The sequence below is a fragment of the Chryseobacterium artocarpi genome (genome assembly GCF_001684975.1).
In the GTDB taxonomy this organism is placed as follows: domain Bacteria; phylum Bacteroidota; class Bacteroidia; order Flavobacteriales; family Weeksellaceae; genus Chryseobacterium; species Chryseobacterium artocarpi.
In genome coordinates, this window is record NZ_MAYH01000050.1 from 1 (window position 1) to 115,343 (window position 115,343).

103 protein-coding genes, 15 tRNA genes and 1 pseudogene (1 of these 119 running past the window's edge) are annotated in these 115,343 nt (G+C 34.3%); 31 read left to right on the forward strand and 88 right to left on the reverse strand.

Translation table 11 applies throughout. The annotated features are described in order from the left end of the window. The 5 genes and pseudogenes from BBI01_RS20525 to BBI01_RS20545 all read right to left on the reverse strand — a co-directional run. A pseudogene (locus BBI01_RS20525) lies at nt 1–820 on the reverse strand (hypothetical protein); the annotation flags it as partial. A gap of 271 nt (nt 821–1,091) precedes the next feature. Then, nucleotides 1,092–2,534, reverse strand: a complete 1,443-nt coding sequence (locus BBI01_RS20530; protein ID WP_065396702.1) for a TolC family protein — start codon at nt 2,532–2,534, stop codon at nt 1,092–1,094. Next, the gene (locus BBI01_RS20535; protein WP_065396524.1) at nt 2,521–5,715 is read right to left on the reverse strand and encodes an efflux RND transporter permease subunit; all 3,195 of its coding nucleotides are present in this window, start codon (nt 5,713–5,715) and stop codon (nt 2,521–2,523) included. Before BBI01_RS20535 ends, BBI01_RS20530 begins: the two co-directional genes overlap by 14 nt. Nucleotides 5,716–5,736: 21 nt before the next feature. Beyond that, complete coding sequence (locus tag BBI01_RS20540; RefSeq protein ID WP_065396703.1) at nt 5,737–6,819, reverse strand: efflux RND transporter periplasmic adaptor subunit; 1,083 nt, start codon at nt 6,817–6,819, stop codon at nt 5,737–5,739. Between the two features lie 150 nt (nt 6,820–6,969). Further along, nucleotides 6,970–7,356, reverse strand: a complete 387-nt coding sequence (locus BBI01_RS20545; protein WP_065396525.1) for a hypothetical protein — start codon at nt 7,354–7,356, stop codon at nt 6,970–6,972. Nucleotides 7,357–7,856: 500 nt separating this feature from the next. Here BBI01_RS20545 and BBI01_RS20550 point away from each other — a divergent pair, with 500 nt between their 5' ends. Together BBI01_RS20550 and BBI01_RS20555 are read left to right on the forward strand one after the other, a co-directional pair. Further along, nucleotides 7,857–8,249, forward strand: a complete 393-nt coding sequence (locus tag BBI01_RS20550) for a hypothetical protein (protein WP_065396526.1) — start codon at nt 7,857–7,859, stop codon at nt 8,247–8,249. Between the two features lie 38 nt (nt 8,250–8,287). Next, entirely contained in the window at nt 8,288–8,722 is a 435-nt protein-coding gene (locus BBI01_RS20555) for an META domain-containing protein (RefSeq protein ID WP_065396527.1), read from the forward strand. 56 nt (nt 8,723–8,778) lie between these two features. Here the strand turns inward: BBI01_RS20555 and BBI01_RS20560 are convergent, their stop codons facing one another. From BBI01_RS20560 to BBI01_RS20600, 9 genes are all read right to left on the reverse strand, one after another. Beyond that, a complete protein-coding gene (locus tag BBI01_RS20560) occupies nt 8,779–9,036 on the reverse strand; it encodes a SemiSWEET transporter (protein WP_083190188.1) in 258 nt (85 codons plus the stop codon). A 24-nt stretch (nt 9,037–9,060) separates the two neighbouring features. After that, nucleotides 9,061–10,095 (reverse strand): NAD(P)/FAD-dependent oxidoreductase, encoded by a 1,035-nt coding sequence (locus BBI01_RS20565; protein WP_065396529.1) that lies wholly within the window; start codon nt 10,093–10,095, stop codon nt 9,061–9,063. Between the two features lie 138 nt (nt 10,096–10,233). Further along, a complete protein-coding gene (porN, locus tag BBI01_RS20570; protein ID WP_065396530.1) occupies nt 10,234–11,172 on the reverse strand; it encodes a type IX secretion system ring subunit PorN/GldN in 939 nt (312 codons plus the stop codon). 20 nt (nt 11,173–11,192) lie between these two features. Continuing rightward, nucleotides 11,193–12,785, reverse strand: a complete 1,593-nt coding sequence (gene porM / locus BBI01_RS20575; protein WP_065396531.1) for a type IX secretion system motor protein PorM/GldM — start codon at nt 12,783–12,785, stop codon at nt 11,193–11,195. A gap of 48 nt (nt 12,786–12,833) precedes the next feature. Next, nucleotides 12,834–13,526: a type IX secretion system motor protein PorL/GldL gene (porL, locus tag BBI01_RS20580; RefSeq protein ID WP_065396532.1), complete on the reverse strand. Its 693-nt coding sequence runs from the start codon at nt 13,524–13,526 to the stop codon at nt 12,834–12,836. A 60-nt stretch (nt 13,527–13,586) separates the two neighbouring features. Beyond that, nucleotides 13,587–15,008 carry a T9SS ring complex lipoprotein PorK/GldK gene (gene porK / locus BBI01_RS20585; protein ID WP_065396533.1) on the reverse strand — a complete coding sequence of 474 codons (1,422 nt, stop codon included), beginning with the start codon at nt 15,006–15,008 and terminating at the stop codon, nt 13,587–13,589. A 108-nt stretch (nt 15,009–15,116) separates the two neighbouring features. Further along, nucleotides 15,117–16,970: a glutamine--fructose-6-phosphate transaminase (isomerizing) gene (glmS, locus tag BBI01_RS20590; protein ID WP_065396534.1), complete on the reverse strand. Its 1,854-nt coding sequence runs from the start codon at nt 16,968–16,970 to the stop codon at nt 15,117–15,119. Nucleotides 16,971–17,006: 36 nt separating this feature from the next. After that, nucleotides 17,007–18,614 carry a DUF4270 family protein gene (locus tag BBI01_RS20595; protein WP_083190179.1) on the reverse strand — a complete coding sequence of 536 codons (1,608 nt, stop codon included), beginning with the start codon at nt 18,612–18,614 and terminating at the stop codon, nt 17,007–17,009. Nucleotides 18,615–18,627: 13 nt separating this feature from the next. Continuing rightward, a complete protein-coding gene (locus tag BBI01_RS20600; RefSeq protein ID WP_065396536.1) occupies nt 18,628–19,398 on the reverse strand; it encodes a glycogen/starch synthase in 771 nt (256 codons plus the stop codon). 171 nt (nt 19,399–19,569) lie between these two features. Between BBI01_RS20600 and panC the strand changes: the two genes are divergently transcribed. After that, nucleotides 19,570–20,418, forward strand: coding sequence for a pantoate--beta-alanine ligase (gene panC, locus BBI01_RS20605; RefSeq protein WP_065396537.1), 849 nt, complete (start codon nt 19,570–19,572; stop codon nt 20,416–20,418). A 362-nt stretch (nt 20,419–20,780) separates the two neighbouring features. On the opposite strand, the gene BBI01_RS20610 is transcribed toward panC, so the two are convergent. The 3 genes from BBI01_RS20610 to BBI01_RS20620 all read right to left on the reverse strand — a co-directional run bounded on the left by BBI01_RS20610 (nt 20,781) and on the right by BBI01_RS20620 (nt 21,098). Next, nucleotides 20,781–20,853 (reverse strand) — tRNA-Lys (locus BBI01_RS20610). A 54-nt stretch (nt 20,854–20,907) separates the two neighbouring features. Then, a tRNA-Leu gene (locus BBI01_RS20615) sits at nt 20,908–20,990 on the reverse strand. 35 nt (nt 20,991–21,025) lie between these two features. Beyond that, nucleotides 21,026–21,098 (reverse strand) — tRNA-Lys (locus BBI01_RS20620). 115 nt (nt 21,099–21,213) lie between these two features. Between BBI01_RS20620 and BBI01_RS20625 the strand changes: the two genes are divergently transcribed. Continuing rightward, the gene (locus BBI01_RS20625) at nt 21,214–21,729 is read left to right on the forward strand and encodes a shikimate kinase (RefSeq protein WP_065396538.1); all 516 of its coding nucleotides are present in this window, start codon (nt 21,214–21,216) and stop codon (nt 21,727–21,729) included. Between the two features lie 13 nt (nt 21,730–21,742). Here BBI01_RS20625 and BBI01_RS20630 read toward each other — a convergent pair whose 3' ends face one another. Continuing rightward, complete coding sequence (locus BBI01_RS20630; protein ID WP_065396539.1) at nt 21,743–22,180, reverse strand: RNA-binding S4 domain-containing protein; 438 nt, start codon at nt 22,178–22,180, stop codon at nt 21,743–21,745. Between the two features lie 55 nt (nt 22,181–22,235). Here BBI01_RS20630 and BBI01_RS20635 point away from each other — a divergent pair, with 55 nt between their 5' ends. Then, complete coding sequence (locus BBI01_RS20635) at nt 22,236–22,970, forward strand: hypothetical protein (protein ID WP_065396540.1); 735 nt, start codon at nt 22,236–22,238, stop codon at nt 22,968–22,970. Between the two features lie 214 nt (nt 22,971–23,184). On the opposite strand, the gene BBI01_RS20640 is transcribed toward BBI01_RS20635, so the two are convergent. The 5 genes from BBI01_RS20640 to BBI01_RS20660 all read right to left on the reverse strand — a co-directional run bounded on the left by BBI01_RS20640 (nt 23,185) and on the right by BBI01_RS20660 (nt 29,921). Continuing rightward, entirely contained in the window at nt 23,185–24,702 is a 1,518-nt protein-coding gene (locus BBI01_RS20640; protein ID WP_065396541.1) for an FMN-binding glutamate synthase family protein, read from the reverse strand. Nucleotides 24,703–24,756: 54 nt separating this feature from the next. Further along, nucleotides 24,757–26,103: a tRNA (N(6)-L-threonylcarbamoyladenosine(37)-C(2))-methylthiotransferase MtaB gene (mtaB, locus tag BBI01_RS20645; RefSeq protein ID WP_065396542.1), complete on the reverse strand. Its 1,347-nt coding sequence runs from the start codon at nt 26,101–26,103 to the stop codon at nt 24,757–24,759. Nucleotides 26,104–26,169: 66 nt separating this feature from the next. Next, nucleotides 26,170–26,760, reverse strand: coding sequence for a DUF1572 domain-containing protein (locus BBI01_RS20650; RefSeq protein ID WP_065396543.1), 591 nt, complete (start codon nt 26,758–26,760; stop codon nt 26,170–26,172). 94 nt (nt 26,761–26,854) lie between these two features. Next, nucleotides 26,855–28,957, reverse strand: a complete 2,103-nt coding sequence (locus tag BBI01_RS20655; RefSeq protein ID WP_065396544.1) for an FIDD domain-containing protein — start codon at nt 28,955–28,957, stop codon at nt 26,855–26,857. A gap of 166 nt (nt 28,958–29,123) precedes the next feature. Then, on the reverse strand, nt 29,124–29,921 hold the full coding sequence (locus BBI01_RS20660) for a hypothetical protein (protein ID WP_065396545.1): 798 nt from the start codon (nt 29,919–29,921) through the stop codon (nt 29,124–29,126). Between the two features lie 201 nt (nt 29,922–30,122). Between BBI01_RS20660 and glgP the strand changes: the two genes are divergently transcribed. Beyond that, the gene (gene glgP / locus BBI01_RS20665; RefSeq protein ID WP_065396546.1) at nt 30,123–31,790 is read left to right on the forward strand and encodes an alpha-glucan family phosphorylase; all 1,668 of its coding nucleotides are present in this window, start codon (nt 30,123–30,125) and stop codon (nt 31,788–31,790) included. Between the two features lie 52 nt (nt 31,791–31,842). Here glgP and BBI01_RS20670 read toward each other — a convergent pair whose 3' ends face one another. Both BBI01_RS20670 and BBI01_RS20675 read right to left on the reverse strand, forming a co-directional pair. Next, on the reverse strand, nt 31,843–32,028 hold the full coding sequence (locus tag BBI01_RS20670) for a DUF6496 domain-containing protein (RefSeq protein ID WP_065396547.1): 186 nt from the start codon (nt 32,026–32,028) through the stop codon (nt 31,843–31,845). Nucleotides 32,029–32,040: 12 nt separating this feature from the next. Beyond that, nucleotides 32,041–32,514, reverse strand: a complete 474-nt coding sequence (locus BBI01_RS20675; RefSeq protein ID WP_065396548.1) for a hypothetical protein — start codon at nt 32,512–32,514, stop codon at nt 32,041–32,043. A 302-nt stretch (nt 32,515–32,816) separates the two neighbouring features. Between BBI01_RS20675 and BBI01_RS20680 the strand changes: the two genes are divergently transcribed. Together BBI01_RS20680 and BBI01_RS20685 are read left to right on the forward strand one after the other, a co-directional pair. Continuing rightward, nucleotides 32,817–34,946, forward strand: a complete 2,130-nt coding sequence (locus BBI01_RS20680) for a S9 family peptidase (RefSeq protein ID WP_065396549.1) — start codon at nt 32,817–32,819, stop codon at nt 34,944–34,946. A 9-nt stretch (nt 34,947–34,955) separates the two neighbouring features. Continuing rightward, complete coding sequence (locus BBI01_RS20685) at nt 34,956–35,756, forward strand: hypothetical protein (protein ID WP_065396550.1); 801 nt, start codon at nt 34,956–34,958, stop codon at nt 35,754–35,756. Nucleotides 35,757–35,803: 47 nt separating this feature from the next. Here the strand turns inward: BBI01_RS20685 and BBI01_RS20690 are convergent, their stop codons facing one another. From BBI01_RS20690 to BBI01_RS22935, 3 genes are all read right to left on the reverse strand, one after another. After that, nucleotides 35,804–36,628, reverse strand: a complete 825-nt coding sequence (locus BBI01_RS20690) for a GLPGLI family protein (RefSeq protein ID WP_065396551.1) — start codon at nt 36,626–36,628, stop codon at nt 35,804–35,806. Continuing rightward, nucleotides 36,625–38,148 (reverse strand): thioredoxin domain-containing protein, encoded by a 1,524-nt coding sequence (locus BBI01_RS20695; RefSeq protein ID WP_065396552.1) that lies wholly within the window; start codon nt 38,146–38,148, stop codon nt 36,625–36,627. Before BBI01_RS20695 ends, BBI01_RS20690 begins: the two co-directional genes overlap by 4 nt. A 61-nt stretch (nt 38,149–38,209) precedes the next feature. Beyond that, nucleotides 38,210–38,362 carry a bacteriocin-like protein gene (locus BBI01_RS22935; RefSeq protein WP_165602283.1) on the reverse strand — a complete coding sequence of 51 codons (153 nt, stop codon included), beginning with the start codon at nt 38,360–38,362 and terminating at the stop codon, nt 38,210–38,212. Nucleotides 38,363–38,629: 267 nt separating this feature from the next. On the opposite strand from BBI01_RS22935, the gene BBI01_RS20700 reads away from it, so the two are divergent. From BBI01_RS20700 to recG, 6 genes are all read left to right on the forward strand, one after another. Continuing rightward, entirely contained in the window at nt 38,630–40,285 is a 1,656-nt protein-coding gene (locus BBI01_RS20700; RefSeq protein ID WP_065396553.1) for a peptide MFS transporter, read from the forward strand. Nucleotides 40,286–40,429: 144 nt separating this feature from the next. Then, complete coding sequence (locus BBI01_RS20705; protein ID WP_065396554.1) at nt 40,430–42,184, forward strand: peptide MFS transporter; 1,755 nt, start codon at nt 40,430–40,432, stop codon at nt 42,182–42,184. Nucleotides 42,185–42,246: 62 nt separating this feature from the next. Next, nucleotides 42,247–42,831, forward strand: a complete 585-nt coding sequence (locus BBI01_RS23120) for a DUF1016 N-terminal domain-containing protein (protein WP_083190180.1) — start codon at nt 42,247–42,249, stop codon at nt 42,829–42,831. Nucleotides 42,832–42,879: 48 nt separating this feature from the next. Then, nucleotides 42,880–44,391 carry a peptide MFS transporter gene (locus BBI01_RS20715; protein WP_065396555.1) on the forward strand — a complete coding sequence of 504 codons (1,512 nt, stop codon included), beginning with the start codon at nt 42,880–42,882 and terminating at the stop codon, nt 44,389–44,391. Nucleotides 44,392–44,433: 42 nt separating this feature from the next. Then, the gene (locus tag BBI01_RS20720; RefSeq protein WP_065396556.1) at nt 44,434–44,967 is read left to right on the forward strand and encodes a thioredoxin family protein; all 534 of its coding nucleotides are present in this window, start codon (nt 44,434–44,436) and stop codon (nt 44,965–44,967) included. A 136-nt stretch (nt 44,968–45,103) separates the two neighbouring features. Next, nucleotides 45,104–47,191 (forward strand): ATP-dependent DNA helicase RecG, encoded by a 2,088-nt coding sequence (gene recG, locus BBI01_RS20725; protein ID WP_065396557.1) that lies wholly within the window; start codon nt 45,104–45,106, stop codon nt 47,189–47,191. Between the two features lie 591 nt (nt 47,192–47,782). Here recG and BBI01_RS20730 read toward each other — a convergent pair. From BBI01_RS20730 to dapA, 4 genes are all read right to left on the reverse strand, one after another. Further along, the gene (locus BBI01_RS20730; protein WP_065396558.1) at nt 47,783–48,229 is read right to left on the reverse strand and encodes a response regulator; all 447 of its coding nucleotides are present in this window, start codon (nt 48,227–48,229) and stop codon (nt 47,783–47,785) included. Further along, nucleotides 48,222–48,803, reverse strand: a complete 582-nt coding sequence (locus BBI01_RS20735; protein ID WP_065396559.1) for a helix-turn-helix domain-containing protein — start codon at nt 48,801–48,803, stop codon at nt 48,222–48,224. The genes BBI01_RS20730 and BBI01_RS20735 overlap by 8 nt, the downstream gene beginning before the upstream one ends. Nucleotides 48,804–49,097: 294 nt before the next feature. Next, complete coding sequence (locus BBI01_RS20740) at nt 49,098–49,601, reverse strand: GNAT family N-acetyltransferase (protein ID WP_065396560.1); 504 nt, start codon at nt 49,599–49,601, stop codon at nt 49,098–49,100. Nucleotides 49,602–49,747: 146 nt separating this feature from the next. Beyond that, on the reverse strand, nt 49,748–50,620 hold the full coding sequence (gene dapA / locus BBI01_RS20745) for a 4-hydroxy-tetrahydrodipicolinate synthase (RefSeq protein ID WP_065396561.1): 873 nt from the start codon (nt 50,618–50,620) through the stop codon (nt 49,748–49,750). A gap of 195 nt (nt 50,621–50,815) precedes the next feature. Here dapA and BBI01_RS20750 point away from each other — a divergent pair, with 195 nt between their 5' ends. From BBI01_RS20750 to recO, 4 genes are read left to right on the forward strand one after another with little or no spacing between them, the layout of a single operon-like run. Then, nucleotides 50,816–51,574: a 5'-nucleotidase C-terminal domain-containing protein gene (locus tag BBI01_RS20750; protein WP_065396562.1), complete on the forward strand. Its 759-nt coding sequence runs from the start codon at nt 50,816–50,818 to the stop codon at nt 51,572–51,574. Further along, nucleotides 51,574–52,524 (forward strand): bifunctional metallophosphatase/5'-nucleotidase, encoded by a 951-nt coding sequence (locus tag BBI01_RS20755; protein ID WP_065396563.1) that lies wholly within the window; start codon nt 51,574–51,576, stop codon nt 52,522–52,524. Before BBI01_RS20750 ends, BBI01_RS20755 begins: the two co-directional genes overlap by 1 nt. Before the next feature lies 1 nt (nt 52,525). Then, complete coding sequence (gene porZ, locus BBI01_RS20760; protein ID WP_065396564.1) at nt 52,526–54,781, forward strand: type IX secretion system anionic LPS delivery protein PorZ; 2,256 nt, start codon at nt 52,526–52,528, stop codon at nt 54,779–54,781. Continuing rightward, a complete protein-coding gene (gene recO / locus BBI01_RS20765; RefSeq protein ID WP_065396565.1) occupies nt 54,781–55,467 on the forward strand; it encodes a DNA repair protein RecO in 687 nt (228 codons plus the stop codon). Before porZ ends, recO begins: the two co-directional genes overlap by 1 nt. A 12-nt stretch (nt 55,468–55,479) precedes the next feature. Here recO and BBI01_RS20770 read toward each other — a convergent pair whose 3' ends face one another. Continuing rightward, entirely contained in the window at nt 55,480–55,956 is a 477-nt protein-coding gene (locus tag BBI01_RS20770) for a GNAT family N-acetyltransferase (protein ID WP_065396566.1), read from the reverse strand. A 3-nt stretch (nt 55,957–55,959) separates the two neighbouring features. Continuing rightward, nucleotides 55,960–56,577: a DUF1684 domain-containing protein gene (locus BBI01_RS20775; protein ID WP_065396567.1), complete on the reverse strand. Its 618-nt coding sequence runs from the start codon at nt 56,575–56,577 to the stop codon at nt 55,960–55,962. A gap of 134 nt (nt 56,578–56,711) precedes the next feature. Here BBI01_RS20775 and BBI01_RS20780 point away from each other — a divergent pair, with 134 nt between their 5' ends. Continuing rightward, nucleotides 56,712–58,292, forward strand: coding sequence for a GMC family oxidoreductase N-terminal domain-containing protein (locus BBI01_RS20780; protein ID WP_065396568.1), 1,581 nt, complete (start codon nt 56,712–56,714; stop codon nt 58,290–58,292). Nucleotide 58,293: 1 nt separating this feature from the next. On the opposite strand, the gene BBI01_RS20785 is transcribed toward BBI01_RS20780, so the two are convergent. From BBI01_RS20785 to mqo, 3 genes are read right to left on the reverse strand one after another with little or no spacing between them, the layout of a single operon-like run. Further along, nucleotides 58,294–59,160, reverse strand: coding sequence for an AadS family aminoglycoside 6-adenylyltransferase (locus BBI01_RS20785; protein WP_065396569.1), 867 nt, complete (start codon nt 59,158–59,160; stop codon nt 58,294–58,296). A gap of 4 nt (nt 59,161–59,164) precedes the next feature. Next, complete coding sequence (locus BBI01_RS20790; protein ID WP_228394047.1) at nt 59,165–59,614, reverse strand: hypothetical protein; 450 nt, start codon at nt 59,612–59,614, stop codon at nt 59,165–59,167. 15 nt (nt 59,615–59,629) lie between these two features. Then, complete coding sequence (gene mqo / locus BBI01_RS20795; RefSeq protein ID WP_065396571.1) at nt 59,630–61,135, reverse strand: malate dehydrogenase (quinone); 1,506 nt, start codon at nt 61,133–61,135, stop codon at nt 59,630–59,632. Nucleotides 61,136–61,646: 511 nt separating this feature from the next. Between mqo and BBI01_RS23125 the strand changes: the two genes are divergently transcribed. From BBI01_RS23125 to BBI01_RS20810, 3 genes are read left to right on the forward strand one after another with little or no spacing between them, the layout of a single operon-like run. Beyond that, entirely contained in the window at nt 61,647–62,753 is a 1,107-nt protein-coding gene (locus BBI01_RS23125) for a phage tail-like protein (RefSeq protein ID WP_065396572.1), read from the forward strand. Between the two features lie 11 nt (nt 62,754–62,764). Next, nucleotides 62,765–63,586: a phage tail-like protein gene (locus tag BBI01_RS20805; RefSeq protein WP_065396573.1), complete on the forward strand. Its 822-nt coding sequence runs from the start codon at nt 62,765–62,767 to the stop codon at nt 63,584–63,586. Nucleotides 63,587–63,596: 10 nt separating this feature from the next. Next, the gene (locus BBI01_RS20810; protein WP_123862195.1) at nt 63,597–64,373 is read left to right on the forward strand and encodes a phage tail-like protein; all 777 of its coding nucleotides are present in this window, start codon (nt 63,597–63,599) and stop codon (nt 64,371–64,373) included. Nucleotides 64,374–64,451: 78 nt separating this feature from the next. On the opposite strand, the gene BBI01_RS20815 is transcribed toward BBI01_RS20810, so the two are convergent. Continuing rightward, nucleotides 64,452–65,492 (reverse strand): NAD(P)H-dependent glycerol-3-phosphate dehydrogenase, encoded by a 1,041-nt coding sequence (locus BBI01_RS20815; RefSeq protein ID WP_065396575.1) that lies wholly within the window; start codon nt 65,490–65,492, stop codon nt 64,452–64,454. A gap of 226 nt (nt 65,493–65,718) precedes the next feature. On the opposite strand from BBI01_RS20815, the gene BBI01_RS20820 reads away from it, so the two are divergent. Next, the gene (locus BBI01_RS20820; protein WP_083190181.1) at nt 65,719–66,738 is read left to right on the forward strand and encodes a M23 family metallopeptidase; all 1,020 of its coding nucleotides are present in this window, start codon (nt 65,719–65,721) and stop codon (nt 66,736–66,738) included. 237 nt (nt 66,739–66,975) lie between these two features. Here the strand turns inward: BBI01_RS20820 and BBI01_RS20825 are convergent, their stop codons facing one another. From BBI01_RS20825 to bamJ, 5 genes are all read right to left on the reverse strand, one after another. Further along, nucleotides 66,976–68,148: an MBL fold metallo-hydrolase gene (locus BBI01_RS20825; protein WP_065396576.1), complete on the reverse strand. Its 1,173-nt coding sequence runs from the start codon at nt 68,146–68,148 to the stop codon at nt 66,976–66,978. Between the two features lie 19 nt (nt 68,149–68,167). Continuing rightward, on the reverse strand, nt 68,168–68,821 hold the full coding sequence (locus BBI01_RS20830; protein WP_065396577.1) for an NAD(P)-dependent oxidoreductase: 654 nt from the start codon (nt 68,819–68,821) through the stop codon (nt 68,168–68,170). A 59-nt stretch (nt 68,822–68,880) separates the two neighbouring features. Next, entirely contained in the window at nt 68,881–69,291 is a 411-nt protein-coding gene (locus BBI01_RS20835) for an Rrf2 family transcriptional regulator (protein ID WP_065396578.1), read from the reverse strand. Nucleotides 69,292–69,356: 65 nt separating this feature from the next. Beyond that, nucleotides 69,357–70,307 carry a hypothetical protein gene (locus BBI01_RS20840; protein WP_065396579.1) on the reverse strand — a complete coding sequence of 317 codons (951 nt, stop codon included), beginning with the start codon at nt 70,305–70,307 and terminating at the stop codon, nt 69,357–69,359. Between the two features lie 141 nt (nt 70,308–70,448). Continuing rightward, nucleotides 70,449–70,883 carry a BamJ family beta-barrel-assembly machinery protein gene (gene bamJ, locus BBI01_RS20845; RefSeq protein ID WP_083190190.1) on the reverse strand — a complete coding sequence of 145 codons (435 nt, stop codon included), beginning with the start codon at nt 70,881–70,883 and terminating at the stop codon, nt 70,449–70,451. 232 nt (nt 70,884–71,115) lie between these two features. On the opposite strand from bamJ, the gene BBI01_RS20850 reads away from it, so the two are divergent. Further along, entirely contained in the window at nt 71,116–72,129 is a 1,014-nt protein-coding gene (locus BBI01_RS20850) for a catalase family protein (protein ID WP_065396581.1), read from the forward strand. Nucleotides 72,130–72,416: 287 nt separating this feature from the next. Here BBI01_RS20850 and BBI01_RS20855 read toward each other — a convergent pair whose 3' ends face one another. The 8 genes from BBI01_RS20855 to BBI01_RS20890 form a co-directional block, all read right to left on the reverse strand. Further along, nucleotides 72,417–73,454 carry a TerC/Alx family metal homeostasis membrane protein gene (locus tag BBI01_RS20855; RefSeq protein WP_065396582.1) on the reverse strand — a complete coding sequence of 346 codons (1,038 nt, stop codon included), beginning with the start codon at nt 73,452–73,454 and terminating at the stop codon, nt 72,417–72,419. 86 nt (nt 73,455–73,540) lie between these two features. After that, nucleotides 73,541–74,149 carry a TerD family protein gene (locus BBI01_RS20860; protein ID WP_065396583.1) on the reverse strand — a complete coding sequence of 203 codons (609 nt, stop codon included), beginning with the start codon at nt 74,147–74,149 and terminating at the stop codon, nt 73,541–73,543. Between the two features lie 74 nt (nt 74,150–74,223). Next, on the reverse strand, nt 74,224–75,171 hold the full coding sequence (locus BBI01_RS20865; protein WP_065396584.1) for a hypothetical protein: 948 nt from the start codon (nt 75,169–75,171) through the stop codon (nt 74,224–74,226). A gap of 16 nt (nt 75,172–75,187) precedes the next feature. After that, nucleotides 75,188–76,363, reverse strand: a complete 1,176-nt coding sequence (locus BBI01_RS20870) for a toxic anion resistance protein (RefSeq protein WP_185114369.1) — start codon at nt 76,361–76,363, stop codon at nt 75,188–75,190. 2 nt (nt 76,364–76,365) lie between these two features. Next, nucleotides 76,366–76,923, reverse strand: a complete 558-nt coding sequence (locus BBI01_RS20875; protein ID WP_065396585.1) for a TerD family protein — start codon at nt 76,921–76,923, stop codon at nt 76,366–76,368. Continuing rightward, a complete protein-coding gene (locus BBI01_RS20880; RefSeq protein ID WP_065396586.1) occupies nt 76,913–77,737 on the reverse strand; it encodes a phosphoribosyltransferase family protein in 825 nt (274 codons plus the stop codon). The genes BBI01_RS20875 and BBI01_RS20880 overlap by 11 nt, the downstream gene beginning before the upstream one ends. 8 nt (nt 77,738–77,745) lie before the next feature. Further along, complete coding sequence (locus tag BBI01_RS20885) at nt 77,746–78,414, reverse strand: HAD family hydrolase (protein ID WP_065396587.1); 669 nt, start codon at nt 78,412–78,414, stop codon at nt 77,746–77,748. 290 nt (nt 78,415–78,704) lie between these two features. Then, on the reverse strand, nt 78,705–80,243 hold the full coding sequence (locus tag BBI01_RS20890; RefSeq protein ID WP_065396588.1) for a SulP family inorganic anion transporter: 1,539 nt from the start codon (nt 80,241–80,243) through the stop codon (nt 78,705–78,707). Between the two features lie 625 nt (nt 80,244–80,868). Between BBI01_RS20890 and BBI01_RS20895 the strand changes: the two genes are divergently transcribed. Then, complete coding sequence (locus tag BBI01_RS20895) at nt 80,869–81,297, forward strand: transposase (protein ID WP_065396589.1); 429 nt, start codon at nt 80,869–80,871, stop codon at nt 81,295–81,297. Nucleotides 81,298–81,308: 11 nt separating this feature from the next. Next, complete coding sequence (locus BBI01_RS20900) at nt 81,309–81,656, forward strand: hypothetical protein (RefSeq protein WP_065396590.1); 348 nt, start codon at nt 81,309–81,311, stop codon at nt 81,654–81,656. Between the two features lie 1,015 nt (nt 81,657–82,671). Here BBI01_RS20900 and BBI01_RS20910 read toward each other — a convergent pair. After that, nucleotides 82,672–83,334 carry a hypothetical protein gene (locus tag BBI01_RS20910; protein ID WP_083190182.1) on the reverse strand — a complete coding sequence of 221 codons (663 nt, stop codon included), beginning with the start codon at nt 83,332–83,334 and terminating at the stop codon, nt 82,672–82,674. A 138-nt stretch (nt 83,335–83,472) separates the two neighbouring features. Beyond that, on the reverse strand, nt 83,473–84,990 hold the full coding sequence (locus tag BBI01_RS20915) for a TROVE domain-containing protein (RefSeq protein ID WP_065396592.1): 1,518 nt from the start codon (nt 84,988–84,990) through the stop codon (nt 83,473–83,475). Between the two features lie 499 nt (nt 84,991–85,489). Here BBI01_RS20915 and BBI01_RS20920 point away from each other — a divergent pair, with 499 nt between their 5' ends. Beyond that, complete coding sequence (locus tag BBI01_RS20920) at nt 85,490–85,936, forward strand: VOC family protein (RefSeq protein ID WP_065396593.1); 447 nt, start codon at nt 85,490–85,492, stop codon at nt 85,934–85,936. A 74-nt stretch (nt 85,937–86,010) separates the two neighbouring features. Here the strand turns inward: BBI01_RS20920 and BBI01_RS20925 are convergent, their stop codons facing one another. The 3 genes from BBI01_RS20925 to BBI01_RS20935 are packed head-to-tail and all read right to left on the reverse strand — an operon-like array spanning nt 86,011 to nt 92,576. Beyond that, on the reverse strand, nt 86,011–87,357 hold the full coding sequence (locus BBI01_RS20925; protein WP_065396594.1) for an SWIM zinc finger family protein: 1,347 nt from the start codon (nt 87,355–87,357) through the stop codon (nt 86,011–86,013). A gap of 3 nt (nt 87,358–87,360) precedes the next feature. Next, the gene (locus tag BBI01_RS20930) at nt 87,361–90,060 is read right to left on the reverse strand and encodes a DUF6493 family protein (RefSeq protein ID WP_065396595.1); all 2,700 of its coding nucleotides are present in this window, start codon (nt 90,058–90,060) and stop codon (nt 87,361–87,363) included. Further along, entirely contained in the window at nt 90,057–92,576 is a 2,520-nt protein-coding gene (locus tag BBI01_RS20935) for a DUF6493 family protein (RefSeq protein WP_065396596.1), read from the reverse strand. The genes BBI01_RS20930 and BBI01_RS20935 overlap by 4 nt, the downstream gene beginning before the upstream one ends. 345 nt (nt 92,577–92,921) lie before the next feature. Between BBI01_RS20935 and BBI01_RS20940 the strand changes: the two genes are divergently transcribed. The 3 genes from BBI01_RS20940 to BBI01_RS20950 are packed head-to-tail and all read left to right on the forward strand — an operon-like array spanning nt 92,922 to nt 94,615. Beyond that, complete coding sequence (locus BBI01_RS20940) at nt 92,922–93,347, forward strand: MarR family winged helix-turn-helix transcriptional regulator (RefSeq protein WP_065396597.1); 426 nt, start codon at nt 92,922–92,924, stop codon at nt 93,345–93,347. Nucleotides 93,348–93,399: 52 nt separating this feature from the next. Continuing rightward, nucleotides 93,400–93,747, forward strand: a complete 348-nt coding sequence (locus BBI01_RS20945) for a GIY-YIG nuclease family protein (protein ID WP_065396598.1) — start codon at nt 93,400–93,402, stop codon at nt 93,745–93,747. A gap of 46 nt (nt 93,748–93,793) precedes the next feature. After that, nucleotides 93,794–94,615: an alpha/beta fold hydrolase gene (locus tag BBI01_RS20950; RefSeq protein ID WP_165602284.1), complete on the forward strand. Its 822-nt coding sequence runs from the start codon at nt 93,794–93,796 to the stop codon at nt 94,613–94,615. Between the two features lie 54 nt (nt 94,616–94,669). Here the strand turns inward: BBI01_RS20950 and BBI01_RS20955 are convergent, their stop codons facing one another. The 31 genes from BBI01_RS20955 to BBI01_RS21095 form a co-directional block, all read right to left on the reverse strand. Then, complete coding sequence (locus BBI01_RS20955) at nt 94,670–95,221, reverse strand: 3'-5' exonuclease (protein WP_065396707.1); 552 nt, start codon at nt 95,219–95,221, stop codon at nt 94,670–94,672. 52 nt (nt 95,222–95,273) lie between these two features. Next, nucleotides 95,274–95,822: a 3'-5' exonuclease gene (locus BBI01_RS20960; RefSeq protein ID WP_065396600.1), complete on the reverse strand. Its 549-nt coding sequence runs from the start codon at nt 95,820–95,822 to the stop codon at nt 95,274–95,276. Between the two features lie 22 nt (nt 95,823–95,844). Further along, the gene (locus BBI01_RS20965) at nt 95,845–96,408 is read right to left on the reverse strand and encodes a metallophosphoesterase family protein (protein ID WP_065396601.1); all 564 of its coding nucleotides are present in this window, start codon (nt 96,406–96,408) and stop codon (nt 95,845–95,847) included. Nucleotides 96,409–96,526: 118 nt separating this feature from the next. After that, entirely contained in the window at nt 96,527–97,468 is a 942-nt protein-coding gene (locus BBI01_RS20970) for an MBL fold metallo-hydrolase (protein WP_065396602.1), read from the reverse strand. 191 nt (nt 97,469–97,659) lie between these two features. Further along, nucleotides 97,660–98,250 (reverse strand): RNA ligase 1 family protein, encoded by a 591-nt coding sequence (locus BBI01_RS20975; RefSeq protein WP_065396603.1) that lies wholly within the window; start codon nt 98,248–98,250, stop codon nt 97,660–97,662. Nucleotides 98,251–98,303: 53 nt separating this feature from the next. Continuing rightward, on the reverse strand, nt 98,304–99,317 hold the full coding sequence (locus tag BBI01_RS20980) for an RNA ligase, Rnl2 family (protein ID WP_065396604.1): 1,014 nt from the start codon (nt 99,315–99,317) through the stop codon (nt 98,304–98,306). A gap of 4 nt (nt 99,318–99,321) precedes the next feature. Beyond that, the gene (locus tag BBI01_RS20985; RefSeq protein ID WP_083190184.1) at nt 99,322–99,699 is read right to left on the reverse strand and encodes a cyclic-phosphate processing receiver domain-containing protein; all 378 of its coding nucleotides are present in this window, start codon (nt 99,697–99,699) and stop codon (nt 99,322–99,324) included. Nucleotides 99,700–99,720: 21 nt separating this feature from the next. Next, nucleotides 99,721–100,506 (reverse strand): hypothetical protein, encoded by a 786-nt coding sequence (locus BBI01_RS20990; RefSeq protein WP_065396605.1) that lies wholly within the window; start codon nt 100,504–100,506, stop codon nt 99,721–99,723. A gap of 20 nt (nt 100,507–100,526) precedes the next feature. After that, nucleotides 100,527–101,072: a 3'-5' exonuclease gene (locus tag BBI01_RS20995; protein WP_065396606.1), complete on the reverse strand. Its 546-nt coding sequence runs from the start codon at nt 101,070–101,072 to the stop codon at nt 100,527–100,529. An 11-nt stretch (nt 101,073–101,083) separates the two neighbouring features. After that, nucleotides 101,084–101,860, reverse strand: coding sequence for an ATP-grasp domain-containing protein (locus BBI01_RS21000; RefSeq protein ID WP_065396607.1), 777 nt, complete (start codon nt 101,858–101,860; stop codon nt 101,084–101,086). A 112-nt stretch (nt 101,861–101,972) separates the two neighbouring features. Further along, nucleotides 101,973–102,458: a ribonuclease H-like YkuK family protein gene (locus BBI01_RS21005; protein ID WP_065396608.1), complete on the reverse strand. Its 486-nt coding sequence runs from the start codon at nt 102,456–102,458 to the stop codon at nt 101,973–101,975. 134 nt (nt 102,459–102,592) lie between these two features. Further along, nucleotides 102,593–102,663, reverse strand: a tRNA-Trp gene (locus BBI01_RS21010). A gap of 8 nt (nt 102,664–102,671) precedes the next feature. Then, nucleotides 102,672–102,744: transfer RNA gene (locus BBI01_RS21015), tRNA-Gln, on the reverse strand. 93 nt (nt 102,745–102,837) lie between these two features. Then, nucleotides 102,838–102,910 (reverse strand) — tRNA-Phe (locus BBI01_RS21020). Between the two features lie 76 nt (nt 102,911–102,986). Continuing rightward, nucleotides 102,987–103,059, reverse strand: a tRNA-Phe gene (locus BBI01_RS21025). A gap of 231 nt (nt 103,060–103,290) precedes the next feature. Then, a tRNA-Glu gene (locus tag BBI01_RS21030) sits at nt 103,291–103,362 on the reverse strand. A 230-nt stretch (nt 103,363–103,592) separates the two neighbouring features. Next, a tRNA-Tyr gene (locus BBI01_RS21035) sits at nt 103,593–103,675 on the reverse strand. Between the two features lie 229 nt (nt 103,676–103,904). Then, nucleotides 103,905–103,986 (reverse strand) — tRNA-Cys (locus tag BBI01_RS22945). 237 nt (nt 103,987–104,223) lie between these two features. Continuing rightward, nucleotides 104,224–104,295: transfer RNA gene (locus tag BBI01_RS21040), tRNA-Asn, on the reverse strand. Nucleotides 104,296–104,299: 4 nt separating this feature from the next. Further along, nucleotides 104,300–104,372 (reverse strand) — tRNA-Leu (locus BBI01_RS21045). Between the two features lie 58 nt (nt 104,373–104,430). Next, a tRNA-Pro gene (locus BBI01_RS22950) sits at nt 104,431–104,502 on the reverse strand. A gap of 68 nt (nt 104,503–104,570) precedes the next feature. Beyond that, nucleotides 104,571–104,644: transfer RNA gene (locus BBI01_RS21050), tRNA-Lys, on the reverse strand. A gap of 9 nt (nt 104,645–104,653) precedes the next feature. Then, nucleotides 104,654–104,726, reverse strand: a tRNA-His gene (locus BBI01_RS21055). Nucleotides 104,727–105,549: 823 nt separating this feature from the next. After that, entirely contained in the window at nt 105,550–105,792 is a 243-nt protein-coding gene (locus tag BBI01_RS21060) for a hypothetical protein (protein ID WP_065396609.1), read from the reverse strand. Between the two features lie 15 nt (nt 105,793–105,807). Beyond that, on the reverse strand, nt 105,808–106,827 hold the full coding sequence (locus BBI01_RS21065; RefSeq protein ID WP_065396709.1) for a soluble NSF attachment family protein: 1,020 nt from the start codon (nt 106,825–106,827) through the stop codon (nt 105,808–105,810). Next, entirely contained in the window at nt 106,820–108,523 is a 1,704-nt protein-coding gene (locus BBI01_RS21070) for a bpX3 domain-containing protein (protein WP_065396610.1), read from the reverse strand. Before BBI01_RS21070 ends, BBI01_RS21065 begins: the two co-directional genes overlap by 8 nt. After that, nucleotides 108,513–110,891, reverse strand: coding sequence for a hypothetical protein (locus BBI01_RS21075; protein WP_065396611.1), 2,379 nt, complete (start codon nt 110,889–110,891; stop codon nt 108,513–108,515). The genes BBI01_RS21070 and BBI01_RS21075 overlap by 11 nt, the downstream gene beginning before the upstream one ends. After that, entirely contained in the window at nt 110,882–111,625 is a 744-nt protein-coding gene (locus tag BBI01_RS21080) for a hypothetical protein (RefSeq protein ID WP_065396612.1), read from the reverse strand. Before BBI01_RS21080 ends, BBI01_RS21075 begins: the two co-directional genes overlap by 10 nt. Further along, nucleotides 111,598–112,731: an AAA family ATPase gene (locus tag BBI01_RS21085; protein ID WP_065396613.1), complete on the reverse strand. Its 1,134-nt coding sequence runs from the start codon at nt 112,729–112,731 to the stop codon at nt 111,598–111,600. The genes BBI01_RS21080 and BBI01_RS21085 overlap by 28 nt, the downstream gene beginning before the upstream one ends. Continuing rightward, a complete protein-coding gene (locus BBI01_RS21090; RefSeq protein ID WP_228394048.1) occupies nt 112,728–113,378 on the reverse strand; it encodes a conflict system bpX4 domain-containing protein in 651 nt (216 codons plus the stop codon). The genes BBI01_RS21085 and BBI01_RS21090 overlap by 4 nt, the downstream gene beginning before the upstream one ends. A 496-nt stretch (nt 113,379–113,874) precedes the next feature. Further along, complete coding sequence (locus tag BBI01_RS21095; protein WP_065396614.1) at nt 113,875–114,264, reverse strand: VOC family protein; 390 nt, start codon at nt 114,262–114,264, stop codon at nt 113,875–113,877. Nucleotides 114,265–114,520: 256 nt separating this feature from the next. Between BBI01_RS21095 and deoD the strand changes: the two genes are divergently transcribed. Beyond that, nucleotides 114,521–115,231, forward strand: a complete 711-nt coding sequence (gene deoD, locus BBI01_RS21100; protein ID WP_065396615.1) for a purine-nucleoside phosphorylase — start codon at nt 114,521–114,523, stop codon at nt 115,229–115,231. A gap of 65 nt (nt 115,232–115,296) precedes the next feature. Here the strand turns inward: deoD and BBI01_RS21105 are convergent, their stop codons facing one another. Continuing rightward, nucleotides 115,297–115,343: the 3' end of a TatD family hydrolase gene (locus BBI01_RS21105; protein WP_065396616.1), read on the reverse strand. The gene runs 739 nt beyond the window's last position; only the last 47 of its 786 coding nucleotides appear in the window; its start codon lies beyond the right edge, outside the window; its stop codon occupies nt 115,297–115,299.

Sequence of the window (115,343 nt, forward strand, 5' to 3'; positions counted from 1 at the left end):
TATAGTTGTACTTCATTTTCTTCAGCACTTTTCCATCCACATCCACTACTTTCTCAAGCCTGTTTGCGGAATCATAAAGATATAATTCCCTGATCCCTGATGGTGGAGTGATGCTTCTTACTCCAATAAATGGATCGTACGTATAAGTTGTAATTTGATATTTAGATAAAGATAAATCGTTTCTAAAGTTATCCAGTACATTCATGAGTGACTGATCGGAATCAACAGTTCCAAGTTGGTTATCATTATTAGCTGCATTCACAATAGCATCAATCAATGATGGCTGAATATCCGAAAACTTAATATTTTCAATTTTAGCAATAGGTTTAGTTTGATTATATCCCCAAATAATCACTGTTGAAATTCCATCTTTTGTAGTATACTGTTGGAGATTGCCTTTATCATCATACTTATCATATGTGATTTCTACAGAACCATAATTTGTATCCGGTAATTCAAGAGTAGATGTAGATATTACATTTTTCTCTTCCGTATAATATAGCTTTTTTCTAGGAAGAGTCGCATCATACAAATTATTATTATCGGTATAATTGTAAATAGTTTGAGTTCTGTCTAAAAATTTATTATTCTTATAATTAGTTACTATTAATGGAACACTAAATAAACCTTTAGTTAAAAAATTATACAAAAATATATAAGGAGGGATAGCACTGTATGGATAATTAGGGCTTCCGTGATAAATATCAGTAACATACTGATATTTAGTTTCATAAAAATCACCTGATGGATAAGTAATTTTTTCTTTAATTTTATTTAATTTAGAATCATTTTTATAATAGTGATCTGTTTTTGTCACCATTACTTTTCCATTTATATAGTCCCTAACAGTAGTTGAACCTAATACATATGGATATACATACTCTTTTTGATGATGCACCCATGATAGTAGGTGCTTAACTCTACTAAAATAACTGTTTTGTAATATAGAATACGTTCCAAGATTTGTATAATTATTCTCTCACAAAGCTACCACAGCACAACGACAGAACTTGACGTAATAAAAAAGGGCTGACCCCAAAGAGCCAACCCTCAAAACATTAACTGTTTATTGATTGAATTATGATATTTCTTTACTTCCAGCCACCACCAAGGCTTTTATAGATATCCACAACAGTACTCAGCTGTTTTTGTTTCGCTTCTATAAGCTCCATTTTAGCATCCAATGCATCTCTCTGATTCAAAAGAACTTCAAGATAATCTGCTCTGGAGTTTCGGAACAATTGGTTGGCAATATCAATAGACTGATCCAAAGCTTTTGTTTCCTGGGATTTTAATTGATAATACTGGTCTATATTTTTAATTTTCGACATCAAATTTGCTACATCCAGATAAGCATTTAAAATGGTTTTATCATATTCATATAACGCCTGAATTTGTTTGGCATCAGCCGTTTGGAAGTTTGCCTTAATCGCACTTTTGTTAATCAGCGGACCAGCCAATTCTCCTACCAGATTATAAGCAATAGATTCCGGCATTTTCACCAAATAAGAAGGCTTAAATGCTTCTAATCCCAATGTTGCAGAAATTTCTAATGAGGGATAAAACTCTTTTCTAGCTGCTTCTACATCCAGTTTTGATGCTTTCAATTCTAATTCTGCCTGCTTGATATCAGGGCGGTTTGCCAATAATTGGGATGGAATTCCCGTATAAACCGTTGGCGGAATGGTTGACATAAAGTTTTCCTTCGTTCTGACAATCGGTTGTGGATATCTTCCCAACAAAGCATTGATCTGATTTTCTTTCTCAGTAATCTGTTGACGGATTGTATATTCTGCGGCTTTTGATTTTGCCAATTCTGCTTCAAATTTCTTCACAGCTAGCTCTGTGGCAGCCGCAGCTTCTTTCTGAATCTTGGAAATTTCCAATGCTTTTTGCTGAAGTTTGATATACTGCTGAATAATCTCCAATTGGTTATCAAGCGCCAACAATTCATAATAATTGTCTGCAACTTCCTCAATCAGATTAGACAATACAAAGTTTTTCCCTTCTACTGTTGAAAGATAATGAGCCACTGCTGATTCCTTTTCCGTTCTCAGTTTTTTCCAGATATCAATTTCCCAGTTCGCCATTAATCCACCTTCAAAATTCCCAAGCGGATCCGGCATTTCTCTTCCTGGTTCTATTTCCGTCGTAGCATCTCCGGCTCCTTCACTTGTATATCGTCCGGCTTTTTTCAACCCAGCTCCTATTCCTGCAGAAACTGTTGGGCTTAATTTTCCTTTTTTAGCTAAAACTCCACTCTTGGCAATTTCAATTTCCTGAAGTGTGATCAGTAATTCCTGATTGTTCTTTAAAGCCGTTTCAATAAGACTTACTAGATTCGGATCCGTGAAAAATTGTCTCCAAGGAGTTGTTCCGCTGTTATTATTTGCATCCTGCTGGTCTTCCTGATTGAAATTCTGAGGAATATTTGTTTTTACCTCATCTTTTATAACGGTTGCCATTGGCGCCTTACAACTTGCTAAAACAAGCGATAAGACGATGGCTGCTATATATTTATTATAAATCTTCATGTTTGTCATCGTGTTGATACGGTTCAGTTTGTTCTGTTAAAGGATTTTCTTCTTCATATTTTGCCAATCTAGATTTTTCAGCAATGGTTCCGAAAATGTAATACAATCCTGGAATAATCATCAATCCGAAGATTGTTCCTATCAGCATCCCTCCTGCCGCGGCTGTACCAATAGTTCGGTTACCGATAGCTCCCGGACCTGTTGCAACCACCAACGGAATCAACCCCGCAACGAAGGCAAATGAAGTCATCAAAATCGGACGGAAACGTATCGCTGCTCCTTCAATAGCGGCTTTCGCTACAGGAATTCCCTCTTCTGCCTTTTTCTGTACGGCAAATTCAACAATCAATACAGCATTTTTACCCAAAAGTCCGATAAGCATTACCATTGCTACCTGAGCATAAATATTGTTTTCCAATCCTAATAGTTTTAAACATAAGAAAGCTCCGAAAATCCCTACTGGTAATGATAAAATAACAGGTAAAGGGAGAATAAAACTTTCATATTGTGCAGAAAGAATCAGATAAACAAATCCTAAACATACCAGAAATACAAATACGGCTTCATTTCCTCTGCTTACTTCATCTTTAGAAATCCCAGCCCAGTCGATACCAAAACCTCTTGGAAGCGTTTTATCCGCAACCTCCTGAATGGCTTTAATTGCCTGTCCGCTACTGTATCCCGGTGCCGGAGTACCACTCACCTGAGCTGAATTATACATATTATGTCTTGTCATTTCTGATAAACCGTATACTTTTTCCAATTTCATAAAATCAGAATAAGGTACCATCTGATCTTTATCGTTTTTAACGTACAGCTTTAATAAATCCGTTGGCAATGCACGATATTGAGGTCCCGCCTGAACAATTACCTTATAAGGTCTGTCAAAACGGATAAAACTTGTTTCATAGTTGGACCCGATTAATGTAGAAAGGTTGTCCATCGCTTTTTCAATAGTGACTCCTTTTTGTTCCGCAAGGTCATTATCTATTCTAAGCATATATTGAGGAAAACTCGCTGAATAGAATGTAAATGCAGATCCTAATTCCGGACGCTTATTCAGTTCCTTCACGAAATCGTTACTTACCTGTTCCATTTTATGATAATCTCCACTTCCTGCCTTGTCCAGCAAACGAAGTTCAAAACCTCCTGCTGCACCATATCCAGGGACAGAAGGTGGTTGGAAAAATTCAATATTAGCGCCAGGAATATTCTTGGTTTTCTCTTCTAGCTTTTCTATAATTTCAGCTGCAGATTCTTTACGTTCATCCCAGCTTTTAAGGTTGATAAGACAGGTTCCCGAGTTCGATCCTGTACCTTCAGTCAAAATTTCGTAACCCGCCAAGGATGAAACAGACTGTACACCATCAATATCCTCGGATTCTTTCAATAATTCCCTTGCGATCTGATTGGTTCTTTCCAAAGTAGATCCCGGTGGCGTCTGAATAATCGCATAAATCATCCCTTGGTCTTCTGCGGGAATAAATCCTGATGGAATAGAGTTACTCAGGAAATAAGTTCCAGCACAAAATGCTAATAATAACGGTAGTGTAAATGCTTTTTTAGTTACCGTCTTATTCAACATTTTCTCATATTTTCCGGCACCTTTTGTAAACAGGTTATTGAATTTATCCAGGAAAATAGTAATCGGTGTTTTCTTTTTAGCTTTTCCGTGATTATTTTTCAAGATTAAAGCACATAAAGCAGGTGTCAAAGTCAAAGCCACAACCCCCGATAAAATAATGGATGAAGCCATCGTAATGGAAAACTGACGATAAAATACCCCAACCGGTCCGGACATAAATGCAATCGGAATAAATACGGATGCCATTACCAATGTAATAGCGATAATTGCTCCGCTAATTTCATGCATTGCTTCTTCTGTAGCTTTCAAAGGGGAAAGATTTTTCTCTTCCATCTTGGCGTGGACGGCTTCAATAACCACAATCGCATCATCGACTACAACCCCAATTGCCATTACCAGCGCAAAGAGGGAAATCATATTCAATGTAATTCCAAATGCGGACATCACCGCAAATGTTCCTACCAGCGAAACTGGAACTGCCAAAGCGGGAATCAAGGTAGAACGCCAGTCTCCAAGGAAAAGGAATACCACAATTGCCACCAACACAAAGGCTTCAAACAACGTATGAATTACCTTTTCCATGGAAGCATCCAGGAATCTTGATACGTCATAACTGATCTCATAATGCATTCCTTTAGGAAAAGTATTTTTTTCAAGATCTGCCATCAAAGTTTTTACATTTTTAATAACGTCACTTGCGTTGGATCCGTAAGACTGCTTTACAGTGATTGCTGCAGAAGGTTTCCCATTCAATGTAGAATAAATATCATACATCGAGCTTCCAAATTCTATATCGGCAACATCTTTTAGTCTAATCGACTCTCCATCAGGTTTTGCTCTTAGAATGATATTTCCGTAATCTTTTTCGTTATTGAAACGTCCCGGATATTTTAATACATATTCAAAAGACTGAGAACGCTTACCTGAGCTTTCTCCCGTTTTACCTGGCGATGCTTCCAAACTTTGTTCGTTCAGTGCTTCCATTACTTCATCTGCCGAAATATTATAAGCCGTAAGTCTGTCTGGCTTCAACCAAATACGCATTGCATATTCACGGGTTCCTAAAATATCGGCGAAACCAACTCCGCTCACCCTTCTCAATTCAGACATCACGTTGATATCTGCATAATTGAAAAGGAATTTTTGGTCGGCTTTCGGATCATCACTGTACAGGTTAATGTACATCAACATATTGGGTTCTTCACGGGTAATTTTCACCCCTTCACGAACTACCAAAGGTGGCAATTTATTAACCACGGAAGAAACACGGTTCTGAACGTTTACCGCAGCAACATTAGGATCTGTTCCCAAATCAAAAACCACCTGAATGGATGCCTCACCATCATTTCCTGCATCCGAGGTCATATATTTCATACCTGGAACACCATTCAGACCTCTTTCCAAAGGGATAACAACAGATTTAATCAATAATTCGTTGTTGGCTCCCGGATATTCTGCGGTAATATTTACTTTAGGCGGAGAAATAGACGGAAACTGTGTTACCGGCAACTTTACCAGCGACAGTATTCCTAAAAATACAATAATCAATGAGATTACAATAGACAGAACAGGTCTGCGAATGAATTTCTTAAACATACTACTTCACTTTAGAGTTCACTACTCTGCTTTTAATTTCAATGATTGAAGAACTTTTTTAGGATCCTGGAATTTTGTTTTGACCTTTTGATCATCCTTCACTTTCTGAACACCTTCCAAAAGAATCTGATCTCCTTTTGTAATTCCGGAAGCTACTACATAAAGATCTGGAAGTTCATAAGCTACTTTGATATTTCTGGATTTCACCATTCCGTTTTTGTCAACAACAAATACATATTTCTGATCCTGAATTTCATACGTAGCTTTCTGAGGAATAATTAAGGCATTGTGAACCGGCATCGTCATCTGCACTTTTCCGGTTTCTCCGTTTCTCAATAATTTATCGGGGTTTGGAAATTTTGCACGGAAAGCAATATTTCCTGTTTCATTGTCAAATTCCCCTTCAATAGTTTGAATTTCTCCTTTTTGCGAGTATGTTTCACCATTGGCTGTAATTAAAGACACCTGATTGCTTCCTCTGTCTGCAACATGCGTCTGATAGCTCAGATATTCAGGTTCTGAAACATTAAAATAAGTGTAAATACTTGTATTATCTGATAATGAAGTCAACAAATCACCTTCATCCACCAAGCTTCCTAATTTTAAAGGAATTCTATTAATAATTCCCGAGAACGGAGCTTTGATATCTGTAAATGACAAATGAATCTGTGCCAGTTTCATCTCTGCATTGGCAGCATCCAGTTTAGCTTTTGCCATTGCTTTTTCATTTTTGGAAACGATATTGTTTCCAGCTAGTGTACTTGCATTTTTCAGTTCTATAGAAGCCTGTTCTACTTCTGCTTTTGCCTTTAATAATTCCGCCTGATACAGTTTAGGCATAATTCTGAACAAGGTTTGTCCTGCCTGCACATACTGTCCTTCATCTACAAAGATCTTTTCAAGGAAACCTTTTTCCTGAGCACGAACTTCAATGTTTTTTACAGATTGAACCTGAGCCACATATTCTTTGTTAATCACAGTATCCATCACTACAGGAGAAGTTACCGGATATACCGTTACTTCCTCTTTTTCTTCCTTTTTCTTATTGCAGCTCACAGCCAATAACAGGACGCTTAATGCAATGCCCGAGGCAACTCTTTTTATCATAATTCTAGAGTTTGTATAAATCGTTAATGTTTTGAATAGAAATAAAAATGGTAATAAGAAGTATTGCGATGTGGGTATTACCAAACGACACAACGCAGAGTTTTCCCATCTGAATATCAGACAGAAAAAAATCGAAAAAATGAAATTTTAAATTCTAATAGAACGGATCAGAATAAATCTTTTAGTTGCCAAGCCCAAAACAAAACCATGAAGATCCTGTCTAAATTTCTTATAGCTTTTTAAACCAAAAATATAAACAAGACCAAAGACACTTGCAAAAACAGCAATTACCTGAAATACATCAGAAAATTGAAAATCATTTTCGGCAAGCTCCAGCGTAGAATTGTCTATATTATCTGCCATTTGCTGCACAGAAAGTTTTTCATACGTTTGATTCAGACGGTTGGCTCTTTTGGGCATATGATGAGAAACATGACCGGAATAGTCATTTCGAAGTGTTTTAACATTCAGTCTGCTTTCCACTACAAATAGTAGAAAAAGACCAGTTAAAAAGTATACTATAAAGTTTCTCATATTGAAGTCGCAAATGTACACTTAGATTATGATATCTTCATAATGGATTAACAAAATTTAACTCTTCTTTAAATAACCTGAATTCAAAATTTTATCAAATATTAAATATATGTTTTACTATGAATTTGAATTTATTTATTAAAAGCTAAACTTTATCATGATTTTCAATTTATTAATATAAGCTTCTTGGTATTCTCTTATTTTTGAATTATTTTTGCAAAAAATTTACACAACAAATGAACAATGAAAAAAATACACTTTATCCTTTTGGAAATAAGACGATTAAAAATTCTGAATTAATCGCACCTGACACAAAATCTTCACTCTAAATATTACTTTACGTTTCCTGAAAAATGTTTTGAAAAAAGCTTTTAAAACACCCAACAATCAAAAGTTAATGTTAGTTTATGAAAAATTAACACATATTTATTAAAAATATTTGTAAATTTATATAGTATTAACACCATAATTCATGAAACACATTAAAATCACTTATCACTATGAAAAATTTATTAACCTCAATCCTTTTCGGATTGGCAATTCTTTCCTCAACAGCGTGTAAACATCCCAGTAAAGAAGCTGAAACTGTTACTACCGCAACTCCTGAAAATACAGACGACATTTCAAAGGATGTATACGTAGACAGCTATGGAGAAAAAATAGAAGTAACGATCAACCGCACTAAAAATACAGCCACTGTACATTTAAACGGTAAAACTTATGACCTAAAAAAGAGTGATGCTTTACCCGAGTATACTGCCTCTAATGAAGAGTATCAATACTCTGAAATTAAGGGAAATATCACTTTTCTGAAGAAGAATGTGGATATGGTGCTTTTCCATCTTAAACAGGCAAAAAAAGAGTCTGCTCCGGCAAAAATGGCATCGTATTAGCATAAGGACTAAACATAATATTTAAAAATTTAAAATTTATGAAAAGCTTATATTACTATTTATCAGCTCTTGTTCTTACAGTATTTCTTGTTTCTTCTTGCCAAACACAAACTGCAAAGAAACCAACAACGGATATTACAGGAAAGACTTGGAAATTAACAGAGCTTAACGGACAACCGATTCAGTTAAAAAATCAAAAGAACAATCCGTACTTTAAGCTGAACATGGAGGGAATGAGATATGAAGGTCATGCAGGATGTAACGGTTTAGGCGGGACTTTTGAAATCAAACCTGATGTAATGAGAATTAAATTCAACCAAGGAATGTCTACCATGATGGCTTGTGAAGATCTGGATATTGAAAACCAGTTTACAAAAGCAATCCTTGCAGCAGATAACTATTCTGTTAATGGAAATACATTAACTTTAAACAAAGCGAGAATGGCTCCTTTAGCTAAATTCGTTCTTGAATAAGAAAATATAATTAGATTTAATATTAAAAAGGCGTCCTCATAATGAGGACGCCTTTTTTACTTTTTATTGTATATAATATAGCAAACCAAAAGACTGATATTAACTAAAACAGCGAAGGAGTTTGATAAAATAATAGGTAATTCATCCTTCATAAAACCATACCAGACCCATAAAGATAGTCCTGAAATAAGTACCAGCAACATCAGCAAGGAAATGTCTTCCACATTTTTCTCTCTGATCACCTTTATCAATTGTGGGATCATGGATACAGAAGTAAGAATTCCTGCTATTATTCCTAATAAATTTTCAGTCATAACCATTATAAGGGTTAATATTAATTATTTAAACCTGTTCAACGAAACTTCTTCATGTAAAGGAACTCCATCTTCTATAAAACGGAATAAGTCTCTTGAAAAATAACATCCATTCAGAATTCCTCTCGCTCCTAAACCATTGAATACATATAAATTATTATAAGTTTCATGTCTTCCAATAATAGGTCTTCTGTCTTTCACCGTGGGTCTAAACCCAAAATTGACTTCTTCCACTTCAAAATCATAAGGATAGAATTCTGAAAGTCCATTAACCAATTGCTTTACTGCAGATTCATCAATATGATGATGAAGTTGTTCTCTGTCATATGTTCCACCATAGAAATACAATCCGGTTCCTGTCGGAAAAAGAAAATGTTTCTTTTTAATGGTAATATTTTTAGGAATGGGATGAGAAAGCTTAACTTTTATATGATGACCTTTATTTGGATTGACCGTGATTTCTGAAAAGTAAGGGTTTTCTTTTACTCCCATCCCTTCACAGAAAATAATATTCTTAAATTTTAAATCTTTATAAACAGATTCGGAAGGATTCAATTTACTGTATTCAAATTTTTCTTTGATTAAAAAGTCATTTTTTTCCAAATAACTGAATAGACCAGTGAAAAATCCATTAACATTTAATCTTGCAGACTGATTAACCTTTCCCGTGAGAAAATCGTTTTTTACTACATTTAAAGACTCAAATTGTTCACTCAAAAAGTTTACAAGTTCTTCGTTCGCCGATTTTTTCAGCCAAAGCTTCTGTTCATTTTCATCATGAAAAATTCTGTGGATACATGCATTGATCAAATAATTTTCTCCAGTATAAGATTTTATTTCTTCAAGACTGTTTTTTAAAAAGTCAATTTGCTCCTGTGCTTTCCAGAATGTCGTAAACTTTTTAAGAACAACCGGATTAATAATCCCTGCAGAGACTTGTGAAGCACTTTTTCTTCCTTCAGAAAAGATTACAAACGATTTGTTATTCTTAATCAGCTGATGTGCAAAGAAAAGCCCTGCATATCCGTCTCCAACAATAATATAATCAACATTTTTCATATGCGAAATTTCATTTTATTTTAAAGGTTATATCTCATCGCAACATCATTAATCATTGTTTAGCCATCAACAAAGAGCGATTTCATAAAAAAAACCTGAGTAAAAATACTCAGGTTTTGTATAAATATCAAGTGAAATTTAGTAATTCCACATATCATTTTCCATTTCAAGGATCTGCAACTTAATTCTGTCGCTTTCATCCAACTGATCATCAGCATCTTTAGGGATATAATCTTTAATTGTACCGTCTCCTAAACCGCTTGAAGATTTATAGATTACAGAAGAGAATCTTCTTGCATTGATGATATCATCGAAAGACAGATCTGCGGATGAGTTCTTTCTGTTGAAAACATAATTGTTTGCTAAAATATCTCTTGCACTCGGATAGAAAATCCAGAATAGGTCGATAAGTTCGTCATTGCTTGCAATAGGCTTACCATCTGGTCCTATAACTCCCTGTACCGCTGGATCTGGTCCCATAGCTGCGATACCTAGAGGTCTGTATTTCATTTGTCCGTCTCTCTTATCAACGAACCACATACCCATAATTTTAAGAACTTTTACTTTATCAGTAGTTGTTTTAAATACATCGGTATATTCTTTTTTCTCCTGTTCAGTTAATTGTCTTCCAGAGTTCAAGATATCGATTGCAGCATCGTTGATTCTAACATTCTCCAATCTTTTCTGAATCCCTTCAGGTGAAAGTTTTACAGTAAAATTTTCATCATCATACACCTGCTCAATTTTACCAGTTAAAGCTGCATCTAACAGTAACTGATATAGAGATCTTGTAGGTGTAGATAGAAGACCGTCTGGATTATCATAGTAAAATGGTTGATTGATTTTATCATTCATATCAATGATTTCCCAAACAAACATACTCTTAAGGATGTCTTTGTCTTCAACAAATCCATATTCAAGAGGCTTTACTGTTTTATCAATAATAGTATCACCAACTTTTTGTTTGTTCTCCGCTCTCATCTGTCTAAACTCTTCTGGAGAAGAAGCGTTCAGAATAGTCTGGGAAAATGCAAATCCCGAAACTAATACTAAAAGGGTGCTAATATATTTTTTCATAATAAATTACAATTTTAGTCCTATTGAACATTAATAATTATAGGAGTAATGTTTTTAATCTGTTGTCCTTCTAATCCTTGAGCAGTAGCTTTAATATCGAAGATAGAAACTACGTCTCCAGATCTCAGATTCTTGATTAATCCTGAAGCTTCATTTAATGAGTTACCGTGGATCAATAATGCTGCTCTACCAGGTACTCTTACCATGAATTGAGTTACATTGAACGAAACAGGGAAATCAAAGTCAGGAATAGCTGCCTGTACAGATTGATTAGGAATAGAAGTTGCCGGCATCGACAATACATTCTGACCTCTCATCTGTCCTTGTGGTGGCGGAACATTCTTGATTCTATATTCAAATACCTGTGAAACCGTTTTACCATAAGGATCTACTCCAGATAATGTCAACTTAACAGTAGTACCTGTTGAAGGTTTTACAATCCACTTACCAGGTGCTGTATTTCTTACAGTTGCTCCCGGAGCTGATAATGAAAGTTTAGAATTGTCTGCACCTAAGATTGATCCTGAAACAGGGTTCTCTAGTCCTCTATACATTACATTCATCTTATCAGCAGAAAGTAATAATCCTTTTTCAAGTTTTACTTCTCTAGGTCCTGCAATTACATTATAAGTATGCGTCCAAGGGAAAGATTGTGGCTTGCCTGAAGCATCTGTTAATGTAATAGTTCCTCCTAATTTATGCTCACCGATTCCAGCGCCAGAAATAGGAATAATACCTTTACCATTTTCCTGCTTGCTCACTCCAGAAATACTGATCTTATTACTGTTAGAATAAGTACCTAGCATTACTTTTACTTCTGCTTGTTTACCAGCTTGAATATCAGTAGGTCCTGAAACAATTGGCTCATAGCTTGTAAATTTGATACTCGCATCTACTTTTTCCTGAAGCATTAAGGCTAATGCATCAGACTGTACATTTCTGGCATCATTTTGGATAATTTCCAAATTAGATATAGCAGCAATTAATGGCTGATGATAAAATTTATTTTGGAACCAAGTCTTTTCGTTTGGAGATTTTCCTTTAGGATATTCCGCGATAAGAGACTTGTTAGCTCTCTCAACTAAGTCTGTAAGCTGAGGGTTGTTACCAAAAGTTGCATTAATATAATTTCTTACATCATCAATTTTAGCTTTTAAGTCTAATGCATTTTTCGATGGTGTATTTTCGTCTCCTTCCTTAAAGAAATATTCTGTAGTAGCTTCGTTATTGTTAAGAGCAGCGAAGTTTTCACTTACATCAATATCTTTTCCGGTTTTAGGATCTTTATCGTGGAACTCAGATTGTTTTTTCAACAAGTCCTTGATATCCTGAGCATGTTTTACCAATGCATCAATCTTACCTTTCAAAACTCGGTAGTCTTGCCAAGGTTTTGAATACGTATCCGGAACCTGTTGTGCTTTAGCTTCCAGTGTTTTTTCAAAGATCTTTTCGTTCTTTCTTTCTGTTAAAGTTCTGGTTTCGTTTAATGCTCTGGTCGAGTCATAGTATGATCTGATGATTTCTGCATCAATGTTTAGGGCCATCATCGCGATGAACACCAGATACATCAGGTTGATCATCTTCTGACGAGGGGTCTGTTTTCCTTGTGCCATTCTCTTTTCTTTGTTTTTTGATTAAATAGTTTAAGTAATGGTTAGGAATTAAGATTTCATAGCAGTTAGCATACCGCCATAAACTCTATTTAAGTTATTAAGATTAGATGTTAAACCTTGTAGCTCTTGATTGAATTTTTCAGAATGTTCAACAGATTTCTGCATGTCGGAAACATATTTAGTAGCAAATTCTGCTTGTTTCTTTCCGCTTTCTAGCTGCATTGCATATAATGCATTCATACTTTCCATATGCTGAGCAGCCTTGTTCAACTGATCATTATATTTGTGTGTAGAAGCAGAAACGTCAACAGTTTGGTTGATTTGATCTACAGAGCTTGAAAATTTATCGATTCCTGTTCTTAGTCTTTCGAATAATTGAACGTCTAATCTTGCGTCTTCAAGCATTTTATCCAATTTGGTAGAAAGAGAATTTTCTAGTTCAGCAAATTGGTTACCTGTATTTCTAGTTGTTACATTTGAGTGTAAAGGGTTTGGGTTAGCATGTTTATCTAATAATTCAGGATAAACGTTTTCCCAAGCGTAAGACTCTTCAGTTTTTGGAGGGTCAAAGGCAAAAATAATAAAGATAATAGCTTCTGTAATAAGTCCTACAGTAAGAGCGATATTACCATTAATTGGTCCCAGGGTAATGTGAGTAATTTTAAGCCAAGCTCCAAGAATTACAATTGCAGCACCGAATGAATAGAAGAAATTCATCCAAGCATCTTTCGTCTTAAACATATTGAGTTAGTTTTTTTAATGTTAAATAAAATTGTATTGAAAAATAGTTGTTTTGATTGATTATCTGTTAACTCTTCTTGGCTTAACAGCTGCTTCAGGGATATCCTGAACAGTTCTAAATCCGATATAGCTTCTTGCTGAATCTTTTCTTTCCCAATCTCTAGCCCCTGTCATTAATGCATATCCTATATCTTTCCAAGATCCACCTCTTACAGATCTTTTATCATCCTTTTTATCTTTAGTAGAAGGATTTAATGTAGAAGAGAATCCATATGAAGAATTGTTATATGCAGATTCAGTCCACTCAGAAACGTTCCCAGCCATATCATATAATCCAAACCCATTTTTCTTAAATTTCTTAACTGGAGCTGTATATGTATAAGTACCCTTTTTCTCGTCTTCCATATAGTTACCTCTCTTAGGTTTAAAGTTTGCTAAGTAGCAACCTCTGTCATCCATTAAATATGGACCACCCCAAGGGTAAGTGGCATTTTGCATACCACCTCTTGCAGCATATTCCCATTCAAATTCGGTAGGAAGACGGAACTGCAATGGTCTTTGTTTTTTTCTTTTTAAACTTTCGTTGTAATCTGTTTTCAATTTAGATCTGAAGTTACAATAAGCTCTTGCCTGATCCCAAGTTACACCTACTACAGGGTAGTTTTTGTAAGCTTTGTGCCAGAAATATTGTTCAAATAATGGCTCATTGTAAGCAAAGTGGAAGTCTTTTACCCAAACAGTCGTATCAGGATAGATCGCAATACTTTGACTCTTTAGGTAATTCGCTCCTCTTTCATTGTCTGCAAGTGCAGCATCCATATCTCCCCAACGGTAGGTATATTTAAGTTTACTTACGTCTAAAATTCTTTCGTTTCCTATTCTGGAAGAAGCTGGCAAATACATAGATTCTAAAACTTCTGCGTATTCTACATCCGGATATTTTGATGTACTCCAGTGTAAAGGAATTTTCCAATCTAATCTTTTGCTGGCATCATAGCTTCCGTCTTCACGTCCGCCTTGCCCTTCCATATATTCCTGATAAGGAGTTAAATTTTCTTCTTTTTTAGCAAGGTATGCATAATCTCCTATGCTTGCTCCTCTGCCTCCACCTTCGTCACCACCTTCTCCGGCAGCTTCTGCTAGTAGAGTTCTTGCAATAGAGTCTCTTACATAGTTAATGAATACCCTGTATTCTGAATTGGTAGTTTCTGCTTCATCCATGAAGAAAGAAGAAACAGTAACTGTCTTCAATGATGCTTTTTCAGGAGTATTTGTTGGATCCTGATCTGCTAAACCAGCAACAAATGAACCTGCAGGAATTGCAACCATTCCGTATGGTCTTTCCGCAACAAATGATTTTGTTTTTTCTCTTGGTATCAATTCTCCTTTTGTTCCTGGCTTCCCTACAGAAGAGCTGCCACCACCTGAACAAGATACCGATGCTACCGACGCAGACAATAATAAAAGAAATATCCTTTTCATGTTAATTTTTATAATTAAGCCGTAAATATATAATTTTTTTAAGAAACTTTTAAGATTTATTTTGAAATAACGAAAGAAATCTAAATTTATTTTATTTACAACAAATTTTTATTCAACAGTCACAGATTTTGCTAAGTTTCTCGGCTGATCCACGTTTGCTCCTCTATATACTGCAATGTAATAAGCAAGCAGCTGTAAAGGCACTGACGCCACGATTGGAGAGAAACATTCTGATGTTTCTGGAATTTCAATAACATAATCTGCCATTTGACTAACCTGACGGTCACCTTTATTAACGACAGCAATAACTTTTCCTTTTCTTGCTTTAATTTCCTGAACATTACTCACAATTTTATCATAGTGACCTTTTTTAGGTGCTATAATAACAATTGGCATGTTCTCATCAATAAGAGCAATCGGACCGTGCTTCATTTCTGCTGCAGGATATCCTTCCGCATGGATGTAAGAAATCTCTTTTAATTTCAACGCTCCTTCCAATGCTGCAGGATAATTGTATCCTCTTCCTAAATAAAGGAAATTCGTTGCTTTTACGAAGTCTCTTGCAATATTCTGAGTCAGTTCATGAGTAGTGCTTAATACTTCTTCTATTTTTTTAGGAATAGCGTCAAGTTCAGCAATTAAGCTCATAAACTCAGCGTTACCTAAGTTTCCGTTATGTTTTCCTAGCTTGAAAGCAATTAAAGTAAGGATTGTAAGCTGCGCTGTAAATGCTTTTGTGGAAGCAACACCGATTTCAGGACCAGCGTGAGTGTATGAACCTGCATCAGTGATTCTTGCAATAGAAGAATCTACAACGTTACATATACCATATATAAATGCTCCTTTTTCCTTAGCCAATTTTAATGCTGCCATTGTATCTGCAGTTTCCCCTGATTGAGAGATTGCAATAACAACATCTTTATCTGTAATGATAGGGTTTCTATATCTGAACTCTGAAGCATATTCTACTTCAACCGGAATTCTTGCGTATTCCTCAATAAGATATTCACCAATAAGACCTGCATGCCAAGAAGTACCACAAGCAATGATGATGATTCTATTTGCATTTTTGAACTTCTCTACATGATCCCAAATTCCAGCCATTTTAATAACGCCTTCGTCTACAAGAAGTCTCCCTCTCATTGTATCGTGGATAGATTTAGGTTGTTCAAAGATTTCTTTAAGCATGAAATGCTCATATCCACCTTTTTCAATTTGTTCAAGGCTTAATTTAAGCTCCTGAATTTCAGGCTCAATTTTAGAGTTCTCATTGATTGTTCTGATATCAACACCGTTTTCCAAAGAAATCGTTGCCATGTGTCCTTCTTCAAGATAGATGGCTTCCTTTGTAAATTCTACAAAAGGAGACGCATCAGAAGCAATGAAGTATTCTTTTTCACCAATTCCGATAGCTAAAGGAGACCCTAATCTCCCCACCACTAAAACTCCAGGATAATCTTCATGAAGTGCAGTAATTGCATAGGCACCATATACTTCATTCAAAGCATATCTTACTGCCGTTGGGAAATCTGTTTCAGGATTAAGATCCATAAAATATTGAACTAAGTTTACCAATACTTCAGTATCTGTTTCAGATTTGAAGGTAAAACCTTTATCAGTAAGCATTGTTTTGATAGTATCATAGTTTTCAATAATACCATTATGTACAATAGCTATTTTTCCATTGTTTGACAAATGTGGGTGAGAGTTTCTATCACTTGGAACTCCATGGGTAGCCCAACGGGTATGTCCCATACCAATTTTAGCCGTCCCTTTTAATCCCTCCGAAATATTCACCAAATCATCTACCTTACCTTTTGTTTTTTCAACTTCAAGTTTATTATTTGAACCTTCTAAAACAATTCCAGCACTGTCATACCCTCTGTATTCCAATCTTCTAAGACCGTTAATAACAATCTCATAAGCATCCTGAAATCCTGTATATCCTACTATTCCGCACATATTTATTTTGTCTAGTGTTTATTGTGTTTTATTTATTTATTTTTTTGTTCCGTAAGTAACAAATAACTGTATTTTCTGCGTTGAGTTATCATTTCCAACCAAAACCGCTCTGTTCATATCTGTTGCTCTAGTTGTATACTGAGCTCCAGCAGGAGTTCCTTGGGAATTTTTAACAAACGAACCTAAATCCAATTTTAAGATCAGATCTTCAGCAGAGAACGCCTTAGCTTCAGTGATATCTTTAAGTGTTTTTGTTACCGTTAAGTCATAGTATTCAGGTTTACCCGAAGTCTTCTTATAATAATAATACATAGGAAGTCCGCTTGCTAAATCTGAGGTAAATGGATATTGTTTCACTCCATCAACGATTTTCATAGGAGGAACAAGCGTGAACTTACGATCTCCTTCCACAGAATGTTTATTTTCAAAAGTTAGAGGATCTACATATACTCTGATTTTAGCTCCTACAATAGCTTTCTTCTGATCATAAAGTTCTTTTCTCATCTTGTCAAGAGTTTCTTTAGAAATTTTTATTCCTACAGATGGTCCTCCCATTCCTTGAACATAAAGCTTTTGATCACCAATTTCTTTGTTTGCACCATTTACTATTGTTGTAAAAGAACTTGGTCTTGTATATTCGTACTTTCCAATATGAGCATTGGCGCTTCCTAAGTTAAACTTAAGAGTAGTTTGTGGATGGGTTGTAGTTCCATTTTCTGTTTTATCATATTTATAGTACATGATAATTTCTAAATCATTAGGAGAAAACTGGAAAAGATACTTGTTTGTTTCGCTTACAGAAAGCTGAATTCCTCTGAAATATCTGATAAAGTTGGAAGCATCCTGAAGTTCAGGTTTTCCTTTTTTATCTATGATACGAGTCTGGAAAAAGTTATTATCTAACTTCATTCTGAACCCTAGATTTCCTGTGAACAGATTTGTATTATCTGACTTTTTTGTAACTGTTACCGTACTCATATTTCCGTCAAAAACTGCCGAACCTAAAAGATCACCAGTAACAACAGATGCATTAGAACGTGTAAACGCATCATTGTTTGTATCTATAAAAGTAGTTACTTCGTGAACATTAATAGTCATTGACTTAGAAATATTACCATATTTACGAACCGGATAGGTTTTTTTATCTATTGAAACAGCTACCGTTTCATTCCCAACAGGGAAATCACTTCTGTCATATGCTCCCGGCGCTTTGATAGAATCTGCAATATAGTAAGTATCATCCATCGTATTTGCCGGAGGTCTTACTACCAATACAACAGAATCTACTTTTGCGTTAGGTCCGCTAAAGTCAAAATTATCTACAGGCATTCTCAACTGAGTAATATAAGATGCTTTCTGCGTTCCAAACTGTCCTTCAGTAAAAGATCCTAATACGCCCACACTTACTGAAGTACCTGAAGCATTAAGCCCGGCAATAAGTCTGGAAGCATCACTCCTAATAGAGTCATTATTACTAATATTGTAAGCGATAACATTATATGGAGTTTCAACACCTACTGCTGCATCTTTATCGAAAAGCTGCTCACCAAGAGAATCCGGATCTGGTTCACAGTTGTAAAGTATTGCACTTCCGAAAACCGCCAAGAAAAGCATGGCGAAAGTCCTTTTAAGAGTATGAGTCATTAAAAATGTGTTTTTAATAAAGTTGGTTTATAGAATCTACGTCAAGATACTCTGACTTTTGAATAGTTGTTTCGTTGAAAGCCTTATCAAGGTCTTCATCAAGGAATTCATCTCCTTTCACAACAGCATCCACGTAGTTCATACTTTCAATAACAAAACTTTTGATTGTTGGGTTATCTAACGCTTTTAATCCTGAAATATTATCAAACTTCAGTTTTTCATCAATCTTTTTGTCAAGATCAGCGTCTTTCTCATTGTAAAGGGAAAGAACAATTTTAGCGTCTTTAAAGTAAGTATCTGATTCGTAATAAGTTTTAAGATAAATTGGAACAAAAGAAGACATCCATCCATTAAGGTGGATCACATCAGGTACCCAATTTAATTTCTTGATGGTTTCAATTACTCCTCTGGCAAAGAAAATAGCTCTTTCGTCGTTATCATCGAAAGGGGTTCCTTCATCGTCGAAATAATATTGCTTTCTTTTGAAGTATTCTTCATTGTCAATAAAGTAAACCTGAAGTCTTTCCCCCGGAAGAGACGCTACTTTAATGATTAGAGGCTGATCCAGGTCATTGATAATAATATTCATCCCTGAAAGACGGATCACCTCATGAAGCTGGAATTTTCTCTCACTTATTTGTCCAAATCTTGGCATAAAAACTCTTACATCATTGCCTTCATTGTGCATCTTAAGTGCCATTTTGTTTACCACTGCAGCCATATTTGTGTCTTCTTGGTATGGATACATCTCTGTAGTAATGTACAGTATTTTTTGATTCGGCATAAACTTTCTATCTAATTTTTGTAAAAATGCTTTAATGTGCAAAATTACAAAAAAACATCCAACATTATTTTAATTAACATTTTTTTACGAAATTTCCCATTTGCAAAGTATTAAAAACACATATAATTATGTGATATTTTTAGTATTTTTGAATAAGTATTAAAATAAACTATGGAAGTTATAAAAAATAGGAAAGTCCTTCAGGATTTCATTGAAAGACAGAAGGAAATGGGAAAAAGAATTGGCTTTGCCCCTACCATGGGAGCATTGCACAAAGGTCACCTTTCTCTATATGAAGAGGCAAAAAAGGAAAATGACCTTGTTATTTCTTCAATTTTTGTAAATCCTACCCAATTTAACAATCCTGAGGATCTTGAAAAGTATCCAAGAGACATTAACAGGGATATTTTGATTCTGGAAAACTCTGGGCTTGTAGATGCTGTTTATATCCCCGAAGTTGCAGATATTTACCCTGAAAAAGCAGAAAGCCAGCATTATGATTTTGATGGATTAGAAAATGAAATGGAAGGAAAATCCAGACCAGGACATTTTGATGGCGTAGGAACTGTTGTAGAAGAGCTTTTCAGACAAGTACAGCCAGACAATGCTTATTTTGGGGAAAAAGATTTTCAACAGCTTGCGATTATCAGAAAAATGGTTGATAAAAAACATCTTCCTGTTAGAATAAAAGGAGTTTCTATTTACAGAGCAGAAAACGGATTAGCTTTAAGCTCAAGAAACCAAAGACTTCATGAAGACAGAAGAGATGCTTCAAAAATCATTTACGAAACTCTAAAAAAAGTAAATGATTGGTTCAAAACAGTCAGTATCCCTGAGATTAAGGAAAGAGTTGCTGATATTTTCGATGATCAAAAAGGAATGCAGCTTGAATATTTCCTTATTGCAGACGAAAACACATTACAGGAGACCGATTTCTTTTATAAAGACAGAAATTTCAGAGCCTTCATAGTAGTGGTAGTGGATGGAGTAAGATTAATTGATAACATGCATTTAGATTAATAATAAATATCTCAATAAAAAACATATTCCCGGTCATTTTATGATCGGGATTTTTATTCCAATTACCTCCCAAACATATTACTTTTCCCAGATATCATATAAATATAAAAGGCAATAGTAGTACAACAATGAAAATTAAAACAACATTAGAAGGAACAAATCTCTGCTCTTTATTGTTAAGGATTATACAGGAAATGAGTAGGTGTAACATTAGAAAAGTGATAGGTCTTAAATTAAACGAATACAGTTCACATGTTTTAGCTTATAGTTAATACAAAAATCAAAGGCCTCCTGAGGGAGACCTTTGAAACACCAAATCACAAAATATTAATATGAAAAAAATTTACTTTTCAGTAAACTTGTGACCCGGCTGGGATTCGAACCCAGGACCCATACATTAAAAGTGTATTGCTCTACCAGCTGAGCTACCGAGTCGGCCACAATTAAAAATAATAAAATATTTTCAATTATTAAAAATTTTCTTTGCAGTGCCTGCGACTGGACTCGAACCAGCACATCCTTAGGAAACCACCCCCTCAAGATGGCGTGTCTACCAATTTCACCACGCAGGCAATAAAATCACAAAAAACTGTAATGATATTGCTAGTGACCCGGCTGGGATTCGAACCCAGGACCCATACATTAAAAGTGTATTGCTCTACCAGCTGAGCTACCGAGTCGGCCACTTTAATAACAAGTTTTCATTTAAGTAATGTCCCTTGTTTTAAGTGGTGCAAAGATATAACTTTTTTCTTTATCTCAAAACTTTTTCGCAAATTTGTTTAAAAAAAATTCATGATAATTTCACTAATTGGATACATGGGTAGTGGCAAATCTCACATTTCCAAAATATTAAGCGAAAAAATAGATTTTAAATTAATAGACCTCGATAAAGAGATTTCAAGAAGAAATAAATTAACCATTCCTGAAATCTTCGAAAAAAAGGGAGAAATTTATTTTAGAAAACTGGAAAGAGAAGCATTAGAAGAAATTCTTGCGTCTGAAGAAAATTTAGTTTTGAGTTTGGGTGGTGGTACTCCGGTTTATTATAACAATATGGAGATTATCAACCATAATTCAAAAAGTGTTTTTTTAAGAACCTCTGTTGGAACTTTAGTAGAAAGGCTTTCAAAACAGAAAGAAAAAAGACCTTTGATTGCTAATATTTCCAATGAAGATCTTCCTGAATTTATTGCAAAACATTTATTTGAAAGAAATCAGTTTTACAGTAAATCTCAATTCAGTGTAGGTACCGATGCCAGAGAACCTGAGGACATTGTCAACGAAATAATAGAAAAGCTCTATCTCTAGAGCTTTTTTATTTTTAATCTTCACTTTCGGATTCATCACCTGTTTCTCCGAAGAAATCATCCCAATCTGTAAAATCAGCATCAATATCATTGCCTACATAGTCGTCCATATCTCTTCTGTCTTTTTTGGTAGGTCTTCCTTCCCCTTTATTTCTATAATAGTCTTGTGACATTTTACGAAGCTTCAGCAACTCATATTGCTCTTTATCGGTCACATCTTGTATATGAAGCGAGACTAATTTTGCTCCAATTCTACTTTTAGGAATCTGAATTACTTTTATTTTATAATCAATTTGATTTTTACGAATTTTAATAATATCTCCTTCTTTTACCTCTTTAGACGACTTTACGGCAGATGTTCCAATAGAAACTCTGTTCTTTTTAATCTCTTCTGCTGCAATACTTCTTGTCTTATAAAAACGAATGCTCCACAAAAATTTATCTATTCTCATAATTTTTTATACTTTTGCCGTTATATTATTTGTAAAGTAATTAAAGTTTTTTGAAATGAAAAAAATATTTTTATATATCCTTGCGGGATCTTTGTGTTTTTCTGCATGTAAGAAAGATGATGAAGTAGAAACTTATAAAGAACCTGAAGACATCAATGTACAGAATAACTATGATGAGCAGGCTATTACGAAGTTTATGGATGAAAATTATCTTGATGTACAAGGAAATATAAAAGCTTTCAGTGCTACGGATTCTACTGATGATCATCAGAAAAAATTATCTGAAATGCCTTTCACGAAACTTCCTTCCGGAACAGTTTATATTATCAGAGAAGGTGCGCAGCCATCTCCGGGTAAAGAAATTAAAGAAACAAACGTTATTAAAATAATGGGTAGAGCTTACTCTTATTTAGCGACTGAAACTAATGGAAGCGGAGTATTTAATTCTAAAGCAGCCTTCTTAAATACTATCGATGGAAGTGTGGTTCCTTTGGTAGACCCAATGTATTATTATGTGAAAGAACAGTCAATGAAAGATGCAAATCAAGTAAATAACAGAGGTTATTTTGAAATTGCAGGATTCAAAGAGGCAATACAGAAATTCAAAGCATATGATGATCTTGCAAGTGAAGCACCATACAATTTGCAAGGGGTAATCATTGTACCTTCAAAAGCAGCTTTTGCAAGAAATCCTCACTATCCTTATTTAAATATGTCTTACAGAAACAGATCGTTTGTATTCAATCTACAGGTTTACAATAGCAGAGAGAGACTTGACAGTGAAAAATAAATTATAGACCGCCTAAACAGGCGGTTTTTTTTGTTCTCTAGCTTAAGTAAATAAAGCTTATTATTTATGATAGAATAGATAATATTCAGAGTTTACCTCCACCCTATTATCTTTTTCATTGATTAAATACTAATGAAAATAAAAAAACAGAGTAGAATATTTCTGCTCTGTTTTTTTTATTGAAGCTGTCGTTTTTAAAACGATCTACATATTATTAAGATCTTGCTTTTTGTTTTACATTTCCTAAAATATCAGGGAAGTAAAGATCTGCAAGGTGATCAAATTCGTCTCCTCTCATAAACATTGTTGCATCTACTTCTTCATAAGAACTTCTTCCTGCTGCTGCGATCAATTCATTACAAGTGTGAAGTGTATTTTTATGGAAGTGATATACTCTTTCCGCCTTATCTGTCACATCCAGCCCTTTAATAAGCATTTTATCCTGTGTAGCGACTCCGGTAGGACAATTGTTAGAATTACATCTTAAAGCCTGGATACATCCTAAAGAGAACATAAATCCTCTGGCATTATTACACATATCAGCTCCCATTGCAACAGCTCTTAAAATATCTAAGCTTGTAAGCACTTTACCACTCGCAATAACTCTTAATTTATTTCTAAGATTATAATTATTCAATGTTCTGTTAACAAAAATCAAAGCAGGCTCTAAAGGCATCCCTACTCCATCAGAAAATTCCGGTGGTGCGGCTCCTGTTCCTCCTTCTGCGCCATCTATCGTAATAAAGTCAGGATAAATTTTCAAAACGTTCATTTGTACACAGATATCTTCAAATTCCTTGGTATCTCCAATACAAAGCTTAAATCCGACTGGCTTACCTCCTGAAAGCTCTCTTAATTCCTGCACAAACCTCAACAGTCCTGCTGCATCAGAGAAGGCAGTATGTGATGGTGGTGAAATAACGGTCATTCCTGGAGTTACGTGACGAATCGCTGCAATTTCCGGAGTATTTTTCACTCCCGGAAGCACTCCTCCGTGTCCTGGCTTTGCTCCCTGTGATAGTTTGATCTCAATCATCTTCACATTAGGTAAAGTAGAATATTTAGTAAATAATTCTGGGTTAAATTTCCCTTCATCATCACGACACCCAAAGTATCCTGTTCCGATCTGCCAGCATAAATCTCCTCCTTCCATATGGTAAGATGAAATTCCTCCTTCTCCTGTATTATGGAAAAAATTACCTTTTTTAGCACCTCTGTTCAATGAAATCTGAGCTCTGTCACTCAATGCTCCGAAACTCATTGCTGAAATATTGAATAAAGAAGCGTGATAAGGCTGAGTACATTGTTCTCCTCCTACCCAAACCCGAGGAAGTTCTTCTGAGGGCGACTTTGCATAAATGGAATGCTTGATCCCTTCATATTTTCTGTGATTTACTTCCAGCTGTGTACCGAAAGCTACAGTATCACTAATATTTTTAGCTCTTCTGTATACTGCAGAACGCTGATTTCTTGGGAATGGCTTCCCATCGGTCTCCCTTTCAATGAAATACTGCTGCATTTCGGGTGAAATACTTTCGAAAAAGTACCTGAAGTATCCCAATACCGGAAAGTTCCTCAGAATAGCGTGTTTCGATTGGTAAGCATTGTAAACACCCAATGCATAAATGGCGGATAACAGCGTAGGTATCCAATAATGCGCTCTGATTAATAGTGCTACAATCCACGTAGCAGCTACTAATACAATTCCCCAAGATAAAAACTTATCTCTCATGAATGTAGTATTTAAAAGTTTAAAAATAAATTTAGTAGAAATTTTGCAAAGAGCCTATGCTTTTGCTAAAAAACTTTGGTAGGAAGATTGCACAGAAACCGTGCCATCTGACAGGATTTTTTCTAAATTTAGAAATTCGATTTGATTTACGGATGCAGGATCAAAGTCTTTCTGGACTCTCACGTAGTTTTCTGTGAAGCCAAACATTTTCCCGTCTTTATTTTCATGCTCCCAAAGTACAGGAAGCGTATTTCCAAGTTGAGTCTGATAAAATGCCATCTTTTTCTTTTCGGAAAGAATTCTAAGCATCTTATTCCGTTTTTTCCTTTCTGCTACCGGAACGACTCCTTCCATAGCAGCAGCTTCTGTATTTTCTCTTTCTGAATAAGTAAATACGTGAAGGTAAGTAATTGGAAGTTCATTAAGGAAATTATAGGTTTCCATAAATAACTCTTCTGTTTCTCCCGGGAATCCTACAATAACGTCAACACCAATTGCCGCATCAGGCATTACCTCGCGGATTTTGTTTACTCTGTCATTGTATAGTTTTGTCAGGTAACGACGCTTCATTTTTTTCAATAAATCATCGCTTCCTGATTGCAACGGAATATGAAAGTGAGGAACAAAGCTTTTGCTTTTTGAAACAAGCTCAATGCTTTCGTCCTTCAAAAGATTAGGTTCAATGGAAGATATACGTATTCTCTCGATTCCTTCTACTTTATCCAGTTCTGAAATAAGATCCAGGAAAGTATGTTCATGTCTTTTGTTTCCGAACTCTCCTTTTCCATAATCACCGATATTGACACCTGTAAGAACTATTTCTTTGATATCTTTTGCAGCAATTTCTGAGGCATTCTTAAGAACATTTTCGATAGTATCTGAACGCGAAATTCCTCTGGCTAAAGGAATAGTACAGTAAGTACATTTGTAATCACATCCATCCTGCACTTTCAGGAAGGCTCTTGTTCTGTCTCCAATGGAATAACTTCCGATAAAGAAATCGGTTTCTTCAATCTCACATGAATGAACAATTCCCTCGTTATCTGATTTTTCCAAATCATCAAGGTAGCTTAAGATATTGAATTTTTCTTTAGCTCCTAAAACAAGGTCAACTCCTTCAATCTGGGAAATTTCTTCAGGCTTCAGCTGTGCATAGCAGCCTACAATTACTACTAATCCATCAGGATTGGCTTTCATTGCTCTTTTTACGTGAAGCTTACACTCACGGTCTGCATTTTCAGTTACTGAACAAGTATTGATAACATATACATTCGCTTTTTCATCAAACCCTACCTTATCATAACCTGCATCTGTTAATTGACGGGCAATAGTAGATGTTTCTGCAAAGTTTAATTTGCAGCCAAGTGTATGATACGCGGCAGTTCTTTGAAAAGCAGACATGTGTTACTTCTGAATTTTATGGGTGCAAAGATAGTAATTTTAATAAGAATGAAAGATTGATTCAGTCTATTGTTTATATTCATCTCTTACTTCTGGGCTATTTTGAAAGCAAACCGGAGATGAATTCGAGTCTGTATCCTTTTGTGAAAATTTATTATTCATCTCATTATTAAACTCCTGAGATTTGTTTCTGGCAATGGAAAGTGTTTTCCAATCTTCATTTTTAATCATTTTAGCGATGTAAACAATCTGTCCGATGTGATAAGGATAATGAGCAAGCTGTCTTAATATAGCATCAATGACCGGATGAGCTTCTCCTCTGATATAAATTGTTGCATATAAATTTTCATCATTAATCTGATTCAAAGCATCAAATAAACATTTCCATCCTTTTTCCCAGAATTCAAGAACCTCATCTTTTGTTTTAAAAGTATTTACAAATTCTTCGTCTCTGTGTCGCCAGGATTTTTCACCATCTTCAGTAAGGAAATTCGTCCATCTTGATAACATATTTCCTGCAATATGCTTTACGATCACAGCAATAGAATTACTTTCTTCATTATATTGCCAAAAAATTTGATCATCGGTTAATTGATCAAATGCTTTATCACCAAGAGATTTATAATATTCAAAGCGTTTTACAAATAAATCCTTCATACGTTCTATTTTGGTGACTAATGTAGAAAATTAACAAAAATAAAACCACCTCTCACGAAATGGTTTTATCTATGTATTATATTGTAATATGTAATTATTCTCTATTTTTCACCAATATCCATCCGCTGAACTTAACCGGAGTATTTCTTTTGTCATTTTCATTCCATGTGACAGAATACCAATAAGTACCTGTAGGTACTCTTCTTCCTACCTGAGTTCCATCCCATTTATATCCGTTTGATCTATCTGCCTGATGGATTTTTACCCCATATCGGTCAAAGACATTCATTACAAGATTCTGCTTTCCTGCCAATGCTGAATAATCAATTACATCATTCACTCCGTCTGCATTAGGAGTAATAACATTTACGATGTTTGGTACAACAACGCCCACTTCTATAGGATTACAATCGTAAGCATCTTTTACAAATACCGTATACTCTCCTCTCGAAACATTTGTGAAAATATTGGAATCCTGCCATACGACATTATCAATTGAATATTTGTAAGGAGCATTTCCGCCAATTACTGATACGGTTATTGAATTAGTTCCGATCTCAATTCCTGAAACAACAGGCTGCTCGGAAGCATCCACTTTTACTTTTTGTGTAGCAACGCAATCTCCGCTCTTAAGTTTTACCCAATACGCTCCTATTCCTACTTCTATTTTTTGGGTGGTAGCACCTGTACTCCATTCATAGCTTTTAAAACCTGGTCCGGCATCTAAGGTTGTCTTTTCTTCTGCACAAATAATTTTATCTTTTAAAATTTGAGAATACACAGGGGCAATTACTATCAGAGTGATTTTTGCGATAGTATAACATCCCTGAGCACTCATTACTCTGACGTATACAAAGCCGTTAGGAGCAACATAGTTAGATATATTAGTTATTTCATTGGTCTGATTAATGGCATCAGTTTCCGACGGATAATATTTTTTTGTGGAGTTTGTAAGATTTGTCACAGCTATTCCTCCTATATTAAAAGTTGCTGTTGCAGGATTCGTATCTATAAAACAAGACCTTAATACAGGGTTATTGACAGGCACTACAGGATGGAATTTTAAACTGATCTGTGCTACAGCACTACATCCAAACTCTGATATCACCTTCACATAAATTGTACCCTCAGCAGATACAAATGCAGTTGGATTAATAATCTCATTCGTTCCGGCATTAAGGTCAGCCATACTGTGATAGTATTTTTTTGTCATATTCGGATTGGCGATGACATCAGCTGTTGTTAAATTATATAAAGCCGTACCTGCGTTATTATTGTTACATTCAGTCAATGTAGCATTTTTCACTGTAAATGTACCATCTCGGAATTTAAACTTTCCGACTTGTTTACATTTATTAAGCGGATTGGTAGGATTAGTTGCGTCTGTATAATTTATACTGTAGAAATAAACTGCTGTCGTATTTATTGCTCTCGGTGTATCAATAGGGTTATTTCCTGTCAATGCATCGTTTTGATTTGTATGATAACTTACACTAAAACCCTGATTTCCATTAATAATACCTGGCGACAATGTAGAGAAGTCAAACAAATTTGAAATAGAGCACACTACAACTTCTCTCGGATCTGCTGGATTAGCTCCAGGAACTCCCGGTGGAATAAAAGGAAAAGTCTGAATATTCGGATCTGTGAATGGAGAAGCCAACGTTGCAGTTCCTCCCCATGTTAAAGAAAAAGGTGCCGTTGTTGAGCTTCCACTTCCTACCCAGTTATCTATAAATAAATAATAGCTTTCTCCCGGCAAAACATCCATATATTTACAATAGGGTGTTGGTGAGCCTCCAGGTGCACTGGTAATGGTACTGGTCATATTAAGTCCGGTTGAAGCCCCTACTCCTATTACTGTAGCAGCATTACAGCGTATGGGAGCCCCCAAGCTTCCACAGTTTACATTGGGACCAAAAATAGCCCAGTCATAATCTGCGCCTGCGTTATTAGGCACTAAATCAAAAGTAAGAGTTCCTCCTGTAGCAATGGTAATTTTATACCAAATGGAGTTATGTTCACCTGTAATATCAATACAGCTTCCCGAATTGACGAGCTCCTTTACAGCTCCCCAGCCACTCGGGCTATAGGTAATGTTTGAATTTCCGCACACCGCCAATGCACTGGCACAATCTGCCTGAGCATAAAAAATCGGAGATGTACATAGAAGAATAAAAAGTAAAAGTTTTTTCATAGATATATAGTTTTTTGTGGTTGAATCAGCTATTAATCAGATCAATATCCAATCTTAAACCAAATATACCTATAATTTAATCACAAACAATAGAAATCCAATAATTTTAAATTATTTCAAATTATTATATCAATTTATTACATAATAAACACCAATACACTAACTATCATTTTATACTTGTAATATTACCACAAAGGTTTTCAAGGTGAAAAATTTTATGAAAAGGACTCTTCACTTCGTTAAGATGTTCCTTATCCTGAATAAATGTATATCTCGATGCCAGAGAATTCATATCTGAGACAATCACCAGCCAGCATTCATCCACAGAAGTATCATAATAAGGGAACTTTTCATTTTTCTTCTCAATAAGTTCTAAAATTTTCTCTGAGCATAGTTCATCAAACAAATTCATACTATATTCATGAGTAATAAAAACATTTCTTCTGTGAAAAGATTTTCTTACACTCTTCACACACCCTACTCCTTTATTTTTTTTAATACTTTTATAAATACTTATTATATTTTCCTGTTGCTCCTCCAGATTTTCAAATTTTAAGTTAGGATAGAATTCTAAAAAATAAACACCACGATATTTCGTAGTGTCTTCTTGTTCTAATAATATTTCTGCCTGACGGAACATTTTATTCAAAGTGCTCTCCACCTTCTTCATTTCCAGATGATTAATTACTTCTGTCAATTCTATTCCGATTTTTTTGTCGTTTAGTTTGGCGATAAAGTCAGGACTTTCGCAGGTAAGGTCTTCAAATTTCACCTCGGGAAAATGATGCATAAAAGAATTCAGTAGAAGAATCTCGGACTTCTTTCTGTATTTTTCACGATCATGAAGCGGAGATTCATCTATGGTACGATGATACTTTTCTATAGGCTTTTTCTTCAAATGCCGATTCAGGTAGTATAAGCTCAGATTCTTTATCAGATCTTCATCAGAAAACGTCTTTTTCATGTGTGATTTTTTTATTTAATTAAACACATGCAGCCTTTGGATTTCATCATTAAAAGTTTTTGATAATCAAAATTTTACACTCTTAAAGATAAGTAAAAAAACGATTCGATGCTTACTTTTAAAATTAAATTATCTATTAATTAATATAAAGTTTATTTTCATTATTAATACCTTTGTCACTTCTAACACAAACCTGTATTTATGGATTTTAGGAATTTTAAAATACCCTACAACATCAATCCCCAATATTCAAAAAAAACCGCCTATTTTTCAATGGAATTTGCCATTGAACAGGTGTTGAAAATATACTCCGGAGGACTTGGTTTTTTGGCAGGTTCTCATATGAGAAGCGCATACAATCTGAAACAGGATCTTATAGGAATTGGTATTCTCTGGAAATTCGGATATTATGATCAGGCGAGAAACCATGATCAAACCTTACAACCAGTATGGACAAGGAAAATGTACAGCTTTTTGGAAGATACGGGAATCAAATTTCAAATAGAAATTCACAGTGCACCAGTCTGGGTGAAAGTATGGTATCTTGATCCTGAAATCTTCAATACAGCACCCATGTTTTTCCTTTCTACAGACGTTCCTGAAAACGATCACGTTTCAAAAACAATCTGCCACAAGTTGTATGATGCTAATGAATCTACTAAACTTGCTCAATATATCTTATTAGGGAAAGGTGGAGCAAAATTATTAGATGAAATGAACATTGAAAGAGATGTTTATCATTTAAATGAAGCTCACGGACTTCCCGCAGCGTTCTATTTATTAAGAAAATATAATGGAGACCTGAATAAGGTAAGAGAAAAGCTGGTTTTCACTACCCACACTCCGGAAGAAGCAGGAAATGAAAAACATAATTTAAAATTGTGTTATGACATGACCTATTTCTCAGGCTACAGCATGGAAGAAGTTAAAGCAATAGAAGGAGCAAATGATGATCGTTTCAATCATTCTCTTTGTGCTTTGAAAATGGCAAGAATCGCCAATGGTGTTTCTCAGCTTCATGGTGTGGTTTCTCGTGCGATGTGGAATAAATATCCGGGAATATGTGAAATTACATCTATTACCAACGCTCAGGAGTTTAAATATTGGGCAGACAAACCTCTTTACAATGCTAAAGATGAAAATGATGATACCGTTTTTGATTATCGCAAAAAACATTTAAAGAAAAAACTGTTCAGCATTGTGGCAGATCAAACCGGAAATCTCTTTAACCCAAATGTTTTCACTATTGTCTGGGCAAGAAGATTTGCAGGCTACAAACGTGCAGAACTTCTTTTACATGATAAGGGCAGATTTTACAGACTTCTGAACAACCCGAAATATCCGGTACAGATCATCTGGGCAGGAAAACCTTACCCGATGGATTATTCAGCAATTTCTACTTTCAACGCATTAGTTGAAGAGAGTAAAAATCATAAAAATATGGCTGTTCTTACAGGCTACGAACTTTCTTTAAGTAAATCCTTAAAACAAGGCTCTGATTTATGGTTAAATAACCCAAGAGTTCCAAGAGAAGCATCAGGAACATCAGGAATGACTGCAGTAATGAACGGTTCTGTAAATTTATCTACAGACGATGGCTGGATTCCTGAGTTTGCAAAACATGGGGAAAATTCTTTCGTAGTTCCTAAGGCTGATTATCTGAACATGAGCATTTATGAACAAGACAATTATGATTTAAACAAATTATATGAGATTCTTGAAAACGAAATTCTCCCAACGTATTATGACCATCCTGATCAATGGAGAAAAATTCAGCATAATGCAATGAATGATGTGAAAGATCAGTTCAATAGTGATAGAATGGCAGATGAATATTACAGAATACTTTATAATCAACCTGACAATTAATCTATTAATAAAAAATGCCCGGAAAATTTCCGGGCATTTGTATTAAAATTATTTACTTTTTCTTCTTTGCTGGTACTTTCAAACCATCTTCTCTTGCTTCAGAAATACCGATAGCTACGGCTTGTTTTCTGCTTGTCACTTTTTTCCCGGAAGAAGATTTCAGTTTGCCTTCCTTGAATTCGTGCATTACTTTTCCTATTTTGTCCTGAGCTTTATCTGAATATTTTGTTTTGCTCATGATAGATTTTTTTTAAGATTTTGGCAGGGATACCCCTAATTCATAAACTCTGGCATGTTTCAAATACTTTGAACGTTCTCTGGAAGTCACCGACTGAAAATGATCATTTTTGATCACAATAATCGGATCTTCAGCATTTTCAATTTCAAAATTGGCAAAATACCTTTCATCTGGTGGAGACTGCTGTTCTTTTGCTTTGATTTTCTGAAGCTCATCCGCATATTTACGGAATCCCGGATCAGATGAATGGATAAACTTATATTCATCGCCTGCATACACATAGTAATGAAGTTTTTTTTCTATCAATCCTGCTTCATCTGTAATTTCAGGGTTATCGTTACCATCTTTAAACCCTACTTCTACTAATATTCCACCTTTTTTATTGGCGCATTCCTGTGCATCATTAAAACTGGAAAAACCTGTATAAACAATTCGGTCGTTTAATACATAACGGTTAAGTTTCTGGTTGTATGCATTCGTTTCCATAATTATTCTTTTTGATTAGATTGGCAATAATATACATTCAATTTTTTTGCCAAATTGCATTATTTAACAAAAAATAAACAACAGAAAACACTCTATTTAACATAGTTTTTATAGTTATTAAAATTATTTATAAAAAACTAGAATTTACCAGACTATAAAATTATTCCTCTTTAAATTAAAATAAGAAAGAACCGAACACTTTAAATCCAAAAAATAAAAAATCGGAACATAATTCTTCTGATTTTTGTTTTACATGGTTATATAATTAAGATTTATTAAATTTGGAATCATTAAAATTAGAAATGAAAAAACTATTCTTAACTCTTACTATAGCAGCAGCATTTCACAGTGTTTCTGCTCAGGAAATTACTTTAGACAAAATATATTCAGGATATTACCGTGGTAAAGGCATTGCCGGAATTACTTCAATGAAAAACGGGGAAAATTATCTTGTCATAGAACCATCAGGTATTGCGAAATATTCTTATAAAACCTCTCAAAAGGAGGGAAATATTGTAGATGGAAAATTTGAAAGCTATGAATTTTCTGATGATGAGTCCAAGATACTTTTACTGAAAGAAAGCCAACCTATTTACAGACATTCTTTCTTAGGGAAATTTGAAGTGAAAGATTTAAAATCAGGTAAGGTAATCAGTCTAAATGAAGGAAAACCTGTTCAGGAACCAAGATTTTCACCTGATGCTACTAAAATTGCTTTCATTGACAATAATAATCTTTTTTATCAGGATCTTACTTCTGGAAAGATTACGCAAATCACTACCGACGGAAAGAAAAATTCTATCATCAATGGATTAGCAGATTGGGTATATGAGGAAGAATTCGGGCATGCAAGACAATATGAATGGACCAAAAATTCTGATGCTATCGTATTTATAAAATCTGATGAGAGCCAGGTTCCGGAAATTTATATTCCGATCTATGGAAAAAATCTCTATCCGGGAGAAATGCGTTATAAATATCCTAAAGCCGGAGAGAAAAACTCTATAGTTACAGCACAGCTATACCGTCTTGATAACGGGAAAACAATGCAATTAAACTTAGGTTCTTTCAAAAACTATTACATTCCTAATGTTTTCCAGACAGCAAAAGCTGATGAGATTGTTTTGATCACTTCAGAAAGAATCCAGAATGCTTCAGATGTTTTAAAAGTAAATACTAAAACAGGAGCTATTCAGAAACTATTCACAGAAACAGATGAAAAATGGATCGAAACGGATAGTCCTACAATGGAATTTTTGGAGGACGATTCATTCCTTTGGGCGTCTGAAAGAGATGGAAACCGCCATTTATACTGGTATGATAAAGATGGTAAGCTTAAAAAACAAATTACAAAAGGAAACTGGGAGGTAACAGATTATTATGGTTTCAATCCAAAATCAAAAGAAATTTACGTTCAGACTACAGAAAAAGGAAGCATCAACAAAGTTGTTTCTAAAGTAAATATTGAAAATGGAAAATCTCAGCTGATTTCAAACACAGAAGGAAATAACTCTGCAAATTTCAGCAAAAACTATAATTATTTCATTGAAACATCTTCCACAGCTGCCAAACCATATACTTATGTTTTGAAAGACGGAAATGGCAAAACAGTGAAGGAGCTTCAAAATAATAATGATCAGCTTCAGAAACTAAAGAGTGATAATTTCGTAGAAAAAGAATTTATAACCATTCCGAATGCTGTAGGTGATCAGATGAACGCTTGGGTAATGAAACCTAAAAATTTCGATCCCAGCAAAAAGTATCCTTTATTTATGTTCCAATATTCCGGACCTGGATCTCAACAAGTAGCCAATTCTTGGGATAATGGTAACGCGATGTGGTTTAATCATCTTGTACAGAAGGGATATATTGTAGCTTGTGTTGATGGACGTGGAACAGGTTATAAAGGATCTAAGTATAAAAAAGTTACTTATATGAATCTTGGTAAGTATGAGATTGAAGACCAGATCACAGCTGCAAAATGGTTTGGAAACCAATCTTATATTGATAAAAGCAGAATCGGAATGTTTGGATGGAGTTTTGGTGGTTATATGACCAGCTTAGCAATGACAAAAGGAGTTGATGTATTCAAAATGGGTATTGCTGTAGCACCGGTAACTAACTGGAGATATTATGATTCTGTATATACAGAAAGGTTTATGAGAACTCCTCAAGAAAACCCTGACGGATATGATAAGAATTCTCCTACTGAATACGCTAATCTATTGAAAGGAAAATTCCTTTTAATCCATGGAACAGCTGATGACAACGTACATTTTCAAAACTCTATGGAATTATCTGAAGCTTTGATTCAAAATAAAAAGCAGTTTGATTTCATGGCGTATCCGGATAAAAACCACGGAATTTATGGAGGACAAACAAGACCGCAATTGTATCAGAAAATGACTGATTTTATTTTGAATAATCTGTAAATTAAAATAGTGAAGCCAATTCTTTATTTATCCTTCTTATTATGCTGGACAATCATTTTTTCACAAAAGGCTGTGACAGATGATGGAAAAGAGATAATGCTTTTTGAAAACAGAACATGGAAACCAAGCAGTGATCTTGGAAATTTTTTCACTTTGGAAGCTTATACAGCTGGTGATCAGAAAGTAATTATATCTAAGGACAGTACATGGAAGTTTAAAAGTAAAGAAACGGAAGACTTGTATGAACATACTTTTGTTAACAATAAAAAGTTTACTGCTAACAAAACGGCTTCATCACTGGGTAAAAGCAAAAGAGTGGATGCCGGATTTTATTATGATTCTAAAAAGTGGACAATTATTCAGGAACAGCATGAAAATCCTCGCGGAGAAATTATATTGCAAAGGATCACAAACCAAGATATTGTTGCTTCTTTCGGAAGTTTTCCTTTGAATGATAAAGAAACATTGAAAAATGTAAAAGACATTGTTCTCACTAGTTTTTTAATGAATCCAAGCCATTATAAGATCAAAAAAACGGAATTCAGAACGGTAAATGATAATAAAATATTTTTCGTCAAATTTTTTGATATTGATTCCGATTATGAGATTATCCAAAATTATCTTATTACAGATGATAATCATTTTGTAATGCTCAGTGTAGGATCATCTGAAAAAGATTTTGTATCTCATGAAAAAGAAATGCAGGATCTCATTAATGGTCTTATCAAGGTCAAAACTGAAAAATATATTGAAAGAATCAATGTACAGGCGCCAGTTCCTCCACCAATATTACCTAAAAATCAGAATTAAATATAAATCCCTTTCAAAAACATTGAAAGGGATTTTTTTACCTGTCATCAAGGATATTTTACAGCTTTATCCAGCTCTATGGGGTTATTAAACGACTTTATTTTTTTTCTTTCATTTTTTTCAGCAGGCTTTAATTCTTCTTTTGTAAGGATAGTTCCATCATCAAGCTGAAGTTTTTTTCCTTCAGGAATACTAAGCTTACCATTCAAAACATATTTAAAGGGACTTTCATACAATTCCATTTTCAATTTATTTAATTTTTTTTGATCAATAAAAACTGAATTCGAAATAGCATTCTCTAAAGAAATACGTTTGTAATTTATAGGTATTTTTTCACTTTTAATAATGTTAAAATAATAATTATTCTTTGTATCATATAACTCCATAATCAAGCCCGGCAACCCGTTGAATTTGTAAGGTCCGTAAGCAAAAGGAATATCCTTAGTAAACCAAGCAATCCAGTTTCTACCTCCAAATGCAGTAGTTGCCTTCTGTAGAGTAAATTTATCTTTTATTTTAATACTATCTGTAATAATCCATTGTTGTTTAGATTCTTCAGATATCCTGTAAAAATTAACATCCCCAATATATTCGTAATTCTGATAGATGTCATCATGTGTTTTTTTAATTAAAAATGACGTTAACCTATACCCTTTACCCCCATATTGATTACTAGCAGTAAAAACCGAATCGTTGATATAATATATTCTGTTATAATACGCTATATCCTCTTTTGTGATATCCAGATAATAATTTTCCTTAGTAATATTTTTTGAGGTTGAATCCTTTTTGCATTTGACCTCATAGATAAACCTGTTGTTCTGGGAAAAGCAACTTAATGTACCTAATAATAAAAATACTAGTATCTTCATAATTTAAAATCTTCTATAAGCTCGGGTAAAAAGTATTCTAAGTCAACTCGTTCATATTCTATAGGATATTGGTAACCATTAATAAAAATATCAGGTGTATAGTTAATATCGTTGATTTTTCTCCATTTTTTTTGATTTTCCAATTTAGCTATAACATTTTGTCTATTTTTAATTAAATGAGAATATTTTGCGTTCCATTTTTCTATTTGGATTTTATCTACTCTTATATTATACCATTCCTCTAAAGCAATAAAAAAAATATTTTTCTCTTTTGAATTTTCATAAATGCATGCTAAGTTTATGTATATAGCACGTAACTCTTCGGAAAAATTTTCCAAGTCCGCATCCAAAACAAGACGAACATCAATCTTATCACCATATTTATCAATTATTTTCATAAATATTGGATAAAATTCTTTACAATACTTACAAAAAGGATTAGTAACCAAAGTAAATATCAAATTAGAATTTTCAGCGCCAAAAGCAAAGGAACTTAAAAACTTATCGTTGAGTGTTTTCTTTTGGATAAATAAATTATTTTTAAAAAAAACATAGTTCTTTCTAAATCTTATGTTTCTAATAATCTCATTTTTTAATTTATTATTAACCTCATTAGTCTTTTTTAGAAATAAAAGAAACAAAAGTGAAATTAAAACAAATAATATATATAGTATAATGGAAAATATATGTATTTTAACAGGTAGTTTTGGTAAAAAGTACAATAAGGTTAATTGTGCATAAACACAAAATATAATTCCAATACAAACCGGACATAACTTCTTAATAATAATTACTTGGTAATACAATGAAACTATGGAAATCGGAATAAATAGAAAAAAAATGTATTTATATATATAATAATAGAAATCTAAATTTCCATAAATAGATAGAATTACAAAAGTAATAACTTGAGAAAAAAAGAACGACAATGATATTTCTGATAAATCAAAAAATTTCCACTTTTTATAGTTAAATACATAATCACAATCTGTTTTCAACATTTTATTTTGACAAACTCCTAGAGGAATAATTGTTCCTTTACCATGAGTTTTCTTATATGCCTCAAATGATAAAAAAATTCCTGAAAATGAAAACAACAGAAACAATATCCCAATAAATAAAAATGAACTATTTATTAATAAGACAGATAAGATGACTAAAGCTAGTAAAAATGTAGAATATAAGGATAAATTATATGTCTTTTTTTCTTGGTAAAAGCTATCTGATTTTTCAACTAACAATATAAATTTAGAGTTTTTTGTTAAAATAAATTTATTTTTAAATTCTAATTTAAACTCTCCATCAATAATAGAAATAAAATTTTCGGGTAAAAAAACAATATCTTTTTTATTAATTTCATACACAGAACAATTAATATTAAAAAAATTAAGAGTATCAGAATATGATAAAGTATTGGGAAATTCTGGATGGCTAGATAACTGATATTCAAACTCATCTTTATCTATCTGAATATCAACAAGATTTAAATAACTAATTAATATATTTGTATTCTTTTTCATAATATATAAAAGTAATCAGCAATGAAAATTCATTGCTGATTGTAATTTTAAATAAATCAAATTAACAACATGATCCGCCACATCTTGCGCTACCATCTCTGTTACTTGATGAAGAACAACCCGCTTGTACACAACCACATTCTACATCAGGCTTAACTATTCCTCCTTCAAGAGATTTTAATTCATTTCTAGTTAATTTTTTTAAATTTTTCATAATTGTTTTTTTAGAAATTATTTGTCATTATTAACGCTTCCGAAGCTATAACATATATATAAATCTTCAATAAAAAGAAAGTGTACATTTTATGTACAAAACTAAAAATCAACTATTTAAACAACCCGATGGAATTTATTTCAATAACTTAATTTACATTTAATGCTTAAAAATTTCTATTAATTTCATTAATCATTTGTCCAAGTATTATTTATTTTATCAATTGAAATTAAAAACTTATTTTTGGGGAAATTGAAATTTGAATATATGAAGACTAAACATCCTAAAGGGCTTCCTTACCTTTTCTTTACTGAAATGTGGGAGCGTTTCGGGTACTACCTGATTCTTGGAATCTTTGTTCTGTATGTTATTGAGCCTACAGGTATGAAAGGCGGGCTAGGGCTGCCAGACAAAACTGCTGATGATATTTTCGGAACTTATATTGCCTTAACTTATCTTACCCCTTTTATTGGTGGTTTCTTAGCCGATAGAGTTTTAGGATATATAAAGTCCATTTACCTTGGAGGATTTTTAATGGCTGCCGGGTATATAGGAATGGGTGTCTTTAAAGATTTACCTTTATTTTATTCTTCCCTGGCATTAATTATTATTGGAAACGGTTTCTTTAAGCCTACTATTTCCACCCTATTAGGAAATCTATATTCTGAAGAACCGTATAAAGCAAATAAAGACTCCGGATATAATATTTTCTACATGGGAATCAATATCGGGGCGTTTATCTGTAACATTATTGCGGCATTTATGCGTAACAAATTCGGCTGGGGTGAAGCTTTCATCACTGCTGGAGTCGGGATGTTAATTGGTATGGTTATTTTTACCATCGGAAGAAAACATTACATCCATGCTGCACAGATGAAGCCTGTACAGGAAGGTGATACGAAGCTTTCTGAAATCTTAATCAAAGTATTTGTTCCTGCTATTGCTGCCGGAGCACTGGGATGGTTTATCCCTAATAATATTTTTGGAAGTGATAGCACTGATGCCTTTATTTTTGCATGTATTCCTGTTATTTACTTCTATGCTTCACTTTACTTTAAAGCGAAACCGGATGAAAAAGCATCAATTGGAGCCTTACTTTCTGTATTCCTGATCAGTATGTTCTTCTGGGCTGTTTTCAAACAAAACGGAACAGCATTGACAAGATGGGCAAACTATTATACAGACAGAAGTGTTCCTGCTTCATTGGAAAAACCTTTGGAAGGAATCTATATGGTGGAAGGAAAGAGCTACGAAGACAAAGAAGTTCCTGTTTATGATAATCAATTCCGTTCTCAGAAAGATGATAATGGAGATACTAAAAAAGAAACAGGGAAAGATGTTTACTTTAAAAATATCAGCCCGGAACAACGAGCTGTTCTTGAGAAAAACCCGGAAAGTAAAGTATATTTATACAATACAGAGCTATTCCAGTCTATCAATCCATTCTGGGTAATTGCATTAACGCCTGTAATTGTAGGATTCTGGGCATTATTGAGAAGAAAAGGTAAAGAACCTTTGACACCTACTAAAATCGTTTTAGGACTATTTATTTCAGGACTTTCCTGCCTTGTAATGGTACTTGCAGTAATGGCTGGAGATAATGGATCTGTAAAAGTTTCCCCTTTATGGCTGGTTGCGAGTTACGGAGTAATTACAATTGGGGAATTATGTCTTTCTCCAATGGGACTTTCATTCGTTTCTAAGCTTTCTCCTGCTAGAATTACAGCATTGATGATGGGTGGATTCTTCCTTGCCAACTCAGTAGGAAATAAGCTTTCAGGAATCCTGGCAAGTACATGGTATAATTATGAAAACAAGACGAATTATTTCCTTGTGAATTTCGCTTTGTTAATATTTGCTACACTTTTAGGGCTCTCAATGTTAAAAAGATTAAATAAGATCATGAAGGAAAAAGGACACTAATCCTTTGATATTCTCCTGATCTGATAAAGAATAGAAAGCTGCGGAATGGTTCCGCAGCTTTTTTATTTAAAAATAAAATTAAAACCTTGCCAAAAACCCAAAATAAACTATATTTGTCAGTCTTAACAAAAATTAACAATAGAAATGGATAATATTGAAGCAATAAGTCCGAAACCGGATGAATTGGTAGAGAATAAGGGCTCCAGACATCCAAAAGGATTATGGGTTCTATTCGGAACGGAAATGTGGGAGCGTTTCAACTTTTACGGAATGAGAGCACTTTTGACGCTCTTTATGGTAAATTCCTTATTGATAAAAGAAGCTGATGCAGCAATTATCTATGGTGGATTTTTAGCTTTATGTTATTTAACTCCGCTTTTGGGAGGATTTATTGCTGATAAATATATCGGAAACAGATTTGCTATTATCGTTGGTGGATCATTGATGGCAATTGGTCAGTTTTTACTATTCATCAGTGCATCTACTTTCTCCGCAGATTTAGGAAGTGCTAAAATGATCATGTGGCTTGCTTTATTTGTTATCATTTTTGGTAATGGATTCTTCAAACCGAATATTTCCTCAATGGTAGGAAGCCTTTATCCAAAGCAGGAAAAATCTAAATTAGACTCTGCATTCACCATTTTCTACATGGGGATCAACATTGGAGCATTCCTAGGACAGTTTATTTGCCCTTACGTAGGAGATGTGAAAGATGCTACAACAGGAGTAAGAGATATTTTTGCTTTCAAATGGGGGTTCTTAGCGGCTTCAATTGCAATGTTAATTGGAACGGTAACATTCTTTATCCTTAAAAACAAATACGTTGTAACTCCGGAAGGAAGACCTATCGGAGGTTTACCAAAAAATAACAGTACTGCAGATTTCGAAGAAGGAGAATCTCAGACTGCGAAATTCTCAGGAGCTTCTTTAGGAATCACTGTAGGTATATTTGCCGTTCTTTTCTTTGCATTCAGATATCTATTGGTAGGAGAATTTGGGTTTAACTCAATGGAGATGGGACAATTAATCAAAGGTATTATTTATCCGTTCATCTATGCTGCAGGTATTTCCCTGGCATTCCTGATTATGACTTCTGCTGAAAATAAAGTAGAAAGACAGAGAATCTGGGTAATTTATATTGTTTCATTCTTCATTATCTTCTTCTGGGCTGCTTTCGAACAGGCAGGATCTTCATTGACTTTCATTGCAGACAACCAAACAGATAGAAACATCTTCGGATGGAATATGCCACCTTCAATGGTGCAGATTTTCAACGGTATTTTCGTTGTATTGCTAGCTTTCCCTTTCAGTTTAATGTGGGATAAATTAAGAGCTAATGGAAAAGAGCCAGTATCTCCTTTCAAACAAGCTATGGGTCTTGCGATCATCGCTTTAAGTTATTTCATCATTGCTCACAATGTAAAAGACCTTGGTAACTCAGGATTATTGGCAATCAAATGGTTAATGCTTTTATACTTTATCCAGACTTGTGGTGAACTTTGTTTATCTCCAATCGGACTTTCTTTGGTAGGTAAATTAGCACCAAAAAGATTTGCTTCTCTATTATATGGAGTGTTCTTTATTTCCAATGCTGCAGGATATGCATTAGCAGGTTCATTAGGAGCATTGATCCCTGCAACAGGTGATAAATTTAAGAAAGCACAGGAAATAGGTGTAAATCTACAGGATGTTTTAGATAAAAAAGTAACTCTGACAACTGATCAGGTTGCTGCATTTGAAAAAGCTCAATTACCATTACACAACCCTACTTTTGTAGGATTTGAGATCCACAACTTATTCGAATTCTTTATGGTATTCGTGGTACTTTGTGGTATTGCTTCTGTAATTTTAGCTTTATTATCTCCGATATTAAAGAAAATGATGCACGGTGTAAACTAATTGCATTAACAAAATATGAATAAAACCTCTGCTAAGTCAGAGGTTTTTTTTATTTTCGTATGATGGAAATTTCCGAAGATTCTTTATTCCAGTCCGTAAAGGAGATCATTAGACAGTCGCGCGAAAAAGTTTTTCGAATAGCGAATTCTACACTACTGCTTACTTACTGGCAGATTGGAAAACTTATTGTTGAAGATGAACAACAGGGAAAAGAACGCGCTGAATATGGAAAATATACATTAAAAAACCTATCTCAGAAACTTACTTTGGAGTTTGGAAAAGGGTTTGATTATACCAATCTTTCCAATATGCGTAAATTTTACATCGCATTCCCAATTGTTGACACATTGTCTCTACAATTGAGCTGGTCTCATTACCAACTGGTTTCCAGCCTGGATGATAAGAATAAAAGACAATATTATCTTAATGAAGCTGTACAAAACAATTGGAATGTAAGAGATCTAAAAAGGCAGATGAACTCACTAGCCTACGAAAGAGTTTTAAAACATAAAGAATCTTCACCTGAAAGTATTCATAGTGTTTTAAAAGATCCTTACATTTTTGAATTTCTGGGATTAATATCTGCTGTACCTCCCCAAAGAAGAAGAATTAAAACAAATCATCGATCAGGACAGAATTCGTTTTGAACTGGATCAAGATAATAAAAACCTTAATTAAAACAATCATATATCATTATGAGCTTAACTTTAGATGAAATACAAAATTTCAAAGGAAAATATCCCAGACAAATCTGGAGTCTTTTTTTCTCTGAAATGTGGGAACGCTTCTGTTTCTACGGAATGCGTGGAATGCTGGTTTTCTTTATGATCTCGCAGCTTAATTTCCACGAAAAAGAAGCTAACCTTCAGTATGGTGCCACTCAGGCATTTGTATATGCCTTCACTTTTGTAGGCGGACTTTTTGCCGATAAAATTTTAGGATTCCGAAAATCCCTTTTCTGGGGTGGACTTCTGATGATTCTCGGAAGTTTAATTTTAGCTACAGATCCACATAAATTCTTCTTTTTAGGAATTGCATTTACCGTAGTAGGAACAGGTTTTTTCAAACCAAATATTTCCTCAATGGTAGGACAGCTTTATAAACCAAATGACTCAAGAGCTGATGCCGGTTTTTCACTTTTCTACGCAGGGATCAACCTTGGAGCATTGTTAGGAGGATATTTATGTATTGCTATTGGTAAAGGAGAATTCTTAGGTAATCTTATAGCGGAAGAAATGAGATGGCATATTGCTTTCGGACTTGCTTCTGTAGTAATGGTTGTCAGCCTGATCAACTTTGTCTTTACACAAAGAAGACTGGGAACTATCGGACTACAGCCGGGACATCCTTTAGCTGAAACAAAAAGCGCTCCTATTCCGAAATGGAAAGAATATGGAGTATATGTTCTGTCTCTGATTTTCATTCCAATCATTATGACAATGGTTGCAAAAACGGAATATACAGATTATTTTATGTGGACTATCGGACCATTGACTTTGATCTATTTATTCTATGAAATGTCTAAAGTAACCGCTGCAGAACGTAAAAAGCTTTGGGCTGCATTAGTATTCATTATTTTCTCAATTATTTTCTGGGGAATTTATGAACAAAGTGGAGGTTCATTAAGTATTTTCGCGGCGAAAAATTTAAATAAAGATCTTTTCGGATTAGACCCTAATGGTGTCAACAACTCAGGAGGTGCATTTTTCATCATTTTCCTTGCACCGTTGGTAGGTCTTCTTTGGATCTGGTTGAATAAAAGAAAAATTGAGCCTAATACCATTATAAAATTCGGATTAGGATTCATTTTCTTAGGAGCAGGATATTATGTATTGTTTGCAACGCGTCTATTTGCAGACCTTCAGGGAATCACTTCTCTGAACTTCTTCACATTGGCATTATTAATCATTACCCTTGGGGAATTGTGCCTCTCTCCTATCGGATTATCCATTATGACCAAACTTTCTACTAAAAACCTTCAGGGAATGATGATGGGAATGTGGTTCCTTGCTTCAGCATATGGGCAATATGTTGCCGGAATTATCGGAGCTAGTCTTGCAACCGCGAAAGAAGGATCAACTAACTATGATGAATTGATCACTTACACTGATGGATATAAACAATTGGGATTGTATGCGATAATTGCCGGAGTGGTATTAATTTTGATATCTCCGTTCGTGAAAAAATTAATGCAGGATGTAAAATAAAAAAATAAGTAATTATGCTTATTTTTACGTAAATATCAAATTATGAAGAAAATTTTAAGCATAGTTCTCTTATTATTATTAAACTTTGGCTTTGCTCAGGTAAAATGGATGACTATTGAAGAAGCTTTAAAAGCTCAAAAAGAAAATCCAAAAAAAATACTAATCGATTTTTATGCAGACTGGTGTGGTCCGTGCAAAATCATGGATAAAAAAACATATGGTCATTCAGTAATCGGGCAGGTATTAAATGAGAATTATTATCCTGTAAAATTCAACGCAGAAGAAAAAAAGAGTATTGAAATTTTTGGAAGAAAATTTTCCAATCCAAATACAGAACAGAAAAAAGGAAGAAATTCTCTACACGAATTTACTCAATATATGAATGTAGGAGCTGTTCCAAGTACTGTATTTCTGGATGAACATGGTGACCCAATCACTATTCTTCAGGGAGAATTATCTGCTAAAGAGCTTGAGCCTTACCTGGAACTGATCTCAAAGGATCTATTTAAAAAAATTCGTACGAGAGAACAATGGGAGGATTATCAGAAAAAATTCAAATCTAAAATCAAAGATTAATAGCAATTAAGTTTTAAATATTAAATTGCACTTATAAAACAGAAGACTTTCAATTTTTTTTGGAAGTCTTTTTTATTTTACCGAAATTCGAACCTTTGTTTTTCATACAATATTCGATTCCCGAATCTAAGATAAAATGACTTTAGAAACTTCCATAGAATATGTAAAAGGAATAGGTCCGGAAAGAGCCAAACTCATTAAAAGCGTGTTGGGATTATCCACTGTAGAAGATATGCTGAACTTCTACCCTATCCGTTATCTGGATAAAAGTAAAATTTATAAAATATCTCAGCTTCATGAAGAAACAAGTCAGGAAATCCAGTTTAAAGGAAAAATTACCCAGGTTCAGGAAATTCAGACCGGAAAAACCAAAAGATTAACGGCAAAGTTCAATGATGATACAGGAAGTATGGATCTTGTATGGTTTCAGTACTCAAAATGGCTGAAAGAACAGCTTCCCATTAATCGTGAAGTTTATATTTTCGGAAAGATCAATGTTTTTAACCGTCAGTTTTCAATGCCACATCCTGAAATTGAAGCTGAGGAAAAAAAAGAAGGTGAAACTCGTTTAAAACCTATATATCCAAGTTCTGAAAAACTGACAAAAAGAGGCCTCAACCAAAGATTCTTTCAAAATGCATTAAGGAATATCTGTAAAGAAATTCCTAATCTTATTGAGGAAAACTTTCCCGAATATCTAATGAAGACTTTCAAATTCATGTCCAGACAACATGCTTTTCTGAATGTACATTTTCCGAAAGATCAGGAACATTTTGACAAGGCTGATTTCCGTTTAAAATTTGAAGAATCTTTCTTTTTTCAGCTAGGATATGGTTTAAAAAAGCTTCATCATAAAACCCAGTCATTTGGAAATCCGTTTCCTATCATAGGAGATCATTTCAATAATTTCTATGAAAATCATCTTCCATTTGAGCTTACCGGCGCTCAAAAAAGAGTTTTAAAGGAAATTCGGATGGATATGAAAAGACCTATTCAGATGAACAGGCTTTTACAGGGAGATGTAGGTTCTGGAAAAACAATGGTTGCCCTGCTTACAATGCTTATTGCTATGGACAATGATTTCCAAAGTTGTATGATGGCGCCTACTGAAATTCTGGCACAGCAACATTACAATGGAATAAAAGATCTTTTAGAAGGAACAGGAATCAATGTCCGACTTTTAACTGGTTCTACTAAGGCTTCTGAGAGAAGAATCATTCATGAAGAGCTTGAAAACGGAAATCTATCCATACTTGTCGGAACTCATGCTGTACTTGAAGATAAAGTTAAATTCAAAAATCTTGGATTGGCTATTATTGATGAACAGCATCGATTTGGTGTAGCACAACGAGCTAAACTTTGGGCAAAGAATAAAATTCCGCCACATATTCTTGTTATGACCGCAACGCCTATTCCAAGAACCCTTGCCATGAGCTTTTATTCTGATCTTGATGTTTCGGTGATCGATGAAATGCCTGTAGGAAGAAAACCGATCATTACAGCTCACAGACGTGAAAAGGATAGGCTGTATGTGTATAATTTCTGTAAGGATGAAATTAAAAAAGGCAGACAGGTTTATTTTGTATATCCACTGATTGAAGAATCCGAAACCTTAGATTATAAAAATCTGATGGAAGGTCTTGAACATGTCATGGATTTCTTCTCCGATTATAATGTTACCATGCTACATGGAAAAATGAAACCGGACGAGAAAGACGCTGCAATGAATTATTTTGCTTCCGGAAAGGCTGAAATTATGGTTGCCACCACCGTTATAGAAGTTGGCGTGAATGTTCCCAATGCCTCTGTGATGGTTATTGAAAGCTCTGAAAGATTTGGGCTTTCTCAGCTTCACCAGCTCAGAGGACGTGTAGGAAGAGGTGCTGAACAAAGTTATTGTATTCTGATGACATCGGATAAGTTATCAAAAGAAAGCAGAACCCGTATCAAAACAATGACTGAAACGAATGACGGTTTTAAAATTTCAGAAGTAGATATGCAGCTTCGCGGTCCCGGTGATATTCTGGGAACTCAACAAAGTGGTGTTGTAGATTTTAAAAGACTGGATCTTGTAAAAGATTCAGCAATTATTAAAACAACGAAAAATACCGTTGACAAAATTCTTGAAGCTGATCCAATGCTTACAAGACAGGACAATTTGATAATCAAAAATTACTACATCAAGTACTACAAAGGGAAAAATAAATGGAGTAAAATTTCATAAAAAAAACCACAGAAAATATTTCCTGCGGTCCCCTTATAAAACTGTTATTTAGAAGAAATTACTTTTGGTCTGTTTTAAAAAATTTATTTTAATAGTTTAGGCTTAATATTTTGTGATGTGGTGTGAAAATATCTATAATAAGTTAAAGCTTTAACTATTAAAATAAATTATAAAAAACAAAATGAATTACGTTTCCAATTTGCTTATTATAAAAACTAACTGTTGTTTAGTTGGAGATGAGGGAATGAAACGAATAAAAATATCGCCAACTATCTCGAGTTTTCATGATTGTACCGTTTTGTTTAAAGATCTTCTATGCTTTAAAATCGGAAATTAATATAATTCATTTTGTTAAACATCGTGATTTATATTTTTTGTTTGTTAGAAACAATTACTTCTCATTCATCTGTATCTTACTGTATATGATCAAATTTGTGTCTGAGTTTACATTTACAAATGTCAAGATATTAATTGAAAGTTTCTTTATATTATTTTAATTATTAGTTATAAAATTTTCACCTATTTGTGAATAGTATGCAACAAATACAACCTTATTTTTTTGATTATAAAACTAAAAAAGCTGTTTATTCATCATACTTTTAGAATAAAATTATCTTTATTTAATCCTGAGGTATGATACTGCCAATTTATGGTAATAATGTCTGTAAGTGTTTTTTTGAGATTCTTAAAATCTTCAGGTTTTCGCATACAGATATTGGCTCCTCTTACAAAAATATCTTCAATTTCATCCTCATCGAACAAGTCTGAATAGATTGCCGTTACCATATTGTTGAACTTCTCATTTCTCTTAAATTCATCAATACACTCCAAACTACTTTTCCCAGGAATCTCATATTGAATAAAAACAATTTCAGGAATCATTGCGTCCTCTTTATTTAAATATTCCATCAAATCCAATCCGTTGCTGAAACATTGAATTTTTACGGGGATTTTAAGCTCTTTAAATATATTCTTAAAAAAAATTAAGGTGTTTTCATTATTATCTGCTACTATTACGTTCAGAAATTCTTTATTCATACTGCATTTTAGGATTTGTTACCGTACTCTGTGCTCTTCTTCTTTTTCCTACAATCTTTTGAAACTGGGAAGGTGTGATTCCCGTTGTATTTTTAAACTGTGTGCTTAAGTGTGCCACACTTGAATAATTCAGTTTATGGGCAATCTCTGTAAGGCTTTGTTTATTTCTTATAATCAATGCCTTTGCATGTTCTATTTTCTGTAGAATGATAAAGTTTTCTATCGAAGTGAAGGCTACTTCTGAAAATAGATTGGAAAGATATCCATAGCTGTGATTTAGCTTTTCAGAAATATAAATGGATGCTTTTACAGGAATAATCTCATCAGAAAAGACAAGCTCTACAATAGCATCTTTTATTTTCTGTACCAAAGCCGTTTTTTGGCTTTCTATGATTTCAATACCATAATCTCCAAGATTTTTCTTAAAAAGATTATGCTGTTCTTGCGTAAAGGGTTCATAAAATTCTACCTCTCCGAAGTTCAGCAACCGGTATTTCAACCCATGTTCCTTGAGTTTTTCGTCCAATACCTTTTTACAAAGGGCATTGAAGTCAAATTTTACGTACATTTTCATCCTAGTATATGTAAGTCATTATTTTTAGTAAATATAACAATTTATTTCAATTAAAAGTGAAATAGAGTTTTATTTTTTAAACTTCTCGAATACACAAAAAAACTCCTGTATTACTGAATACAGGAATTTAAACACTAAGGATGAAAAAAATATACTGATAAAAAGCTAAATAAGCTCAAAACCAAGCATATGAATGTATTGTTATAAGTGATTTGGTTCTGAAGCAAAGATGATTCAAAAAAAGAAATCACCTGTTATAGAATTACAGGATAAAGTTACAAAATTTTAAGTCAATCATCCGTGAATTAGAAACTCCATTAAGTAATCATCCATTACGAAACCATTCCCAATATCAAAAACACCTTCGTCATAAACCTTGTATCCTTGGGATTCATAGAATTTTCTGGCTTCATTATATTTATTTACATTCAGAATAATTCTGTTGTTATCGTTTTCCGATACTTTTTCATTTAAAAAAAGAAGTGCACCTTTACCCATTCCTTTTCCTTTACTTTCAGGAACCAGATAAATACGATGTAATTTTGTAGTTTTGGGTTCATAATTATGTTGATAGCCAATAAATCCTTCATAAGAATCATTAGCTTCATCAAGGATAAGATAATAATGATAATCAGAGTTTTGAAGGTGGCTTGTAATTTCCGTTTCAGAATACATTTCGGAAAGCATATACTTCATTTGCTCTTTGGAAAGAATTTCTGCATAAGCATTTTCCCATGATCTCCTCGCAAGATCCTGAATCAGCGGAATGTCTTTTTCTGTTGCTTTTATTAATTTCATGATTTTGTAATTATGATTAAAAAAAGTGAAAAGTATAAACTTTTCACTTTACTATTATTTTCGGACCTGATTGATCAATTTTACATCATTAGTATATTTTAAATATGATATTAAAACATTCCTTTTGATCATTGATAATTCAGTTCTTAGATGTTTGCCATTTCAGCTTTAATTTTTGCTGTCAATCCTTCTGAAGCAGCTACTAAAGGAAGTCTTAAATAGTTTTTAATAATACCTTTTTCAGCCAATACTACTTTAATACCACAAGGGTTTCCTTCTGCAAAAATCAAACGTGTAATCTCAACTAATTTGTTATGGATCTCGTACGCTTCTTTTATTTTACCCTCAAAAGCCAATTTTACCATAGTAGAGAATTCTTTTGGATACCCTTGTCCTATTACAGAAATCACTCCATTTCCTCCTGCTAAAGTTACAGGAAGTGTATACTCATCATCTCCGGAAACCAAAGAGAAACCTTCAGGTTTTTTTCTAAGGATATCAAAATATTGTAAAATGTTTGGAGCCGCTTCTTTAATCATCAATAGGTTCGGGAATTCTTTTGCAAGACGGATCGTAGTGTCTGCATCAATATTCTGTCCTGTTCTGGAAGGAACATTATAGATGATAATATTCTTTCCTGTAGATGCTAAAACTTTATAGTGCTGATAAAGCCCTTCCTGATTAGGTTTATTATAATAAGGAGATACAGAAAGTACGGCTTCAAATGCTGAAAGATCCGCTTCCTCAATCTGTTTCTTGACTTCAAGAGTATTGTTACCGCCTATTCCTAATACAAGTGGAAGACGTTTATTATTCACCTTAATGATATGCTTAATTACCTGTTTCTTCTCATCATCAGAAAGCGTAGCGGCTTCTGCCGTAGTTCCCAATACCACCAAATAATTGGTTCCGTTATCGATGTTATATTCAATCAGTTTTGTTAAACTATCGAAGTCAACGGATAAATCTTCATTAAAGGGTGTTACTAATGCAACACCTACTCCTTTTAAAATGCTCATCTGTTAGAATTATTTTTGTCAAATTTACTAATTTACAGTAAGAATTTGTAATAAATAATAATGTTTTATTATACATATAGTTATATTTGCATATACTAAAAGATGTTATAAAATCGCTATAACCGAAATTGTTTGTAGAAAACACAGAAAGAACCAGTGATTGCATATAATCTTATAAAAAATAATTTGCAGCATATGAAAAATAAATTCTTGTTACTAGGAATTGCTCTGGCATCTCTTACAGCATGCAAAACGGCTTCTGCGCCGCAACTTGCCAATGTAAAGACCCAGAAAAATATTTCTATTAATAATGAGCTAAAAAATGATGAGGAGTTTGTAAAATTTATTGAACCTTATAAACAGAAACTGGATCGTGAAATGAACCAAAAGATCTCACATACGAATGTAGATCTTACTAAGCAGGGTGACAACAGTAATCTGGGTAATCTTTTAGCTGATTATACTCTCGAAGGAGGTGATGTATGGACAAAAGCTAATCTGAAGCAAACGGTAGATGCGGCTTTGATCAATATTGGAGGAATCCGTACAACTATCGGGAAAGGTGATATTATGCTGAAAAATGTTTTTGAAGTTATGCCGTTTGAAAATGAGCTGATTATTGTAAAGATGAAAGGAGCTGATTTACCGGGACTTTTTGAATATTATGCTAAAACACAGGTAAATAATCCGGTGTCTCAATTATATATTGAAACCAAAGACGGGCAACTGACCAAATCTTTAATCAACGGAAAAACAGTAGATCCAAACAAAGACTACTATATTGCCACTTCAGATTATCTTGCATTGGGAGGTGACAATATGAAGTTTTTTTCCAAAGGAGAAGCAATTCCGACAGGAGTAAAGCTTAGGGATTTATATATTGAATATTTCAAGAAAAATCCTGAAATAGTACCAGCAACAGATGTTCGTTTAAATTTTATCGGTAAAAAGTAATGGATAGAAAAAGTTTTTTAAAAGCAATAGGTGGTGGATCTTTAGCAATGGCTTTAGCTCCCAATATGATGATGGCGGAAGAGTTGAAAATGCTTGACTTGAAATCCGCAAATAAACTAACCATTCTTCATACCAACGATCAACATAGCAGAATTGAACCTTTTGACGCAAGCTATACAAAGAATCCTAACCAAGGAGGTTTTGCAAGAAGAGCCAGCTTAATTCAGCAAATCAGAAGTCAGGAAAATAATGTATTACTTCTTGACTCAGGTGATATTTTCCAGGGAACGCCTTACTTTAACTTCTTTGGCGGTGAACTGGAATTCAAATTAATGTCTATGATGAAGTATGATGCTTCTACAATGGGTAATCATGATTTCGATAACGGATTGGAAGGCTTCTTAAAGGTTCTTCCAAATGCGCAATTCCCGTTCATCTGTTCAAATTATGATTTTAAAAACACCATATTGGATGGGAGAACATCTCCTTATAAGATTTTTAATAAAAGCGGAATCAAAGTGGGAATCTTTGGTGTCGGAATCGAGCTCGATGGTCTTGTAGGCAAAAAACAATATGGAGAAACCGTTTATTCTAATCCTATTGATGTGGCACAACATTATTCTAACTTTCTGAAAAATGATCAGAAGTGTGATCTTGTTATCTGCCTTTCACATATTGGATATGATTATAAAGACGAACCAAACAAAATAAGTGATAAAATTTTAGCAGCCAGCACAGAAAATATCGATATTATTCTTGGCGGGCATACTCATACTTTCTTACCGGAACCTCAAACTTTTACCAATAGACAAGGCAAGAATGTTCTTGTAAACCAAGTGGGATGGGCAGGGCTTCTTTTGGGTAGAATAGATTTTTATTTTGATACAAACAAAAACGTAAAGCATATTTCCTGGAACAATCAGGCAATAGACAGCAGTATAATAGCATAACATGAAAAAACTCTCAATAATTTCTCTTGGTATTTTAGCATCCCTGCAGTTTACAAAAGCTCAGGTAATTTCATCAAAAAGGTGGGCAGATCATTTTTCTTATAACAATGTCTTAGCTATGAAAGAAGACAATGGAAAGATAATAGCTGCAACAGAAAACGGAATTTTCTATTATACAATATCTACAGGGGAAATTACGAAGTTATCAAAAGCCAATGGTCTTCATAATGTTAATATTACAGCATTTGATTATGACCCAAAAAGCAAAATAGGGGTTATTGGCTATTCAAATGGTTCAATGGATGTCATCACTCCAAACGAAATTAAATATATTGTTGACATTCCTATTGCTGCAGGTTACAATGGAAATAAAAAAATCAACCATATTTCGATCACGGGTGATCAGGCTGTCATTTCAGTAGGATATGGAGTTTCTATATTTAATATTAAAAAGAAAGAGTTTGGAGACTCTGCATTCTTCTTGAATGCTGGTATTTATGAAGCAAGTAATGAGGCAACAATATTTGGCAACAAAGTATATTCAGTTACCAATACTGGTTTAAAAAGTCATGAATTAAATACTACTTTCCCAGTTTTTTCTACCTGGACTGTAGAGACTCCAGGTACATTCAAGCATATTGATTCTGATGGTGATATAGTATTTTCATCTGCAACCAATGCTTTTATATACAATAATGGTACCCCAATCCCACTTCCTAATAATTTTGATAATATTCAGGATGTTGTAGTATCACCAAACAACATTGTGGTTACCGATAGTAGAATATATTCGTTTGGCACTAATGGTGTATCTCTAAATACAGTAGCTTTAGGAGAGCAATGTAATACAGCCATAATAGCAAATGGAAAAGTATTTGGAGGAACAGTACTTTCAGGAATAAAAGACGAAGGAAATAATTTGTATAAACCATCAGGTCCACAATTCAATTTTGCATATAAAATAAATCTTTACGATAACAATCAATTATTAGTGTCCAGTGGAGCAAGAGCAGAAAGATATAATGATGCTGTATTTAATCCCAAAAGACCCGGATTTTATTATTTCAACGGTACAGAATGGATTTATTCTTCTTATTTCAAAACTTTTACAGGGGAACTAAACATCTTAGATGCTATATTAAATCCTCTTGACAATAACGAGGTACTTTTTGCGAATTATACATATAACAGTCAGGGAGTTTATAAAATGAAGTATAATGCTGCTAATAAAGATTTTGAATTTGTAAAACAATACAGTCTTCAAGCTACACCTTATGGTCGTCGTACTGTAGGTCTTGCTACTGACTCTAAAAATAATATTTTTGCAACAACAGCTTTTAGTAATGGTTCATCATCTGTGGCTATTTATGATAAATCTAAAGATGATTTTTTCCATAAAGAACTTTCTTTAAAAAGTACTTCTATCCAAAAACCTATTGTCTATGAGAATATGCTGTGGATAGCATTGCCAAGATCCAATAACTTTTGGGTGTACGACTACAAAGACGCACTTAATCTTTCTGATGATAGCGAATATATCTTAAGAGAAGCAAATGGATTTGCAGCCAATGCTTCCGGATCAATATCTGTAGCAATTGATAAAGCGGGCGATGCATGGATAGGAACAGACAGTGGAATAAGAGTAATCTCTAACGCCGCATCTGAAATCAAAAATCCAGATGTCAAGGTAAGCCCTATTATTATTGAACAAAACGGTTTGGGTGAAGAACTTTTCAGAGATTCAAACATTCTTCAGATCGAAGTAGACGGTGGTGATTATAAATGGGTTTCTGTAGATGGTGGTGGTGTATATTATCTATCTTCCGATGGGCAGAAGACGATAAAACATTTTACAATGCAAAACTCTCCCCTTCCAACCAACAGCGTTACCGACATAAAAGTAGATAAAAAAACAGGTAAGGTATATTTCGTAACGTATAATGGTATTGTAACCTATCAGAGTGATATTTCGGAAGTAAATTCAAATTTTGGAGATGTGGTAGTTTACCCTAATCCTGTAGTATATTCTAACTTCAAAGGAAAAGTCACTATTAAAGGGCTTGCTGAAAAGACCAATATAAGAATAGCAGATGCTGCAGGAAATGTTGTACATTCAGCAGTAGCAAGAGGAGGTTATTATGAATGGGATCTTAATAATCAGAAAGGGACCAGAGTAGCCTCAGGAATCTATTTCGTATTAATGACTAATGAAGATGGCTCAGATAAAGCTACAGCCAAAATAGGGGTAGTTAATTAATGAATTCACAATACGGTTTTTTACTGTCATTTATAAAATATGGGGAAAACGATGCCGTATTGCATTGTTTTACAGAAGAGGACGGTTTTCAGTCTTATTTTTTAAAAGGAGTTTATTCTAAAAAAAATAAAAAGAAAGCCTTCCTGCAACCCTTGAATAAATTGAATTTTACGATCAGCCCAGCACGAGGAAACGGTATACCATCCATTTCAAAAGTTGAATTGGTAAAAGACAACGATGTCTATACCGATATAAAAGCCAACACTGTGATATTTTTTATTTCAGATTTTCTGAACCAGGTTTTGAAGTTTGAAAATAAAAACCCAAAGATTTTCTTTAGCATAGAAAGATTTCTCAATGAACTGGAAAATAAAAACTACCAATGTCATTTACTCTTCTTAATAGCAATTTTAAAAGTACAGGGAGTAGCTCCATTAGTGGGAGAAGGTAATTTTTTGGACCCCGAAACCGGAACTTTCTCTATTACCTCTACTCATCAATTGTTTGGTGAGAACATCTCTACAATTTGGAAAGATGTGCTTTGTGCTGACAATTTTTACAGTATAAAAGTACCCTCTTCATTAAGAAAAGATTTTCTTGACAGCCTTTTGATATACTACCATTATCATATCACCGATTTCAAGAATCCTACCTCATTGGAAGTTATACAACAGATATTTGAATAGTATATATTTAAATTAAAGCTTTTTATACATAAGATACTGCGGTCCACTCCTTCCTATTCTTGTCTTTCCATCAAAAATATATCCTGCTTTAAGATAAATATGATAGGCTAGATCATTTTTCTGGTTAACAGCCAATACAACTTCATTACAGTTTTCAAAATTTGCTTTAACAAAATCATCTACCAACATCATAGCAATTTTCCCAAGCCCTTTTCCCTGCATTCTAGGATTTACAGATAAAGACCTCACTAACACTGAGTTTTCATTATCAGTAAGATCAAACTTGTCTTTCCCAAAATCAAGAACGAAAAAGCCAACCACATCATTACCATCAAGAATAGTAATTGGAAATGCATCATTATCACTTCTTTCACTAATGCTTTGCAAAGCCTGAGCTGCCGTCGCTGTAAAACGCAACTGATCTTCATGTAAGTCATAGCTCACTCCGGAAAGATGCTTGTTAGGATCAAAAAACTCTAATTTTATCATAATCTAATGGTGATAAATATCTTCATACATTACTCCGGCTTTTATCTCTACAGGAAGTTTATTTTCCTCAGGAACAATAGGACAATTGTAGTCGTAAGCATTATATGCACAATATGGCTGATAAGATTGATTAAAGTCCAAAATAATGGTGTTTCCTTTTGGTATCTTTAAATCCATATACTTTCCACCGCCATAGGTTTCTTTTCCATTGGTTTCATCACGGAACGGAAGAAAAAGATGATCTTTATATTTTTTCTGCTTAATAAGATCCAGGCTTTGATATAAAGTAAGTGTATAAGATTTACCATCTAACTCAAAAGTTGCTTTTCCATATTCTTTATAAGATTTTGTCTTTCCTGAAGAAGTAGGTAACTCGAAAGGTTTTGATTTTTTTGTCTTTACAAATCTAGCAGTCATTCTGTATTTAATGTCAAAAGGAAAAAATGGATGCTTTTTAAAATTGGATAAATTATCTCCACGCAAAGGGCTCGTTTTTGGATCCAGATATTCAGCATTGAGCTCTTCCTGAAATTTTTTAACAGCCATCACTTCCTTGGATACCATTTTTTGAGAAAAAGCCAATAAAGGCAAAAACAAAAAAATCAATATATATTTTCTCATGAATTCTATAATTTAGAAGTAAAACTATGAATTTTTCAGGGTATAAAAAGTTAAAATTGTAATAAAATGACACAATCTATTTTAAATAAAACATTCCAGTATTATTCTAGCATACTTTTTGAGCAGCAACGCGCATGGACAGAAAGAAATTCATCAAGACAGGTATACTGGCTATTTCCGGCTTTTATTTTCTTCAATCTGATCTTTTCCAGGCAGCTGAAAGAAAACCAAAGAGAATCAAGGAAATAACCGAAGCTCCTATCATTATCATCGGAAGTGGATATGGAGGTGCAGTTTCTGCATTACGTCTTTGTGAAGCCGGCAAAAAAGTTATCATGTTGGAAATGGGGCTTAATTGGGAAAAATCAGGTATTCCGTATTCCAATCTTTTAAAACCAGGAAAAAGTGCGGCTTGGTTAAGAAAAAAAACCATTGCTCCTTTTATGAACCTTTTCTCTTTAACACCTTTCACCGGTATATTGGATAGATTGGAGTTTGATCATATCAATATTTGGGTAGGAAGAGGTGTAGGTGGTGGTTCATTAGTAAATGGCGGAATGGCTGTTACTCCTAAAGAAAGTTATTTTAAAGAGATTTTCCCTAATCTTGATACTGAAAAATTTTATAACCATTACTTTCCGTTAGTCCGTGAAGAGCTTAAAGTAAATATCATTGATGAACAATTTTTAAAAGATTGTCCTTATTATAAATTCACAAGAGTAGGCGAAGAAGAGGCACACAAAGCAGGTTTTAAAACGATGAGAGTCCCGAATGTCTATGATTTCAAATATATGGAAAAGGAATTCCGTAATGAAGTTCCCCGCTCGGCTCTCAATACAGAAGTGATCTACGGAAATAATCACGGAAAGAACAGCTTAGATAAAACCTACCTCAAAAAAGCAATGGAGACAGGAAATCTTGAAATTCTTGACCTTCATAAAGTTGAACATATTAAACTTAATGATGACAAAAGCTATACACTAAATGCTCAACAAATCGATACTTCAGGAAATATAATTGCAGATAAAGTCTTTCACTGTAAAAAACTGATTCTTGCCGCAGGAACTATGGGAACCTTACAACTTCTATTACAATCCAATGCTGTAAATGATTTCCCCATTCATGAAAATATTGGGAAAAACTGGGGTAACAATGGAAATTTCATGACAGGAAGAAACTGGGTAAAACCATTATCCGGAGGAACAGGAACCAAACAATCTACAATTCCTGTGGGTGGAATTGATAACTGGGAAGATACGGAACATCCTTTTTTCACTGAAATTGCTCCTTTACCAATGGGAATGGATGTGGCTACAGCTTTATATTTGCTCATTAACAGAGTTGACAAAAAAGGTGAAGTAACTTATGATAAAGCCAATCGTATACTGAAATTAAATTGGGATGAAAGTAATACGGTGAAAATGAGGGAAAATGCCAAATATTTTGTCAGAAAAATGAATCAGGCAAATGGTGGCACAAGAAGTCATCTTTTATTTAATAATGGTTTTGGAGCAGATATTTGCTATCATCCGCTTGGAGGGTGTGTTTTAGGTGAAGCTACCAATGAATTTGGAAAGTTAAAAGATCATGATAATCTGTACGTTTTAGATGGCTCATTGATTCCCGGAACAATCGGGGTTAATCCGTTTGTAACGATTACCGCAATTGCAGAATATTGTATCGAAAACCTTATCAAACAAAGTGAATTTGCTTAAACTACAGTATTTCTTTTACTTCAATAAGATAGTTTCGGATGTCCTGTTCATGTTTTTCGGGATAGGTAAAACTTAATTTCCGGGCTAGATTATTTCCAAGCTCATGTACCAAATCTGCGAAGGCAAATAAAGCGGTCCAATTTTCCTCAATATTACTTCCGGAGAATGTAGCCTCTACTCTATTCCATAGATTTTCAGAAAGATATTTTTTAAAAAGTCTTCCGTGTTTATTTGTTGTAATATGATTCCAGTTATGATTACTTGCGATATGCCATTCTATCAATGGAACAAGATAATCTGTACGAAGAACATTTTCAGACATGAATTTAGCATAAAAAATATCGCCACGCTTGAGACATTTCGCCACATATGTCGTGTCCCACCAGAAATCATTGAGTAATTGCTGAAACTCCTCTTCTGAAGGCTGATGAATCATGATGGATTGATAAGTGGGAGACTTTAAATCTTTCGTTAAATGATCTTTATCCACCAGAACTTTATATCCAACATCCCAGTCTTCCGGAAGTATTTCGTTTTGAATTTCTTCTGAAAAATCAGATACCTGATACAATTTAAAATCGACCTTCACATGATCTTTATACAAAACCATCTTCATAGCATGCTTTCCGTCAAAAACTGTATCATTTTCCTCTATCATAGAAATGGGTTCCCCGAATAACTTCAGCCATTCATTATTGATCTCGTAAGGTGCTCTGCTATTGAAAACCAGTTCTACATCAAGGTCGCTGAAGTTATCCACAGGAGCATATGGATTTACCAATGAACTTGTCAACAAAACAGCACGGATATCCGGATTGTTTTCTGCCCATTGAATAATCTGTTCCAGCTTTTCTTCTCTGACCTTCATATGATTAGTAAGATTCTGATATTTTTACACGATAAACATCTGAAGAATTTCTTTTAATAGATTCTACAAAAAAACCTCCCTCTTCAGGAATAACTTCTTTCAGATCAAAACTTTTACAATCTCTTGGTAATCCTGAAAATATTAAGGTAAACCAAAAATCCTTCATAAAAGGGACAGGTGTCCAATACGGAGAAATTGAAATGTTCTCTGCATGAATCAGTTTACTTCTATGCTCAGACTGATTATCAAAAAGATAAGTTGAATGCCAGATCCTGATCAGGTTTCCTAAAAATGGTGATGCCGGAAAACAACAATGCACAATGACCTGTTTTTCCTCTTCAGTTTTTGCCTGAAGAGATTCCAGGAGTTCCTTGGCAATGACCGGTTTTGTAATGACTTCTTCCACCTTTTTATAAGTAATAAATAATGAGCAACGAGTAATTGATCTACCCATTGCTCATTATCAATGTTAATATTCTAATTCCAGTTTTTCTTTTGTATAAGTTCTTACCTGTTCTGTAAGTTCTGGATGTTCTGCTAATTTCTTTCCATAGGACGGAACCATTTCAAGTAACTTTTCTCTCCATTCTCCGTTCAGTTTCTCGGGGAAACATTTTTCAAGGACATTCAACATAGCCTGTACCGCTGTGGATGCTCCTGGTGAAGCTCCTAATAAAGAAGCAATAGTTCCGTTTTTGTTAACAACTACTTCAGTTCCAAACTCTAGTTTCCCACCTAGTTTGTCATCTTTTTTGATGATCTGAACTCTTTGTCCTGCTACTTTCAATTCCCAATCTTCTTCTTTAGCATCCTTGATAAATTCTCTTAAATGCTGCATTCTTTGAGATTTTGTCATCGCTACCTGCTGAATTAGGTATTTGGTAAGAGGAAGATTATGCCACCAAGCTCCGAATAAAGATTTAAGGTTTTTAGTATTTACACTTTCAGGTAAATCAAGATAGCTACCTTCTTTCAGGAATTTTGTTGAGAATCCTGCAAAAGGACCGAAAAGAAGTGCTTTTTGACCATCAATAATTCTAAGATCAAGGTGAGGAACAGACATTGGCGGAGCATCTACTGTTGCCTGTGTATAGACTTTAGCCTGGTGTTTTTCTACCAATTCCTGATTGTGTGTTACCAACCATTGTCCGGATACCGGAAAACCTCCATATCCTTCACTTTCTTTAATATCTGAACTGTCTAATAAAGGGAGTGCATATCCTCCGGCACCGATGAATACAAAATCAGCAGTAACCTCTTGTTTATGGCTATGAATTCTGTCTTTCACCTTCATTTCCCATTTTCCGTTTTCTTTAGGGCTGATATCCTTTACTTCATGATATAAGAAAACCTCAACTTTTGAGTCTTCCAACAAGTGTCTACCCATTTTTCTGGTCAATGTTCCGAAGTTAACGTCAGTTCCCATATCCATTTTGGTAGCTGCCATTACTTCAGACTTATTTCTTTTGCTCATGACCAACGGAATCCATTCTCTTAACTTATCATGATCTGTAGAAAATTCCATTCCTGAGAAAAGAACAGATTCTGACATTTTATCAAAACGTTTCTTAAGGTATTCGGCATCTTTTTCTCCAAACACCAGACTCATATGTGGACATGAATTAATAAAGTCTTTTGGTTCTTGAATATAACCTTTTGACAATAGATAAGCCCAAAACTGCTTAGAAATTTCAAACTGTTCTGCAATGCTTTCTGCTTTCTTAATATCAATACTTCCGTCTGGGTTTTCAGGAGTATAATTTAGCTCACAAAATGCGGAGTGCCCTGTTCCGGCGTTGTTCCATGCTGCTGTACTTTCTTTGGCAAATCTTCCTAACCTTTCAAAGATGGCAATTTCAAGTTTTGGATCAAATTCATGAAGCAGCGTTGCTAAAGTGGCGCTCATGATTCCGCCGCCTATCAGTACAACGTCGTATTTAGGTTTCGGTGTTCTGCTTGTAAGCGATTGTGACATAATTTTAAATTTTACTTCAAATTTCGGGAAAAGTTTTAAAAACAGAAACGCGTTTAACGATTTTAACACGTTATTTTTTGAGATAAATGCACTTCTTAATTATGCAACAAAATATCATCGAAAGTTTCAATAAAGTTTCATTGAAATGATTAATGAAAGCAGTTATAAATCTTAAATTTTGATTAAAAAAGCATTTTTTTTCCTCATAAATAATTCACCAAAAGGTAAGTAATAATCATCTTTCTAATTTATAGAAATTTAAGTTTATTTAAGTTCGTTATATAGAATGCTTAAACCATAATAGTTTACGCTACTACACTTTTTCAACAAAAGGTGATAAAACATTGTAAATTAATTAGTAAAATTCACTTAAAATTGACAAATACATAATTTTATAGAATAAAATCTATTAAAAAATCATAAAATAATCATTTTTTATATGTACCTTTCAATTAAATTAATACCATATTCCTATGTAATTAATTAAAATTATTTCGTAAACATATAAAAGATGAAAATTATTAACTTCGTAGGCACACTCTTCGCTACGGTGGCATTTGCCCAAAGCGGAAGTGTAGGAATCAACACGTCCAAACCGGACCCTAGTGCAATTCTGCATATCGAAAATTTCAATGGAGTTTCAGCAACCGCCACTGCCAGTGTATCAGGCGGAGCGGTGAACGGAATTACTATTACAAACGGAGGTAGTGGCTATATCACCGCTCCTACGGTAAACTTTTATGGAGGCGGAACAGTTGTAAACGGAGGAACAAAAGCCCGTGCAACAGCTAATCTTACCAATGGGGTTCTTACAAGTATTACCATTAATAATGGCGGAAGCGGCTATACCAGTGCTCCAAGTGTTGTTATCTCGGGAGGTAATAAAGGAATGTTATTTCCTAACCTGAATATTACAGATCTTAACAACACTACTTCTCCGGTGGCTTCTCCCGCTAATGCTCTTATTGGATATAATGGAGGAACAAATAGTAATAATAAAGCTTTGCATATTTTTAATGGAACAAACAATCAGTGGCAAAGTACTATTGATGCTGAGAATACACCTAAAGTCGCTTACCTTGATTTTACAGGGAGCTTATCTGCATTGGATAATGCCAGTGCTGGTGCTAATACACAATTGCTGGTAAACCCTCCTACTATTTCAGGGGTGTCAAACATCAATGGTTTTAAAGTTGTTCAAAATCCAAGCACCGGAGGCTATTCTCTGGTTCTTCCACAGGGAAATTATTTGGTAGAAGTGAACCTTAATTTAAATTCTCCTCAGGAAAGCCCATCAGGACAAGGCGGAACGGCTCCTCTTTCAGGCAGCACCTATTATTTGATGGGGTATTTTATAGATTTCACAAACGATGTGTATAACAATACGAGTAATACATTTATATCGGGAGCTAATACAAGAAAAGAGGTTCCAATTGTTTCTAAGGTAAGCACGAATCATTTAGCAACATGGTCATACTATTATAGTGTTCCAGTAAATGCTAATGCCAATATCATCGGAGGATTAAGATTGCGACTGGGAAGAATGCAGAACAGTACGTTTTATGATCTGGTGAATGTAATCCCTACAGGATCTTATATCAAAATATCTCAACTCTAAAAAAACAACACATGAAAAGAAGTTATATTCTGCTATTATTAATCATAGCACATACAGTATATGCTCAAGTAGGAATTGGGAAAACATCTATTAATCCTTCTGCTGTGCTGGAAGTATCAGAATCTACAAATAAAGGAGTTCTTCTTCCAAGAGTTGACATTGTAGATATATTAAGCAATACCAGCCCTATAATTGCTCCTGCGCAAGGTCTTATTGTTTATAATAAAGGAAACTCAATCAGCCCGGGGCTTTATATCTGGAAAAACAACAGATGGACGCAGATGGCGGATACTTATAATCTTGTAAGTTATATGATGCTCCAGCGTTCGACAGATTATCCAATACTTGGAGGACTTATCAATGGTACTTTTAAAAACTTAACGGATGCCTCTTTTACAGTTGTATCCAATGATATTGGTGCTTCTTATAGTACGTCATCGGGAGCCATTACACTTCCCGGAAACAGTGGTTATCTGGTAAATCTATGTCTTAATATAAAAACCACTTTAGAAAGCAGTACAGCCGGAATTGGAGCTACTCCTGTTCATTTGCATCAATATCTGGTGAAACTTGTAGATCCAGTTTCTGGTACTCAATATGGGAAAACAATCAGCATCAATGCACAGTCAATTGCCAGTAATAAAACCCATACTTTAAACATGAGTTTTTCTTTTGTATCTACTTCTACAACTCCTATTGCACTAGTTCCATCTATTGCTCATGACGATGGAGGTACTTATCAGATGGGATCCGGAGGTGCTACTCCAAATAATGGAGAAATCATCATTACCAATGCCAAAGTGGATATTCAGAGATCAGCCCTTAACCAATAATTATTACACAATGAAAAACTATATATATATTGTTTGTATGTCTCTCATTTTGATTGGCATCCACATTAATGCTCAAGTTGGTATTAATACAAATTCTCCCAATATAAGTAGTGTATTAGACATTAATTCCTCTAATAAAGGAGTACTCTTACCACAATATGATCTTATCTCTCTCAACAGTACATCATCTCCTATTGCGAACCCTACGGATGGTTTGATGATTTATAATAAAGGAGGGGTATCTACTTTTCCTAAAGGTTATTACATCTGGGTTCGTGATCAGTGGCAGCGTATTATCATTTCCGGAGCTGAGCCTCAGGCGATGTCATTAATTATTAATTCCGGGGTTTTGATTCCTACCGGAAGTACTAATAATACCCTGACAAATTTTACCGTAGCAGCTAACAAGATCACGGGAGCTTCACTGGGAAGCGATACATCTACGATTACGCTGCCAGCGGGTACTTATATCCTTCGTTATTCTGTAGACTCCAGCAATGCAAATAACAATAACGGAACGGCAAATACTCAATATCTTTCCCAGAATTTCACATGTACACGTTCTTATATGATTAATGCTGTTGGAGGTGCAAATCTTACAGAAACAAATAGAATGTGCCAGTTATCAAGTTCTTTTACTTTCTTTCAGGGCAGTTATTTTTTAAAATTAACAGCTCCTACTACCATCAGACAAAAATTTGAGTTCGATACAGGAAATGGATTTACAGCCAGTAACCTGAATGTAAGGTCTTCACTGGCTCTGGTTATCACTAAAATGAGCCAATAAAAAAGCTTAAGTAGAAAATACTTAAGCTCTAGATATGATTTAAATAAGGTTTCTTATCCAGGAACCTTATTTTTTTATTTAATTCAATTTTACCGTTAGCTTCTTAAATTGTTTTTCAGCATTTTTACCTTCATAAAGAATTGCATATACAGTATCAATAATAGGCAATTTTAGATTTTTCTGCTTTGAAGTCTTGTAAATAGATTGTGCAGCATAATACCCTTCTGCCACCATGTTCATAGACTGGATTGCAGATTTTACGGTATATCCTTTTCCGATAAGATTTCCAAGGTTTCTGTTTCTTGAGAAAAGAGAATATGCAGTTACCAGAAGATCTCCCAGATATGCACTTTCATTTACATCTCTTGGTGCTTCGTAGATTGCTTCCAGGAAAATTTCCATTTCACGGATTGCATTGGAAACAAAAACTGCCGTAAAGTTGTCTCCATATCCTAATCCACTTGCGATTCCGGCACCAATGGCAAAGATATTTTTAAGAATGGCACTGTATTCATTCCCCAAAATGTCCTTACTGGTTTGTACTTTGATAAAATCTGAACTAAAAACTCCTTCCAGTTTTTCTGCTGTTTCATCTTCTACTGTTGCAATGGTAAGGTATGAAAGTCTCTCCATAGCCACTTCTTCAGCATGACAAGGTCCAGCGATAACAGCCTGATTCCTGAAACCAATTTTAAATTCATCACGCAGGTAATGTGCTACTACATCATTTACCTTAGGAATGATTCCTTTAATTGCAGAAACGAAGATTTTATTGGAATAATCACAAGTCATCTTCTCCAATGTATCAGACAGATAAATGGACGGAGTTGCCAAAACGATAACGTCACAGGCAGAAACCAGTTCATTGACATCAGTAGTCAGTTTTAAACTCTTCAGGTTGAAGTGAGCAGCAGTAAGATAAGTAGGATTATGACCACGAAGTTCAATGGCACCTTTTACAAACTCACTTCTTACACACCAGTGTACTACTTTACAGTTTTCAACAAGCATTTTTACGATAGCAGTTGCAAAACTTCCGCTTCCTACTACTCCTACAGAAACATCCTTTTTAGTCTTTTTTGGATTCGAAGATTCTGAAATAATTTTCTTTTTAGCCATAATTGGAATGTGAACTGCAAATATATTAAACATAGATTTAACAGAATACTTTAAGGCATGATAAAAACCATTTTCTGAAAAAAATAATGCTTCAACGCAATTAAATATACAATTCCACGTTAGATACAGAAAAAACTGAATTTTAAATAAAGATAACTATCAAAACTTATTTTTAATTAAATTTGCAGTCTTAAAAAAACCGTTTTAATATTCTAAGAGAGGAAATATGAAAAAATTTCTAAACAGCAAGAAGAACGTAAACATTCTCCTGGGAGGGCTTTTATTAGTAGTTTTTGCACAAGGTATCTTTATTGCCAAGCTCTTTTCAGAAAAGGATGACAAGACCTATGCAGTAAACCTTGTAAAAATAAACACTGAAAAAGACAGTGTAGATTATCTGAAAATGAAAACAGATCTTACTTTGGTAGATCAGACTGTTACTCAACTGAACTCTTTCCTGAAGTCCAAAGACATTTCTAATGAAAAGCTAATGATGCTTGATCAGGACAGTATTGCCAATTCTATTTATTTATCTAAACAAGCTAACCGATACAGCCAGTATCTGATGGATTTACAGAAAAAACTGATGCAGGTTCCATTGGGAATGCCTACAGACGGTTATATCTCATCTAATTTCGGAATCCGAAAAAATCCTATCCCGTTCAAAACAGTTTTTGCTTCGGTAAAAACAAGCTCTGCACCCGAAACAAAAGTTGTAGCAGCTTCTCCAAAACCAGAAGTAAAAGCTGAGCCGGTGGAGAAAATAGTTGAATTAACTGACAGCTACGGAAATAAAAGAGAAGTAAAAGTAATGGTAACTCCTAAAGCTACTCCAGTTGCGGCTGCTCCGGCTGCTTCAACATCTACAAAAGCTGTTGCTACATCCTCTAAAGCAACTGTTGAAAGAAATAATCCACCTGCGGAAGCTGACCAGATGCAATTCCATAAAGGATTGGATATTGCAGTTGCTTTTGGGTCTGATGTAAGAGCTGCAGCGGCTGGAACCGTTATTTTCTCAGGACAAAAAGGAGGATATGGAAACTGCGTGATTGTTTCCCATGGAAATGGTCTTGCCACTCTTTACGGACATTTATCTCAGCTTGTTTCCAAAGTAAATGAGAAAGTGAAAGTAGGTCAGGTGATTGCCAAGTCAGGGAACTCTGGACGTTCTACAGGTCCTCACCTTCATTATGAAGTACACAAAAACAATACTCCGGTAAATCCGAGGTTGTTTATGAATCTATAAAAGAAAGCTGTCTCAGATGAGGCAGCTTTTCTGTTTCTCTTTAAACACAAAGAACACTAATGATTTCACAAATATCACAAACGTGGTGATTGCGTTGATCGATCTGTGAAATTTGCGGGAGATTATTTCCACGCAAAGTTTTTATTATTCTTTCATTAATTAAATTAATCAGCAAATTGATTAGGTTAAGCTTTGAAAACATAAGACAAAAAACAGCTGCATTGGCAGCTGTTTTTTTTATTTTAAAATCTTAAGAGTTCCTTTCGGGTGAGTGAATGTACCATCTTTTCCTACAATATTAGAATAGACTATATTTTTATTGTAATCCTGAATGTGTGTTACATTGAAACCTAAATGAGGTTCATGCCAATATACCATAAAAACATTTTTTGCAACTTCTACAACTGTATATTCTACCGTATCAGTACTGCCTTTTGAACTTCCGGCAGTTCCTGTAAAGGTCATCGTTTTGTTATCCTTAAAATCCAGAAGAAATTTTACAGCTCCAAAATCTACTTCCACTTTCTGTCCGATAGCCGGATAAGGTGATTTTAAATCCCAAGCCATTTCACCAAGAAAAACTTTTACACCCATTTCCAATTCATCTTTTCCTGGAAGATTTGGATATTTTTTCACCATAAAGTCTACAATTGTAGGGGTAGTTTTATTCTCTGTAACTGCTTTTTTATAGTTTTCCAGATACCCTTTCACAAAATCAAGAGACGTTGGTGATAAAGATAATTTGGCAAAATGTGAAGCAACTACCTGTTCAGGCTTTAGAGACTTCATTGCATCTATTTGTCCTATCCATTGATCAATAGCCTTTACATTCTGTGTATCTGCCATCCAAAGATGTGAATCTATAGAAACAGAAATCCCTCCTGCAATGGTTCTGATAGATGGAATCCAAAGAAAACTATGAGCAGGGTCTTCAGGATTTTGTTTAATCTCAATTTTATTCCCTTCCAGATCAGGAACAGATGTTACTGCTTCCGGAACAAAGATTTCTGAAGGAGCATCAGTTTTCAATTGTGGTGCCCATACCGCCAGTTTATCATCTTTTGACGCGGAAATAAGATAAGCTGTCTGTGCTGTAGAAATAATTTTTACGTTTGGAAATGCTTTCTTAATCACATCCAGCCCAAAATAAAAATCAGGATCGCTGTGAGATATAAAAACAGTCTTTAAATTCTTTCCGGTTGATTTGATTTCTTTTACCAATTGTTCTGCATACTGCTTTTGAAACTGAGCATCAATAAGCATTGCGTCTTTATCACCATAAATAATGGTAGAAGTAATTGGAAAAATAGCCTTGGTTCCGGGATTATACACTTTTACTTTCAGATTTCCGGCAAATATGCTTATGAAACCCAAGATAGTAATCAAGGATAATAATTTTCTTTTTAACATTTTTGTTTTTTTAGATTAATTAGTAAGCTGCTGTAAAACGTTCACGGATATGGTTATTCTGCTCCAATTCATCCACCAAAGCTACTGCTACATCTTCTACAGAAAGGCGGCTTCTTCCGTTTTCATCAAACACAGGAGTTTCTAATGAAGTTCTGTATTTCCCTGTTCTTGCTCCTACGTTTGCCTGGTTCATTTCTACTGCAGGACTGAAGAATGTCCAATCTAAAGTGTTATTTTCTTTGATCTTGTTTAAATAATCTCTTGCAGCGGTTGCACCTGGTTTGTAAGCATCAGGAAAATCCGGTGTATCTACGATCTGAACATTATCCGGTGTATAAAGGCTTCCCGCCCCTCCTACTACGATCAGTCTTTTTACTCCTGATTCTTCTACAGCTTTTTCAATGTTCTCGGAACCATTCAGAAAGTCATTGTAAAGATTAGGATTTGTCCATCCTGCATTGAAGGCACTGATTACAGCATCACTTCCTTTCAAAGCTTCTGCCAATTCTGGTACATTGTTTACATCTACGCTTTTAGCTGTTACGTTTTCTTGTGTTTTTACCTTCGACGCATCTCTTACTAATGCTTCTACTGCATATCCTCTGGCTGCTAATTCTGTTACGATGTGTGATCCTACAAATCCTGTTGCACCGATTACTGATACTTTTTTCATAATATTTTTTATTTTAATTAATTGTAATAAATTTTGTTACATTTGTAGTTAAAAAAATTTTATTCGAACTGATCTGCGAATTCCTGCAAAGATTTATCTCCTAAAAAATTAATAACCAACTGATCTGTTTCTTCAAATAATGTATTTAAATGAACATTGATTTCTTTCCCAACGCTACAAGCCGGATTAGGATTTTGATTTTTCTTTCCTAAAACTTCTGTATTTTTTACAGCTTTATAAATTTCTGAAATTGTAATTGAATCAGCTTCTTTTGCAAGCTGGCTTCCACCTTCTTTCCCTTGTCTGCTTATAATCAAACCGGCTTCTCTTAATACGCTGATTTCTTTCCTTACAATCACAGGATTTACATTGATACTACCAGCAACCCAATCAGAGGTGAGCCACTCCTGAGGGCTTTTTGCCAATAAGGTCATTATATGTACTGCCGTAGCAAATCTTGTATTGTTCATTGTAATTACATTGCAAAGATAGACAAATTTTAATTGTAACAAAATATATTACAGTTAAAATTTTCTTAAAGGATTAATTTATCCAGATCCAGAAGTAAATAATTGATGTTTTGATTGATCGTTCTTGTTGCAGACTGCATCTGATTAAGCATTGCTGCACGGTTATGGAGATCATCTGCTCTGTAAAACCCACCGTCACTGAAAATTACAGACTGATCTGCGGCTCCTTTATCGTCATCGAATTGATAGTGAAGCCACCTTTCCTTCATATTTCCGATAATAGAGCGCTCTTCCCTATTGGAAAACTTTTTCTCGGTATACATATACCAAATGAAGGGTGGAAAGTTTGGAGACTCCAGTTTCTCTCTCCAGATATCTCTTAAAAGATTTCGCTGATGAATAAACTCCACTTTTTTTCCTTTGGGGTTAAGTGTTGCCAGACCAAATCCTGCTCCAAGAACCCCTCCTCCGATATCGATAGCATTACTCCAGCCTTCATCTTTTACAATTCCTCCTGCAATGGAAGCCGCTGCTCCTGCAATGATTGAATATAGAATAAGTTTATTATTTCTGGAAGAATTCAGGTTATCAACATAGTTTCCTATCTGTGCCACTCTTTCTCCTTCACAATCAAATTCAGCAGCCACGGCATCCAATTCTGTGAGCGCAATGGTAATTTTGCTGTTGATTTTGGTTTTCAACTGTAAAACCTTCACCTGTGATGCTAGTGAAGAATCTTTTTTAAGATCAATGATCTCGTGAACCTCATCCAAATTATCCAGTGCGTTAAGGATTAAAATACTCTGATCAGAAAACATTTCTTTCAGCTCTTTATTGGCAGCAAGAATAGAATCTGAATTATAGGAAGGAACTTTATTACTGTAATTATACTTGAAAGGAGCCTTACAATAGCTGTCTTTCAAAGTAAGTATATTCTGCTGAATCACCTGATTCTTTTTAGAAACACAGGAAGTAAGCAGACTGAAAACGATAAAAAGGTAAAAGAGCTTTTTCATTCAAACCAATTTTTAAGCAATAGCTGAATCATTTGTCAGAAATCATCAATCAGTTTCAATATAATTCATCAATACGAATATAGTACAAATAAAAAAATTTACCTGAAATCAGGTAAATTTTTAATGTATTTTTAAGTTGGTTTATTTAATCCCCAGTAATTCTACTTCGAAAACAAGAGTACTGTTTGGACCAATCTCCTTGCTGATTTCCTGGTCTCCGTAAGCTAAGTGAGGAGGAATGATCAATCTCCATTTACTTCCTACAGGCATTAGCTGAAGAGCTTCTGTCCATCCTGAAATTACTCTGTTCAAAGGGAAAGATGCAGGAGTACCTCTTTTTACAGAACTATCGAAAACTTTTCCAGAAATAGTTGTTCCATGGTAATGGCATTTTACCGTAGATTTAGGTCCTGGTTTTGCTCCGTCACCTTCTGTGATAATTTCATACTGTAAGCCGCTTGGTAATTGTACAACACTTTCTCTCTTGCCATACTCTTCCATATATTCCTTACCATCCTTAAGGTTCTTTTCTGCCAATTCCTTTTTACGTTTAAATAACATATCTGCTACTCCCATATTATAATTTTTTACAAAGATAATGCTTTTTGAAGTTGAAAACATACTCAAGGAATAGTAACGTTAAAAGTTTAAATTTCAACTACTTAAATATATCCCTCATCAAAAATACACTTTACATTGAATATCATTTTATTATTTTCTAGTCAACGTTCAATAAAGTTCAAAAAATTGTAATAATCCCTTAACATAGATTTCAAAACTTGGCGTTATAATTGGATTTAAAAACTAAATGCCAAAACCACTAAAATATAATAAGAAGCTTGATGAGCTTAATGAAGAGGAAAAACAGCTTCTGGAAATCAACAAAAAATCGATTGCAGATTTTGTTGAACAATCTCCTTCTATAAGTGACGTCAATTATGCAACCAGAAATGCTCATGCAAAAACCTATGCTGTAGCAAAGGGAACTTTTTGGATAGACCCTATAATTCCTGAGTCCTTAAAACCATTCTTTAATAAGGAAAAGTTTGATCTGATCATAAGATTTTCGAATGCTCAACTGAAAATTCAAAATTCCAAAAAGGATTTTCCAGCTTATGGCTTTGCTGTACAGGTGAGGGATGAAAATAATAATCTGCTTTCCAATTATCCGTTGGTTAATTTCCCTTTATTTCCAGTAAATTCAGTCTCTACATTTTTGAAATTATTCACTGCTGTCAATCGTTTTTATATTCAGGGATGGCGCAATATATTTTCTATTGTGACTCAAATGGTAAAGCTTATTCCTTCAGTATTTACGGGTTCTTTTATCAGGAATATTTTAAAACTGATTGGAAAAAGAAATGATTTCATCCTCTCTTTTGATTATTATTCTGTAGGAGCATTTCGGTTGGGAGATCATATGATGAAAATAAAACTAAGTCCGAAGTCTGTCAATAAGAATATCGGAAAGAAACAAAATACAAGAAAAGCCTTAAGAAGTTATCTTCAGAGAAATGATTTTACCGCTGATGTTTTGATTCAGTTTTGTTATGATCTGAAAGACCAACCTATCAATAATCTGAATATAGAATGGAAAAACTCTCCTTTCATTAAGATCGGTGAGATAAAAATAGATAAGAATTCTTTATTGAACCCTCGTGAATCCTGTAATGAACTTCTTTCTTTTAATCCTTTTGAGAGTAAAGCAATTTTCCAGCCTGTTGGGAAAATACAAAAGCTGCGTGACGAAGCTTATAAAGTGTCTGTGCAGACGAGGAGAAAGATCAATACGCTTTTGCATGGAAAGAAAAATGAGCTTTAGGCAGAAAATTTATTATAATGATTTTAATGCTACAAATACACGAATTATTTTATGTATGTATAAAAACTATTCTGCTATTTGATTAGATATTTTTTTACCTGATAGGAATATAGAAAATTGTGATGAAAAAATCTATTCTTTATTAAATATCCTCTGATCTAAACACGTGACAAAACAATTACTTATTCCCTTATCAACAGGATCTCTCCCTTCTACTTCTATACCCACCTCTATAAAAAAGCCCTAAAGATCAATCCTTAGGGCTTTTGTATGATATAAGTAAGATATTACTCTTCCAATTTTTCTTTTTCCTCTTCTTTGTCAGGGAAAATAACAGATAGAAGGACTGATATTACCAGTACTCCACCTACAATTCCCAATGAAATAGGAGACGGAATATGAATCCAAGGTGCAATAAGCATTTTTACCCCGATGAATGAAAGGATAATTGCAAGTCCGTACGGAAGTTTGCTGAACATATGAATAAAGTTCGCCAACAGGAAGTACAATGATCTTAATCCTAAAATTGCAAAGATATTCGATGTATAAAGGATAAACGGGTCATTTGAAATTGCAAAGATCGCCGGAATAGAGTCTACAGCGAAAAGAACGTCCGTAAATTCAATAACTCCCACTACCACTAAAAGTGGAGTCGCCATTTTGATTCCGTTCTGAATAGTGAAGAACTTATCACCATCGTAATTATCGGAAACTTTCCAGAAACTTTTGATCAGTCTTGCTCCTGCAGTATTACTGTAATCTTCGTCCTCATCATCGCCTCCGTCACCCCATGATTTGATTCCTGCATATACAAGAAATAGTCCAAATAGAGTCATTACAACGTTGATTTTTACAGCTTCACCAAAAATATTCATTTCCGGAAGATAAGTAAGATTGATAAGCCCTACTCCTGCAAAGATGAAGATCGCCCTGAAGATCAATGCACCAATAATCCCCCAGAAAAGGACTTTATGATGAAGGAACTTTGGAACTTTGAAGAATCCAAAAACAAGAATGAATACGAATAAGTTATCTACAGAAAGCGCTTTCTCGATCCAGTATGCCGCCTGATACTGTGTAAATTTCTCTACAGCCAGCGCATGACTTTCAGGGGTTCCGTCTGTATTGAAAACCCAATACACCACTCCTGAAAATATCATAGACAGTGAGATCCATACGATAGACCAGATGGTAGCTTCTTTGGAAGATACTTCGTGACTTTTTTTATTGAAAACTCCTAAGTCCAGGAGTAGCATGATAACTACCGTTACCGCAAATCCCCACACCAAACCAGGGTGCAGATCTAAAATACTTTGATGTTCCACTTGAGTATATGTTATTATATGATAAAAGCAATAGATGTACAAAGTACAAATATTGCTATTTTATTTATCTTTTGATTTATAAATGATTATAAATAATTCATCTGTACCGTCTGAATCGTTTGCTCCAGTTTTCTGTCTGCTGTTGGATCTCCGATAGCGTTGAATTTCCATTCACCATTTCTTCTGTAAAAAACACCTAATACCATAGCAACATGTCCTTTGAAAGAAACATCATTTGCGATGTCATATTTAGCAAAAACCTCCTTCACATTGGTTGGAGTTCCTTCATAGATACGGATAGAAGCGAAAGGAATCGTTCCGAAATCCTGACCTCTGTAGCTGTTCAATACCATTGCAACATGGTCTACATTAGGTTCAAGTTGGCTGAAATCTACAGTAATTACTTCGTTATCCAATCCGTCATCTCCGTTTATATCTCCTGTAAGATCATCTCCACTGTGTCTTACGGAACCGTTTCTTGATTTCAGGTTTCCGAAATAGATTACTTCAGTAACGTTTTTGTTTGAATCATATAAAATACAGCTTCCGTCTAAGTCTACTGCTTCTTTTTTAGTTCCAAAAAGACCTTTTTTTTCAATTGCTCCCCAGTTGATTCCTACACAAGCTTGGGAAAGTTCAGCTCCGTTTTCTTTTTTAAGGTTGATTCTCTGACCTTTTTGTAAGTTGATAGCCATCTTTTTATGTTTAGTTGTTATTTACTTTTTTTACGAAAAGCTGATGCGCTTATCCGCTAGTTTCAAATTTCGTTTTATTGATTATTCAGGTTCAAATTAAGCATTGCGCGCAGAATATTCGTTTCTTCATCAAAGTCGAATATTTTGCTCATAATATCAATATTTTCGAGGTTTTTAATATAATCTTTCAGAACTTCTTCTACCTCAGGTGGTAAATTACGTTTTCTTTCATTCATACTGTTTTCAAGCAGTTCATTTTTACCTTTCAGCTGATCGATAATCGTACTCTGATTCGATTGATTTTCAGAAATATCAAGCTTATCCAGTTCTTTGTCGAAAAGATAAAGCTTTTTATCATCCACACTGAAAATAAAGTAGTCATCAGACTGAAAGATTTTAAAAAGTTCATATTCGTGGGTTCCGATAATATAACCACAGACAAAGCGAACTTTAAATCCCTGGATATTAAGTCTTCCCAAGAGTTTTCTTTCAATGGAATAATCCCTGTACTGATATGCAGGAAAAGATTCAATCTTCAACAGAGATTCATCTGCTTCTGATCTGTAAAATTCCTGAGCATATTTTTTATGAAAGTACAGTACATTCTCCCAATTGGCTGTAAAAATATCTTCTGTAAGATCTTTATACAGGGCTTTCAGATGCTGTGAAAATATACCGCTGTACATTTTCCTGTCTGTTTGAAAACTGTCTATTCGCCTTTCTTCAAAACCTGAAATATATTTTTTGTTGATGTCAATTTCATTAATGACAGTCAGCATCTCATTTTCTTTCTGCCTTTTTATTTTGGTAAGCAGTTCAATGAGACTGTCTGTATACTGCAGATGGAAAAGTTCTAATTTATTATAATCTAAAGCCGTATTTTCCTGGAACAGATTGTGGATAATATCTGTTTTGATGTAAATGGATATTATATCAATATGTTCAAAAAAATTAGCAAGGAGCTTAAGTCTGGTTAACCTCCTTTTGCTTTGTGACAATATAATTGCTGCATCTTCCCCCACCGTAGTATCCTATAAATTAACCTCTGACATTTGCTTTCAGTTCATGTTCCAATGTCTGAAGATCCTGATCAAGTTTTCTTCTGTTTTCTGCTCCTGTTTTCTGGATCTGTTTCACCTCATTTAATGTGTTGATCAACATTGAAGTGGTTTCTCTTAATGTTTCTACAGAAACGATAGTCTGCTCATTAGCTCTTGCTACATTGATAGAGTTCTGACCAAGACGTTCAGCATTCTTTCTCAAAATTTCTTCAGTAGTAGAAGATACTTTCTGCTGGATCTCAATATTCTGCTGCTGTCTGTACATAGCAACAGCAAGTGAAAGTTGATTTTTCCATACAGGAAGTGTGGTAGTAAGAATAGTCTGTGCTTTTTCTGCAATAGAAACGTTGTTATTCTGTACCAATCTGATCTGTGGAAGAGACTGCATCATGATAACACGTACTACTTTAAGATCAGCCATTCTTCTGTCTAATCTTGCAATGAAGTCTCTCTTATCTGCAATTTGATAATCCTGGAAATTCTGAGGATTCGCTTCCATCTGAGCCAATTCTCCTGCCGCTCTTTCCATTCTGATATTTCCGGCAATTACAAGTTCTTCAATTTGTTTGATAGAATTTACATTGCTTTCAAAAATAGTCTGAAGAACAGCATTATCTTTTGTAGAAGTAATGATTCCAGCATTTACTTTGTAAGAAATCTGCTCGATATTATTGATGATCTTGTCATATTTTGTAAATAAATTCTCCACCTGCGTTATTACTTTCTTCATGAAAGGTAATTTGCTAAGAAAGCTTTTTACTTTATTTCCGTTAAGTTCTTCAACGTCTACATAGTTTAATTCTACTAGTAGATCATTAATAAGACCTCCTACTTCTCCTGAGTTTGATCTTCTTACATTTCCTAAGAAGCTATCACTCTGATTGGTTAATGTCTTTTGAAGCTCTGCTCCAAAGTTTACAATAGATCCTGGATTTGCTTCATCAATAGAGTTCGCAAGAACTTCATATTTCTGACGCTCTTCAGATTGTAACTGAGTCAGATTTACGTTTCCTTCTCTGTCTACAAGCACTGCTGGTGCCGCATTCTGGCTTTGAACCGGTAAACCTGGTGATGCCATTGGTGTAGGGTCAAATGTTTTAAGCGGTTCAATTGATCCTAGTGGATCTATCGGTTGATTTTCTTGATTATCCATAATTATTTCTGATAAAGTGATACAAATTTCTCAAGACCTTCTCTTTGTCCGGCTCCTACAGCCTCAAATTTCCATTCTCCGTTTCTGTTGTAGATTCTTCCGAACTCTACAGCTGTTTCTATTGAGAAATCTTCATCTAGTTCATATTTTAAGATTTCCTCGTTCGTATCTGTGTTAAAAATTCTGATGAAAGAATTTCTTACCTGTCCAAAATTCTGTTTTCTTGAATCTGCATCGTGAATAGTTACTACTACAGTAATTTCTTTTACAGCAGCATCAATTTTTGTAAGATCAATTTTGATCTGCTCATCATCCCCGGATCCTTCTCCTGTAAGGTTATCTCCTGTATGGATTACTGCTTGATCCGGAGACTCAAGGTTGTTATAAAAAATAAAGTGATTATCTGAAACCAGTTTTTTATCGTCTCCCAATAAAAATAAAGAAGCATCCAGGTCAAATGCTGTTCCTGTAGAAGTATTATTGATATCCCATCCTAAACCTACAGTAAATTTAGGTGCGTTAATATTTTCTCTTTGTCCTTTTTGTAAGTTAATAGCCATAATATAATTCCGTTTGTGTTAAAGTATTGATGTTGTTTTCGTATTCTTTTATTAAATGATAATTATTACTGATGGCAAGCTCCAAAAGAAGATCCATCTGTCTCTTTTTTACATTAGACGTAAGATAATCAAAATTACTTGAATCTAAGCCTAAAATATATTTTACAATCCTTGTATTGAACTCAAAATTTTGTTTATTCATTACTTCTGCAATATGCTCTACGTTTTTCACCGCATAGTAATTGAAAAAGTTTTCAATTTTAGGATCAAGGTCAAAATTCATCAGTTCAGCATAATACAGGAACATAAAATCTGCCTCTACTTTATATTCGTCAAGGATTTTGTTTACGGTATATTCATGACTTCCCGTTATTTTTATATCATCTATAAAAATACAAAGTTTTCCTCTTAAAAAATCTTTATCAATGTAATAAGTATCATTGGCAATCAGATTTTTGCGATCTTCGAAACTAAGATTACCATAATCTGTTATATAGGTATGATTTCTATTGATTTTTGATAAGATGGAAGATTTCTTTCCTTTTTGGAACAAATAGAAGTCTAAATGCTTTTTGAAGAAAAAACACAGAAAATTTGAAGCTGTAGGAATCGCCATATACGGGCTTGGAAGCACTACAATTTCTTTATCTGAATTTAAAAGGTGTTCATTTTCAGAAATAAATCCATCAAATAATTCTTTTGCAAATTTTTCAGCATACGACTTATCGCCATATTTGAAATAGCTGTATTCTGCAGGTGAGAAAGTAAACTCATCCGCTGAATGAATGTGGTGTAAGCTGTATCTTTTGTTCATGTTTATCTTTAGTGTTTAAGTAAATGTGCACTGAAACCGAAATCTTTTGCCCCTTTATAGTCTGCCACAGGATTATCTCCAATATGCAGAATCTGATGCATAGGAAGCTCCTGATCTTTAATATTATTCTTCACCTCCTGAAAAATAAGCGGGTTCGGTTTCGAACAGTTGATTTCATCTGAATAAATATGAAAATCTATATACTGATCCAGATTTTCATGAATCAGAAATTTTCTCATTGTTTTTCCTTTGATAAATCCTGTATTGCTCAAAATATTGATAGTCTTCCCTTGATTTTTAATTTCATCAAAAAAATCATGAATATTTTCAAAAATGACGACAGGTTTATATTCCAGAAACAGCTCTTCACTTTTCTCATAAAACTCATTGAGCTTTTCTTTGTTTAAAAGTCTTACATCTACATTCAACGCACCTAAAATCATCAGATAAATTTCAAATGTATCTATATTCCCTCCTGTTACTTCATTAATCGTATTGCAAAGATCATCGTAATATTTTACAGTTCTTGCAACTACTTCTATCGGAGCGTCCACATTAAAAAATGAGGAGAACAGCTCAACTCTTTTTGTTTTAAATTCAGGATGAGATTTTATTAAGGTGAGCCACAAATCAAAAGAAAAATGACAGTGGTTATGAATATCGATATCTGTTTTCAATATGTTTTAGTTAAAAGTTTTATTTAGCTTTCTTGAAAAAGATTTAAAATATTTGAATCATCAACAAGTGTTTAATTTCTATTCTTCCCAAAGATAAAATTTTTATCATAAAAGTATTACTTCGATTCTCTGTTTTAAGATATTTTATGATTTGATAGCAGAAACAATAAAAAAGGACTATAATTTCTTATAGTCCTTTTTCCTGTTACGGGAGTTTAGATTTTTATAGTGAATAGTCAATCTTCAATTCACTTCGTTTGCAAAGCAAAATTCACATATTGAATCCTTAACTATTTTTCCGGCATTACTTTATATGTGGGATCTTCCTGAATATTTACCTCTATAACAGCTTCAGCGTTTTTCAGCATTTTACGGCAGTCTTCGCTGAGATGGCGGAGATATACTGTTTTTCCCTGCTGCTTGTATCGCTTTGACAGTTTATCAAGAGCATCAATGGCACTCATATCCACAATGCGGCTTTCTTTAAAATCTACCACAATCTCTTCAGGGTCATTCATAGGATCAAATTTGTCTGCAAAAGCCGTGGCTGAACCGAAAAACAACGGACCATATATTTCATAATGCCTGATTCCGTTTTCATCAATATATTTTCTGGCACGTATCATTTTAGCATTATCCCATGCAAAGACTAAAGCAGAAATAATAACTCCTACCAAAACAGCAAGAGCAAGATTATGAAGAACCACAGTAATCAAAGCAACCGTAATTCCCACAAATATATCGGACTTCGGCATTTTATTCACAATTCTGATGGAAACCCACTGAAAAGTACTGATTGCTACCATCATCATTACTCCGACCAATGCTGCCATCGGGATTTTTTCTATAACTGGCGCTCCAATGAGTATAATCATCAATATCATAAGAGAAGCAATGATCCCTGATAATCTGGCTCTGGAACCTGCATTGAGATTTACCAGAGTTTGTGCTACCATTGCACAACCTCCCATTCCTCCGAAAAAACCGTTTGTAATATTTGCCAGCCCTTGAGCTACAGACTCTTTATTTGCATTTCCTTTAGAGTTGGTAATCTCATCTACCATAGATAAGGTCAAAAGAGATTCAATAAGCCCTACTCCTGCCATAATAAGAGCATAAGGAAAAATGATCTGGAGTGTTTCCATTGAAAAAGGAATTTTCGGAATATGAAAACTTGGAAGACTTCCACTGATGTGAGCAATATCTGCCACTGTTTTGGTTTGAATATTAAAACCCAGAACTACAGCGAACACAACAATAATTGCTACTAAAGAAGCGGGAACAGCTTTTGTAATTTTAGGAAAGAAATAAACGACAGCAATTGTAAGAGCCGTTAATCCTCCCATGATATACAAAGGAGTTCCTTGAAGCCAACCTGCTACTCCATTACTGTCCGTAATTTTAAATTGTTCTACCTGTGCCATAAAAATAATGATCGCCAATCCGTTCAGAAAGCCATACATTACAGGTTGAGGAATAAGCCGTACAAATTTTCCGAGTTTGAAAATACCGACTAACATCTGAAGTATTCCTGCTAATGCCACGGTTGCAAAAAGATATTCTATTCCGTGAGACTGTATTAAGGCAATCAAAACAACTATAGTAGCTCCGGCTCCTCCTGAAACCATTCCTGGACGTCCTCCTAAAACTGCGGTTACAAATCCCATGATACAAGCTGCATAAAGTCCGGTGAGAGGTGAAAGCCCCGCAAGAATTGCAAATGAAAGAGATTCCGGAATCATGGTCATGGCAACAGTAAAGCCAGCCAGTAACTCATTTTTATAATTAATTTTTTTCGAAAAATCGAATAAGTTGATAGTATTTTTCATTGAAGTGCAAAGTTATACACTTGCTGAATGGTAAACAATTTTTTATTTTCTAAACCATCTAAACGTTAAAATAATTCACACGTTAGTTCATATAATATGTTAATTTTAATTAAAATTATCTTATAAATTCACTTTTTTAAACTTCCAAAGAGAATCTCTTATGATTTTTGTTTACATTTGAGAACAATTAAGCAGATTATTCGGTACTAAACAAATATTCAAGGCAAAAAACTGATTGTCAGAATACATACAATCGTTAAATACGTAAAGCTTATAAATAGTATTGCATAAAAAATCTTTAATAGGTTATATATTATTTACACAAAATGGTAGAAAAAGGAAGTTTGAAAAAGAGGAAGAGTTATAAATCCATTGAAAATAAAAAATATACCTAAAAGGTAGACTAAAGTGATAACAAGCAATTGATATTGAGAAATTAAACAATCCTACCCTGATTAATTTTTTGAAAAATCATAGTTCTGTTAAATTTATCTGATTCTTTCTTTACAACTTCTTTTATATCTCCCTATCTGAATCTTGAACAACAGATAACAGATTGTGACACACCTGATATATACTATTTAAGCTTTCTTATGTAGAATTTTAATTAACAGATATTTTAAAAATGTTATACAAAGAGATCCATATTGGAACGTTTATTAAGGAAAAAGTAGATGAAAATGAAATAACTATGGACAGGATCTGCAAGTTCCTAGGAAAAGATGAAGATGCTGTGGAAAGAATGTACAATAGCAAATCAATAGATTCGGATCTTCTTCTAAGATGGAGCAAACTATTGGAATACGATTTTTTCAGACTTTACAGCTCACACCTGATTTTATATGCACCTCCTGCTGCTATTAATAAGAACCAACAGAAATCTGATAAAATTCCTTATTTCAGAAAGAATATTTACACTCAGGAAATCAAAGAATTTATCATGAAAAGAATTCTCTCCGGAGAGATGACGCAAAGTGAAGTCATCAAGGAATATTCCATTCCTAAAAGTACTCTTCACAGATGGCTTCAGAAAAGTGATAACACGAACGGATAAACTGAGAAAAAATGCGCCCCAATTACAAAAAAATCTATCAGGATATGCTTAGACTTGAGTATCCGGATAAATTAAAAGACCCAAAGATCAAAGAACTTCTTGGCAAACTGGAAACCACTGAAGATGTCCTGAAATTCAATGACAGACTCTTCAAACCTTCAAAGGAAAGCCAAAAAAACAATCAGAAACTAAAGACTTATGATAAGAAAACCATGCTGAAACTTCTTCAGTATCAGAAAAAACATGGACACTCTACCAGTTATATGTCTAAAAAGTATAAAATAAGCAGAACTACCCTCACCAAATGGAAACAAATGTTTGAGGAAGAACTTGAAAAAAAAGAAAAGAAAGCCGATTGATCATCGGCTTTTTCTGTAAAGGTAACCATAAGGAAAAATGGGGCTTAGCTTGCCGGATTCGAACCGGATAACCTTGCCGGAAGTACCGACTTCGCTATTCCTCCCCAAATGGCTGTAACGATGAATTTTTTCCTAACGACACTTATATAATACATTTAACACTAAGCCGGAGGCGGGAAGAAAGGAAGGTTTAGAAAATTACGATACAAAGATGTATTCCGATTCCCCGCTTCCGGCTTAGTTACTTAAAATATAATCTTATAAAAACAAGGCAACAGGCAAATAGTGATGTCGTGCTCTACCAGCTGAGCTACTCTTCCTTTAGTTTTTAGTGGAAGAGACAGGATTTGAACCTGTGTCCCCGTCGTGATGATCGAAGTAATGCTATTTTACGACACTTGTTTGTTTTTTTTAAAAAAAAGAGGCAAATATTCGAAAAGACTTTTATAAATCATTTTCATAATCTATTCTGGAGTCGAACCAAATGTAACCGAAGTAAGCCTTCTCTACGGCACTCTTTCATCATATCAAGGTAAAAATTTTGGAATCTTCCGTGCATTTGCTCTAACCCACTGAGCTACTTCTCCTTTTCGAGGGAAAAGGCAGGACTTGAACCTGCGACACAATGTTTATGATCTCGAAGTATGATTCCAGAACGACACTTGAAAACAGCAAGGCAATTGTGCAAACAGACACGTATTAACGGTGTGCTATCTTTATACTATCTGCCATTGCAGAACAGGACTTGCACCTGTACTTCCGTTCCCCCACGAAGTATTTCTGTTTTACGGCACTTGCTTTTTTATAAAACCAAGCAATTCAATTGTAAGAGTAATGGTTCAATTAAAAGTTGACGATGGAACTCTTACAGACGGCATTGGTTTATTTTTACCAGGCAATTTTCGAAAAGACTCTGTCAGTTTGGAATCGAAGTACGTCTTCTCTTACGGCACCGGTGTTAATTGTTACTGCAAAATTAAACGGCTAGTACGCAATCTATTTACGCAGATATATTTTATTTAATTCCCGATATAAATTTTGAAATTTTCTCGGCGTTGTTAATATTCTCTTTTTCCAAAATATTCAAAATCCTATTGTTGAAATTTATCTGATGTTGTTTTACTTTTTCCAACTCTTTTGTCAATACCGCCTCTGGAATTTCAAACTTTATGGTTATATTTTCAGGAACAATAGTACATTCTTCGGTGTAATCTGAAAAACTGATGATACCGTTTTCTCTTTTATACAGAATCCAAGGATGCCCGATCCATATATCTTTCCATTCGGAGGTCTCGTTTTCAAAAATTGCCTGCCATTCTTGTATATTACTCAGATCGCTGCAACAATTGGGTTCAATCAAAAATTCATTGTTATTTTTAAATACCACTCCACCATCAAAAGATAATACACATAGATCTTCTTCAGAATCATCAGCATCTATTTCGCCTAGCTTTTGATTTACAAGGACCTGTAAAGTTTCATCATCAATGGTTTCAATATCTACTAAAAAAGATCCTTTTTGAATTGTATTGACGTTGATATTAAGCTGAGAAGCTACTTCCATCATTTTCACGAACCATTCTTCATGGTTTAGATAATCTGAAAATTCCGGGAATTCAAAATCTTCATCGGAATATTTAAACAGATTGATTTCAATTGTATTAATAAGTTGTATCATTGTTGATTAGTTTAAGTTTTATAGCCCCGATTGCAACGGCATCCTTTTTCTGTTTCGGCTTGAAATAAGCACTGGCGAAAAAGATATAGTGAAAAGCGGGAATAAGCTCCTAAAAATTATTTTTAAAAGCAGTGCCTTTTACAGCACTACTTTTTGTATGATTTCAATTGCAGATTTTTGATCTTCCAACGCATTCAATACATCGAAAATTTTGTCTGACCAACCGGCAATAAGGTGTACATCATTTCTTTTGATATCTATTGGCTGTCTTCCATACCCTGCAAGATCAAAGATATACAACTTTGCTTTAGGTGCCAAAGCTTTATACTTGGTCCAGGAGTATTCAAAAGAGTTTTGATTACTATTACTGTCCCAAAGCTGAGCATCGGTAAACAACATTACTTTATCTACTTTTTCTTTTCTTCTGATCAGATCTTCAATCACCAGATAACCGTTTGTAGAGTATCCTACTTCTCCTTCTCGCTTGTAGAAAGCATCTACATTTCTAAGAATTCCATTTTTAGGCATCGGAACGCGTAGCCAACGGTCACCGAATATTCCCGTTACTACATTCTGGCATTTTGACTGTAGGATCATAGACATCAGCAAACCGATATCATACAACAAAACCTTACTTTTTGGAGAAACTGATTTCTGCATAGAGCCTGAAACGTCTGCCGCAATAACTACTGAAGTATCAAAACCAAAGCCTTTAATGTTTTGAGCACTTTGGGCAACGGCTTCTTCCAATGCCTCCAATACGGATGACAAATAAGGTGAATCAACAGCTTTCAATTCCCTGTACGCCGCCAGAAAACGGAATGGTAACTGTTTTGAATTTGATACCGCTTTTTCATCAGCCAGGTAACGACAGACTTTCTCCATAGCTTTAGAGGACACTTCTGCTTCCAGAATGTTTCTGAGGTTTCGTAAAGTTGCCATGTACCCTAATTTATTGCTGAAGATCAGCTCTTCCCATTTATTTTTGAAAGCCAGTTTTCTTTCTGCTTCATTGATAAATTTGGTCTGTCCCAATACTGAAAGTTCTACTTCCCAGGTGTAAGGTGTTTCCAACATATTATGTGCAATTTTATTGAAAATTGTCTGCTGGTCGTCATTTTTAGCTTTGGGATGAACAAGGAACAAGGCATCTTTCATTGTTACCTCAGCTTTTCTGTTGTATTTTGCAAACTGATATTCATCAAATCTATTGAATGATTTCGCAAGACCTTTCTGAATCTGCTTGGATAATCTGTTCAGCTTTTTAGTTTCTGTTCTTTTATTCGATAATTGGTAATATGCCAATAATTCTGTGATTTCATCTGCTCTCTGAACCACTCCATCCACAGTTCTGCTCACCAGATCAGAGCCTGAAATTTCTTTTGCCAACTCTGTAGCCAAGACTAAGGGAACGGAACGTAAATGCATATCTTTTCTTGCATAAACAGCTAATTTTGCTACAAATTCCGGATCATTTTTATCAATCAGAGACTTTATTCTCTCTAATCTGTCATCTCCTTTTTCATAAGAGATATTGGACAGTCCTGTTGTCACCACAGCACTATATAATTCTTCTTCTGGTGTCATCATATATGCTTTTTCACCTTCATAGTTCAAGATTTCTTTATCTTCTTTTTTCAAAAAATTAAATTTCATGAGTTACTGTTTTTTAGTTAAACATAGGAAGAGTTGCTTCCTCTCTGATTTCTGATGCAAAGTAAGGACTATATTGCGCAATCTTTTTGCGTAGATTATTTTTTTGAAAAATTTTATTTCAATAGGATTGGAAAAAAGCTAAAAAACTCTCGCAGATTTAGCTGATGACGCAGATTCTTTAAGTTTTGGCTAAAGCCAATGGAATTTGGTTTATGTATTTGACCGGGCGGGTGGGCTAAAGCCCACCCCTATTGATTTTGATATCAAATGGATATACATATGGGAAAATAGTTGTTTAACGACTTTATCTTTTATCTTTTATCTTTTATCTTTTATCTTTTATCTTTTATCTTTTATCTTTTATCTTTTATCTTTTATCTTTTATCTTTTATCTTTTATCTTTTATCTTTTATCTATCATTCATTTTTACGAAAGAAATCGGTATTATCAGGCTTTTACACTGTGGTTTCCTAGTTTTGTCTGTATTAAAATTAAAGCTATGATTAAAGGATTATATGAAACTCATGTTCAGGTAAGTGATTTGGAAAAAGGAATTAAGTTTTATACAGAAGTATTGGGGCTGAAGTTGGCACACAGAGATGAAACAAGACCTATAGCATTTCTATGGGTTGGTGAAAATAAAGAGTTTATGCTTGGGTTATGGGAACAGAAAGAGAATCTACAGACAAGGCATTTCGCTTTTTCGAGCAGTAAAGAAGATATTTTAAATTATTCTGTAAAGTTTTTAGAAGATAAAAATCTGAGCCCTTATAACTTCCTGAAAAATGGGAGTATTGAGCCAATGGTTTTTGCATGGATGCCGGCGTTGGCTATTTATTTTAATGATCCTGATGGTAATCAGCTTGAATTTATTTCAATCCTTGAGGGTGATGGGAAGCCCGAGCTGGGCGTTTTGACTTATGAGGAATGGATGAAACAGCATTAACCTTCTTATATTTTAAATAGCCACGAATTAACGAATAATAATCCGTGTATTCGTGGCATTTTTTCTTTAAGCTTTTATTGGCTATTGACAAGCTTTTTGACAGCAAGAACATGTTTACAGGGACCTCTTTCTCCCTGATACTTACTGAACCATTCACAAGTGCAGCGTTCTTTTTCATTTTCAAGAATAACTGTGTGATGCACTCCGGTTCCCTGGACTCTTGCTTCTGTTCTTTCTTTGTTTTTATTTAGGATTTCAACTTTTCCACCTTCTATCAATTTTTCAGCATTCTTCATACGAGGATTTAAGCCTAAAATTCTACTGAGTTTAAATGGTAGTCTTCGATAAAAGAATTCATTTTCATCCAAATCAAAACCTAATAATCCCATTGCAGCTAATCTTCCTGTAATATTATCAGTTGTACTCAAGCTTATATTTTCTTCCACTGCCAAAGCTGTTCCGTTGAATGATTGATTGGCATAGGCATATTTATCCAAAGCATCGATCCACTCATCAGGAACTTCTGTTGTAAGACTATCCAATACCGCTCCTTCACCGGAAAATCCTCGCCAGCTTTCTCTGGATAACGAGAAACTGAATCTTATATTTCCCATATAAAGCTGCCATGTTGTAGACTGCATATTGGAATGTGAAAACACCTGCATACTGTCTATATAAGGAAGTAACGGTTCCAGTAACCGAAGTCTGTGAAGCCCTCCGATGCAAACCGCATCTACAGATTTCACCGGTGAAAACATAGGTTTATTTCCTCTAACAATAAGATAATAGTCTGATTTTACTACTCCTTTTGGCATTCCGCGGAATAACTGCTGAGTCTGGATTTTATTAAAGATGTGCTGCTTTTCGGACTCTGATAAATAAATCTGTACGGTCCCCAGACCTTTGATCCATTTTTCAGGTAACGGAACTTTCCTTTCAACTATTTTTTTTTCTTCTGTATAAAGACCAACTTCTTTTTCACCAACAGAAAGCATAATTTTTTCATTGGGGCGAATACTTCCTAATGCAGCTATCATCGGTTGATTAAAATCTACATTAGTGGTTCCGTTTTCCAGAAATTCACCATCCAATCCGTCAGGAAGAACATCTATCCTGGCATAAACACCGGCACAATGTGAAAAACCTTCAAAACGAAGTCTTTCATTTCCGGCTGTTACAATCGGGTCTTTAAGCAATGCCATCTGAAATGGTGACAGGTTGAAACTTGATTTCACAATATTGGAAAGTGTAATCAGGCAACGTGCCAAAATAAAGGGCTGTCCTACATTTCCCCAGAAAAAACAAGGGACATCAATATTTTTCTGAATCTCACTGTATTGGGCAAGAAACAGTTCTTCAAGAGCATCTTTCCTTACCAGTGATGATGATCTTGAATAGTTATAAATAAGCGTATCTTCCATGATTTATTTTTTGAGAAGAAGATTGCAGATTTTTTTCAGGCTCGAGTTTTCTTTCCAATCGTTTAATTTCTCTATAACTTGTTTATTAGCCTCCGATTGGTTTAAAGCTAATACTTCATGATAAATTTCTAACAGCTTTTTCAAATTGGTAACAGGTTGTTCCATTTGAAGTAATATATTCGAGATTAATTCTTCTAAAGCAATATTATGGTCCTTACTTACATTCAGCATATGATGTTGCATAAGATCTGTTAACCTCTTTACAGGAGCCCACTCCAGCTTTTCATGCAGTCCTACCACTTTTCCTAATTGAGCGTTGTCTATCATTTTATGAGAAACATGTTCCAGCCAGATTTCGGCTGCAGTTCCTCTGATTGTTTTATCTCCATCTAAGAATATTGTTCCCAGAAACAGATGCCCCATAGAATCTAAAGGTTTTTTGATCTGATAAAGAGCCTGTGCCGTGTGCAGCACAAGGTTTCTCTCATACACTTCTGCAATACCGGAATAGAAAAGGCAATATTTAATAACCTTCGCCAAAGCATTTCCTAACGTATTCGGAAAACACCACATCAATGCTGGAATTTCGGTAAGCTCTTTTTGTTCTGCAACAAAATATTCCAGAAACAAAGGGGCTTTTCTTTTTTGCAGATGATATTTTGGAATCACAATATTCAGTTCTACCGGATAGTATGAGTTCTTTTTACTGTCTATAGTCTTCCAACTATAGTTTCCTGAGAAAAATTCGACAGGAATATTATCGTATCCAAATTCTTTAAATTCTTTAAAAACAGTCTCCGGTGAACGGGTAATTCCTGCTGTCATCCACCATGAAGGATGTTCAAATTTCCCTTTCGGAGTTTCGTTTTTACCCAAGAAGAACAATAATAAATCTTTATATTCTCCTTTTAATTTTTGTTCAACCAACTGTATTGCTTCTGATGTGTTATCCAGGGCACAACGTTGAAATGCCAACTGCACATCAAGATGGTTGGGTTCGATATTTTTATTTTGATAGATCTCTAATTTCTCAACCAAACTTGCCGGAGAAATCCAACATGGTGAGTGTGTTACCGTAAACAGCAGCGGAGTATTATCTCCCAATTTTACTTTATGATTGATGTAAATTGCGATTTCTTTGAACGCCTCCATTGTAGGACATTCTGCTCCTACATTTTCTACCGGTCCTAATTTTTTCTGATAGTTTGAATAAGTTTCTCTTGATGCTTCTTCATCTTGGGTTTTCCGATATATTTTTTCAAGATTTTTAAGTTGAAGAGGATATTTCCCCAATAAATCTAATCCATAATTGATAATCAGATTACACAATAAAACATTTAGATAAGGGACTTCCCACTTTGCTATTGTTTTACAGGCTTTAAGAAATACCGGTTCAATCAATTTAACAGATTCTGTATCTACATCATTCGCAAAACGGATAAATCCATCCAAAGCTATATCACAATGATGGCTATATGGGTCATCAATAGCCAAAGGAAGGAAGAACATAAGATCTTCAAAACTCTCCAATACTTTCACTTTATTCTCTTCTGCAGTAAGGGATAGCTTTTCTGAAGTAATAACTTCCAGTTCCGGTTGTTTTTCTTCTATATATTTTGCTAAAATGGGACGTACATTCGTTAAAATATTATCCGAATAATGAGAAAGTGCCTCCATCATATTATCAGATGCAGGAATATACCTTTGAATGATTTTTGCAGCTTTTGACTGTATTCCATCATCTTTACTTACAAATGCAGTACTTAAAGCCATTCCCAGCATTTCCGGGTCTATAATCTTCCTCTGAAATATTTTTTCTGTAAGCATCAGACTGGCAATTACCACAGTCTTCACTTCTGAGCTTAATAAATTAGGTAAGTAATGAGAAAATTCATCGCTTTTAAATTCTGGAGTTCCTACTATTTTTTTCAGATGAGCTAAAATGGTATTGACAGCCTTCGATTGTGGAGAGGACAGCCCGGCAAGCAAATCATCCTGAAGTTCTACTAATTCTTCATCCGTTGGCTTTAATATTGTAAATGAATCCATAAACCAGCCTGTAACATTTTTATTGAAGTTCCTGTTGGATGCCAGAAGACATTCCCGCAGGAATCTCTTTCTTTCAATTTTTTGCTCAGCTACCAGCTTTTGTATTAATGGAAACCATTCTTTTTGAAACGGTAATGATTTAGAAGGATATTCACATAAATACCAAAAATGAGTTTTAAGGGTATCAGGGTGCTGATCCAGATCAACGACAGGATAATTACTCAAATGATATCCCAGCAACTCCGGCTTAGGCTGTACATAGCCTTTCTCTGTCCATCCTAAAATATCTTTATAATTAAATGCTGTAAATTCAGCGTCTATAGAATCGTTAATGAAGTCAGAAAACCAATCCGGACATCCCCACTCCAGAATTTGCTCTGCCTGTTCTGCATTCCGGAAAAAACTCCAGTAATTTTTACCAAAGTTTTTCTGATCCATACAAACAAATGATGCAATGTCTATAATTGAGTGTTGATTTACAGAACCAGCAGTATGATAAGAGTTTTTGGTCATGATGATCTTATTGATCTCACGGTCCATTTTCTTTATCGTGGGTACTAATGTTTTCTTTTCTTCCGAAGAAAGCTGCTTCAAAAAAGGGATGATCTCATGTACTTTTTCCTCATTAAGAATCTCATAAAGTCTCTCTTTCATTGGTTATTAATTTGATGTATAATTTTTTTCAGGTTATTCTCTTTTTTCCATTCTTGAAACAAATTCGTGAGATTTTCATCTACTCTGGTTTGATTCTGATTTAGCAGTTCATAATAAAGCTCCAATAGCTTTTTAAGATTAAAAACCGGCTTTCTAATTGCTGAAAGAATGGATATCAGCAGTTTTTCAAAGGCTTTGTTATGGCTGGTACTCAAATTGATAACTCCTGATACTCCATCTGTAAAACGTTTCACCGGAGCCCATCCGAAATTGATCTTTTCCCCCATCAAAATTCCAAGTTTCTGTATATTGAAATCTTCGGAAATTGCCTTGTTTATTAAGACTTCAAAAGCCATACCAGAGAAGGTTTTATCTTTATTAAACAGTCCCGAAGAGAGGAATAAATAATGTACCGGCTGGAAAGGTACATTGAGTTTCATCCACGCATCAAGAAACTCCACATTACCCTTTATATTATACTGATAATCAGCATTTGACAAATTTTCATTGTATTTTTTCGCGACCACTGATCCTGAAAAATACGGAGCTGTATATAAAATATGAATCAGATCCCGATCATAAACACCATGATATGAGTTGAATAAATAATCCAAAAAAGAAGCATCTTCAGAAACCTCTTTTTTATTTTCAACGGAGACTAAAACCTGTGGTATTTCTTCAGTAGCATTCCATTTATATATTTTCCTGTAGCTAAAGTCCCATTGGAAGCTTCCATCAAGATATTCTTTCTCATACTGTTCTTTAAAATAATTTTCATCAAAAACAGGTTTTAAAAGATTGAAGTAAGCTTCATTCAAATGTTTTTTGGCATATTTTTCTGCTTCTTGAAGGTTTTCTTTTTTTACACGAAGTATAGCTATCTGCAAATCAAAAGGGATTGTTTTTTCCTCATATTGCTGATAAATTTTTAATCTATCGACAAGCTTATTTGCTGTAATCCAAGAGGGAGTATGATCTGGAATAGAAAGAACCGGAAGCTTTTTATTCTGCTTTAATAAATCAAAAACTCCAAGAAGTAATTGATGATAAGCCTTAAAAATCAAAGGAGTTTTCTTTTCACTCCAGTTTTCCAGAGTTGGAAATCCTAATCTTGCTTCCTGTAAAATCTTTGATGTATTTTTCTGTTTTAATAAAGCATAATTCACCAGAAATGTAGCCATCAAGTGATGAAGCCCTTTGGTCTCTTTTCTTTTGATAGCAGCTTTAAATGCTGGTTCCAATTGATTAAAATGCTCTTCTGTAAAGTCATTATTAAATTTTACCAACGCATCCAGAAACAAATCAAAATGATAGGTCTCATTGTTATTGAATATTTGGGATGTCAGAAATATAAAATCTTCTATAGTTTCAATGGGTAACACAGGTTGTGACATATGCCATAAATCCTGTAGGTTTGACACTTCTTCCTTGATTTCAGGAATTTTATTGTCTGTAAAAAATTTATTTAGTAAAGTCTGTGCATCAGAAAGAATGGAACCTGAATAAAAATTCAGTTCATTACGAAGCCTTTCAGAATTATGGTCACCGTATTTAGCAATAATTTTAGCTCCTTTTGTTTGAAGAGTTTTATCCTTATTCATAAAAACAGGCATGATAAGAACACAGACTTCTTCATTGTATTTTTTGTTGTTTTTTACAATTTTTTCCAAAGCCTGAAGCATTGCATTGACAATATTCTTCGTGGGAACTGTTATTAGTGAACCAGAAAACTGTAAGAAATTCTCTGTTTTAAATTCAGGATTGATAAGTACAGAATTGATAATCTTCAATAATCCTGGAAACAAAGAATTTTGTGTCGAATGAAAAATAAAGAACAGTTCGTCCTGTAACTCTATGATTTCATGATCTGTAGGTTCAAGATGAATAAAAAGTTCTAAAAACCATGCATTATGTTCTTTTGAAAAATTGAAATTGATAGCATTGAGTGCTGTTTTCAGTACTTTTGAACGGTCAATTTTATTTTCGTCAGAAAGCTTTTTAAAAATATCTTTCCAATTTCTGTCTCTGTAAGATCCTGTGACGTTAGATTCATATTCAAATAAAAACCAGATATGTGATTTTAATGTTACCGGATAAGTAAACAAAACCTCATCAGCTCTTGAAGAAGATGCCAGTAATTCGGCACATACTTCTTCTTTAAGAGTAAAATATCCTTTATTTTCCCACTCCAAAACCTTTAGATAATCATAACCTTCCAGGAAAAGATAGCTTTCTCCGATCCATTCAGGAACGAAGAATTCAAAGAGTTCGTCTATAAGATTAACTGGGATTGAATAGTATCCGGGTCTTAATTTCTCATATTCAGCTTTTGTTGTACTGCACGCCAAAGCTGCTAACACAGAGATTGCATTGTGCCCCCATTCCTTATTGATATGTTTCTTCAGGATAGAAGCAACTTCTTTTTTATCTTTTGGTATTAGTTTTTTAAGAAACGGAACTATTTCCTTGATTTTATAGTTTAAATATATCGTCTTAAATTCCTCTGCAATAAACATAAATTCTTTCTTGTCAGCTAAATTAATAAAAATTGACTGACAGACAGTAAATTATCCCATCAAAGTGAATTTTTTAACAAAATTTTAAGTTAATAAAAGTATCTTCATAACCTGTCACAATTCAATATATAAAATTCCCTGTTTAAAGATTTATCATGCAAAAACAATAAAATAAAGGATAAAATACCATGTTGTTATCATTCATTTGAATATTCTATTTTGAATCACATATTTTATTTATATTCTTAAAAACATTTAACAAAAAAACTTTATTTTAAAATTGTAATTCATTAAATTTTATATATTTGCAAAACAAAAATACTTGACAAATCAAATACTTTTCAAATGATAAGCAATGAATTATTATTTTTAATCAACATTAATAAACTGCAATCAATAATTTCCAGAAAGTTTGACACGTTGAGTGTACATGGGCTTGGATTCAATGATTTTGTCATTCTTTATATTCTGAGTACGGCTTCAGAGGATAAAATGCGAAGGATTGATCTTGCTGAAAAGATTGGACTTACAGCTTCCGGCGTTACTCGATTATTAAATCCGTTAGAAAAGATCGGGCTTGTTTCCAGAGAAACTAATGAAAGAGATGCCAGAGTGAGCTATGTTGTGATTACTCCTAATGGAAAAAAGATATTTGAGGAGGCTAAAACAACGGCTGAAAATATTACAAAAGACATTCTTCCATCTAAAAAAATAAAGTCTTTACGTATCATTAGTGACCTTCTATTTGATCTTGGAGGAAATATCAAATAATAAAAGAATATGAATGAGGAAAAAGGTTGATTCTTAATTTAAAAAAATCAATATGAAAAATGCATTGAAACAACAATTGAGAGAAAAAGCAAAAAATCACAAAACAACGATGGGCGTTCTTTCTGTGAAAAATAATTTTAACGGGAAACAATATATTCAGGGATCTTTGAATCTTGAAGCTCTTATCAATAAAATGAAATTCTTACTGAATGGAGATTCGTTTTCCAACTCTGAGCTACAGAAAGACTGGAATGAATACGGAAATGAAGGATTTTCGTTTGAATTTATCACCATTATTCCCAATCAGGATAATCCGTATGTCAATTATCGTAAGGAAATCATAAAAGCTGAGCAGGCTGCCTTATTAGAAAGTGACAGGGAACTGTATCGTCATGAATAGCTTTGTGAAACTTAAGGATGTTGATTTATGCTATGAAATATTTGGTATGGAAAATCAACAGGCAATTGTATTGATTTCCGGTTTGGGAAGTCAGATGATCCGTTGGGATGATACTTTTTGTCAATTACTTGTAGATCAAGGATTCAGAGCGATTCGTTTTGATAATAGAGATTCGGGAATGTCTGTTTTTCGTTCTGAAAAAGAATTTTGTTTTAATGGGGATTTTACTTCTATTAAAAAAGATGATGTTTCTTACTCACTGATAGATATGACAAAAGATATAATAGGTTTACTTGATCATTTACATATTGAAAAGGCACATTTCGTTGGGCGTTCAATGGGTGGAATTATCGCACAACTTTTAGGTTCTTATTTTCCTGAAAGAGTATTAAGCCTTACAATTATTATGTCAACATCGTTAAATCCTGATTTGCCTCCTTCTGATCCTGAAGTGATGGCAATGATGATGAAGACTCCGGTTGATCCGGCTATTGATAAAGAAGGATATATCAATGAAAAACTCTTTTTTGCTGAGAAAATTTCGGGGAGTCAATACCCAATAGATAATGTATCTGAAATTCAAATGATCCAGGAGGAACTTAGCCGCTCTAAGACAAAAAATGGAATAATCCGACAGCTTCTGGCAATGGGATCCTTTCAATACAACCCAGAAATTCTGAAGAAAATAAAGGTTCCTACTTTGGTTATTCATGGTATTGAAGACCTTATTTTTCACTCTGATTGTGGTAGAGATATTGCCGATTCTATTCCTAATTCTGAAATTATGCTGATAGAAGGAATGGGGCACGCAATTCCTGTAGAATTATATGATCTGATTACTAAAAACATTGTTGGAATCATACAATAAAAAAAGCTGTACACTATTGTACAGCCTTTCTGTGTTATGCTTTTTACTTACAAACTAGTTGTTCTTTAAGCACCAGTGAAGGATTTTCGCAATATTTCTTGCATCATCCACCCCTCTGTGATGAGTACCATCAAGTTTGAACCCAAGTTCATTCAAAGCTCTCTGCATACCTACGCTTTTTCTTATTGTAGGATGTATTTCCCCGAATAAGGTTTTCACGTTGATATGATCATCACCCAACGGATAATCCACATAAAATCTTCTTGCCTGATCTTGAAGCATATTCAGGTCATAGTTTCCATAGCTTGCCCAGGTTAAATTCTCAGAATCATACTCTGCCCTTAGAATATCAAAAGCATCTTCAAGCATTATTCCTTCGTTATCCAACAAGTTTTGGGTAAGGGTTGTCAATTCTGTACAGAAAGGGCTTACTTTTGAATGGCGAGGTTTTATTAAAATTCCTTCATTTCTGGAGATCTTCCCCGTTTTTGCATCCATGATACAAACTCCGATTTCTATGATCTCACTTTCCTGTCCTCTCGGCGGTCTGTTTTCCCAACATGTTGCTTCGAGGTCTATAATTAATATATTGTCTGTTGTTTTCACTTGTTTATTTTTTTTAATTAAAATAGAAGTAGTTTTTTTTACTTCCTTTACATTATGCTTCCAAAATCTTATGTAAAATTTTGGCTGTATTATAAGCATCGTCTGCTCCACTGTGATGATTTCCATCGAAATTCATTTTAAGATGATCAAGAGCTCTTTTCAATCCTATAGATTTATGAAGCCTGAAATGTCTTTTGAATTCGTACATCACATCGAGATATTCTCCTGAAAAAGGAATTTCTATTCCAAGCCAGTCACACTGTTCGAAAATCTGTTCCCTGTCAAAGTTTCCATATCCAGCCCAGGTAAGAAATTCCGGATTGTATTCATCCATTATTTTTTCGCAGGCTTCTTCGAAATAGATTCCTTTTTCTTCTACGAGTTGTGGCGTAATCCCAGTTAGTTTTGTACAGAAATTATTAATTTCTGATCTTTCAGGAATTACATAAATGCTTTGTTTATGGGAAATCGAGTGAGATGTAAGATCCAGCTTACAAATTCCGATTTCTATGATATCTACTTTTTGTCCGATCGGAATCCTGTCGTTTTCCCAACAGGTTGCTTCCAGATCGACAATTATTATTTCGTTTGTAGTTTCCATGGTTATTATAAAATCTATCGCCTTAATTTCTAGGAGCAAAAGGCGGCGTCCATTTTTTCTTTTTCATTATCTCTTTCACTTCTTCGTAGGAAATAGGGTAAAAATTATGACAATCTACTCCCACGTCGAAGCTTAGAGCCATTTCATCATCCGGCAATGTTCCATGCGAATGTCCATATAATTGCCAGACTCCACGGTGTGAGCCATTCCAAGTTCTCATGGAATAATGAAAGAGAATAATTTTCTGTTTTCCATTATTATTATCCTCTTCCTCTATTTTGAGTTCGTGATAATCTCTGATGGAAGCAAATCGTTTGGGATACGTTAAAGCAGCACCTTCATGGTTTCCTTTTATCAAATGTATATTGCCATTTAACTGATCCAGAATTTCTTTTGTAAAATCTGGTTTACCAAGGCTGAAATCTCCTAAATGGTATACTGTATCTCCGGGATTTACTTTTTCATTCCATCTTTTAATAAGCTCTTCGTTCATATGTTCGATAGACTCAAAAGGTCTTTCGGAGAATTTTATAATATTTTCATGACCAAAATGATGGTCTGCTGTAAAGAATATATTGGGTTTCATTTTTTTAATTTTTTGTTGTTTATTGAACCATCCTGTCAAATCTGAGATCCCTCCCTTTATTGGAGGGGAATATCAAGTACTCAACATAAATCTTTGTGACGGATGGAGCTTTATTTTTTTAATTTCGAAATGCTTTATAAAAAGCAGTTTCAATTTCCTGTTGATCATCTTCAGAATATCTTCTTGAAAAATGGATAGGAACAGCTTGTTTTACCTTACAATCATTCATGATTTTTCCTGATGCAGACGCAAAACTGTGATAATTGATCTTTGCAAATTCCTGATCGGTATCTTTGTAGAATGTTTCGATGTAAACCAAATCGGCATTGATAAAAACAGATTTTATCTTTTGATAATTGATTTCATCTACTGCATGATCCATAATAACACCTAGCTTATATCCTTCATTTCGGGATAGTAAATGAAATAATTCAGATGCTTTATAGATGGTATTTTCTATTTCAATTTCTTTCTCTGAATCATTATTTTCAAAAGCTGTCTTCAGTTCGCTGATCCATTTTCCTTTCTTAAAATCAGAAGCATTTTCATGGAAGGTAACGGTATCTTTTTCTTTAAATAAATAGGCAATGGAATCTGTTTTATGATCCAGAATAGCAAAATCTACATTCACATATTCATCTTCAAAAAGAAAGTTCTGAGTTTTAACCAATTCGAGGTTCCAGTGTGGTGGACGGATTGTATAGACATTGATTTCTTCTTTGGAAACAATCTCTCGAATTTCATATTCAATTGCTTTTTCATCTATTAAATTCCAGGTATAGGATTTTAATCTTGCTTCAACCTGATGATGAATATTGTTCGGTCCGCAAATCACGACTTTCTCTCCGCTTCCGATCTGATGTCTGAAGATCCCATCGAAATTAGCGAAATGGTCAATATGAGTATGGCTGATGAATACAGCCGATACCGTTTGTATTTCTTTTACCGTTAATAAACTTGCCTCACCACAGTCACATAAATAATGCTTTCCTGAATTGGCAACTTTGATTAATATACTGATGTCTTCTTTTAAAAGACTTTTTATTTCTGCTTGTAACATTATTTTTTCTTTTTAAACCACCCCGTCAAAAATTTTTTGAATTTTCGCCACCCTTCCAAGGGAGGGGAATTTTCACGTCTTCATCTGAAATATTTGTAAATATTGTAGCTATTCAATAAATCTCAAAGGTTTGTGGTTGTATTTATACATAAAAAGTTTCGGTAATTTTTTACCGAAACTCAATCTTTATTTTAAACAATAAGCTCTTTTATCGCTTTTCTACGTACACCAAAATCAGATTTCCTGATCTTACACATACGATTATCTGCTGGATGATGAAAAACAATACCTTCCATATTATTCTCAGGATTGCTCAAAAAGTTTTTGATACATTCAAAATCCAAACTTTCTAAACTAAGAATATTATTTCCATGTTTTACTAATAAATGACCTTTAATATTTTCAGGATTTCCTTGTACTTTCTCACCAATAAGTTCGTAAGTACCATCTTCTACCTTGCCTGATTCAGCCAACGCATTGAAACCTTCCCAGAAGTATTGATCATCTTTTTTCTCTATACTACACTCTACCCAATGCGGATGATGACCTGTAATAAGATCTGCTTCCTGACATGGAATTGCACCTTCAGGAGCTGTTTTACCTTTTTTGGCATCGTATCTTTTGTATAATTTACCATTGATCACTGCACATGCAGAACCATCAAACTTTTGCGTAGCAATAGCTGTTCCATCAAAAACCCAATTGTTTTCAGGATTAATTTCGTTAATAACTCTTCCTAAATTATTTATATCTTTTTTGAATAATGTACTTATCTTTTTCATTTTTAATCTGTTTTAACAGCAAAAGTTTTTATTTGATCAGCTTCACTCCCAAACTACACTTTTGCCGAAATCAACTCTTCTTTTATAAAATCAATTACTAGAGAATTCAACTTTTTGTTGATCCTTTTCTGTTCTTCTTTTTCTATCGTCGTGAAAACTGCCGGAAAATCCTTCTCAAAATCTTCAAGAATATCCTGTGCAAAAAGACCGATTACCTTCCCTATCATTTTAGGTTGGAATTCACCTATTTTGCTCATTACATTATTTAATCTGTTTACAGTGACATATTTCTGAACTTCTTCCCAGATATTTTGAGCTGCTTCGCTGAAAAACATCTGTTTTTGAACTGTTTTTTCCTTCTTTTTAACCATTTTGGACTTTTCGATCCACTTTTCATTCTTATTTTTAAGAATAACTCTTGCACCGTTTCCGAAATATCTGGTTTTCAAAGTTTTGACAATGGTTCCTTCACACATATTATTCAATTCCGGGAATCCTAACCATGTCGGAATTTTGGAATTGAAAACATTCGGGAATCTTAAAGCTTCGTCTAAGGTTCCTTCAAAAAGGGTTTTAGCATAGAAAAATCCGGTTTCCTCAAAAATCTGATTGATAATATCGGTATCCAGGTAAGTCACTCCATTCAACTTAATGTCAAATGCATAAAATTCGTTGTAAGGAGCATACTCAATACCTTTCTGCACTTTCACTGCATTTTTTACCGGTTCTACATCCTTATGATTGTAACCACCACCGAACAATTCGCCGTAGATCACTACAGTTTCAACATTCGGGTATTTTGTTTTCACTTTTTGGAACAAATTAATTACATTTTTTCTATACTGTTCCAAAATCTGATGTGCATTGAAGAACTTTTCATCTTTTTCAATAAAAGCGGTTCTTTTTCCGATCTTAATCTCCTTTCCGTCAGTAAAGAAAGAGAAATTAGCACCATGAACCTTTTCCTGCACAATGAAAACCTCATCCCCAAAGCCTTGCATCCTGATCTGATCGATCACGCGGGTCTGGTAAACGTTTTCTATAGAGTTATATGTTTTGAAAATCATTTTTTTAGTTTTTAATTGTTTTAAAATTCTTTAAAAGAACTTCAATATTTTTCTTTCCCACAGGGTTCATGGAGTGGCAATAAAATTTTGGCAGGCTTAAATGGTTGTCCATACAATATTCTATAAGCCATTTTGCACAATCGTAGCCTGTTTTTTCTACAAAATCTTCTGTATCCGTTTTCAGATAATGCACATCTGCAAGGTCGTGATCAAAAGAAATCATTTCCGGAAGTCCTTTTTCCAAAATCCTGTTGATAAACTGATTGTAATTTCTTACAATATGCCAGTCTTTTCTGAGGAAAATGTTCTGTTTTGTGTAATGATAAGCCTCTATCGGATATCTTACATCATCCAGAAACAGTAATCTTTTTGTCATTTCCATTGCTTTATTTTTTAACTTTATTTAATCATCATTAATCCAGTCTGCAACTGTTTTCAGAAAATGTAATCTTACTTCTTCAAACCTTGTAATATTGGGTATATGATTAATTTCCAGTAAGTGTTTATGACCGTTTTTCTGAACGATATAATCATTTGCTATAACATCCATTCCTATTTTGTCTTTCAATAATAAGGTATCCTGTAAAAGTTCCGCATCAATTTCCATGAATTGGGCATTATCGGGATGTATTGATTTCAACCATGTTTCTCCTTCGAGTTTTATCTGCCAGGATTTTCCACCTATATTTAAAATTCTTACTGCATCACCTTCAAAGTAAGGTTCAAGCACACTGTTTTCAGTACTTTCCCAGCTTCCTGTAAACTTATGTTTGTTTTCTCCACAATGCCAGTTTCCCCATTTCGCAACCAACTCAGTATCTGTATTGATGTAAGCTCCTTTAGAGATAAATCCTCTTTGAGAATTAAATTTGGAATATTTCATTGCTTTAGCTAGACAAGGAATTTTCAATCGGCATTCCAGCATACCATACGCGTTTGGAAAACATGGACCATTCCAGAGTGCCAATCCGGAGATAAAATCCAGATCTTCTTCAAAAATTCCATGATAAACGACTTTATCTACCGGAAGCATTCCTACTCCCTGGGCTTTTTCAACGTATAATGTTCCATCCACTACCTTTATCATCGGAATGGACTGATGCCAGATCATAAGACCATCATAATGCTGTCGTATATATTCGTATTCCTGTTCGTGTAAACCGATAACGGCTATTCTATTGTGAGTCATGTTTTTAGTTTTTATATGTATTATTTTCTTAATACGTGATATAATAGTTTTGCGGTATTATAAGCATCATCTGCTCCGCTGTGGTTATTGCCTTCAAATTCGAGGCTTCTTGCCTGAAGTTCTTTTAAAAGTCCTCTTGGCTTTTCACCTTTCATCAGACTTATCAAAATTTTCAGATCAATATAAGTTTCACTGAAGGGAAATTTCACGTCCAATTCTTTACATTGATTTTCAACAATTTCCTTATCAAATCCTCCATATCCTGAATATGTTCTGATGAGTGAATTGTATCTGTTTCTGATTCTTGAACAGGCTTCCTTAAAAGAGATTCCTTCTTTTTCCAGTTTTTCTGCTGTAATTCCCGTCAGTTGTGTACAATATTCACTTACTTCGGATTTGTAAGGTTTTACGAAATAACTTCTTTTATCTTCGATACTTCCATCTGACATATTCAGCTTACAGATTCCAATTTCAATAATTTCCCTTTCCTGATTGTGAGGGATCTTATCATCTTCCCAGCAAGTTGCTTCTATGTCTATTACTGTAATTTTATCATACAAAAGCATTTCTTTATTTTTTATTTTGAAAAGTAGCTATTCAATGCTTTGATCACACTTTTCACGTTGGTATTAGGATAAAATCCGGAACTATTGATGCAATTGATTTCAACAATTTTCCAGCCTTCATCTGTTAAACAAATATCCATTACAAAGGCTTTTTCAAGATTAAAAAGCTGAATCATTTCATTAGCGAAATTTAATCCCTCCTGAGAAACATTTTCTTCGAAAGGAGCGTCCTCATGAAGTCGGTAATAACCGCTATCAACAATTTGTCCGCCCACGATCCAAAGTCTTGCTTCTTTGATGGTTCGCTTTGCTTCAGACACCTGAATTAAAGAATCTGCTGTAATTCTGTTAGTTTGATTTTCCAGTCTTTCAAAAACGAAATCTTTCCATTCAGTTTCTGTAAAAACTCTTCCTGTAAAGATTTTCGCTTCGTTGTAAGGTTTGATGAATTTTTCTTCACCTTTTTCCCAGGTTATTTCTTCTGAAATTTTATGAACGGAAACCTTATGGTTTAAGAGATTCGTCCCATAATGCTGAGAATACACCTCGTATAAATGATTTCCTCCATAAAAAGATCCTGGATACCAATCTGAATTTTGCTTTGCCAGTCTTGCTATCGTCACAGAACCATACACGAAAACATCTTTTCGGTCTGTTTTAAAGTCGAATTGATCTGCCGTTGGAGAAATATTAATTACACCGTACTCAATATTTAATTCTTCCAGCGCATCAAAAACTTTGTAATGATCTGGATCTGAATATATATTAGACTGAATTAGAAAATACATGATTATTAGTTTTTAATTTTTATTTTTAGAATGGAACTTAGAAAATGAAAGCAAAAAGTAAATCTTATATCGTTAAAACCTCCAGCTATCTCCTCTAAGTTCCAGCATTATATTATACCATCATATCTGCACAATTGGAGCTTGCGAAGGCAAAGGGTTTTGCTTTAAATACATATCCCATTCCCAGAATATATCCCATTGCATCTTTTAATGCTACATTGGATTTAAAATCAGGGTCGGTATTAATGTCTGCGTGTACCTCCATTTCTACTCCATAAGTATCCAATACAGAACAGATCGCGTATGCAATTTCAACGGATTTGTTGACTTCATTCAGCATTCTCTCTTTGATACTAATCGTCTGTATTTCTCTTTCTTTTCTGATAAAGGTAAACGCTCCTTTTCCTTCACGAATAAATACTACTGCTGTAGCATAATTAATAGCTTCTCCATATACATGAGAGTCTGATCCCACACATACTTTCAGACGATGTCCGTCTGCCTGTTCGCGAATGATGGCTTTTTCTACCAGCTGTGTGATAGAGTCCTGGAAAATTTTTCCATTCATATTCTGCCATGTTTGTTGTTGCGTTTCCATTTTTTCTACATACTTTATTTATAATTGATAAATGATTGTTGATAATTAATTGGTGAATGGTCAATAGTCTATTCGCCCTGTCAATTTAAAATTCTCTTGCTTAGCAAAATTCACAATTGACTATTCACTTGTTGCACTCTGAACTGGACTCGAACCAATACCATCAGTTTTGGAGACTGAGATGCTACCATTACAATATCAGAGTAAAAGTTGTTAATTCATTAGGACTCGAACCTAAACTCCAAGAATCAAAATCTTGTGTGCTGACCAATTACACTATAAATCAGATTAACTCATGAGTAATAAGTAATTGGTAATGAGTAATGATGAAAACTACTTTTCTATCATTCATTACTTATTATTCATCATTCTTATTTTGTGGAACAGACAGGAATTGAACCTGTACCTTTAGTTTTTCAGACTAACGTGCAGACCTACTACACCACTCTTCCCTGCTTATTAGTAATGAGTAATGATGAAAACTATTTTTCTATCATTCATTACTTATTATTCATCATTCTTATTTTGTGGAACAGACAGGAATTGAACCTGTACCTTTAGTTTTTCAGACTAACGTGCAGACCTACTACACCACTCTTCCTTGTTTTATAAGTAATGAGTAATTGGTGATAACTACTTTCCTATTATTAATTACTTATTGCTCATTTAAAAAAGTAAAAGGTTGTCTCTTTTTATTGACTAAAGATCTTCTGCTCTTGACAAACCCTTTTTCTTTTCTTCATTTGTGTGAATGGTAACTGGTCAAATTATTTACAATTTGAATTTTCATGGTTTTAGATTAATTCTTTATTGACCAGTTATTCACATCCAGTACTCTATAAGGGAATCGAACCCTTGTTTTCTGCTCGAAAGGCAGGCGTCCTTACCGTTAGACGAATAGAGCGAATTTTATATTTATCATTCATTACTTATTGCCCATTATTCATGATAAAAAAGAATAAGCCTGTCTTTAAATTTGCTTAACTATAAAGAACTTCTGCGCTTGACAAGCTTTTCTTTCGAAAATTATATTGAGCATTTAATATTTTCTTTGACCAACTGACTAGGAATCGAACCTAAACAACAAGAGTACAGTTCCTGCATGCTGCCATTACATTATCAGCGGTTTTGTAGTGGAAGTAGTAGGATTCGAACCTACTCAGCTATAAGCAACAGATTTACAGTCTGCCCCGACTCTCCAACTTCGGCGTACTTCCAGATTTTTCATGAGTGATGAGTAATTTTATCATTCATTACTTATTCTTCATTATTTATTCTTCATTATTTATTCTTCATTATTTATAAAAAGAAAAAGCCTGTCTGTATTTTGTGTTTTGGCTTAAAGATCTTCTGCTCTTGACAGACATTTTCTTTTCTTAATAAAGGATATTTTTTGTCATAAGTGATAATGGATGAAGCATTCTTTATATTCACTTATAATTTTTGAGATGGTTATGGGATTCAAACCCACTCAGCTTATGCAACGGTTTTGCAGACCGCCCCGACTCTTCCACTTCGGCGAACCATCATTTTTATGATTATTTGTTTTCATTAAAAAATAAAGTCTGTCTATATTTTTGTTTGAACTTCTGCGCTTGACAGACTTTATTTTTACCTAAAATTGTATTAATCATATTTTTCTTAACTCCTCGTTATTTATTATTAAAAAAGAAAAGTTTGCCTGTATTTTAGTGTTTGGTGTAAAGATCTTCTGCTCTTGACAAACTTTTACTTTTCTACTGAAACAATTAACATTGAGTTACTGCGATTCCGGAAAGATTCGAACTTTCAACTTCTGGCTTAACAGACCAGCGCTCTACCATTGAGCTACAAAATCTTTGTACGGGAAGAGGGATTCGAACCCTCAGCGCCTTGATCCTAAATCAAGTGTGTCTACCTTTCCACCATTCCCGCGGATTTTTTATGAGTAATGATCCATACTGCCAATGATTACTCATTATTTATCATTTTGTCTGGAAAGCAAGATTCGAACTTGCGACCTCCCGCGTCCAAGACGGGTAAACAACCACCGTTATCTTTCCAGCTTTTGGGTTCACTTCTTTTTCTTTTCCGGGAGACAGCCGGATTGGAAATTTTTCGTGAACCGCTTTGTAACCCCAGAAAGATTTGAACTTTCAACCCCCGGTTTAAAAGACCGGTGCTCTAACCTATTGAGCTATGAGATTTTATATTTTGGGTATCTTCGGGGATCGAACCCTGTTCTCCGGTTCCACAGACCGGCGCTTTACCAAATAAGCTAAAGAAACCATAAAAAAAGCGCCTCTTTTTGGGAGGCGCTCGTTTATATTTTTACGTAAAAGATCATTAGCTGACCCACGTATATAAGCACCTTTTATCCACAATTTCACTACCATAAACACACACAGTACCTGTCGGCTCCTGTCCGAATATTACTGATGGTTGATTGAGTATGTTATGTAATTGTTTCATTTTATTTTTGTTTTGTTTTTAAATTATTTTTTGTTGAATCCTGAAAACCTGTTGCTTTCAATTTTCGGTTGCAAAGTAAATATGAATTTTTGAAACCCGCAAATAAATTTTTAAATTAAATTATTGAAAATCAAATAGTTAAATACAAAATAAAGAGTAAGAAATTTCTGTCCGCAATATTTTGCAGATATTTCAAATACCTAAATGACTGTCTCTCATTGGGTTGTCTATCACTCTATTTTATTGTATTAAAGTTGCATTGTTAATTAAAAATTTTTCATGTTTATGGTTATTTTTTTTCATTCTAAATAATTTCTGACCTAAAAAACAAAAAACGTCTCGATTTTTCGAGACGTTTCTGCAGTATTTTGATTAATTTTTTACAAGTTTACAGTAAATAATTTCCAAAGTCAGCACATTTCGCCTCATTCCATATCATCCTATCATATGCGAACAATCCTTTTGTAGAAGGGCTTTCGCATAGTATTGCATTGATATGTGCTCTTTGTATTGTCATAATTTTCTGGCGCAAAGATATGAAATTTTGGTATGATGTATCAATGTTTAGTGATTAAACATCCTGTTTCTGCTGGTTTTAAATGTTGAGATATCTTTTAGAATTATTTTAAACACATTCTATTTATTCATCTAATTTTTCAGGTTGGATAAACAAATCTCCCTGATAATCATAAAGGCTTTTGTGTTCTGAAGTTGCTATGGTAACTACTTCTTTAGCTTCTATTAATGAAAATGCGGGAAATTTTTCCTTAATATACTTTACGGCATGTAAGGGTGATTTTCCTTTTGATATCATTTCCTGTACAATTTCAAAAGGATTTTTATCATCATATTTAAAATGAAGATATTTAGCTGTATTATCCATTCTAATTTTTATCTTTTAATTTCTAAACATTTTATTTCTTCCGGTTTTATATCTTGAAATATCTTTCAAGATCACCTCATCATCAGGATTAAAGTGTTTCAGTTCATTGACAATTTCTGAGCGCGTCCCTATTTTTTCAGCAATGATTTCGTAGGCAATATTTCTTGTTATTGATTCCAGTTTCGGATCTTTTTTAAATTCGTGTTTCATTGCATCCAGATAGATGATCTTTTTGTGAGCAGGAGTTGTTCCGTAGAGTTCCTGTATTTCTGATTGCAGTTTTTGAATGTCAAAGATATTGGCAAAGTAGTTATTCAGACAATTGAATGTATCCTTATCTTCTTCCCATCCTTTTAACAGTATTTTTTGTGCAGCTTCGGGGTTTTCCATTTTCTTCCGGTAAATCAAAGAAGCTTTCACCATCTGATTGTTCGAAATATAATCATCGGTCACCATCTGGTAATAGGTATGAGCATTTTTAAGATCATTGATTTCTCTGTAAAGATCACCCACCTTTTCTTTCTGCTCCATTTCTTTGTAAAGGTCTATTGCTTTTTTATACTGTTTAGCTTTTTCATAGCAATTGGCAGCATCGGATTTATTTTTCAGCTTTTTAAGGTATACTGCTGCGGCTTCATTGTAGAACCCTCCATCTTCTAATGTCTTTGCTCCTCTGTAATTGTCCTGAAGCAGATTCATATAAACTTTTGCCGCTTTTTTATAATCATTTTCGGCGATATATTTTTCAGCGAGTTCTTCATATTTGCTTCTGATGCGATCAAATAGTGAATTTTCTAAGTAAAAATTTCCACCGCCGGCTCCTTTTCGCCGTGTATTTCTTTCGTTTTGTTCTTTGTCTTTTAAAGAAGCAATAACCATCAGGATGATAAAGGCAACGATCAGGAAAATAATCAGGGTTCCCACAACACTCCAGAAACTTTCATGAAAAAGCTGTGCAACGATTCCAATGATCTTAAACATTGCCAACAGCACAAAGGCTGCCATAAATTTGTCTATAAATTTCTGCTTATTCATCATCATCGGAGTTTAAAATGGTTTTATCATCTCTGAACAAACGGTAAAGAAGCAATATAACGCCAATTGCCAATATCCATACGAACCAATTGTAACCAAACATTTTTACCAACGGATAAAACAGGTATACTAACATTGCTACAAGAATAATGATCAGAATAAATTTCACCCAGGTGGGTACATGATCTCCACCTACATTTAAAGATTTATTTTTAAATAGAAAAGAATACAATCCTACTCCCGCAATCATAAGAATCACCATATACAGAATATCTGAAACAGGTGTTTCTTTTTTCAGTTCATTTCCACCGGAGTCAACACCTTTCACTTTTGAATCTTTTATGGTGGAAGGCGGAGGAACTCTATCAAGCATATCGATGGTTCCATACAGTTTTCCCAAGGAGTCTTCCATCAGTACCTGTCTTTTCTTTAGGAGATATTTTACAACATCTCCGTTCACTGGTTTTCCTTTGGTATATTGTTTCAGGGAATCTGAAATTTTACGCTTTAGCGGTTCAGTTCTTTCTTTAACTTGCTTTGTTATTTTCTTGGTATAAATGGTTTTAAGGGAATCTCGGCTGTGCTGTTCATTTTTATTAAGCTTTTGGATATCATGACTTATTTCTCCAATGTCTCTGCCTCCTTTCTTTTTATATTCTTCTTTTGCTTCTTGGGTTTGTCCTTCCAATAATCCGGCATTGAGAAGTTCATTAGACAATCCTTTTCTTTTGCCATGATACATGGAATCAATCTTCATATCTATTTCCGAGACTCCTGACTGAAAAGCAATCATATCTGAAGGCGTTTTCACCTCATCTGTCACAATGTTACCTGATGAAACAATGTCTTCTTCCTGCTCGGGCTTATTTTTATCTGATGGTAAAGCGATTTTCAGGACAATGGCAATCACAATAACTGCCCAGAATGCTCTACGGAAATTTCGGGTTCCTTTACTTTCGGGATTATCATTTGAACCTCCACCGAATAGTCCTTCAAGCCAGGTAAATTTCCCGAAGCCATCACCTCTGGATGTTCCCATGATATCTAAAGGAACTCCCAGCTCTATTGCTCTTTCCGGATATTTTTCAATATATTCTAAATACTTTTCAATTTCTTTTTTGTTTCCAGCCATTACCTTTTTCAGATCAAACGGCAAGTTATTCATCCATTCTTCTTCGGTTTGTGGGTTTTGTAATGCTTCCAAAACTTTATCATCGTCCATTTCTACGGTATAGCTTTCTATGAACTGAGGAATTTTGACACCATTCAAAGGTTTTCTAACCGGTTCGTCTATCTTTTCCGGCTCCTTAATCAAGTCTATCCAGTCAATCTGCTCTGATAATTTCACAATACCAAACTCAGGATGCATAATGAGAAAATCCGCATCCACAATTTTCCAGTCCTCTGGATTTATTTTGGGATAAAACGTCGTATTTTCAGGGATGAAAAGTTTATTGTCTATAGATTGGAAGTAAGCATTTTTTCCGATTTCCTGAGGAGCAAGGTCATTAAATATCAGAAAGCATCCGTACAATACATTGGGAATGTCTGCCGGAACTGCATAGGATTTTATTCCTTGAAGATCTATCCCAAGTGTTTCCATTTCCTGAAGCCACATGGCAGGCGAGGAACCTTTAATCAAAAGTCCTTTTCGGGGATAATTATTTTTCGGAAAAGGTTGTATTCTAAGCTCCATAATCCAAGATCTGTTCTATAAATACTTTTAAAAATCGATCACACATTTCATCCATTGTCTTTACTTTCAACAGGGCATGTTCCGGAAGATAATATTCTGATCCTCCAAACTCGGTATATGTTGCCAGAGATAGGAATCCATTGGCTGCAGAAGGAATAAAAAATTCTTCAATGCTTTTATTACTGCTTCTGAAAGTCAGCATTCCGCGGGAGTCTGCAATAATCTCACTACCGTCCGGAAAGGTAAATTTATTCTTGTTTTGTTCTGCAAAAACCTTTATCTCATATCTGTTTTTGGAGAAGTTTAATGTATTTTCAGAAGCGCTGTATAATTGGTGACCTGAAATGACAAGATCTCCATATACATTGATTCCAACTCTATTAAAATTGTTGATTATTTTCAGCCCGCTTTGTTTCAGCTTTGCGGCTTCTGTTCCTGCTTTTATGGTATTTTTATCAATCTCTTTGTCTTTACCGGAAATGGTTTCTAAAGAGATGTTTCCTTCTATATTTATTTTGTACAATAAAGGGTTGGCAAATTCATGAAGGTAAAAGTTTTTCCCGAAGTAGATCAGTTCGTAAGTTTCCGGAATATTCAGCCCGGTAACATTCTGTTCTGAGTATTCTTTTGTATTTAAATTTAGCTTGGAGACTAATTTTTTATTCGGCTGATACTGACATAGAATAAAATGTTGCTGCTTATTTTTGGCAAGAGCAAATTTTCCGGAAGATTTTATAGAAATGTCTTCTATCAAAACTTCACAGCCATGATAGGTTTTATAATAATCGTAAGAGTGTCTGTCGTAATAATTATCGGAAAGATAAGTTTTCAACAGATGTTTTTTTGAACTCAGAATAAAAAATTCTCCCTCGTATAAAAACTGTGTAATTTTATTAGTCGGTGTAGGAAATAAAATAGGATAGTTCAGAGGAAGGTCTGTTTTCTTTCCATTTAAATTAATTGTTGCCTTTTTTTGCCTTGGCGGGTTTGCCCATAATTCCTGAAGGGGAAGTTTTATTTTCTGAATATGCTTTCTTGCTCCCTGATGATGTTTGTAAAAATTAATTTCTCCGTCTGCAGTGGTTGTTACAAGAAATTTCAATCGATCTCTATTCTGATGAATGACTTTCTGTACTTTTTCATCGGTAACATTATCCTGATGGGTAATAAAGAAAACTTCAATATCTTTTTGTGTGTTCTCCTCGTTAAAAAACTTTTCTAATGCTTCTGAAACTTCCAGAACCGGGCTGACATGATTTAGGCTCTCAATTACTTCTTCAACTTTATTAAGAGAAATTGGTAATCCGGTTTGTCCCAATGCGAAAACCTTACATTCGGAATGTGCTTTCGGGTGTTTGATAACAGCAATAGCGGATGCAAATGCTAATACCTTGGGTGCTCCCCAATTTCTCAAGGAAGTGTCAATCAGAATAATTCTTTCAAAAATATTTTCTTCAGGTGGTATTTCTCTTTGAATGTATAATGCTTCATTATTGGCAACACGATTCATAAAGACCTCATCTTCATTGGCAAATTCGGATAAAAGCATTCTGTGAAAATCTCCTTTATTGGTCATATCTGAAATTCCTCCAATCGGTTGTTCTCCCGGTGAAAGATGCCGCATCGGAATTCTGAGTCCGCTCCAGATTCTTTTGATAAGACTTCCAACCTGAAATGTTTTGGGTTCTTCGATCAGTTCTTTGATAAAGTTTTTATTTGTCTCTGCTGTTGTTTCTTCCTGAGCAATTTCGTCATTTAACTCCGGTTCATTCACCAATCCTTTCATTGCATCTATGATGGATTGTGTTGTTGGAAACCTTTCGTTGAGATCCATAGCAGACAGATCTTTATTCAGTACTGATGGTCCTGCATGTTGTTTTTCAGCACTGTCAGCCAGTTCTTGTGGTCTTCTATAATAGATTCTTAAAGTGGCTTCGGCATTCGAGGCAGATATTCTGTTGTGACTGTCTTTAAATAAGGTCTGTAAGAGAATAATTCTATTCTGCTTTTGCTTATAAACTCGTGGAAGTGCTTTTATTTTTTCAAGGAATTCAATTTCTCTTTCTGCATTAAACTCAAAGTTTCCGGTACTGTAAAATTCTGCAGTTTTTCTTAAAGGACCTGCAAAATCTGTATATCCATCCTGCATGGCATATAAAACCATCAGCAAAGCCCCAAACGGCGCCCATCCTATTGGCTGAAGTTCTTTTAAAACCTCCATGATATAAGGTCTGTACGCAATAGCTCCCACTCCCGGTACCGAGATGAGGTTATTGTCATTATATCCGGAATCACCGGGAATATCTTCGTCGGTTTTCCATTCCCAGAAATAGTTTTCGTAGGATTGGAAATATGCCTTTAATTCCATTCTCTTGATTTTTCAGTAAGACGAAACGAGCTTACAGACAATGGTCGAAAATCTGTTTTTCTGATTGAAAGATAATTTCCATTCTCGTCCCATAAAAGCCATCCATCTGATTCTTTATTATATTTCTGTTGTAAGAAAATGCTTAAATTTTTAAATTCAAAATCAAACCCTGAAGGCAGAAGATGTCCGTCTTTGACCCAATATGTTTTGCCAGGCAGACTTAATAATGGGATCCCTATGAAAAAAGCATGATCATCTATTAAAGTCCATTCTATTTTTTCCAACCTGAATTTCGGTAGTGCGGCAATAATGTCTTTGATCTCATTCATATTACATAACAATGCTATTACCGGACGTTCTTCATTACTTTCCTTTAGCCTGATCTGTACTTTTTCATTGATTCCAAAGTAATTATTGTTGAAAGCCGGAAAAGTAAGCTTTAATGCTTTATCAATCGGGGACCACAGTAATCCTGTTCTTACTTTTTTGCTGGGCACCAAGGCTTCTTTTTTAAACAAAAGACCATCACGTAGCTCATAGAGCAAAAAGTTGGGCAACTGATGAATCTCCGAAGCCTGTGATTGTTCTTCTGTAAAGCCTTTGAGCCAGATTGTTTCATCATCCGCCGCTATCTGAATATTCTTCCAGTCTCTGATAGATCCCAGAAAATCTTCATCTACTCGGGGAAGTTCTGCCCAGAATTCTTTTATATTGTTTGAAGAATTTTCTGCCATAAGCTTTCAATTTCCTGCTGAATGTATTGTTTCTGTTCAGGGTTTCGTATCCAGTCGCAACGGGTCTGCAGGTATCTTAATTTATCTTTGATCACATTTTGTTCTTCGAAGCTCAGCATTCCCTGGTTCCATTTATCCACAAGGATTTTTACATCCTTCATGACGTCTTCCGGATTAGGCGTTTTGTTTTGCATTGCCTGTGGATGGGAGTTCGGATGATCATCTTTTTCAATAGTTCTGTTAATAATTCCTTCCAGGATTTCTATCTGTTCTTCAGTGTCCCAGATATGTTTTAACACCCAAAGGTCTGAAAGTACGGCTTCTTTTCTTCCACAAATCAGCGCACTAGCAGCAATTAAATTCTGGAGTTTCACAGCTCTACGGTCAGAAATGGCAATTCCTGTATTTCTAAGACTCATAATGGTATTCAGATAGACTTCATAGATAGGTCTTAAATCTACCGCTTTACATAGATTCTGAAGTTCTCTGATCTCATCTGCATGAATTTCAGGAATATCTGTTTCTTCTTCGTTTTCTAATTTTCTTCCGGCTAAAAGCACCTGTTGTAATAGTTCTGGATTTACATAATCTACATTAATTCTCACCAAAAAACGATCGAATAATGCATTCAAAGCCTCATCTTCGGGAAGGACGTTACTTGCACCGACAAACATCAAAGCTGGTAAATATTTGGTTTCTTTTCCTCTTTTAAAGATTTTTTCGTTGAGTGCCATCAGCAATGAGTTCAGGATCGCGGAATTGGCATTGAAAATCTCATCCAGGAAAACCATGGAGGCTTCAGGCATCATTCCTTCGGTATTGGTCAACAGTTCTCCTTCTTTTAATTTTCTGATATCAAAAGGACCAAAGATTTCGTTGGGTTCTGTAAAACGGGTCAACAGGTATTCAAAGTTCTTTCCGTCTTTCACAGTTTTCGCCAGAGTTCTTACAATGGCTGATTTTGCTGTTCCCGGAGGTCCGTACAAAAAGGCGTTCTCTCTTGCCAAAAGACAGATTCCCAACAGATCCACCACATCATTTTTGCCTACGAAAGTATCTTTTACGTAGTTTAGAACGGTATTGAGTTTATTGATATTCTGAGTCATTGATTTTCTTCAGTTATTATTTTTAATTCTCTCCAAAATGCATCTTTATGCATTCCAAATTCTGCAATAAGCAGTTTATTGATAAACGGAATTTCCGCCAGTTTGTAATCTTTTTTTTCTACAATCCTTTCCAGATATAATTTCCGATAAGTTTTGTCTTTAAGTTCTTCTTCCCAATTTACTCTTTTCAGATCAAGATCATACCCAATTCCTGAATAATGAAATCCTGTCAGAATATCTTCAAGCATTGTGATCAAAGTATCCTCAGGATCTACCGAATGTAATGCTGTGATAATGTCCGGTAAGAATCGTAATGACAAGTCTGCTGACAGTATGGATGAAATATCTCTGGTTCCTTTAAATTTTGGAATAAGTTTTTCTAGATTGTTAGCTGTATTCTCTCTTATAAGATAAAGTTGAGCGCTATGATATAGTACTTTTGCAGCCCAAACAGCCGTTTCTTTGTTGCAGGTTAGCTGATCGGATAAAAACTCAAGTCTTTCTTTTTCAAATTCTGTTTCAAAATAGTTTTCTGCTTCCTGCTCTTCTTTGAGGGAAATTTCCTGGATATTCGAAAAAAGGGTAATACATTCTTTCTTTCTCAGTAGAAAGATGGTGTCTAAAAACGGTGACTTGGTTTCCATCATCTAACAAAAATAAAATTATTTCGTTGAGAATAAAATTTTTGAGAGAGGGATTGGTATTAAATTGCGTTTATTGGATGATGGGATAAGAAAATTGAAGGCTGGAAAAACCAAAATGATGATTTTTTAATTGCCACGAATGCACGAATTATTCTTTACTTATAAATCTATGTATCTATGTGTTTTTTTTACCACATAGATACATAGAACCTAATGTCTTATATACTAAGTCGTAAAAATTCGAGCATTTGTGGTAAAAATTTTGAGAGAGGGGTTGGTATTAAATTGCGTTTATTGGATGATGGATAAGAAGATTGAAAAAAACAAAATGGTGCTTTTTTAATTGCCACGAATACACGAATTATTTTTAATAATAAATCTATGTATCTATGTGGTTTTTTTACCATATAGATACATAGAACCTAATGTCTTATATACTAAGCCGTAAAAATTTGAGCATTTGTGGCAAAAATACAGATTGGTTTTTCACAATGACGGTTTAAGCAACAATTTCAATGATATTGTTTTCAGGATCGAGGATGACGCTTTCATAATATCCATCGCCTGTTGTTCTGGGCTCTCCTGCGACTATATAGCCGTCTTTTCTCAAAGTTTCTGTAAGCTCATTTACTTTTTCTTTACTGTCTACAGAAAAGGCAAGATGAATAATCCCGAACTGCTGGGATTGGTAAGAGTTTTCACTTTCTTTGATATCCGGTCTTGTCATAATTTCAATACGGCATCCCTGATCAAAACTAAGGAAATAAGATTCAAAATTTTTAACTGGATTGTGGTATTTTTCATTAGAAACAGCTCCAAAGTATTTCTGATAAAACTCTTTTGATCTTTCAAGATCTTTTACCCAAATGGCGATATGCTCTATTTTCATTTTTTAAATTTTAATATGGCAAAATTACCATGCTTGTGATAGGGATACCCGCTCTCTATTATTGGATTGTTGTTCTGTATTTACCTCTTTAATTTTTAATGTAAAATAAGAATAAAGCGATTAAAATATTGAGTTAATAAAGCTTCACTGTTTTTAAAAAGAATTCTTTATCAATTGGAAACAAAGGCTTTCAATCTGTTCGTTATGAGGAGATCAATATAAAAGTTATTATCTTTGTGCCAGTCAAAATAAAATTATGAGTATTCACATCAGTGCAAAAAAAGGAGAAATTGCTAAAGTAGTATTGCAGCCGGGGGATCCGCTTCGTGCACAGTATATTGCTGAAAATTATTTAGAAAATGCGAAACTGGTAAGTAAAACCAGAGGGATCTTTTATTATACAGGTCTTTACAAAGGTAAGGAGATCACTGTAGGTGCCAGCGGAATGGGTTTCCCTAGTATCGGAATTTATTCTTTTGAGTTATTTACAGAGTATGAAGTAGACACGATCATCAGAATCGGGACTTGTGGTGCATACAATACGGATCTTAAACTTTTTGATATTTTAAATATTGAAAATGCTGCAAGTGAAAGTACCTATGCTAAATATGCATGGGGAATAGAAGACGAAATTCTTTCTCACCAGGGAAATATCTTCAACACTATTAATGAAACTTCTAAGGAGTTATCTACAAATGCAAAAGCAATCAACATTCACAGTAGTGATATTTTCTACAGAAAAGATCCAAACACTCCTGAAATTGCTACAAAATACAACTGCCCTGCAGTAGAAATGGAAGCTTTCGGATTATTTGCGAATGCTCAGCACTTAGGAAAGAATGCAGCTACAATCCTTACGGTAACTGACATCATCCCAACTCACGAAAAAATCTCTGCTGACGAAAGAGAAACAGCTTTGAAACCAATGATGGAATTGGCTTTAGAGTCTGCAATTAAGAGTTTATAAGAAACATTTGCTTTTAGCATTTGAGCCCATAAAAAAGAGCTTTACTTTATCAGTAGAGCTCTTTTTTATATTCTGAAAAAATTTCTGGCGGTTTCTGTAGTTTCATCGGCAA

Excerpts from the sequence above, each read along its gene's own strand:
- BBI01_RS20530 (WP_065396702.1), bottom strand. The coding sequence starts at position 2,534 with ATGAAGATTTATAATAAATATATAGCAGCCATCGTCTTATCGCTTGTT.
- BBI01_RS20535 (WP_065396524.1), bottom strand. The coding sequence starts at position 5,715 with ATGTTTAAGAAATTCATTCGCAGACCTGTTCTGTCTATTGTAATCTCA.
- BBI01_RS20545 (WP_065396525.1), bottom strand. The coding sequence starts at position 7,356 with ATGAGAAACTTTATAGTATACTTTTTAACTGGTCTTTTTCTACTATTT.
- BBI01_RS20550 (WP_065396526.1), top strand. The coding sequence starts at position 7,857 with ATGAAAAATTTATTAACCTCAATCCTTTTCGGATTGGCAATTCTTTCC.
- BBI01_RS20555 (WP_065396527.1), top strand. The coding sequence starts at position 8,288 with ATGAAAAGCTTATATTACTATTTATCAGCTCTTGTTCTTACAGTATTT.
- BBI01_RS20560 (WP_083190188.1), bottom strand. The coding sequence starts at position 9,036 with ATGACTGAAAATTTATTAGGAATAATAGCAGGAATTCTTACTTCTGTA.
- BBI01_RS20565 (WP_065396529.1), bottom strand. The coding sequence starts at position 10,095 with ATGAAAAATGTTGATTATATTATTGTTGGAGACGGATATGCAGGGCTT.
- porN (WP_065396530.1), bottom strand. The coding sequence starts at position 11,172 with ATGAAAAAATATATTAGCACCCTTTTAGTATTAGTTTCGGGATTTGCA.
- porM (WP_065396531.1), bottom strand. The coding sequence starts at position 12,785 with ATGGCACAAGGAAAACAGACCCCTCGTCAGAAGATGATCAACCTGATG.
- porL (WP_065396532.1), bottom strand. The coding sequence starts at position 13,526 with ATGTTTAAGACGAAAGATGCTTGGATGAATTTCTTCTATTCATTCGGT.
- porK (WP_065396533.1), bottom strand. The coding sequence starts at position 15,008 with ATGAAAAGGATATTTCTTTTATTATTGTCTGCGTCGGTAGCATCGGTA.
- glmS (WP_065396534.1), bottom strand. The coding sequence starts at position 16,970 with ATGTGCGGAATAGTAGGATATACAGGATTTCAGGATGCTTATGAGATT.
- BBI01_RS20595 (WP_083190179.1), bottom strand. The coding sequence starts at position 18,614 with ATGACTCATACTCTTAAAAGGACTTTCGCCATGCTTTTCTTGGCGGTT.
- BBI01_RS20600 (WP_065396536.1), bottom strand. The coding sequence starts at position 19,398 with ATGCCGAATCAAAAAATACTGTACATTACTACAGAGATGTATCCATAC.
- panC (WP_065396537.1), top strand. The coding sequence starts at position 19,570 with ATGGAAGTTATAAAAAATAGGAAAGTCCTTCAGGATTTCATTGAAAGA.
- BBI01_RS20625 (WP_065396538.1), top strand. The coding sequence starts at position 21,214 with ATGATAATTTCACTAATTGGATACATGGGTAGTGGCAAATCTCACATT.
- BBI01_RS20630 (WP_065396539.1), bottom strand. The coding sequence starts at position 22,180 with ATGAGAATAGATAAATTTTTGTGGAGCATTCGTTTTTATAAGACAAGA.
- BBI01_RS20635 (WP_065396540.1), top strand. The coding sequence starts at position 22,236 with ATGAAAAAAATATTTTTATATATCCTTGCGGGATCTTTGTGTTTTTCT.
- BBI01_RS20640 (WP_065396541.1), bottom strand. The coding sequence starts at position 24,702 with ATGAGAGATAAGTTTTTATCTTGGGGAATTGTATTAGTAGCTGCTACG.
- mtaB (WP_065396542.1), bottom strand. The coding sequence starts at position 26,103 with ATGTCTGCTTTTCAAAGAACTGCCGCGTATCATACACTTGGCTGCAAA.
- BBI01_RS20650 (WP_065396543.1), bottom strand. The coding sequence starts at position 26,760 with ATGAAGGATTTATTTGTAAAACGCTTTGAATATTATAAATCTCTTGGT.
- BBI01_RS20655 (WP_065396544.1), bottom strand. The coding sequence starts at position 28,957 with ATGAAAAAACTTTTACTTTTTATTCTTCTATGTACATCTCCGATTTTT.
- BBI01_RS20660 (WP_065396545.1), bottom strand. The coding sequence starts at position 29,921 with ATGAAAAAGACGTTTTCTGATGAAGATCTGATAAAGAATCTGAGCTTA.
- glgP (WP_065396546.1), top strand. The coding sequence starts at position 30,123 with ATGGATTTTAGGAATTTTAAAATACCCTACAACATCAATCCCCAATAT.
- BBI01_RS20670 (WP_065396547.1), bottom strand. The coding sequence starts at position 32,028 with ATGAGCAAAACAAAATATTCAGATAAAGCTCAGGACAAAATAGGAAAA.
- BBI01_RS20675 (WP_065396548.1), bottom strand. The coding sequence starts at position 32,514 with ATGGAAACGAATGCATACAACCAGAAACTTAACCGTTATGTATTAAAC.
- BBI01_RS20680 (WP_065396549.1), top strand. The coding sequence starts at position 32,817 with ATGAAAAAACTATTCTTAACTCTTACTATAGCAGCAGCATTTCACAGT.
- BBI01_RS20690 (WP_065396551.1), bottom strand. The coding sequence starts at position 36,628 with ATGAAGATACTAGTATTTTTATTATTAGGTACATTAAGTTGCTTTTCC.
- BBI01_RS20695 (WP_065396552.1), bottom strand. The coding sequence starts at position 38,148 with ATGAAAAAGAATACAAATATATTAATTAGTTATTTAAATCTTGTTGAT.
- BBI01_RS22935 (WP_165602283.1), bottom strand. The coding sequence starts at position 38,362 with ATGAAAAATTTAAAAAAATTAACTAGAAATGAATTAAAATCTCTTGAA.
- BBI01_RS20700 (WP_065396553.1), top strand. The coding sequence starts at position 38,630 with ATGAAGACTAAACATCCTAAAGGGCTTCCTTACCTTTTCTTTACTGAA.
- BBI01_RS20705 (WP_065396554.1), top strand. The coding sequence starts at position 40,430 with ATGGATAATATTGAAGCAATAAGTCCGAAACCGGATGAATTGGTAGAG.
- BBI01_RS23120 (WP_083190180.1), top strand. The coding sequence starts at position 42,247 with ATGGAAATTTCCGAAGATTCTTTATTCCAGTCCGTAAAGGAGATCATT.
- BBI01_RS20715 (WP_065396555.1), top strand. The coding sequence starts at position 42,880 with ATGAGCTTAACTTTAGATGAAATACAAAATTTCAAAGGAAAATATCCC.
- BBI01_RS20720 (WP_065396556.1), top strand. The coding sequence starts at position 44,434 with ATGAAGAAAATTTTAAGCATAGTTCTCTTATTATTATTAAACTTTGGC.
- recG (WP_065396557.1), top strand. The coding sequence starts at position 45,104 with ATGACTTTAGAAACTTCCATAGAATATGTAAAAGGAATAGGTCCGGAA.
- BBI01_RS20730 (WP_065396558.1), bottom strand. The coding sequence starts at position 48,229 with ATGAATAAAGAATTTCTGAACGTAATAGTAGCAGATAATAATGAAAAC.
- BBI01_RS20735 (WP_065396559.1), bottom strand. The coding sequence starts at position 48,803 with ATGAAAATGTACGTAAAATTTGACTTCAATGCCCTTTGTAAAAAGGTA.
- BBI01_RS20740 (WP_065396560.1), bottom strand. The coding sequence starts at position 49,601 with ATGAAATTAATAAAAGCAACAGAAAAAGACATTCCGCTGATTCAGGAT.
- dapA (WP_065396561.1), bottom strand. The coding sequence starts at position 50,620 with ATGAGCATTTTAAAAGGAGTAGGTGTTGCATTAGTAACACCCTTTAAT.
- BBI01_RS20750 (WP_065396562.1), top strand. The coding sequence starts at position 50,816 with ATGAAAAATAAATTCTTGTTACTAGGAATTGCTCTGGCATCTCTTACA.
- BBI01_RS20755 (WP_065396563.1), top strand. The coding sequence starts at position 51,574 with ATGGATAGAAAAAGTTTTTTAAAAGCAATAGGTGGTGGATCTTTAGCA.
- porZ (WP_065396564.1), top strand. The coding sequence starts at position 52,526 with ATGAAAAAACTCTCAATAATTTCTCTTGGTATTTTAGCATCCCTGCAG.
- recO (WP_065396565.1), top strand. The coding sequence starts at position 54,781 with ATGAATTCACAATACGGTTTTTTACTGTCATTTATAAAATATGGGGAA.
- BBI01_RS20770 (WP_065396566.1), bottom strand. The coding sequence starts at position 55,956 with ATGATAAAATTAGAGTTTTTTGATCCTAACAAGCATCTTTCCGGAGTG.
- BBI01_RS20775 (WP_065396567.1), bottom strand. The coding sequence starts at position 56,577 with ATGAGAAAATATATATTGATTTTTTTGTTTTTGCCTTTATTGGCTTTT.
- BBI01_RS20780 (WP_065396568.1), top strand. The coding sequence starts at position 56,712 with ATGGACAGAAAGAAATTCATCAAGACAGGTATACTGGCTATTTCCGGC.
- BBI01_RS20785 (WP_065396569.1), bottom strand. The coding sequence starts at position 59,160 with ATGAAGGTCAGAGAAGAAAAGCTGGAACAGATTATTCAATGGGCAGAA.
- BBI01_RS20790 (WP_228394047.1), bottom strand. The coding sequence starts at position 59,614 with ATGGGTAGATCAATTACTCGTTGCTCATTATTTATTACTTATAAAAAG.
- mqo (WP_065396571.1), bottom strand. The coding sequence starts at position 61,135 with ATGTCACAATCGCTTACAAGCAGAACACCGAAACCTAAATACGACGTT.
- BBI01_RS23125 (WP_065396572.1), top strand. The coding sequence starts at position 61,647 with ATGAAAATTATTAACTTCGTAGGCACACTCTTCGCTACGGTGGCATTT.
- BBI01_RS20805 (WP_065396573.1), top strand. The coding sequence starts at position 62,765 with ATGAAAAGAAGTTATATTCTGCTATTATTAATCATAGCACATACAGTA.
- BBI01_RS20810 (WP_123862195.1), top strand. The coding sequence starts at position 63,597 with ATGAAAAACTATATATATATTGTTTGTATGTCTCTCATTTTGATTGGC.
- BBI01_RS20815 (WP_065396575.1), bottom strand. The coding sequence starts at position 65,492 with ATGGCTAAAAAGAAAATTATTTCAGAATCTTCGAATCCAAAAAAGACT.
- BBI01_RS20820 (WP_083190181.1), top strand. The coding sequence starts at position 65,719 with ATGAAAAAATTTCTAAACAGCAAGAAGAACGTAAACATTCTCCTGGGA.
- BBI01_RS20825 (WP_065396576.1), bottom strand. The coding sequence starts at position 68,148 with ATGTTAAAAAGAAAATTATTATCCTTGATTACTATCTTGGGTTTCATA.
- BBI01_RS20830 (WP_065396577.1), bottom strand. The coding sequence starts at position 68,821 with ATGAAAAAAGTATCAGTAATCGGTGCAACAGGATTTGTAGGATCACAC.
- BBI01_RS20835 (WP_065396578.1), bottom strand. The coding sequence starts at position 69,291 with ATGAACAATACAAGATTTGCTACGGCAGTACATATAATGACCTTATTG.
- BBI01_RS20840 (WP_065396579.1), bottom strand. The coding sequence starts at position 70,307 with ATGAAAAAGCTCTTTTACCTTTTTATCGTTTTCAGTCTGCTTACTTCC.
- bamJ (WP_083190190.1), bottom strand. The coding sequence starts at position 70,883 with ATGGGAGTAGCAGATATGTTATTTAAACGTAAAAAGGAATTGGCAGAA.
- BBI01_RS20850 (WP_065396581.1), top strand. The coding sequence starts at position 71,116 with ATGCCAAAACCACTAAAATATAATAAGAAGCTTGATGAGCTTAATGAA.
- BBI01_RS20860 (WP_065396583.1), bottom strand. The coding sequence starts at position 74,149 with ATGGCTATCAACTTACAAAAAGGTCAGAGAATCAACCTTAAAAAAGAA.
- BBI01_RS20870 (WP_185114369.1), bottom strand. The coding sequence starts at position 76,363 with ATGGATAATCAAGAAAATCAACCGATAGATCCACTAGGATCAATTGAA.
- BBI01_RS20875 (WP_065396585.1), bottom strand. The coding sequence starts at position 76,923 with ATGGCTATTAACTTACAAAAAGGACAAAGAGAAAATATTAACGCACCT.
- BBI01_RS20880 (WP_065396586.1), bottom strand. The coding sequence starts at position 77,737 with ATGAACAAAAGATACAGCTTACACCACATTCATTCAGCGGATGAGTTT.
- BBI01_RS20890 (WP_065396588.1), bottom strand. The coding sequence starts at position 80,243 with ATGAAAAATACTATCAACTTATTCGATTTTTCGAAAAAAATTAATTAT.
- BBI01_RS20895 (WP_065396589.1), top strand. The coding sequence starts at position 80,869 with ATGTTATACAAAGAGATCCATATTGGAACGTTTATTAAGGAAAAAGTA.
- BBI01_RS20900 (WP_065396590.1), top strand. The coding sequence starts at position 81,309 with ATGCGCCCCAATTACAAAAAAATCTATCAGGATATGCTTAGACTTGAG.
- BBI01_RS20910 (WP_083190182.1), bottom strand. The coding sequence starts at position 83,334 with ATGATACAACTTATTAATACAATTGAAATCAATCTGTTTAAATATTCC.
- BBI01_RS20915 (WP_065396592.1), bottom strand. The coding sequence starts at position 84,990 with ATGAAATTTAATTTTTTGAAAAAAGAAGATAAAGAAATCTTGAACTAT.
- BBI01_RS20920 (WP_065396593.1), top strand. The coding sequence starts at position 85,490 with ATGATTAAAGGATTATATGAAACTCATGTTCAGGTAAGTGATTTGGAA.
- BBI01_RS20925 (WP_065396594.1), bottom strand. The coding sequence starts at position 87,357 with ATGGAAGATACGCTTATTTATAACTATTCAAGATCATCATCACTGGTA.
- BBI01_RS20930 (WP_065396595.1), bottom strand. The coding sequence starts at position 90,060 with ATGAAAGAGAGACTTTATGAGATTCTTAATGAGGAAAAAGTACATGAG.
- BBI01_RS20935 (WP_065396596.1), bottom strand. The coding sequence starts at position 92,576 with ATGTTTATTGCAGAGGAATTTAAGACGATATATTTAAACTATAAAATC.
- BBI01_RS20940 (WP_065396597.1), top strand. The coding sequence starts at position 92,922 with ATGATAAGCAATGAATTATTATTTTTAATCAACATTAATAAACTGCAA.
- BBI01_RS20945 (WP_065396598.1), top strand. The coding sequence starts at position 93,400 with ATGAAAAATGCATTGAAACAACAATTGAGAGAAAAAGCAAAAAATCAC.
- BBI01_RS20950 (WP_165602284.1), top strand. The coding sequence starts at position 93,794 with ATGGAAAATCAACAGGCAATTGTATTGATTTCCGGTTTGGGAAGTCAG.
- BBI01_RS20960 (WP_065396600.1), bottom strand. The coding sequence starts at position 95,822 with ATGGAAACTACAAACGAAATAATAATTGTCGATCTGGAAGCAACCTGT.
- BBI01_RS20965 (WP_065396601.1), bottom strand. The coding sequence starts at position 96,408 with ATGAAACCCAATATATTCTTTACAGCAGACCATCATTTTGGTCATGAA.
- BBI01_RS20970 (WP_065396602.1), bottom strand. The coding sequence starts at position 97,468 with ATGTTACAAGCAGAAATAAAAAGTCTTTTAAAAGAAGACATCAGTATA.
- BBI01_RS20975 (WP_065396603.1), bottom strand. The coding sequence starts at position 98,250 with ATGAAAAAGATAAGTACATTATTCAAAAAAGATATAAATAATTTAGGA.
- BBI01_RS20980 (WP_065396604.1), bottom strand. The coding sequence starts at position 99,317 with ATGATTTTCAAAACATATAACTCTATAGAAAACGTTTACCAGACCCGC.
- BBI01_RS20985 (WP_083190184.1), bottom strand. The coding sequence starts at position 99,699 with ATGGAAATGACAAAAAGATTACTGTTTCTGGATGATGTAAGATATCCG.
- BBI01_RS20990 (WP_065396605.1), bottom strand. The coding sequence starts at position 100,506 with ATGACTCACAATAGAATAGCCGTTATCGGTTTACACGAACAGGAATAC.
- BBI01_RS20995 (WP_065396606.1), bottom strand. The coding sequence starts at position 101,072 with ATGCTTTTGTATGATAAAATTACAGTAATAGACATAGAAGCAACTTGC.
- BBI01_RS21000 (WP_065396607.1), bottom strand. The coding sequence starts at position 101,860 with ATGTATTTTCTAATTCAGTCTAATATATATTCAGATCCAGATCATTAC.
- BBI01_RS21005 (WP_065396608.1), bottom strand. The coding sequence starts at position 102,458 with ATGGAAACGCAACAACAAACATGGCAGAATATGAATGGAAAAATTTTC.
- BBI01_RS21060 (WP_065396609.1), bottom strand. The coding sequence starts at position 105,792 with ATGGATAATACAGCTAAATATCTTCATTTTAAATATGATGATAAAAAT.
- BBI01_RS21065 (WP_065396709.1), bottom strand. The coding sequence starts at position 106,827 with ATGAATAAGCAGAAATTTATAGACAAATTTATGGCAGCCTTTGTGCTG.
- BBI01_RS21070 (WP_065396610.1), bottom strand. The coding sequence starts at position 108,523 with ATGGAGCTTAGAATACAACCTTTTCCGAAAAATAATTATCCCCGAAAA.
- BBI01_RS21075 (WP_065396611.1), bottom strand. The coding sequence starts at position 110,891 with ATGGAATTAAAGGCATATTTCCAATCCTACGAAAACTATTTCTGGGAA.
- BBI01_RS21080 (WP_065396612.1), bottom strand. The coding sequence starts at position 111,625 with ATGGCAGAAAATTCTTCAAACAATATAAAAGAATTCTGGGCAGAACTT.
- BBI01_RS21085 (WP_065396613.1), bottom strand. The coding sequence starts at position 112,731 with ATGACTCAGAATATCAATAAACTCAATACCGTTCTAAACTACGTAAAA.
- BBI01_RS21090 (WP_228394048.1), bottom strand. The coding sequence starts at position 113,378 with ATGATGGAAACCAAGTCACCGTTTTTAGACACCATCTTTCTACTGAGA.
- BBI01_RS21095 (WP_065396614.1), bottom strand. The coding sequence starts at position 114,264 with ATGAAAATAGAGCATATCGCCATTTGGGTAAAAGATCTTGAAAGATCA.
- deoD (WP_065396615.1), top strand. The coding sequence starts at position 114,521 with ATGAGTATTCACATCAGTGCAAAAAAAGGAGAAATTGCTAAAGTAGTA.